A 112,146-nucleotide genomic window follows, 5' to 3' on the forward strand; every position below is an offset into this window, starting at 1 on the left:
TAGTTTTCTAGTTTTCTAGTTTTCTAGTTTTCTAGTTTTCTAGTTTTCTAGTTTTCTAGTTTTCTGACCAAACCACGCCCTGCGTGCATTCGCCCCTTCCCAAAACCCATTGCAGCATAGACGCGCGCCCCGCCCCCCCATATAACCGGGACAACATCCATCGGAGGCTCCTATGACATTTCGCCAGCGCCATCTTTTGGGCATCGAGCATCTTCACCCCGAAGAGATCAAAACCATCCTCGATTTGGCGGATGAATATGTGGAGCTGAATCGCCGCCAGGTGAAACGCTCTGACGCGCTGCAGGGCCTCACCCAGATCAACATGTTCTTTGAAAACTCCACCCGCACGCAGGCCTCGTTTGAAATTGCGGGCAAACGTCTGGGTGCCGACGTGATGAACATGGCGATGCAGGCCAGTTCGATCAAAAAGGGCGAGACGCTAATTGATACGGCGCTGACGCTGAATGCCATGCACCCCGATCTTCTGGTGGTGCGCCATCCGCATTCCGGCGCGGTGGACCTTCTGGCGCAGAAGGTGAATTGCGCGGTGCTGAACGCGGGTGATGGCAAGCATGAACACCCGACCCAAGCGCTTTTGGATGCGCTGACCATTCGCCGCGAAAAGGGTCGGTTGCATCGCCTGACCATCGCGATCTGCGGTGACATCGCCCACTCGCGCGTGGCGCGGTCAAACCTGATCCTGTTGGGCAAGATGGAAAACCGGGTGCGCCTTGTCGGCCCGCCCACGCTGATGCCCAGCCAGATCGACCAGTTCGGGGTCGAGGTCTACGACGACATGAACGAAGGCCTGAAAGACGCCGATGTGGTGATGATGCTGCGCTTGCAAAAGGAACGTATGGATGGTGGGTTTATCCCGTCCGAACGCGAATATTACCACCGTTATGGGCTGGACGCCGAGAAACTTGCCAACGCCAAGGAGGACGCGATTGTCATGCACCCGGGGCCGATGAACCGGGGGGTCGAGATCGACGGCACCATTGCCGACGACATCAACCGCTCGGTCATTCAGGAACAGGTCGAGATGGGCGTCGCCGTGCGCATGGCCGCGATGGATCTGCTGGCCCGCAACCACCGGATCATTGCCCAGGAACAGGCCGAGCAAGACACCTATGCCTAAACGCCCCTCCAAAGACTGGCTCACCCTAGAAAAGGGCGAAACGGTGATCCTGCGCGGCAGTGCCCGGCGCGAAACCGCGTTGCGCATCGCGGTCTTCACCACCTTCGCCGTCACCGCGATTTACGGCGTGCTGGGCAGTTTCGTCGGGCTTTTTAGCTGGGCGATGGTCCCGGTCTTCGCCCTGATCTTCTACCTCGCCTTTGCGGCCTTCATGTTGGGGCTGCGCCACCAGGGCGACTGGGCGCTGACCAGTCACGCGCTTCACCTACGAAAGGGGCTGCGCTTTTCCCGTGACAGCATCGCGGGCGTGAAACCCATGCCCCGCGCGGTCATGGTCACGATCCGGCGCGGCAGCGCGGTGGCCACCCAACGCCTTGATACCGACACGCCCAGCGATCTGGCGGCCGAACTGAAAAAGACCCTTGAAGAGTGAGCATTCCCGATGGCTGAGATGAAACTGGAACCAAGGCTGGAAGATCAGACCACGCCCGATCTGGACCCTGGCGAGCGGGTGATTGCGCGGTTTCAGGGCAATCGCACCACCTATATCAAGGAACATGTGATGCTCGCCGCCCTTGGCTCTGTCCTGATGGTGGTGATCCTGATGGCGATGGGCAATGCACATGCCTGGACCGGCGTTGTTGGCGCAGTGGCGGCGATCTCTATTCGTGGCGTTTATCTGATCAAGGAACAGACCGGCTTCATCTGGACCCTCACCAACCGCCGCCTGATTGGCCCCACCGGGTCAGGGATCCGGCTGGACAATATCACCGCCGTGAATACAATCTTCACCGCTGCCCAGGTGGTGACAATTGCAGGCGACAAGCACATGCTGAAATATCAGGAAGACGCGAAGGAAACCAAAGCCCAGATTGATCGGGCGCGGGGTGATTGACCATCATGAGCGCTTCCGATTGGGCCGCTATTCTGGGTAACGACGAGCGCGTGGTGTGGCAGGGACGCCCTTCCGGAGGCGTCTGGCAAGGCCTCACCACCCAAAGACGACGCATAAAAGGCGGGGGGCTGATTTTTCTAATCGCGTTGGGGGCGTTCAGTTTCACGCTTTTGGGTGACACACAGATTAGCTTGGTGCGGCTCTTATTTGGGGGTGTGTTGCTAGGCTTCGCTTTTCTTTGGCTGTCTGCAGACATTCTGTGGCATATGACGCGCCATGCAACCAGCTTCTACACCCTCACGAACACCCACGCCTATATTGGTGCATATCCTTTCGGTTTCAGGATATTGGAACACTATAAACTCACTCCCGAAATGAACCTGCGTCATGATGAAAATCTGTTTCGAGGGCAATCCACACACTCCCTTATTCTGAAACAGGGTGTTCGCGACGGTGAGTTATACCCGCTTCGGGACAAGGGATTCATGTTTGTGGCGTCAAATAGCGGTCTCCAAGAAGCTTTTGAGGCTCTTTTTCGGTCTGAATGCGATTGATTACTCCCTCCATCTTTGGTCCCCAAATATCCCCGCCGGAGGCATCCACCCCCTCAACGCCCCCCGAGGCTAAACTCCCTGTAGAAACGCCCGCAAAAACCGATTAGGACAATGGCAACCAAACCCCACGCCAAAGGGACCGCCATGACCACCACCTTCACCAATGCCCGCCTGATCAATCCGGACACCGGCGAGGATGCTTTGGGCACATTGACGGTCGAGGGCGGGGTGATCACGGCGGTGAACAAGAAACCAAAAGGCGAGGTGATTGATTGCGGCGGCAAATGCCTGGCTCCCGGTATCATCGACATGGGCGTGAAGATCGGCGAACCGGGTGAGCGCCACAAGGAAAGCTTCCGCACTGCGGGCGCGGCCGCCGCGGCGGGCGGCGTGACCACCATGGTCATCCGGCCCGACACCACCCCCGCCGTGGACACGCCGGAAACGCTCTCGTTCGCCACCCGCCGCGCGGCGGAAGTGGCCCCCGTCAACGTGGCGGCATTGTCAGCCCTGACCAAGGAGCGGGCCGGGCGTGAGATGGTTGAAATGGGTTTCATGCTCGATGCGGGGGCCGTGGCCTTTACCGATTGCGACCATGTGGTGACCGACCCCAAGGTCTATTCCCGCGCCATGACCTATGCGCGGTCGTTGGGCGCGCTGATCATCGGCCACCCGCAGGAGCCAACCTTGTCAAAGGGGGCCGCCGTGACCTCGGGCAAGTTTGCGTCCCTGCGCGGTCTGCCCGCCGTGTCGCCGATGGCGGAACGCATGGGGTTGGAACGCGACCTGGCCTTGGTGGAAATGACCGGGGTGCGGTATCACGCCGACAGCCTGTCGACCGCCAAAGCCCTGCCCGCCCTTGAGCGCGCCAAAGCGGCGGGGCTGAATGTGACTGCCGGGGTCAACATCCACCACCTTTGCCTGAACGAACTGGACGTGGGCGATTATCGCACCTTCTTTAAGCAAAAACCGCCCTTGCGGTCAGAAGAGGATCGGCTGGCGATGATCGAGGCCGTGGCTTCGGGCCTGATCGACGTGGTGTCGAGTTTTCACACGCCGCAGGATGAGGAAAGCAAACGCCTGCCGTTTGAGGAAGCGGCTTCGGGAGCGGTGGGGCTGGAAACTCTGCTGCCCGCCGCGATACGGGTGGTGCATTCGGGGCTGATTGACCTGCCGACGATCTGGCGCGCGCTCTCGCTCAATCCCGCCAATCTGCTGAGCCTGCCCGGCGGACGGTTGGAGGTCGGCGCGCCTGCGGATCTGGTGCTGTTTGACCCGGATGCGCCCTTCGTGCTCGACCGGTTCCAGCTGCGCTCGAAATCGAAAAACACGCCTTTTGACGGGGCGCGGATGGAAGGTCGGGTGATCGGCACCTGGGTGGGTGGGGAAAGTGTGTTTGCCGGGTAAGGGGCGCTGCCCCTCGACCTTCGGTCTCACCCCAAGGTACTTTGAGCAAGAAAAAGGGGCGCGTTTCGCGTTGGTAATAAGGAGCGATCATGCCTGAGTTTGTGTCTGCCCCGTGGGCGTTGGGCCTGGTGGCCGTGCTGGGGTATCTTTTGGGATCGATCCCCTTTGGCATCGTGATGGCGCGGCTCTTTGGGCTGGGGGATTTGCGCCAGATCGGGTCGGGCAATATCGGGGCCACGAATGTTTTGCGCACCGGCAACAAGCTGGCCGCTTTTTTGACGCTGATCGGGGACGCCGGCAAAGGCGGCGCGGCGGTGCTGATTGCCCGCGCGGTCCTGGCAGAGGATGCGGCGCAACTGGCCGGGTTCTTCGCCTTTCTGGGCCATTGTTTCCCGGTGTTTCTGGGCTTTAAGGGCGGCAAAGGGGTGGCGACCTGGTTGGGCACAATGTTGGCCTTGTCGTTTCCGGTTGGTCTGGCGGCCTGTGTCACCTGGCTGGTGACGGCGGTGATGTTCCGGATCTCGTCCCTGTCGGCCCTCGTGGCGGCGGCGTTGTCGCCGGTTGTGGCCCTTTTGTTTTGGAAGGGCGACCTTGCGTTGCTGGCCACCGCGCTTGCCGGCTTGATTTTCTACCGCCACAAGGCGAACATCGCCCGTATCCTGGCAGGCGACGAGCCGAAGATCGGCAAAAAGGAGCAGGGATCATGAATTTTCAGACCGCCGTCAAAACGTGTTTTTCCAAATATGTGACCTTTCAGGGGCGCGCGGCGCGATCTGAGTTCTGGTGGTTTGCGCTTTTTGTTTGGGGCGGGCAGCTGATCCTGTCGGTTGTGGATAGTACGGTGTTTGGCACCGTAACCACGTCTGAGAACGGGTTTTCCGCCCAAACCAATATGCCGGTCCTGTCCGGGCTGTTCAGCCTGGTGGTGTTTTTGCCGAGCATTTCGGTTGTGGTGCGGCGGCTGCATGACAAGGATCGCACCGGGTGGTGGTATTGGATTGCGTTGGTGCCGCTGCTTGGGGCGTTGCTGTTGTTGTTCTGGTTCGTGACCGAGGGCACAAGGGGGCCGAACCGCTATGGTCCTGATCCGCTGGACGGGGCATCTGGTGGCGGGGGCGTGCCGCATGACGATGACAGCTATCACCAATCGTCGATCCCACGCGTGGGGGATTGAGCTTCGCCGGGCTCCATTGAACGCCCAGCCCGGCCGTTACCCTACACGTCGTTTCTTAGGAGTTTGCCACGATGGACTTTCAGACCGCAGTCAAAACTTGTCTTTCAAAATATGTGACCTTTCATGGGCGCGCCATTCGGTCGGAATATTGGTGGTTCAGCCTGTTCCTGATTGTGGTCAGCCTGGTACTGACCGGTGTGGATGCGATGGTTTTCGGGTATGGCGAGATCTTCTCGCCGCTGTCGGACCTGTTTGGTCTGGCGACCCTGTTGCCCGCGATTGCCGTGACCGCCCGCAGGCTGCATGACATTGACCGTTCGGGTTGGTGGATGCTGATTGGGATTATTCCCCTGATTGGCTGGATCATCATGATCTACTGGCTGGTTCAGAAAGGCACCGAGGGGCCGAACCGCTTTGGCCCGGATCCGTTTGGCGACGCCCCCCAGGGTGGAGAGTATACCGACGACGCCTACAGCCCGTCCTCGATCCCCGACACGCGGGGTTAATCCACACGAAACAGCTTGTCGCGCGACGTGGCCCCTTGGCTAAGCGTCAGGCGTGATTTGGAAACGCCAAGGGCGGTTGCGAGCAATTTCTCGACCGCCCTGTTGGCTTTGCCATCCTCGGGCACCACGGTGACATGGATTTTCAATCCGCCCGCGACCTCTTCCACCGCGTTGCGCGACGCTTTGGGCGTGACCCGCACGGCAATGGTGGTGCCGGGGATCGCGAGGTGGGAAAGGCTGCCTTTTTTCATGACCTCTTGGTGTCGGAAAATACTGGACGGGGCAAGGGCGTGCGTTACTCTCGCGCGAAAAGGGAGGCGATCATGGCGACAGGGTTTTACTGGGACGAGCGCAGTTTCTGGCATTCGGGTGGCAATTACGCGGGCACGCTGCCGGTGGGTGGGTTGGTGCAACCGCTGGCCGCGGGTGGCCTGCCGGAAAGCCCGGAAACCAAGCGGCGGCTGAAGAACCTTCTGGATGTGACCGGCCTGTCGAACGAGTTGCACACGGCCTCCGCCCCCGAAGCGACGCGTGAAATGCTGGAGCGCGTCCACCCCGCCGCGTTTCTGGACGAGTTCAAACGCGTGTCGGATGCGGGCGGCGGAGAGCTGGGCCTGCGCACGCCCTTTGGGCAGGGCGGGTATGAACTGGCCGCGTTGTCGGCGGGGCTGTCCGTGGCGGCGATGCGCGATGTGCTGACCGGAAAGCTCACGAATGCCTATGCGCTGTCGCGCCCGCCGGGGCATCACTGTCTGCCCGATTTCCCGAACGGGTTTTGCCTGCTGGCAAACCTTGCGATTGCCATTCGCGCGATGCAGGCCGAGGGGCACGCGCGGCGGATTGCGGTGCTCGACTGGGATGTGCATCACGGCAACGGGACCGAGGCGGTGTTTATCGACGACCCCGACGTGCTGACGATTTCGATCCATCAGGAACGGAACTATCCGATCGACACCGGCGACGCGGAGGTGCGCGGCGAGGAGGCCGGGCAGGGCGCCAACCTCAACATTCCCCTGCCGCCGGGCGGCGGGCACCGCACCTATCTGGAGGCGATGGAGCGGATCTCGCTCCCAGCGATCCGCGCCTTTGAGCCGGAGATCATCGTGATCGCCAATGGCTATGACGCCGCGCTGATCGACCCTTTGTCCTGCATGATGGCCACGGCAGATACCTTCCGGCAGATGACGCGGATGGTGATGGCCTTGGCCGATGACATTTGTGACGGGCGGCTGATGATGGCGCATGAGGGCGGGTATTCCGAGGTCTACGTGCCGTTCTGCGGCCATGCCGTGTTGGAGGAGATGGCAGGGAGTGCGACCCACGCGCCGGATCCGCTGGCCGAAGTGTTTACCGCGCGCCAACCCAATGCGCGGATGGAGGCGGTGTTTTCCGACCTGTTGAAAGAGCTGGCGACGTTTCACGGGATATAGGCGGGGAAGGGGCGCTGGGATTCGAGTGGGATTTTTCGGATGTAAATCTGATTTACATCTTGACGAATGGGGGGCGAGGCCCGACATGAAGTTAAGCCAGCCGCCTGTGCGGCCCAGCCCGCACGAAGCTGACAAAAGAGATGACTAATGCCTGATCGCAATGACGCCGCCCTTGATTTCCTGCTGACCCGCCGATCGCGCCCGGCCAAGACCCTGACCGGGCCGGGGCCGTCACGCGAAGACCTGATGCCGATGCTGACCGCGGCGGGGCGCACGCCCGATCATGGCAAGCTGGAGCCGTGGCGCTTTATCGTGCTGGCCAAGCCCGCATTGGAAAGGCTGGGCGCGCTGGTGGCGGATCGTGGCATCGCACTGGGCCTTGATGAGATGAAAGTCGCCAAAGAGCGCCACGCCTATGACAACTCCCCCCTCGCGGTAGTGGTGGTTGAACGCCCGGTGATTTCCGACAAGGTCCCGGCGATTGAACAGACTTATTCGGCGGGGGCGGCCTGTCTGCAACTGTTGAACGCGGCGCTGGCGAGCGGTTGGGGCGCCAACTGGCTGTCTGGCTGGGCGTCGCAGGATGCGGTTTTTCTGCGCGACGGGCTGGGATTGGCCCCGCATGAACGCGTGGCCGGGATCATCCATATCGGCACCGAAACCATGGCCCCGCCGGAACGCCCGCGCCCGGATATTGATGCCATCACCACCTGGATCGAGAGCTAACCCCTATGTTTGACGATTTCTTTCGTGCCCTCGGGCAATTGAGCGACCCGCGCTTTCGCAATGTGCTGTTGAAAGGTCTGGGCCTGACCCTCGGTCTTTGGGTGGCGATCACCTGGGGCATGGTCACGCTTGTGGGGTTTCTGGTCCCCGATGCGCTGGCCCTGCCCTTTGTGGGCGAGGTGTCCTTTGTCGATGGGGTGGCCATGTGGGTGGCGGCGCTGTTGATGATCGTGCTGTCCGTGGTGCTGATGGTGCCGGTGGCAGGGGCCTTTACCGGGCTTTTTCTGGATGAGGTTGCGGATGCGGTCGAGGCCAAACACTATCCCCACCTTGCCCCCAACGCGGACCAGCCGATCACCGAAGCGATCCGCGAAAGCCTTGGGTTTTTCGGCGTGATCGTCGGCGTGAACCTGATCGCGCTGATCCTGTTTTTCTTTGTCGGCCCGCTGGCACCGATCCTGTTTTACGCGGTGAACGGATACCTGCTGGGGCGTGAATATTTCACCATGGCGGCGATGCGCCGGATGGAGCGGGACGCGGCCCACAGCTTGCGCAAACGCCACAATACGCAGATCTGGATGGCGGGCACGATGATGGCCGTGCCCCTGTCGATCCCGCTGGTGAACCTGTTGATCCCGATCCTGGGCGCCGCGACCTTCACCCATATGTTTCATCGGCTGTCGGGGCGCTGACCCGGCCGCTTTGAAAAACGAGGTCGGCCATGCCCCACCCCCCTGAACCCGCGTTGCGTACGCTCCTCCTCGGGCAAGTGCCTGCCGATTTTTCTGATTGGTTGGATTTCGTCGCCATCGGGGCGTTGCTGGCCTTTGGCTGGCAGGTGGACCCGATCGTCTTTGCGCTTTTGGCTGTGGCGTTGGGGCTGCCCTATCTTGTGGTGGGGCCGATTGCCGGCGGAATTGTCGACCGGGTTGACACAAAACCCGTGCTGATCCTCAGCAATCTGGGGCGGGCCGCGGCAACCCTGTCGTTCTTTTTTGCCCCCAACTGGCAGATCCTGCTGGGACTGATCTTTCTTCGCGGCTGTGTCGATACGTTTTTCACCCCGGCCAAGCAATCGGCCCTTCAGGCCCTGACGACAAAAGACACCCGCACCCGGACCAATGCGATCAGCCACGCGATCAACCAGGCGTCAAAAGTGGTGGCCCCGGCGCTGGGCGGGGCGATGTTGATCTGGATGACGCCGCAGGTGGTGTTCCTGTGCAATGCGTTCGTATCGGTGCTGGCAGCCGCGGTGCTGTGGCAATTGTCCACGATCCCACCCGCGCCCGCGCCGGATGACGGCGCTGCAGAGACCGGCATGTTCGCATCATTGCGGCGCGGCCTGCGCGAGGTAAAGACCAAACGGATCCTGCGCGCGGCATTGGGCATGATGGCGACGGGGTATTTCGCCATGTTTTTTTACGACACGCTGATTGCGCCGATGACGCGCGATCTGGGATTTACCGAGACCCAATTGGGCATCGCCCTGGCCGCCGTTGGTGCCGGGGGCGTGCTGGGGTCTGCGGTGATGGCGTCGATCAAAACCATCGTCAAACCGTTTCGGTTGATCGCGCTGGCCGCCCTTACCTCCTCCACGCTGGTGATGGGGTTGGGATGGGCGGAAATGGCCTCGGTTGCGATCCCCTTTCCGGTTTTTGCGGCGGGGTTTGCGGTGGTGGGGGTGGCCACTGCGCTGTCGGTTGTGCCCTATCGCACCATCATCCAGACCGAAACCTCAGAACACGCGATTGGGCAGGTGACCGCCCTGAGCGAAGCCGCGAATATGGTGGCCCTGCTGACCGCCCCGTTTATCGGCGCGCTGGTGGCATCGGCCTTTTCGATCGGTGCGGCCTTTGTGCTGGGCGGCGGGGTGATGTTGGTGGTGTCGTTGCGTGCCGTAAAGTTGCGGCACGCGGGCTAGGTTGGCGGTGTGATCAGCGCTTAGCCCTCGACCCCCATCCGGTTGAACCAGTCGATATCCTCGACGGTGATCACCCCGGAAATGATGATCCCCGACACAATCGCCCAGGCCAATGTGCCCCAGATGGTGACGATGATCAGGGTGCGCCCGAGCTTGAAATCGGCGGGCGCACCGGCATGGGTTCCGCGCAGCACCCGCCCTTCGTCGCCCTGCGTGCGCAGGCGGATGGGCAAGACCACGAACATGGTCACGAACCAGATCACGACGTAAAGAACAAGCGCTGCGGTGATCGACATCAGACCTGTTCCAGCTCGACCAGGGTGCCGTTGAAGTCCTTGGGATGCAGGAACAAAACCGGCTTGCCATGGGCGCCGATCTTGGGTTCCCCGGTGCCCAGCACGCGTGCGCCCGCCTCTTTCAGCTTATCGCGCGCGGCCAGGATATCATCGACCTCGTAGCAGATGTGATGGATGCCGCCGGCCGGGTTTTTCTCAAGGAAACCCGCAATCGGAGAGTTCTCGCCCAGTGGGTACAAGAGTTCGATCTTGGTGTTGGGCAGTTCGATGAACACGACCGTCACCCCGTGATCCGGCTCGTCCTGCGGCGGGTTCACTTTGGCCCCCAGCGTGTCACGATATTGCGCGGATGCGGCCTCCAGATCCGGCACGGCAATGGCGACGTGGTTCAGGCGTCCAATCATCTCTCTCTCCCTCTCAAAAAGCGTTGGCATCTTATGCCGCGTGCGGGGGGCATCTGGCAAGAAAGGATATGCCGCAGGGCAGCATTGACGCAGCGATGTGGGAGCCGCGGGGGCCGTTAACCGGGTGTTCACCTATTTTCGCTTTCGTGGGGGGTGAAAGGAATCGCTGCCATGAGTGATGATCTCGAACGTTTCTTGATGACCCAACCCGCCACCCCTGACCGGCCCCTGCAGGGCAAGACGGTTTTGGTGGTGGAAGACAGCCGCTTTGCGTCAGAGGCCATTCGCCTTTTATGTCTCAGGTCCGGGGCGCGGATCCGACGGGCCGACAGCCTGGCCTCCGCCCATCGACATCTGCGGGTCTATCGTCCGTCGATCGTGATTATCGATATGGGGCTGCCCGACGGGTCCGGGGCGGATCTGATCCGTGAATTGGTGGCAGAGGCCTGTCGCGTCCCCGTCATTCTGGCGATCAGCGGTGACGCTGGCGAACATGCGGCGGCGCTCAAGGCGGGGGCCGATCATTTTTTAACCAAGCCGTTAGAAAGCCTTGCGATATTTCAACAGACCGTGCTGGATCTTCTGCCCGCAGGTGAAGGCCCGAAAGGACCGCGCGAGGTGCCCAGCGAAGTGGTGCATCCGGATGAAATGGCGCTGCAGGATGATCTTAGCCATATGGCTGACATCATGCGCGACGACCCCGGCACAGCCGAGGCCGGTTATATCGCCCAGTTCCTCGGCGGTGTGGCGCGCTCGGCCCATGATGAAAAACTACAGGTTGCCGCAGATGGACTGGCCCGCGCCGGGCGGGGGCATGGTGATCTGCGCAAACATTATGACCAGGTGGCCGGGTTGGTTCAGGAACGTTTGGCGGCTCGGCGTGCCCTGTGACGGGCGATATGGCGCAAGCCACGCGGCTTGATCTGCGGGGAAAGACGCAAAGCGCAACACAAATCTGTGACGCAGACCCCGCAATGAGACAATCAACGAGCAACGTATTGGACACGAAAGCCCCGAGGTTACCGGGTCTTCCTCCCGCAAACGCCATGTCCGGAAAAGAGGGGGGAGCCAATATGAGCTTTTTCGCCCGCCTCGCCAATCGTCGTGGGATTGCCCAAGCGGTTTCACATTCCCGCCCCATTTACGGGTGAGACATAAGGCAACGCCAGCGACAGCACAGGCAGCTTCCGTGCGGAAAATCCCACGGATCACGTTGAAAGGATCGAGACATGACCTCTCTGTTGAAAAAATTTGCGGATGACGAGTTTGGCAATGCCGTGATCGATTGGACCGTTCTGGGAACCGGGGCCTTGATGATGGCCATTGCGGTGGTTCTGACCGTGGTGGACCCGTCAGAAGATTTCGCGGCCGATCAGGGCAGCCCGGTCGAGGTGCTGGAAAGCGCCAACCCGTCGGTGTGATACCCGCCTGAAAAGACCCCAATCAACCATCGCCCTTCAGCGAGGGCGAGGCGTGAGAAAAGAAAAGCCCGGGTCCTGGCCCGGGCTTTCTTGTGTCTTGTTGTGATCATCCGGTTCCGACCGGATCATTCCTGCGGGATCACCCGCAGATGAAGTTCACGCAGCTGTTCGTTCTCCGGCAGGCTGGGCGCATCCATCATCAGGTCTTCGGCACGCTGGTTCATCGGGAACAGCATCACTTCGCGGATGTTGTCCTGATCGGCCAGCAGCATCACGATCCGGTCGATGCCGGCGGCGCAGCCACCGTGCGGGGGCGCGCCGTAATGGAACGCGTTGAAGAGCGCGCCAAAGCGGTTCTTCACCTCGTCTTCGCCGTACCCTGCCAGTTCAAACGCCTTCAGCATGATCTCGGGCTTGTGGTTCCGGATTGCGCCGGACACCAGCTCATAGCCGTTACAGGCCAGGTCATACTGATAGCCCAGCACCTCAAGCGGATCGCCATTCAGCGCCTCCATGCCCCCTTGCGGCATCGAGAACGGGTTGTGTTCAAAGTCGATCTTGCCGGTTTCTTCATCGGCCTCGTAGATCGGGAAATCGACGATCCAGGCAAAGGCAAACCGATCCTTGTCGGTCAGGCCCAGCTCGTCGCCAATCACGTCGCGCGCACGGCCCGCAACCTTTTCAAAGGCTTTCGGCTTGCCGCCCAGGAAGAAGGCCGCGTCGCCTACGCCCAAACCCAGCTGCTGACGGATCGCCTCGGTGCGCTCCGGGCCGATGTTCTTGGCCAAGGGGCCCGCCGCTTCCATGCCTTCACCCTGATCACGCCAGAAGATATAGCCCATGCCGGGCAGCCCTTCTTGCTGGGCAAACTTGTTCATCCGGTCACAGAATTTGCGCGAGCCACCTTTCGGGGCGGGAATGGCGCGAATTTCGGTGCCTTCGTTTTCCAGAAGCTTGGCAAAGATCGCAAAACCGGAACCGGCAAAATGCTCGGACACAACCTGCATCTTAATCGGGTTTCTGAGGTCCGGCTTGTCGGTGCCATACCACAGCGCCGCGTCTTTATACGAAATCTGCGGCCAGTCGGTATCGACCTTGCGGCCCCCGCCGAACTCTTCGAACACACCCTGCAACACCGGTTGAATGGTGTCGAACACATCCTGCTGGGTGACAAAGCTCATTTCCATATCGAGCTGATAGAAGTCGGTGGGCGAGCGGTCAGCGCGCGGATCTTCGTCGCGGAAACATGGCGCGATCTGGAAATACTTGTCGAAACCGGCCACCATCATCAACTGCTTGAACTGCTGCGGGGCTTGCGGCAGGGCGTAAAACTTGCCGGGATGCAGGCGCGAGGGCACCAGGAAGTCGCGCGCACCTTCCGGTGACGAGGCGGTGATGATCGGGGTCTGGTATTCGCGGAATTCGGCATCCCACATGCGCTTGCGCATCGAGGCCACCACGTCGGACCGCAGTTTCATGCTCTGCTGCATCTGTTCACGGCGCAGGTCGAGGTAGCGATATTTCAGGCGGGTTTCTTCCGGGTATTCCTGGTCGCCAAACACGATCAGGGGCAGTTCACCCGCATCGCCCAGCACCTCAAGGTCACGCACGAACACTTCGATCTCGCCGGTGGGCAGGTTCGGGTTCACCAGGCTATCATCGCGTTGCAGCACAGTGCCGTCGATACGGATGCACCATTCAGACCGAACCTTTTCCAGCTCGGCAAAGACCGGGCTGTCGCCATCGGCAATCACCTGGGTGATGCCGTAATGGTCGCGCAGGTCGATGAAAAGAACCCCGCCGTGATCGCGGATACGATGGACCCAACCGGACAGACGAACGGTGTCGCCAACGTTTGATTTGTTGAGCTCGGCGCAGGTATGGCTGCGATAGACGTGCATGAATTCGCCCTTTCTTCGGGGTGGGTCTGAACTTCTGGCTGATACACTAGTCTCTGGCCTGAAAGTCAAGCAGAACGGGGCTTTTTTTGCGTTCTGCTGGCAAGAAAGCCCTGCAATATGTAGAATGAGGCAATTGAGCATGTTCCGAGCAGAGAAAAACATCATGCAAATCGAAAAGATCGAGCAGGGGCGCGTGCCTGACGCGCGGCCCGGATCAGGCGGCGCCGTGTTGGCCGGGGCCAGGGGTGCAAGATTGGTGACCCTGCTGTACCTGATTGCAACCCTTTATTTTCTCATGACTTTCTGGGGTGAGTGGGCCGAAGATTTCAGCGCCTATTACTTTGCAGGGTATTTTTATGATCTGGGCGAGTGGGATCAGATCTATGCCGGTCCGCCCGATGTGATTGGCCCCGAAATGCCCGCGCGCTGGGCCGAGGTGCTGGTGGAGTTGGGGGAGGGCAGTGAAAACACCTATCCTTTCCTCTATCCGCCTTGGGCGGCTGCGGTGATGGCGCCGGTGACGAAAATCATCACGCCTCAGGCCGCCATGAATGTCTTGCTCGTCTGCAATATCGCCCTGTTGTACGGGTCATCCTATTTGGCGTGGCGCCTGATGGGGCGGGGCCGCGTTGGCCTGTCACACTGGATGCTGATCAGCCTGCCGGTGCTGGCCGTCACGGTGCAGGCAAACTTTGCTCTGGTGCTGGGGCAAATCCAGCTTCTGGTGTTTTTCCTGTGTTTGCTGGCGGTTGAACGCTATCGGTCCGGGACCGAGATATCGGGCGCGCTGTGGCTGGCGCTGGCGGCCTGTCTGAAAATCACCCCGGCGGCGTTTGCGATCCTTTTTGTGTGGAACCGGAATTGGAAGGCCCTGATCGCCTTTACCGTGGCGTCGCTTGGCGGGTTGGGGCTCAGCATTCTCTGGACGGGCTGGCCGCTGCATGAGGTCTTCTTTGATCGGATGAGCACCCTGAACGGGCTTTTGTTCATGTCCAATGTTGGCGTCCCGTGGGATGCGGTGATTTATCAACTGGTTGACCTGATCCGCGGAACCGCCCCGATCTATGACAGTGCCGAACATGTGGTGCCAAGGCCGATCTGGCTGGAACTGGTTGTAAAGTCGATCTTTGTCGCGGGGTTGGTGGTGATCTGGTGGCGCACGCGGAGGATGGCGCAGCCCGACCGCGTGGTTGCTCAATTCTATGCGCTGGCGCTTTTGGTGCCGCTGGCTGCGCCGCTGGCCTGGGTGCATTACTTCATGTTGCCCGCCTATATGCTGCCCGCACTGGTCGTGCGCGGCACACGCGGCGCGGTTGGGCAATATCTGGGGTTTCTCATCCTGTTCAATATGCCGGTCATGCTGTTGATCCTGGAAACCCAGCTTTGGGGGGACATGCGGGTCATGTTGCACATGTTTGTCTATGTGCCGTTCCTGAGTTTCATGCTGGCCTATGCAATCAGGCACCCGGTGGGCAGGGTGCAAGACACAGATGCCGAGGGCAGCATTGCGCGATCCGTGGACCCGGTGCCGGGGCGGGCCTGAACAAAGGCATGGGGGCGGGCGTCAGCCCTGAAAACGGGCGGCGATTTCGCCCCGCAAGGCATTCATCAGCATGATCGCCTCTGCCCGGAGGAGGTCATCGCGATGCAGCACGGCCTCTTCCAGCCGCCCCTGATCCAGCAGATGTTGCCGATAGGTGCCGGGCAGGCAGCCGGATGTGATGGGTGGGGTCCTCCATGTCCCGCCGATCCGCAGCGCGATATTGGTGATGGTGCCTTCGCAGATCTCATCGCGTTCGTTGAGGAAAACCCATTCGTCAACGCCGTTGGGCAGTTTCGTGCGGGACACGTCATAAAGCGCACGCTGGGTGGTTTTGTGGCGCAGGAACATGTCGTCAGATGCCAGCTGCGTGGGGTGGATTGCGAAGCGCCACTGTTCCGCGGCGGGCGGCATCGGCGCGGTGGTCAGATCCAACGCCCCGTCTTTTGACAACGTCAAACGCGCGCGCCGGGGCGCCGGGGCGTCTTGCGCCGCCAGAAGCGCGCGCGCCTGTACCTCTTCAAAGGGAAACCCCAGTGCGCGGGCCGAATGCGCCATCCGCGCCATATGCAGATCCAGCCGGGCCACGCCCTCAGACCCCAGATCCGGACCAAGCGCAAAGGTTTCGATCAGCAGGGTTCCATCTGGAACGCGTTCGCGAAGCGGGCTTTCCATAGGGCTTCCTCATATTCCGACAGGGCGGTGCTGTCCCAGACCACGCCGCCGCCCACATTCAGGGTGGCTTGGCCCGCGTCCAGCATCAGGGTGCGGATCGCCACGTTGAAACTGGACGACCCATCCGGCGCGGCCCAGCCAATACTGCCGCAATAAATGTCGCGCGGCCAGGGTTCCAGATCCCGCAAGATCTCCATCGCGCGGATCTTCGGCGCGCCGGTGATCGACCCGCAGGGGAACAGCGCGCGCAGGATGTCCGACAGGGTCACGTCGTTGCGCAACTGCGCCGCCACGGTCGACACCATCTGATGCACGGTTGCATAGCTTTCCACCGAAAACAGTTCCGGCACATGCACCGACCCCGGCGCGGCCACGCGCGAAATATCGTTGCGCAACAGGTCCACGATCATCAGGTTCTCGGCATTGTTCTTTTCGTCCGAGATCAGGAAATCGCGATTGGCCCGATCCTGCATCGGGTCATCCGACCGGGGCTGGGTGCCCTTCATGGGCCGGGTTTCGATCCGGCCCTCGGCTGTGGTGCGAAAAAAGAGCTCGGGCGAGCGGGACAAAAGCGCCGGGCCATCGTCCTGTTCCACCAGCGCCCCATGCAACACCGGCTGTCGCGCGGCGAGGGCGGCATAAAGCGCGGCCGGGTCGCCCGAGGCGTCACATTCCGCCGGGAAGGTCAGGTTGGCCTGATAGATGTCGCCCGCGCCGATCGCCTCATGCACCGCATTGAAGGCCTGGGTGTATCGGGTCGACACCCAGCGTGGTTTCAACGGGCCAAGCGCGGCAGGGCCTGCTGGCAGGTCCGGGGCCAGCTCGGGCGCCTCATAGGCCCCGAACTTGATCAGCGGCAAACGGCGGTTTTCCGGCATCAACGGGGCCAGTTTCGGCTCCAGCGCATAGCCCAGCTCATAACTTGCATAGCCCGCCAGCCACAGCCCCTCGGCGCGCGCCTGATCAAGGGCGTCCAGCGCGGTGGGCACATCTTCCGCTTGCGACGCCGCAATCAGGCGGGTCGGGCGGGCAAACCGCAGCGCGGCGCCTTCCGGGCCTTGATCAAATCGAATCTGCAACACGGGGGGTCCTTTTGCTGTTGCGCTGGCCTTTATAACGCGTGGGAGGCAGGGTGAAGGGCAGAATGCGCCACTTTGGTGAAGTTTTACGCGAAGACCAAAACAGGCGCAGCGCCAAATGAATTGCCTGCCACGCGTTGCCGTCTATAGTAGGGGCAGACCACCTTGCGCACAAAGGCAGGGGGCAAAATGAAAACGGGGCACACCGTGAGCAGGCAGACCGATTATCTGGTGGGCGCGCTGATCTGGGCAGCGCTGGGCGCATATTTCCTGCGCGCCTATTGGGGCGGCTGGCCGCTTGATCTGACCGCGCTGTATTTTGCCGGGCATTTCTTTCACACCGGCGCATTTTCTGAGATTTATGGCACCCAGGATGTGTTCATCTGGAGCACCCCGCCCGAGGCGTGGCAGGATCTGGCCCGCCAGTTTGATGGCCCGCCCGGGCAGGTCATGCCCTATGTCTATCCGCCGCTTTGGGCCGGGCTGATGGCGCCGGTTACGACAGTTGTTGGATTTCCGGCCTTCGCCAAGCTGGTGTTTGCCCTGAACCTTCTGTGTTTTGCCCTGATCGGGCTGATGGTTTTCGATTGGGCGCGCCGCTTTCCCCATGCCGACCAGCTGCGGTTTTCGCTGTATTCCCTGCTGGCCTGCGGGGGGCTGGCGGTCGGAAATGCCTCGAACATGCTGCTCATTCTTGGCCAGCCACAGGTTTTCGTCACGGCCCTGACGGTGGGTGCCTTCTGGTGCGCCATGCGGGGGCGGGCGATCTCTGCGGGGGCAATATTGGCGCTAGCGGCGGCGCTGAAGCTCACCCCACTTTTGTTTGTGGCCCTGTTCGTCTTTGATCGCAATTGGCGGGCTGTGGCCAGCTTTGCCGTGGTGGGCAGCGTGCTGGCAGGCGCGTCGGTGCTGGTGGCGGGCTGGCCCCTGCATCAGATCTTCCTCGACCGTCTGGCAATAGTGCAAGACAGCCTTCTGGTGTCACAGATCAACCTCTCGCTGGAGCTCGGGTTTTACGAGCTTGCCGCGCTGATCACCGGGCAGGCGGATCTTGATATCGCGCACCCCTATCATCTGCCACGTCCGGGCTGGACCGGCGTGCTGGCCAAGCTGACCTTGCTGGCAGGCGCTGCTTTGATCTGGGTCTTGCCCCGATCCCGCCCCCCGGCCGAGCGCCTGTTCCTGCGCGTTCTGGCCTTTGCGCTGCTGTCCATTCTCTGCGCGCCCCTGGCCTGGAGCCATTATCTGATCCTGCCACTGGTCTTGCTGCCGGGGCTTCTGGGGCTGATGCCCTTGCCCCGCGCCGTTGCGCTGATTGCTCTGCCCTATGCGGCGTTTTCCGCGGCGATGATGGTGGTCTTGTCCGATTGGGGGATCGTGAATTCCCTGTCGCAGATCGGCGGAACGCTGGCATTGCTGGCTGCAATCCTATGGCTGTGCCGCCAACCCACATCCGAAGCTTTCCCCGCGCCGCGTCCAAATCTGGCCTGAAACACGCCCCGAATTGGGTGTTTTCGCCAGTGAGGACAGATTACCACAGACCTAGGGCGGGCAATCGTATAATGAGGGCTTGCGCTATGCCTTTTGATCACTATAACGCAGGACAATTTGCGTGCAGTGCAGACTCGCACGCGTACATTCTGCCTTGATCTGCCGAAGGGGAACGCCATGCCTAAAAGAACCGATATCAATTCCATCATGATCATCGGGGCCGGCCCCATCATCATTGGTCAGGCATGCGAGTTTGACTACTCTGGCGCCCAGGCCTGCAAAGCGCTGCGCGAAGAAGGTTATCGCGTCATTCTGGTCAACTCGAACCCGGCCACGATCATGACCGACCCGGAGATGGCGGACGCGACCTATATCGAACCGATCACCGCCGATGTGGTTGCCAAGATCATCGAAAAGGAACGCCCCGATGCGCTCTTGCCCACGATGGGCGGGCAGACCGGGCTCAATACCGCGCTGGAGCTGGATGACCTCGGTGTGCTGGACAAGTTCAATGTGGAACTGATCGGCGCCAAGCGCGACGCGATTGAAATGGCAGAAGATCGCAAACTGTTCCGCGAAGCGATGGATCGTCTGGGCATTGAAAACCCGCGCGCCACCATCGCCACCAATATGGAAGAATGCATGGCCGCGCTGGAAGACATTGGCCTTCCGGCCATCATCCGCCCCGCCTTCACCATGGGTGGCACCGGCGGCGGTGTGGCTTACAATCGCGAAGAATACGAACATTACTGCGGCACCGGCCTGGATGCCTCGCCCGTGAACCAGATCCTGATCGACGAAAGCCTGTTGGGCTGGAAAGAATACGAGATGGAAGTGGTGCGCGACACCGCTGACAATGCGATCATCGTCTGCTCGATCGAAAACATCGACCCGATGGGCGTGCACACGGGCGACAGCATCACCGTGGCCCCGGCGCTGACGCTGACCGACAAAGAGTTCCAGTTGATGCGCACCCATTCGATCAACGTCTTGCGCGAGATCGGCGTGGAAACCGGCGGGTCCAACGTGCAATGGGCGGTGAACCCGGCGGACGGCCGCATGGTGGTCATCGAAATGAACCCGCGCGTGTCGCGCTCCTCGGCGCTGGCGTCAAAGGCGACCGGGTTCCCGATTGCCAAGATCGCCGCGAAACTGGCCGTGGGGTACACACTCGATGAGCTGGACAATGACATCACGAAAGTCACGCCCGCGTCGTTTGAACCGACCATCGACTATGTGGTCACCAAGATCCCGCGCTTTGCGTTTGAGAAGTTCCCAGGTTCGAAACCTGAACTGACCACGGCCATGAAATCGGTGGGTGAGGTTATGTCCATCGGTCGCACCATCCACGAATCGATGCAAAAGGCGCTGGCCTCGATGGAAACCGGCCTGACCGGGTTTGACGAGATCGAGATCCCCGGCGCGCCGGAACATGCCGCGATCATCAAGGCAATTTCCGAACAGCGCCCCGACCGGATCCTGAAAATCGCCCAGGCGATGCGCTTTGGTCTGTCGAACGAGGAAATCCAGCGCGTGACCGCCTTTGACCCGTGGTTCCTCGACCGGATCCGCGAAATCATCGACGCCGAAAACGCCGTGAAAGAAGGCGGCCTGCCGTCCGACGCGGCCGGTCTGCGCAAGCTGAAGATGCTGGGCTTCTCGGACGCGCGTCTGGCGAAACTGACCGGGTTCAAGGAAAGCGACGTGCGGGGGGCCCGCCGCAAGGCCGGCGTGAACGCGGTCTTCAAACGGATCGACACCTGTGCCGCGGAGTTTGAAGCGCAAACGCCCTACATGTACTCCACCTACGAAGCGCCGATGATGGGCGATGTGGAATGTGAGGCCCGCCCGTCGGATCGCAAAAAGGTGGTCATTCTGGGCGGTGGCCCGAACCGGATCGGCCAGGGGATCGAGTTCGATTACTGCTGCTGTCACGCCTGTTTCGCGCTGACCGATGCGGGTTATGAAACGATCATGGTCAACTGCAACCCGGAAACCGTGTCGACCGATTATGACACCTCGGACCGGCTGTATTTCGAACCGCTGACCTTTGAGCATGTGATGGAAATCCTTGCCAAGGAACAGGAAAACGGCACCTTGCATGGCGTCATTGTCCAGTTCGGCGGCCAGACGCCCCTGAAACTCGCCAATGCGTTGGAGGCCGAGGGCATTCCGATCCTTGGCACAACACCCGACGCGATTGACCTGGCCGAAGACCGCGAACGGTTCCAGGCGCTGGTGAACCAGCTGGGTCTGAAGCAGCCGAAGAACGGCATTGCCTCCACCGATGCCGAAGCCCTTGCAATTGCAGAAGAAATCGGCTTCCCGCTGGTGATCCGCCCGTCCTATGTGCTGGGTGGCCGCGCGATGGAGATCGTGCGCGATATGGCGCAGCTGGAACGCTACATCGCCGAGGCCGTGGTGGTGTCGGGCGACAGCCCGGTGCTTTTGGACAGCTATCTGGCTGGTGCGGTTGAGGTCGACGTGGACGCGCTTTGTGACGGCGAAACCGTCCATGTGGCCGGCATCATGCAACACATCGAAGAGGCCGGCGTACACTCGGGCGACAGCGCCTGCTCGCTGCCGCCGTATTCGCTCTCGGCTGAGATCATCACGGGCCTGCGTCAGCAATCCGAAGCGCTCGCTTTGGCGCTGAACGTGGTGGGCCTGATGAACGTGCAGTTCGCCGTGAAAGACAACGAGATCTACCTGATCGAAGTGAACCCGCGCGCCTCGCGCACCGTGCCCTTCGTGGCCAAAGCGGTGCAAAGCCCGATTGCCTCGATTGCGGCGCGGGTGATGGCGGGCGAAAAGCTCGACGCCTTTGATCTGGTGGACCCGGAGATCGACACCTATGCGGTGAAAGAGGCGGTCATGCCTTTTGCCCGCTTCCCCGGCGTCGACACCCTGCTTGGGCCGGAAATGCGCTCCACCGGCGAGGTGATGGGCGCAGACAAAAGCTTTGCCATGGCCTTCCTAAAGGCGCAGCTTGGCGCGGGCACCCACCTGCCAACGGAAGGCAAAGTCTTCCTATCGATCAAGGAATCTGACAAGACCGAGCAATTGGTCGAAACCGGTAAGATGTTGAAAGACCTTGGTTTTGCGATCATCGCCACCTATGGCACCGCCAAGTTCCTGAAGGAAAATGGCATCGAGACCGAAGAGGTGAACAAGGTGTATGAACCGGGCCGCAACATTGTCGACCACATGAAAGATGGCGATGTGCAGCTGGTGATGAACACCACCGAAGGCGCGCAATCGGTCAATGACTCGCGCCAGATGCGCAACGTGGCCCTGATGGACAAGATCCCGTATTTCACCACGCTGGCCGCGTCCCACGCCGCGGCGCGCGCGATGAAAGCGCGGGTTGAGCGCGAGATTGAAGTGGCCCCGCTGCAGGCGTAACCCCTTTCGGGAAGCTGTCACAGGAAACACCGAAACGCCGCCCCTGATCCGGGCGGCGTTTTGCGTTTATCCTGCCGGGTTCGCCGGGGTGATGTGATCTGCGTCGACCCCCGGATGGGTTGGCTTCGTGGGCGCACGGGACGATCCGCCGACCAACCCCATGCCAAGGCGCAGCCAGCGCCAGCATGTGTCGGCTGAGGCTTCGGAGGCGGGCAGGCGACCAATGCTGGCAATGGCATGCCCGAGACCGACAAAATCCTCCATCCTGACCCGGTGATCCGCATGGTGGGATTGCAATTGACGCGCCGCCAACAACGCCTGGTGGCGCAACCCGTTTGGTATCTGCGCCGTGTCCAGTTCGCTCAGAATATGAGAGATCAACACACCCAGACGTTGATGATGATCTGTCGGCAGAGTCAGGGGCGGGGCGGGGTCGCTGCGCGCCTTTTGCAGACGCAAGGCGACAAGTGCCTGATCAATTTCATCGCGCAGGTAATGCAGGTTGGCGGGGGACTTTACAATGGGGGTTTCAGGATGTGTCAGATGCGCCAACGCCTCGATCCCCAGCGCGTCCGCGGCGGCGAAGACCTTGTTAACATAGGATAATTCTGCGAGGGCAGGCTCTCGTCCCCCGCGCGCAGTTTCACTGTCCAGCGTCCTGCGGAACCCCCGTTCCATCTGCAAAAACGCCGTGTCATCCTCCCGTATTGGGTCGGGATAAGGAGGTTCCATCTCGCCTCGCTCTCACCAACCCTCGCTGCGGTCAGGGTAGGGGGTGGGGCGAAGGGTGGCAAGGGGGATCTGCTTGGGGTTGATTGGTATGAAGGAATGCAATTTCACTTTCCTGCCCGCATAGATAGAGTATGATGCGGATCGGGGAAAGATGAGGGTGCCATGGGTGACGTGCTGAAGGATTTTTTCGAGGCCACAAACAATCGGATCCGCAGCCCGTTTATCGGCTCGATCATCTTTGTGTTTCTTGTGGTGAATTGGCGACCCCTGTTCAACCTTTTGTTTGGCGATACAGAGGTGCTGGTGCGAATTGCACATTTTGACAATGTGACTACGTGGCAGTCATTGTATTTGTGGCCCGTCGTCGGGGGAGTGGTATTTGCTCTGGCGAATCCATGGTTGAAGTACGCCGGGGCATGGGTGGCAAAAAAGCCTGTCGCGCATCTCAAACAGTTGCAGGATGAGGCGGCGCACCAGCACCAGATCGCGGATATTCGCAGGGCTACTGAGCTTGAGGAAAGACGTGCAGCGGAAGAGGAGGCTCGGGAGCGGCGAAAGATTGATGCGGCGAAGCGTGAGAAAGAGGCTGAGGAAGTTGGGGGTGAGGAGTTGTCCCGTGAACTGAAGGACCCAAGTTCAACTATCGGAGGCGCCCCATTGTCAAAGTTGGCGGAGCAGATCCTAAAAGACACGTATATTGGTGATCCTCAAACCATCGAGCTATTCAAAGAGGGGACAAAAGACCGCATTCGGCTTGGTGGTGTGAAGCGCGGTTTCTCAACTCGCATGGCTTTTGTCGAAGCTGAGGATGCTGTGCGTGATTTGGCTAAAAGAGGATATGTGAATGGGGAAAATCCATGGTATCTTTCTCCAAAGGGATCGGAATACGTGACTCACAGTTTATGAGGTTTACCGCAACGCCCCCCACAAATCATACTCCCCGGCCTCGTCCACCTCAACCGACACGATGTCCCCGACACTCAACCCTTCGGTGCCTTCGTCGATAAACAGGTTGCCGTCGATCTCCGGTGCATCCGCCTTGGTGCGGCAGGTGGCGATGCCGTCTTCGTCGATGTCATCCACGATCACATCCATCACCTGACCCACTTTCGCGGCCAGTTTTGCTTCGGAAATCGCCTGCGCCTTTTCCATGAACCGCTCCCACCGGTCCTGTTTGACCTCGGCGGGCACGTGATCGGGCAGGTCGTTTGACCGGGCGCCCTCGACGTTTTCATATTGAAAACAGCCCACCCGATCCAGTTGCGCTTCGTCCATCCAATCCAGAAGCGTCTGGAATTCCGCCTCGGTTTCCCCCGGATACCCCACGATAAAGGTCGACCGCAGCGTAATATCCGGGCAAATCCCGCGCCATTCCGCGATCCGGTCCAGCGTGCGTTCGGCGGCGGCGGGGCGCGCCATGCGCCTCAAGGTATCGGGGTGGGCGTGTTGGAACGGAATATCCAGATAGGGCAGGATCAGACCGTCTGCCATCAGCGGGATCAGCTCGCGCACATGCGGGTAGGGATAGATGTAATGCATCCGCACCCACAGATCGCGGCCCGCGCCAAGCGCCCCCAAGTCACGCGCCAGATCGGTGATATGCGCCCGATGCCCCCGCTCTTCCGCGTGTTTGATGTCCACCCCATAGGCCGATGTGTCCTGCGAAATGACCAGAAGCTCCTTGACGCCCGCCTCGACCAGTTTCTCCGCCTCGCGCACCACCGCATGGGCCGGGCGCGATGCCAATTTGCCCCGCATATCCGGGATGATGCAAAATTTGCACTTGTGATTGCAGCCTTCCGAAATCTTCAGATAGCTGTAATGGCGCGGGGTCAGCTTCACGCCGGACGCCGGCAACAGATCGACAAACGGATCGGGCGAGGGTTCCACCGCGCCATGCACCGCATCCAGCACCTGTTCATATTGGTGCGGGCCAGTCACCGCCAAAACGCTGGGATGCGTGCCGCGAATGTAATCTTCCTCGGCCCCCAGGCAACCGGTCACGATCACCTTGCCGTTTTCATTCAGCGCCTCGCCAATGGCCTCAAGGCTTTCGGCCTTCGCACTGTCCAGAAACCCGCAGGTGTTCACAATCACCGCATCCGCGCCGGAGTAATCCGGGCTGATCGCATAGCCTTCGGCGCGCAGCCGGGTCAGGATCCGCTCGCTGTCCACCAGCGCCTTGGGGCAGCCCAGGCTGACCATACCAATCTTCGGCTGCCCCTCGCGCACGGGATCGGTGATCCGGGCTTTCGGGGCAAGGTCAGGGCGCAGGTTCGGAGGGTTGATCGCATCAGTCATGGCGCGCGGTATACCCCGCCCAATGACGTATTGAAAGTCAGCAGTTTTGCCGCCATGTTCACCCTATTGGAGAGTGGGTATGGTTCAGACATTTAAAAAGAGCATTCAGGACATCAAAGGCGACAAACCCTGGTCCGCGTTGGAGCGGCAATTGCTGGTGAATTGCCGGGCGGGAATTGCGCATGCCGGGAGATTTGAGTTGCCGGATCCAGAAGATAGGTCTCGCCACGTCCGGCCTGAGCTGATCACCTATCTGCTGCTGGGCGGATGTGATGGCCAGAACGGCGCACGCCCGACCGCCGAAGGGGTGCGGCTTGCCGGGGCTTGTCTGACAGGGCCATTGAGATTTGAATGCCAAAGCACAACGCTTGGTCTGGCGTTGGGTGATTGCCATATACCCGAAGGTGCAGATTTCATAGACGCCGCGCTAGGTGGTCTATTGTTGCAGAACTGTCAGATTGAAAGCGGCTTAAACCTGCACCGCATCAAAGTGCAAAACAATGTTTTGCTGCGTGCACAGACCAAGATTCAGGGTGGGGTAAATCTCGGCGGAGCGCAGATCGGAGGGCAGTTGGATTGCAATGGGGGAAGCTTTGAAAATAGGGAGGGGCTTGCCCTCGACTGCAATGGGGCGACGATTGGCACGGATGTGTTTCTGAGCGGCGGCTTCTCAGCCAATGGGGAAGTGGACCTTGCTGGAGCGCAGATCGGTGGGCAGTTGGATTGCTGTAAGGGGAGCTTTGAGAACGAGTACGGGCCTGCCCTCAACTGCAATACGGCGACGATTGGTAGTAGTGTGTTTCTGCGTGATGGCTTCTCGGCCAAAGGGGAAGTGAACCTTGTCGGAGCGCAGATTGGTGGGCAGTTGGATTGTAGTGAGGGGCGTTTTGAAAACACGGACGATCCTGCCCTCGACTGCAATGGGGCGACGATTGGCACGGATGTGTTTCTGAGAGACGGCTTCTCGGCCAAAGGGGAAGTAAACCTTGTCGGAGCGCAGATCGGTAAGCAGTTGTCTTGCAGCGGGAGTAGCTTTGAAAACGAAGATGGGCCTGCCCTTACCTGCAATGGGGCGACGATTGGCACGGATGTGTTTCTGAAAGATGGCTTCTCGGCCAAAGGGGAAGTGAACTTTGGCGGCGCGCAGATCGGTGGGCAGTTGGATTGTAGTACGGGAAGCTTTGAGAACACGAACGGATGCGCCCTAAATTGTGACACTGCGGTGATTGGCGCCGATGTGTTTCTGCGCGATGGCTTCTCAGCCAAGGGGATGGTGGATTTTACCCGAGCGCATATCACCGGAAATTTTCGCATCGCCAATGCCCAACTTGATGGGAGTTTAGATCTTGAAGCCGCCCAAATTGGATCGGGGCTGTTTTTCCATGGGGTCACAGGTGACATCGCCATGTTTGACCTGACCGACACCAAGCTCGAATCTTTGCGTGACGATGCGGCGTCTTGGGATGTTGTGAAAAACGTCAGATTAAACGGGTTGCAATATGGCCGGGTGGAGGAGGGTGTTCCCGTGGAAACACGGATTGACACTTGGGCTCCGCTGCATCGCAACGGAATTCCGCTGCGCTACAATCCCCAACCGCTCACCCAACTCGCGCGCGTCTATGACAAGATGGGTCTGCGCCGAGAGGCCGCAAGGGTGCGGTTCCGGCGTGAAAGTTGGGGATGGGGCATTCGGCGCTGGGCCGCCTCGTCCAAATTGGATGGCACGTGGCGCAAGGCTTGGCCTTCGATCGGGCAGGACCTGCTTGGCGTGTTTGACTATGCCTTCCGTTGGCTGTTCGGTTACGGCCACTACCCGGCACGTGCGCTCTATTGGACCCTTGGCACAATCCTCTTCGCCACCCTCCTCTACGGTGCCGCCTATAGCGCGGGGCAGATGGCGCCCAATTCGGATGTGATCCTGGCCTCCGGTCTGTGGCAGGGTATTTTGGATGGGGCGTTGAACCCGGAACAACTCTTGTCAGAGCACCCGTCTTGGGCGCGCGTCTTTGACGGTACGCAGGTCTGTGCAAATGGGGCGAAGGGCAGTTGCGTGATGCCTCTGTCGCTGTGGCAGGAAACCCGGATGCAGGTGGATTATGAAACCTTCCACCCGGTGCTCTATGCGATTGATCTGTTTGTTCCCTTGGATGCCTTGGGGCAGGAAACCACTTGGGCACCTTCCAAGGACCGGGGTTTTCTGGGTAAGGTGGCGTATTACGCACGCATGCCCATTCAGGTGATGGGCTGGGTGATTGCCGCCGTGGGGGCCGCGGTTGTGACGGGTGTGATCGGGCGCAAGGATCGCTGAACGCTCACCCCCCTTTCGGCACGTGCTGATCCAGCATGATCGTGTTGCCATCGGGGTCGGTGATCAGCAGGTGGTCAGGGCCATCTGTGTCGGGATCCACCGGACGGGTGGGCGTGATCCCCGCGTCTTGCAGCAGGGTCTGGATGGTGCGGATGTCGTCGAACTCTTCTGCGCTGACCCCCGGCGCGGACCAGCCGGGGTTGAACGTCATCATGTTTTTCTCAAACATCCCCTGAAACAGGCCAATCACCGTGTCGCCATTTTGCACAATGACCCAGTTCTGATCGACCTCGCCGCCGATCTGCTGAAACCCCAGCGCCTGATAAAACGCCAGGGACGCGGCGATATCCTTCACCGCAAGCGACAGGGAAAATGTGCCAAGCTGCATGGGATGCTCCTTCTGCCATCCGTCCTCGCATCATAGCATATTTTCGGCGGGTTCGCTTTTTTCTTGCCAGAAATACCTCGGGGGGCCGAAGGCAGGGGCAGCGCCCCCTCGTCGCGCGCACCACATGCCGCACATGAAAAAGGCGCGGGACCTGCCCACGCCTTTGTCAAAATCCGTCTTGAAGTCGCTTACCGCTTGCGGTCGCGGCGCGACGACATCGGCTGGAACGCCACACCCACATGGGCTTCGCAATAGGGTTTGCCCTGTTGCACCGGCAGGCCGCAGAACCAGAACTCTTCGGTGGCCGGATCGCCGATTGGCCATTTGCAGGTGCGCTCCGTCAGCTCCATCAGGGTCAGTTTCTTGGCGCCCTTTTCCACTTCGCTCACCTTGGCCAGCGCTTCCGGGCTGACCTCATTGGCGGAGGGTTGCGGCGGCAGGGGCTGACCTGCGGGGATGATCTGTTTGCGCGCGGGCACGGCCGGTTTCTCGGCCGCGGGGGCCGGGGCTTCTGCGGCTGGCGCGGCCTCTTTTTTGGGCGCAGGCTTGGGTTTTGGGGCTGCCTTGGGCTTGGGGGCGGCGGCCGCTTTCGGCGCTGCCTTTTCCTTGGTCGCGGCCTTGCCACCACCACCGGTGCGGTTCGACAGGCCCAGGCGATGCACCTTGCCGATCACAGCGTTGCGGGTCACGCCGCCCAACTCCTTGGCGATCACCGAGGCCGATTGCCCCTCGCCCCACATCTTTTTCAGAATCTCAACGCGTTCGTCGGTCCAGGACATGTATCTTCCCGTCTTTCGGTCTGGTCGAGCCGGAGGCTCGCATTGCTCTGAGCCGAAGGCTCATAATCAATCCGGGCGGCAGGCCCGGTGAATTCACGAAGGCTTATATTAGTCACCACGGCGCGGGATACAAGCCATTAGCTTGCGCGCGCGGCAGGCCGTGTCGTGTGGGCCTCACGCCAGGCCAGGATGACACCGCCGGCGATGATGATCCCGGCCCCCAAAATACTGGTGGCAGCAGGGACCGCCGAGAAGCCGACAAAGTCGTAAAGTCCTGCAAAAATCAGCGTGGCATATTGGAACGGTGCCACGAAACTCGCATCCGCGCGTTTCATGCCCTGAATGAAACAGGCCTGCGCCGTGGCCATCATTGTGCCAAGGGTGGCCAGCGCCATCCATTGCCCGGTGCTGGGGGATTGCCAGACAAACAGCACCGCGATTGTGGCAATGGTGCAGCCGATGGCGTTGTTGAACCACAGGATCTGCAACGGGATCTCGCGCCCGGTCAGTCGTTTGATCAGGGTGATTTCAAACCCCATGACAAAGGCGGCGGCCAAGGCCAGCAGCGCGGCCGGATGAAAGCTCCCGGTGCCGGGTTGGATCAATACCACCGCCCCGATCAGGGCAACCGCCGCCGCCGCCCAGCGCCACGGACCAACCCGTTCGCCCAAGAGCGGGATCGCCAGAACCATCGCAATGATCGGGTTCAGAAAGCTGATCGCCGTCGCGTCCGCCAGCGGAATAAAGGTCACCGCCGCAAACATCAGCGAAATCCCCAGCCAGCCCGAGGCCGAGCGCGCCACGTGCAACCCGATGGCCGGGCGGGTGAAACGGGGCCGCAACATGCCGACCGCGAGGCTGATCCCGATGAAGGCAAACAGAAACCGCCCATGGCTGATTTGCAGCGGGTGCAGCGGTTCCCCCAGATGATCCTGCCCCGCCAGCTTCGCCAGCAGGGTGGTGCCCGCAATCAGGCTCGAGGCCAACAGGATAAATCCCGCGGCGGCGATGGGGTTTTGGCGCGTTTCCATCCCTATCCCCTAGCGCGACGGTGGGGCGGGCGAAAGGGGAAGGTGAAAACGCTGGACAGTTTGCGCCGCGCAAGTTACATCGCCCCCATGATCAAACGGACCCATACCCTTTCTGGCCTTCGCGCCGCCGACCGACGCCGACGCGGCTGACCCCGTTTCGGGCCTGTCGTCCCGGTCCCTATGATCCCGCGCCAAATTGGCGCATCCCCCCAAACCCACTGAAATTGTTGACTTGAGCCCCGCCTTTCGGCACCAAAGGGCTTTCTTGCATCCAAGAAGGATAGACCCATGATCCCGTCGCTTTTGCCGACCTACAACCGTGTCCCCCTTGCCTTTGAAAGCGGCCAGGGCAGCTGGCTTGTCACGGATGGGGGCGAACGATACCTGGATCTGGGCGCGGGCATTGCGGTGAACGCACTAGGCCATGCCCACCCCGCACTGGTTGAGGTGATCACAAATCAGGCCGCAAAGCTGTGGCATGTGTCAAACCTGTACCAGATCCCCGGCCAGCAGGCGCTGGCCGATGCGCTGGTCGAGAAGACCTTTGCCGACACCGCGTTTTTCACCAACTCCGGCACCGAGGCCTGCGAATTGGCGGTGAAGATGGCGCGCAAATACTGGCATGACAAAGGACAGCATGATCGGGTTGAGATCATTGGCTTTGAAGGGTCCTTCCATGGTCGGTCCTCCGCCGGGATCGCCGCCGCCGGGGGTGAAAAACTTACCGCCGGGTTCGGGCCTTTGCTGCCCGGCTTTACCCATCTTGCGTTTGGCGATCTGGACGCGCTCAAGGCTGCGATCTCTGATACCACCGCCGCCGTGATCATCGAACCGGTGCAGGGCGAGGGCGGCATTCGCCCCGTCGCGGACGCTGACCTCAAGGCGATCCGCGCGCTTTGTGATGAGGCGGGCATCCTGCTGATTTTCGACGAGGTGCAATGCGGTGTCGGCCGGACCGGCAAGCTTTTCGCCCATGAATGGGCGGGCGTGACACCTGACATCATGATGGTCGCCAAGGGCATCGGCGGGGGCTTTCCGCTGGGTGCGGTTCTGGCCACCGAAGAGGCTGCATCGGGTATGGTTGCAGGCACCCACGGGTCGACCTATGGCGGCAACCCGCTGGCCTCAGCGGTCGGGAACAAAGTGCTGGAGATCGTCTCGGAGCCGGGGTTTCTGGCGGAGGTGAACCGCAAGGCGGGGCTCTTGCGCCAGAAGCTCGAAGGGCTGGTGGCGGCACATCCAGACGTGTTTGAAAAGGTGCGCGGATCCGGCCTGATGCTGGGCCTCAAATGCAAGGCGCCCAACACCGATGTGCTGTCGGCCTGTTATGACGCCGCGCTTTTGGTGGTGCCCGCAGGCGACAACGTGCTGCGCCTTTTGCCCGCGCTCAACATCGAAGACGAAGACATCACCGCCGCCATCACGCGGCTGACCCAGGCGGCCGAGGCCGTGGACGTTGCACAGAAAACTGCCCAGAAGGAGCAGGCGAAATGACCCATTTTCTTGACATCAACAAAACCGATATTGCCGATCTGAAAGATATGCTGACCACGGCCCATGGCATGAAACAGGCGCGCAAGGGCCTGCCCAAGGCCACGCCGGATGCGGATCTGCCGCTGAAGGACCACATGGTGGCGCTGATTTTTGAAAAGCCTTCAACCCGGACACGTGTGAGTTTCGATGTGGGCGTGCGCCAGCTGGGCGGGCAGACCATGGTTTTGTCCGGGTCCGAAATGCAGCTGGGCCATGGCGAAACCGTTGCCGACACCGCCAAGGTTCTGTCGCGTTACGTGGATCTGATCATGATCCGCACCTTCGAAGAGGCGACGCTGTTGGAGATGGCGGAATATGCCGACGTGCCGGTGATCAACGGGCTGACCAACCGGTCACACCCCTGCCAGATCATGGCCGACATCATGACCTATGAGGAACATCGCGGGTCGATCGAAGGCAAGAAAGTGGTCTGGGCGGGCGACGGCAACAATGTCTTTGCCTCTTTCCTGCATGCCGCCAGCAAGTTCGGCTTTGACATCAGCTTTACCGGGCCGGAGCCTTTGGACCCCGAGCAGGTGTTTGTGGACGAAGCGCGCCGGGCGGGCGTGAAGGTCGAGATTGAACGCGACCCGGCCAAGGCGGTGCAGGGCGCGGATCTGGTGGTCACCGACACCTGGGTCAGCATGCATGACGCGCCGTCTGCCCGCGAACGGCGCCACAACCTCTTGCGCCCCTATCAGGTGAATGACGCGCTGATGAGGCAGGCCAATGAGGACGCGCTGTTCATGCACTGCCTGCCGGCCCACCGCGAAGAAGAGGTAACCAATTCGGTCATGGATGGGCCGCAATCGGTGATCTTTGACGAGGCGGAAAACCGGCTGCACGCGCAAAAGGCGGTGATGCGCTGGTGTCTGGGTAAGTGACTTTAGGTCAATTAAATGCACTGGGCGGGGTCTTATTGCGATCCCGCCCATATTTTTGCCTCATTTTTTAGCCAAACTGCCCGCACGTTGAGTGTGAGTGTCTGCCAAGTTTCCAAAGATCAGAATTTTCCCGGAGAACCATGGATTTCCCCCATTTCACTCCTGTTTTACACGCGATGACCAGCCCGATTGTGCTGGTGCTTGCGGTCCTGGCCATGTGGTCGATTTGCATTGGCGATGTGTATTCGCGCTTTTGGGTGATGCGCCGGTTGCGCCTTTCGGGGCTCGTCGTGCTGATCATGCTGACCTTTTATGTGATCGGTTTGCTGCTGATGGCGGTGTGGTTTCAGGTGACGGGCACGCGGGTCTAAAGCGGGTCAGGTGCCAATGAAAAAGCCGCGCCGGGAGGGCGCGGCTTTGGTTTTTTGCTGCTGGCCGATTTTAAAGCAGAAATCGTTAAACCTGAACCAAAATTCGCGGCCTCTCAATCAGCAAGATGCTGATTTCGAACGCGATTTTTGATGCTCTCTGGTGCGGATTAAACCGATTTCGCTCTAGCCGACCAGCGCGTTCAGGATCAGGAAGATCACACCCGACATCAGGGCGGCTGCGGGCACGGTGATCACCCAGGCCGCGACGATGGTCATGAAATGCGACCGGCGCACCAGCTTGCGGCGGCGGCGTTCCTCGGCCGGAAGGCGCTTGGCCTCGGGCCGTTTGGCGCGGTTGCCACGCAGACGGCGCTCCATATGCCATTCGCGGTAAAAGCCCACGCCAAACACACCCCCCACGGCGATATGGGTCGAGGAGACCGGCAGGCCCAGCCAGCTGGCGACAATCACGGTGATCGCGGCCGACAGCGCCACGCAATAGGCGCGCATCGGATTGAGCTTGGTGATCTGGCTGCCCACCATACGGATAAGCTTCGGGCCAAAGAGCACCAGGCCAAAGGAAATCCCGAAGGCGCCGATCACCATCACCCAGACCGGGATCGGCACTTTGGCGGCGAAATCGCCCACGCTTTCGGCGTGCACAATCGCGGCCAGCGGACCAACGGCGTTGGCCACGTCATTGGCCCCATGGGCGAAAGACAGCATCGCAGCCGAGAAAATCAGCGGCAGACCAAAAAGCGTCTTCAGCGATTTGGTCCGGTTCTCCAGCCCCTCGGCCTGTTTGGCAATCAGCGGCGCGGTGATCACATAGGCGGTGCCACCCACAAAGGCGCCGATCATCAGCGCGGTGATCAGGTCGATCTTGATGATGCGTTTGAAGCCCTTGATCGCGAGATAGGCCCCGAAGGCTGCGGCCATGATGCCGATCAGCACCGGCACCCAGCGTTTCGCGGCGGCAATCTTGTCATCCTGATAGATGATCCTGGCCTTGATAAAGGCCAGAAACAGCGCGGCAATCGCGCCCCCCAGCACCGGGGAAATCACCCAGCTGGCGGCGATTTTGCCCATGGTCGGCCAGCTGACGGACGCAAAGCCCGCAGCCGCGATGCCCGCGCCCATCACGCCCCCCACAACCGAGTGGGTCGTGGACACCGGCGCACCGACCCAGGTCGCCAGGTTCACCCACATTGCAGATGAAATCAGCGCAGCCATCATCGCCCAGACAAAGATCCGCACATCAGAGAAACCGGACGGATCAATGATGCCTTTGGAAATGGTCGACACCACGTCGCCGCCCGCCAACATTGCGCCCGCGCTTTCAAATAGCGCCGCAATCACAATGGCTCCGCCCATGGTCAGCGCATTTGCGCCCACCGCCGGCCCCATATTGTTGGCCACATCATTGGCACCGATGTTGATTGCCATATAGGCGCCAAAAGCCGCCGCCATGACAACGATGAAGGATGTCGGCGTCTGGCCAAAGAAAAGCGCAGCCCCGAGGGCGGCGATCACGATGAAGGCCAGCGCAACCCCCATGCCCACCAACGGGCGCGAGATATATTGCGCGGCATACTCAAACTGGCTGATCTTGTTCAGATCCTTGTCCAGCGTGTGCCACTGGCTGCCCTTCGGTGTTTCGGGCGGTGTTTCGGGCGGTGTATCTGGCATGGCCCCGTTTCCTCTCGTCTCTGGCCATTTCATTTTTGGCCTGTGCGTCCGGAGGGCGGGTTTTGTGACATCGTTACAAAACCGTAACCCAGCCGTTACATTCACCGGCTGCGCTAGCGGGTTGGGGCCTCAATTGCAAGGGATTCGGACATTGCCATGCAGGGCAAATTGCCAGTGCCGCATCTCAGCGACAGAAGCGAAAATGATAGCGCCGGAAAAGGTATCAGAAATTGCGCAAGAGCCGTTTCAGCCCCGGCTCTTTCACCATCTCGGCGGCATCTTCCGGGCGCACCCAGCGCCGGTTGCGCTCGTCCGCTTCGGGGAACTCATCCGTCAGTTCCTTGACCTTCAGTGGAAACACCGTGGCTTCGCAGGCGGCAACCGCCCCGTCATCCAGTTCCTTGTCATAGGAAAAGGCACCAATTGGGGTTTTGTCGAGCTTAGCTTTCTTCACGCCTGCCTCTTCCCAGGCTTCCTGGGCTGCGGCCTGAGGCGCGGGCAGATCGGCCATCGGCCAGCCCTTGGGCAGGATCCAGCGCCCGGTCCCGCGCGAGGTGATCAACAGCACCTCTTTGTCATCTCCCTTGCCACGATAGCACAACGCAGCCACCTGCGTGCGGCGCGGGCGGCGGATCAGGGGAGAGACATATTCCTCCCAAGCGTATTTCAGCATCGGTGGCATGGTTCGAGACGATAAGGGTTTGGGCCTGTGGGCGTTTTTACTTATTTTTTTGCGTATCAAGGGGACATAAGGGGTCTGTGGATAGAATTCAACCCTATCGCAGACTGTGGCAGAGAGGGTCAGGGGGGCTTCGGCTTACGCCTCAGCCCGCTGTCGGTGGCCCCGCCCGGGCGGGGAAGGGGCGCTGCCCCTCGAGCTGCGCTCTCACCCCGAGGTATTTTGGGCAAGAGGAAAAGAGGGGGTGGAAGGCGGGGAATGGTTCTATCGGTTGCGCGGTTTGGCGCGCAGGGTTGGGTCGGCCTGGGTCGGGTCCTCGGGCCAGGGGTGTTTCGGGTAGCGCCCGCGCATGTCCTTGCGCACATCGGCATAAGAGCTGGCCCAAAAGCCGGGGATGTCCATCGTGGTCTGCACCGGTTTTTGCCCGGGTGACAGAAGCGTGACACGCAGCGGCGTGCGTCCCACCATCGGGTGGCGGGTCACGCCAAAGAGTTCTTGCAGGCGGATGGTGATTTCCGGATGATCGCCGGAATAATCAATCGGCACCTTGCGGCCCAGCGGCGTTTCGAAATGGGCGGGAGCCGCGCGGTCGAGCATCTGCATCTGGGGCCAGTCAAGCCGCGCGCGCAGGGCATCCAACGCGTCAAATTTCTTCCAGTCGGCGGCGGTTTTCACACCGGTCAGGTGCGGCAGCAGCCAGTCCTCAAGCGTGTCCATCAGCGCCGGTTCCGTCATGTCCGGCAGTGTGTCGCCCCCGTCGCGGACCAGCTCCACCCGGGCCACGAATCGTTTGGCCGCATCGGAGAGGCGCAGCCCCATGTCGCGCACCCCGTCCAACATCGCACGCGCTACCACGTCTTTGGGCGCGTCTTTCCAGACCCGGTCATCCAGCACCACCGCCCCCAGTTGTTCGCGCCGCCGGGCCACCACCCGGCCCTCGCGTTTCGACCAGGCGCAGTGATCATGCCAGGTGATCTGGTCGCCAAATACATCGCGCAGTTCACTTTCGCTGATCTGGATCGCCTGGCGAATCTTCGCTTCGCGCGGGTTGCCATCGGTGTCGGTCACAACAATCAGGCGGGTGCCGGCCAGCGAGGCCGCCTCGTCCATCACGCAGCCCTTGCCCCCCGACAGAACAAACCGAGGCGTATCGCCGGGGCGGCGCAGGCCGATGCGGTCAGGATAGGCGAGTGCGGCCATCTGAGCGTCACTCAGGTCCGGGCCGTTCCCCACCATGCGCGCCACGCGTTTCGCTTCGGCCCGAATGCGTTCAATGGCCCCGCGATTGGGCGCGAGCCCCCGGCGCTGGGCAAAGGATTTCGGGTCGCGGATCGCCTCCAGCCGAAGCGAGAGATCCAGATCGACCCCGCGCGGCAGCGGGTCCCGGTCGCCCCAAAGTGCGGCCAGAGGTGCTGCGGCACGACCCGCCGTGACCATCATATGCCCAAGGCGTGGATGCATCGGCAGGCGGGCCAGTTGCCGCCCGTGATCGGTGATGCGGCCTGCGCCCTCCAGCGCGCCAAGATCAGCAAGCAGCGCCTGCGCCTCGCGCAGAACACCCGGGTTGGGCGGCGTCAGAAACGCCAAATCCGACCCGTCCGCGCTGCCCCACATCGCCAGTTCCAAGGCCAGCGGTGCCAGATCGGCGGTTTCAATTTCGGCAGGCGGGAAGGGGGGCAGACCGCCTTCTTCGCCGCGGGTCCACAATCGGTAACAGGTGCCGGGGGCCACGCGCCCCGCACGGCCCTGCCGCTGGGTGGCTTCGGCCTTCGACACACGTTCCGTGACCAGCCGCGACATGCCCGACCCCGGGTCAAACCGAGCGCGGCGCGCCAGCCCCGCATCGACCACCACGCGAATGTCCTGAATGGTCAGTGAAGTCTCGGCAATCGCCGTCGCCAGCACAATCTTGCGGCCTGTCTTGGCGGGTTGAATGGCGGCGCGCTGGGCGGAAAACTCCATTGCGCCGAACAGCGGATGCAGGTGGCAATCTGCGGGCAGACGCCCCTTTAAGACCCCTTCACACCGGCGGATTTCCCCTTCGCCCGGCAGAAAGACGAGAACCCCGCCTTCGGTTTCCGAAAGCGCGGCCAGCACCAGATCGGCCGTGGCCTCCGGCACCATGGCGCCTTTCGAAAGCGGGCGCTCCAGATGCCGGGTTTCCACCGGAAAGGCGCGGCCTTCGGATCGCACAATCGGCGCATCGTCCAACAGTCTCGCCACCGGATCGGCGTCCAGCGTGGCCGACATCACCACCAGTTTCAGATCGTCGCGCAAGGCGCCCATCGCTTCCCAGGTCAGTGCCAGCCCCAGATCCGCCACAAGGGAGCGTTCATGAAATTCGTCAAAAATCACCGCGCCGACACCCTCCAGCGACGGGTCGGATTGCAGCATCCGGGTCAGGATCCCCTCGGTCACCACCTCGATCCGGGTGGCCTTGCCCACCTTCGCCTCGCCGCGGATGCGGTAACCCACCGTGTCGCCCGTTTGCTCGCCCAAAGTCTGCGCCATGCGCTCGGCCGCAGTGCGCGCCGCCAATCTGCGCGGCTCCAGCATGATCAAGCGCCCCTCATAGGCGCCCGCCGCCAACATCTCCAGCGGCACAACCGTGGTCTTGCCCGCGCCGGGCGGGGCCATCAACACCGCGCGCCCTGCGGTCGACAAGGCGGCCAGCAGATCGGGAATGGCGTCATGAATGGGCAAATGATCCGTCATGCCCCCCTTATCCTCAAGCTTTTCGCGCGCGTCCACCCTTGCTTTTTCTTGCGCCAAATACCTCGGGGTTCGAGGGCTTCCCGGAAACGATCTGGGGGATCGTTTCGCCCGATGAACGGGCGGAGCCCTGTACAGCGAAGAGGCGAGGGGCAGCGCCCCCACGGCCCGACCGCTCATCACGCGAACGCTCTGGACGTGGCCCCGTCCCCCCGCTATTCAATCGCGAATATTCGGGAGAGCAGGCATGGACATTCAGGATCTGGCAAACCGCGTGGCAGCAGGCGAACGACGGGCCTTGGCACGGGCGATCACCTTGGTGGAAAGCGCGCGCGATGATCACCGGGCGCAGGCCGCCCAGCTTCTGGAAACCCTGGCCCCTTTGAGGCGCGAAGCGCTGCGGGTGGGGCTGTCGGGCACGCCCGGCGTGGGCAAATCCACCTTTATCGAGGCCTTCGGCATGTACCTGATCGACCAGGGCCTGAAGGTCGCGGTGCTGGCCGTGGACCCAAGCTCCGCCCGCTCTGGCGGGTCGATCCTGGGCGACAAAACCCGGATGGAGCAGCTTTCGCGCCAGAAAAACGCCTTCATCCGCCCGTCCCCCTCGCAGGCACAAATGGGCGGGGTGGCCCGGCGCTCACGTGAGGCCGTGGCCCTGTGCGAAGCGGCGGGCTTTGACGTGGTGCTGATCGAAACCGTGGGCGTCGGCCAGTCGGAAACCATGGTCGCCGATATGTCCGACCTGTTCCTCTTGCTGATTGCGCCCGCCGGTGGGGACGAGCTGCAAGGGGTGAAGCGCGGCATCATGGAAATCGCCGACATCATCCTGGTCAACAAGGCCGACGGACCGCTGAAACAAACCGCCATGCGCACCTGCGCCGATTACGCAGGCGCGCTGCGTCTTTTGCGCAAACGCCCCTATGATCCCGAAGGGTTCCCCAAGGCGCAGATGGTGTCGGCAGTGACCCAGGATGGCCTGCCCGAAGCCTGGACCGAAATGCAAACCTTGGCGGATTGGCGCCGCGCCAACGGCCATTGGTCAGCCCGCCGTGCCGAACAGGCGCGGTATTGGTTTGAAGAAGACGTGCGCCAGGGATTGCTCGCGGCGCTGCAAAAGGGCGACATCCGTGACCGGCTTGCAACGCTCGGTGGTCAGGTGGCCCGCGGTGAAGTGGGGGCCAGCCGCGCCGCGGAAGAGATGATTGCCCATATCCGCACCGAAATGGGCTGAAGAACCAGACAGGGGTTTGCTCCCGCGCCTTTTCTCCCTTCGGTCGACAGGCTTGGGCGTGGCTCACGTTGTGAGACCTGTTTTGATGTGCGCCGCTCCGCGGCGCGGGGAAGGGGCGCTGCCCCTCGAGCTGCGCTGCACAGGGCTCCGCCCGTTCATCGGGCGAAACGATCCCCCAGATCGTTTCCGGGAAGCCCTCGAACCCCGAGGTATTTCGGGCAAGAAAAGCGGTCCCCGCGTGCCCGCCCTATTTTCTGGTCAGAAATATCCCCGCCGGAGGCAAGAAAGCTGCCGAGCGTAGCGAGGCCACGCCCAAGCGGGGGCCTCGCATCTTTGATGCGCGGCGCGCGCGCGGGAGCCTTTGGCAACGCTTCGGATGAGAAGGTTGGTGGCGCGCGCGGCCACGGTCGGATCATGGGGCTTGATATGCGCTAACATCTGGGCTAGGCATGTTCTGCACGCATGAGGAGAGATGCCGATGAAACCAGTCAGGACCCCAACCCGAGATTAACTCGCCGGTTCTGACATGGGCTGTCGAGATCTGATCGCCCCCCGTTTCATCCCTTCCTCTGCGCCCTTTTCAAACATCGCGCGTCTTTCTTTCCGATCTTCGGAGTTCCATTGCTGGAGTCCCCCATGTTTCGTTATTTCGAAAACCTCGTAAACCCGTTTGCGCCTGATGACAGCGCCACCCCGCCCTCGGCCCTTTGGCCCTTTATGAAAAGCCATTTTGGCCCGTTCCGGAAGTGGATGGTCTGGATGGCGCTGACCGGTGTTCTGGTGGCGTTGATTGAAACCGGGCTGATCTTTTACACAGGCCGCGTTGTCGATCTGATGAATGCCTCTGCGCCGGAGCGCTTCTGGTCCGCCCATGGGTGGGAGCTGTTGGCGGCCGCGCTCTTCATCCTGATCCTGCGGCCCATTGCCATTGTGATGAACCGGTTTTTCCTGGAACAGACGCTCGCGGGGAATATGCAGGAACAGGTGCGTTGGCGGGCGCATAAGCACATGCTGGGCCAGTCGCTGTCGTTTTTCCAAAACGATTTCGCGGGCCGCCTGTCGAACCGGGTGATGCAGCTTGGCCCCGCCGTGGAAGACAGCACCTATATGTTTTTTGAGGGCATTTTCTATGCCACCACCTATGTGCTTTCGGCGATGCTGATCCTTGGATCGGTCGACTGGCGCTTGTCGGTGCCTTTGGGCATTTGGCTGCTGCTGTACATCGCCTACACCCGCCACATCGCGAAACGGGTGTCTGTCGCGTCCGAGAAATGGTCGGATGCGCGCTCGCTGGTGAACGGGCGGGTGGTGGATGCCTATGCCAATATCGAAAGCGTGAAACTGTTTGCTCAGGGCGCGGGTGAGGAACGTTATGTTCTGTCGGCCATGCGCCGGTTGCGCCTGCGCTTCATGCGGTTTCTGCGCCTCATGACCGAGCTTTCCTTTGGCCTCAATATCCTCAACGGCATGTTGATCACCGGTGTTCTTGGCCCGGCGCTGTGGCTGTGGACCTCCGGCCTGATTTCGGTGGGCGAAGTGGCGGCGGCGTCCGCGCTGACCGTGCGTTTGAATGGCATGTCCGGCTGGATCATGTGGGTGACCATTCGGCTTTTTGAACATGCCGGTGTGATCCGCGAGGGGCTGCGGTCCATCGCGGTGAAGCATGAGCTGACCGATGCGCGGAATGCCGGGCAGTTGCACATCACGGCGGGCGAGATTCGTTTTGACGGGCTGACCCACCATTATGGCAAGGGCAAGGGCGGTTTGGACGGCGTGTCGATCACCGTGAAACCCGGCGAAAAGGTCGGGCTGGTGGGGCGGTCCGGCGCGGGGAAATCCTCGCTGGTCAACCTGCTGATGCGGTTTCGCGACCCGGAAGGCGGGCGCATCCTGATTGACGGTCAGGATGTGGCGACGGTCACGCAAGACAGCCTGCGTGCGCAGATCGGCATGGTCACGCAGGACAGCTCGTTGCTGCACCGCTCGGTGCGGGCCAATATCCTGTACGGTCGCCCGGACGCGAGCGAGGCGATGATGGTGGCCGCGGCCAAGCGCGCCGAAGCGCATGACTTTATCCAGACGCTAGAGGATCCGCAGGGGCGCACCGGCTATGACGCGCAGGTGGGTGAACGCGGCGTGAAACTGTCAGGTGGCCAGCGTCAGCGGGTTGCCATCGCCCGGGTGATGCTGAAAGACGCGCCCATTCTGGTGCTCGATGAGGCCACATCGGCCTTGGACAGCGAGGTGGAAGCCGCGATCCAGAAGACGCTTTACGGCATGATGCAGGGCAAGACGGTGATCGCCATTGCCCACCGCCTGTCAACGATTGCCCAGATGGACCGGGTGATTGTGCTGGACGAAGGCCGGGTGATCGAACAGGGCAGCCACGACGAACTCCTGGCGCTGGGCGGCACCTATGCCGGCCTATGGGAACGGCAATCAGGTGGGTTTCTGGCCGAGGCGTAAGGGGGCCGTGTTCCCCGGACGCCCCTTCCGTAAAACAAGAAAAGCCCCGATGAGGGGCTTTGTCATTTGGGACCAAGAGCTGGGCCGTCTTACTTTTTCGCCGTGAAGCCACCGGCGTAAAGCGAGGTGTCGCTGGCCCCGCTGAACGCGCCGATGACTTCCTTGCCGTCGATCACGCCTTCGGTCCGTCCGGATCCCACCTTGAATGAGGAATTGCCGGAAAACGAACCGCCCTTGTGGATATCGCCATCAATCTGCAACCGGCCATCTTTGCTGGTGCCGTTCAGGGTGGCGCTGGCAAAATCAACCGTCACGGTCACGTCGCCGCCATAGGTTTTGTTGAGCCCACTCAACTGGTTGCCATTGAGCTTGATATTGCGAATTTCTGCCGCCTCATAGCGGCCGGTCATCGTCGCAGAGCCACGGGTCGGAAGCTCACCCAGCTCGGTGCCGGGCAGCAACCCTGCGAAGGCCGCAAACCCCTCGCCATGCGCGTAATCCCCGGCTTCATAGGCATAGCCAAACCCGCGTGCGTCTTTCACAACGCCGCCGCGTTTGTTGCCATTGTTCTCGACGCGGGACACATCGCCCGAGGCGGTTGCCGGCGCGATGCCGGACGCAAGGTAGTGTTTGGAATTGCAGCCAGATATCAAAACTGTCGACACAAGGCAGACCAAGGCAAAGGGTTTCATGACAAACTCACTTGTTAAAATTCGACTTTTCAACCCATTAGGGCGGGGCTGCGCGAGTCGCAATTGAAAATTGAAATCCCACTGCGTCATGGTCTCGCGTCTGAGCTCTACCGAAACGCCTCGATCAGCGGGGCCGGGTCAGGGAAGCTGCGGCCCGCGCGCCAGCGCAGCACCGTCCAGACCGGGTTGCCGTCCAGATCGCGGTTTTGATGCTGCAACGTGCCGTGAAACCGCATGTAAACCTCGGCCGGGATCACCATCTTGTCCCGCATCATCAGTCGCCCGTCATGGCTGCACAGGATTTCGCCCTCGCCACTGCCAGTTTCGGATTTCATGACCGCGCCCTGACAAAACAGGTTCAGAGGGGTGTTCCAGATGTAAAAGCTCGACCGGCCATTGGGGCTGCCGGTGATATAGCCAAACATGACCGCAATCTGACCGTCCGGCAGGCGGGTGACGCTGGTGGTGGGCAGGGTCAGTATGCCATTGCCGCGCCCCTGGTGGTTGCGTTCGGGGATGTCGTCGCGCGTGGGTTTGGGCGGGATGATCACCTCTTGCGGGGGGGCATCCCGCCCGGACGCCATCCCGCGATCGGGCGGGACGGTCAGGGTCAGACAGACCAGCAGGGCAGACATGAGGGTGCGTGCCTGGGCACACACAGGGAATCGGTAAATCATCTTGATGCTCCGGAAAGGGGTACTGAAATGCCCTATCTTAACACATCGCGCCCGCTTTGCGGGAATCAAACGCGCCCTGTCTGCAAGGGGCGAAGACGGCAAAGACGTTGCAGGGGATCTTTGACATGGGGCAGGGGGCGAAACCGCTTGTGATCCATGAGAAAACCCCTTATCAGGCAGGCAAATCGGCCCGAACACGGTGCCCCTCAACTTCTGCCCCCGACTCACTTGACGTGTCCCCAAATCACGTCTATTCAGCGCGGACGGAATTCGGGGTGTCGCCTTGGCGGCGCCTATGACTATTGACCGGCCACATGTGGGTATCCATGACGGACGGTGCGCGGCGAGGGGAAGGCCCCAAGCACACGCATCGGAAAATCCCACCAATCTGGCCTGAGAAGCAAGGAAGAGACCATGTCGCGCGTTTGCGAACTGACCGGAAAAGGCCCGATGACTGGCAACAATGTCAGCCACGCGAAAAACAGAACCCGTCGTCGGTTTCTGCCGAACCTCAACGATGTGACCCTGCAGTCGGAAACGCTGGGTCGTGGCTTCAAGCTGCGCATCTCGGCCGCTGCCCTGCGCACCGTGGATCACCGCGGTGGCCTGGACGCGTTCCTGGCCAAAGCCAAAGACGCTGATCTGTCGGCCGGCGCGCTGAAGATCAAAAAAGACATCGCCAAAGCCCAGGCCGCAGCCTAAGCTTTTCGCGTCCCGGCCGCCGTAACAGGCCATGCCGGTTAGAGACACCGCCCAAGGGAAACCTTCGGGCGGTTTTTCCTGTTGGGGGGATCCTGCTTAGCTCAAACCGAAAGATCATCCCCAACAATCGAAGGTGCAAACGCGTCCTTTGGCAGCAAGTTGAATGTTGTGTCGGTTTTTTGGGCCTCAAGTATGCGATCGACCCGAAAGGTACGAGGACACGCTTTCAAGTGGTCGATCGCTACGACATACCAAACAGGATATTTCAGAAGCAGGTAGTGGGGTGCGATACGCCGGTCCGATATCACTCCGTCTTCTCGTTTATATCTCATTTCCAGCTCGCTTTGCGAGATGAATGCCTGATGCAGGGCCTGAATTATGCGCTTTGGAAAGGGGCTGACGCTATTTTGAACAAATGTTGATGCTGTGACGCCAATCATGATGCGGGATTTCAGCTGGTCAACTTGCCTGCGTTTCTCCGGCGAAAATGATGCGACGAGTTGCCGACGGACAGATGCCAGGTTTGCCAGAAAGATGGGCGACTGCATCTGCTCTGCAACCGCGATGCTGATGAGAAGATCAACCGCGTCCGCATAGGACAAGTTCAATCTGCCCACGCCCCAATTGCGATCCAGTCGCACGCCCCCCCCGCGACCGCGATCCGCGTCAATCTGCATTCCCTGGTCACGCATCAATGACAGATCTCTTGAGATCGTTCGCACGCTTACCCCGTGTTGCCGGGCAAGTTCTTTTACCGTGCAATGCGTGTCTTGTTTAAGCTGAACAGCCAGCAGCTCCATCCGCCGCAGCCTGCCCTGTACGTTTGTTCGGGCCATCCATCAAATGTGCCGTAAAATGGCATATTTGTCTATAAAACGGTCATCAGAACGCGCATGGGGCCCATGTCCTGCTGCGACGTCTGGAAACCAACTCTCTGAGCAAACGGGATGAACACCATGAAAATGAATTATGTTGTTGTTGGAACAAACGACATGTCAGCGTCCAAAACCTTCTATGATACACTATTTGAAGGTGCGAAGCTGAACGCAATTTCACCATCTGATCGCATGACCTACTGGATAGGCGAAGATTTTGCCTTTGCGACGGCGCAGCCCTTCGACGGACAACCGGCCACAAACGGGAACGGGGCGATGGTTGGCTTCTGCGTCGGAGACAAAGATGACGTGGAGAGAGTGCACGCGTTGGCGCTTCAACTGGGCGGGAAGTGCGAGGGTGCGCCAGGTCAGAGAGGCCCAAAATTCTCGGCCTATGTGAGGGACCTTGATGGCAACAAATTGTGCTTCTCTGACTGACCGAGATTACCGAGCAGAGCGCCCGCTTCACTGCGCCAGATCTGGAAGTGGGTGCCTGCATCCTTGCAGCGCCTGACATGACCGGCGGTGATGCGCCTAAAAGCTACCTCCTTAAGATATCATTCTTTCCCCACCTAATCCCCCCGCTTCCTTTTGTCACTTGCCAAGCCCGTGCGAGGGGCGTAGCCATTGGGCATGATCCGCGGTTTTGTCGCATATCTTCTTGCGCTGGTCCTCACTGTGACCGGCTTCTCGCTCGCCCAGGCGCGCGGCGGGGATCCCTTGACCACGACCTATGTGGATGGGGTCGAGATGGTGATCTGTACCGGCATTGGCATGACCACGATTACAATTGGCCCCGATGGCGAGCCGGTTGAGACCCAGCATGTCTGCCCGGATGGGGCGCAAAACTTCGTGGCTGCTTTTGATGTGCCCGCGATTGACCGGCCCGAAGGTGCGCTGGTTGCCTTGTCCCCGGTGGTGGTGGCCTTGTCGGTGACAGAGCGCCCGGAAACCACGCCCGCGGCACGCGGCCCTCCCACCCTGATCTGATCCCTTCGTCCGGGCGTTTTGCCGTCCGTTTGCGGTGGAGGTCCGTCTTCTGACAGGCCCCCATGCACAAAGCGGAGCGCAAAACCCCTGTGATTGCAGGGTGTTCCAACAGGCGTGACCCCACGCTTCCCCATTCAGATCAGGATATCAGGAGCAACCATGTCCACTTTCAAAACCCTTTTTGCGGCCACTGCCGTTTCGCTCATCACCCTGCCGGCATTGGCCGAGGGCCACATCATGGTGAAAGACGCCTATGCCCGCGCCGCTGGCATGTCGGCCCAGGCGGGCGCCGCCTTCATGCAGATCATGAACCACGGCACTGAAGATGATCAGCTGATCGACGCGCGGTCGGATATTTCCAAACGGGTCGAGCTGCACACCCACAAGATCGACGATCAGGGCGTCGCCAAGATGCTGCATGTGCCCGAAGGCTTCACCATCCCGGCAGGCGGGGTGCACGAATTGAAACGCGGCGCGGATCACGTGATGTTCATGGGCCTGAACCAGAAGCTGGAAGAGGGCGACACGGTGACCGTGACCCTGGTCTTTGAAAAGGCCGGTGAGGTTGTTGTCGACATTCCGGTTGATCTGTCACGCGGCCAGATGAACGGCCAGATGGGCGGCACCATGAAGATGGATCACGGAAACATGACCGCCCCTCAGGGCAACGGTTCTGGCGCCAGCAATTAAGGAAGCTTAAGTTTCGGAGTGTCCGGCCACGTGGTTTTTGCGTCCCCTGCGGGCCAGGACACTCCGATCCGGGGATTAGTCACCCCCAAAAGCCGCACCCCTATGGGTGCGGCTTTACTGTGTCAGGGTCTGAAAGCCGCTGCAATCGAAAGCGTCCCTGCGGACAGGAAAACCCTCAGAGCATGTCGCGCAAAAGTGGGCACCGGTTTTGCGCTCCACGGACATGCGAAATCAAAATGTCAGAGTGGGTTGTGTGAATGCGAAGGAACGCGACTCGCTCTAGCCGCCAAGCACGTCCTTCACCCAATCCGGAACCGTTTCGGTCGCGGGCCCGTGCAGGGTGCGGTCAAACAAGGCGCTGCCTTCGCTCGGCTCCAGATTGATTTCCAGCGTGGCAATGCCCATCGCGCGCGCCTCGCCCACAAACCCCGCCGCGGGGTAAACCGTGCCCGAGGTGCCGATGGCGACAAACAGATCGGCCTCGGCAAGCAGGCCATAAATCCGTTCCATCTGATAGGGGATCTCGCCAAACCAGACGATGTCGGGCCGGGTGGTGGTGCGCCCGCAATTGGGGCAGGGGGCGGCGGGGTCCATGTCGCGCGGGGCGTCCCAACGGTGATCACAGGCGGCACAAAGCGCGCGCGCGATCTCGCCATGCATGTGGATCACCTCCCGCGCGCCGCCGCGTTCATGCAGGTCGTCGATGTTTTGGGTGATCAGGCTGACCCGCCCGGGATGCTCTGCCTGCAACCGCCCCAGCGCCGAATGCGCCGCGTTGTGGCTGGCATTCAAACAGTTCGCGCGTCGGGCGTTGTAAAAGTCATGCACCAGGGCGGGGTTCCTGGCGAAGCCTTCCGGTGTGGCGACCTCTTGCAGATCATATTTGGTCCAGATCCCGCCCGCGTCGCGAAAGGTGCCCAGCCCGCTTTCGGCCGAGACCCCCGCGCCGGTGAGAATGACGATATCCTGATGGTCTGTCATGCGCTCGCCCCTGCTGTCTCGCCCCTGCTGTCTCGCCCCCGTTGTCATGGGCAAGCGCACGTCACATGGCCGGTTTGGCGTCAGCTTTTCTCAAAACGCGTCAGCGATGCCCGCCCAGACTGTCGATGGCTTTTTGCAGAAGGTCAAGCAGGGCGGCCACTTCAGCCGGGTCCTGCGCCTCGATCCCCTGGGTCTGGGCAAACTCGGCGAAACGCCCCATGTCATCGGCCACCTTGTCCACCGCGTCCCAGCTGAACCGGATCCGCACGGGCGGCAGGGGCAGGGGGCCAAGCTCCAGCGACACGGCCCCTTCGGACACCACCAGGCTGAACGGTTCATCGTCAATCACCAGCTCGGCCCGCAAGGATGTCTGCGGCGAAACCACCCGTTCAATCGCCCCCGCCAAAGGCACCGCCCGGTGGCGGCTGTTTTCCGGGTCGGCAGGATGATCGGGCATCGGCAAACGCCGCCCGTAACGCGCCAGTTCATAAAGGATGCCCCGTGTCCCGATCCCCTCTGGCGTCAGGCGATACGACCGCCCCGCTTTGTGAACCAGCCCCGCCTCGACCAATTCGGACAGGCGGGAGGACAGCATATTGGTGGCAATGCCCGGCAGGCCGGCCTTGATTTCGCCAAAGGATGTGGGGCCAGCGTGCAGTTCTCGCAGGACATGAAGCCCCCAACGGTTCCCGAGCACGTCAAGCGATCGGGAAATGGGGCAGGTTTGGGCATATGGTTTCGCGCGTTTCATGGATCGTGTCTATATCGTTGTTTTTTTGGGGTGCAAGATGCGACCAGTCTGATGGGCGCTTTGTTGCGGATTGCATGATGGCGGTGCGAAAAAAGGGTCTCTGGTGACAGGGCCAGGGGGATCCGCTATCACATCCCCATGACCAAACATGTTCTTTTCGTCTGCCTCGGCAATATCTGCCGCTCGCCCAGCGCCGAAGGCGTGTTTCGGACCATCGCCGCCGATCTGGCGCCCGATCTTGACCTGATGATCGACAGCGCCGGCACGTCAGACTGGCACGTGGGGGATGCCCCCTATGCGCCGATGCAACAGGCCGCAAGGACACGCGGTCATGACCTGTCTTCCCTGCGGGCCCGCCAATTCCAGGCCGAGGATTTCGACCGGTTTGACCTGATCATCGGCATGGATCGCGACAACCTTGCCAATATGGAGCGGCTGCGCCCGGCGGGGGATCAGACCCCCCTGCGCGTGTTCACAGACTTCGCCCCGGAGACGGGCATGGATCATGTCCCAGACCCATATTACACGCGCGATTTCGACCAGACGCTTGATCTTGTCGAGGCGGCTTCTCGCGGTTTGGTTCGCTATCTTCAGGCAGGGTCACGCAATCCGTGACGCTTGTGATCCCGTTATCAGTCCGGTGCGTTCGGCGCGCCAGATCAGCTTTGACAATAGGTGCTGACGGCCTGGCCGAACTGCTTGTATTTCTTCCAGAATTTCTCGTCCGACCGGCGATCCGACTGACGCAGAACCTGGCTTTCATGCGGGTCTTTAAAGAATTTGACCACGCGCGATTGCTCGCTGTTGCTCAACATCGCGCCTGCCACATCCTGAATGCAGCCACACAGGTTGCGCGACGCTGATGATCGGTCCGCACTCAGGCAGGCGCGTTCAATCTTGCCAGCCGGGGCGGGGGTGGATGCGATTACACTGATGCCCAGAACACAGGCCATTACCAAGTGTTTCATGTCACTGCCTCATTTGACGGGCCGCAGATGTGCGGCCGATATGCCGGGGAAACCCGGCCAGAGTCGGACCCGGATTGCGTGTCGAGTCTCATTCCCCATATCATAGCACAGCTGTCAAAAAGGTGCAATTTCTGTTGCATTTTCCACGCAGATAACGGCGCAAAACCACCGAATTTCCCGTACACTCTCGCAAATACCCGTTGAGGAACGCGGATGTGGCTACAGCCGGGACAGGATCACCCGGGGTAAAATACCGGCAACATCTTCGCGCGCGCATAGCGCCGTTGCGGCGGACATCACCGCCGCCGAAGCCGCGGCAACCCCGTGACACAGCGCCTGTTCGGGCGGTTCGTTACGGGCAAGCGACAGGGTGAAGGCGCCCAGAAAGCTGTCGCCCGCGCCGACCTTGGATTTCACCGGCACCTTTTGCCCCCGTGCGAAAAACGCCCCGGTTGGTCCCACCAACACCGATCCTTCCGCGCCGCGCCCCATCACCACGATTTCCGCAGCGCGGCGTTCGAGAAGTGCAAGCCCGAACGCCACGCTGTCCTCGGGCGTTGGTAAGGAATGCCCCGCCAGATCCTCGCTTTCCGCCTGATCCAGTCGCAAGACCGAAAGCCCGGCAGAGCGACCACGCGCTGCGTTGGCCAGCGTCGGGCCGGACGTGTCGAGGACAAGCCGCGCCCCCGCCGCAAGTGCTGTGTCTGAAAGCGCTGCGATGAACCCCGGCTCCACCCCCGGCGGCATCGACCCGGACAACACCAGAAACGCGTCAGCTGGCAGAGTGTCCTTGATCTGCGACAGGCACCTGTTCACATCCTCCTCCCGCCATGTTGGACCGGGCATGACAAAGCGGTACTGGTCGCCATCCGCCCGGTTGCCCACCGCCAGCGACAACCGGGTTTCCCCGGGCAGATCGAAGCTGTGATAGGGCAGCGCCTCGCGATCCAGAAGCGCGGCCACCTGCTGGCCCCGAAACCCGGCCAGCGCCACAAATGCGGTGGCCTGCCCGCCCAGGATCTTCACCGCCCGCGCCACATTGGTGCCGCCCCCGCCGGGGTCGAGCGTGGGCGCGTCGCAGCGGATCTTTGCCTCGGGCTGCACACGGTCCGCATCGGTGGACATGTCCAGCGTCGGGTTCAGGGTCACGGTCAGGATGGGCATCTGGTCGGGTATCATGTCGGACATGGGGCACTCCGGGGGCTGCTCATACGGGGGCCGGATGCAAAAAGGCCCCGGCCAGTGTTGGCCAGAGCCTAGACCTGTCATTTGCCAAGGTCCATGCGTGATTTTAGCGCTATCAGTTTTGCGGATTACGCCGCGGGCGCCTGCGCGTCCTTGGCCGGAATGGCCCGCGCCACCACCTCCAGCGCCACATCCGCCGGGCTCACATCGCGACGTTCGGCCTCCACCAGGATCGCCTCCATCGTGTCATCCAGCGCGGTCAGTTTTTCATCCACCCAATCGACCCGGTTTTCGATCCCGAGGATCTCGGTGGCCACATTGATGATGCCCCCGCCATTGGCGACAAAATCCGGGGAGTACAGGATGCCCTGATGGTGCAGCGCCGCCGCGTCTTCGGGCGTGGCCAGCTGGTTGTTCGCGCCGCCTGCCACGGCGGCCACCTGCAGATGTGGGATCGTGTCGATGTTCAACACGCCGCCAATGGCGCAGGGGGCAAAGATATCTGCCTCGACGCCATAGATCTCGTCCAGCCCCACCGCCGTGGCCCCGAAAGTTTCGACCGCCAGTGCGACGCGGTCGGGGTTGATGTCGGTGACAATCAACTCGGCCCCCGCCGCCTTCAGACGGTGACACAGGTTCCAGCCCACATTGCCCAGCCCCTGCACCGAAATCCGCTTGCCCTTCAGGGTCCAGTCGTCAAACCGATGTGTGGCCACCCGGCGGATCGCGTTGAAAATCCCGCGTGCGGTGATGGGTGACGGGTCGCCCGAAGCAAACGCCCCTTCCGCCAGTCCGGCCACATATTTGGTCTCTTTCGCCAGCTCCGCCATGTCCGCCGTGGTCATCCCCATATCCTCGGCGGTCCAATAGCGCCCGGCGCAGGCCTCCACCGCGCGGCCAAAACACTGCAACAGCTCGGGCGTTTTTTGCGTCGCCGGATCGCCCATGATCACCGCCTTGCCCCCGCCCAGCGGCAGGCCCGCCGCCGCGTTCTTATAGGTCATCCCCTCAGACAGGCGTTTCACATCGGTCAGCGCCTCATCCTCGTTGGCGTAAGGCCGCATCCGCAGCCCGCCCGCCGCCGGGCCAAGCGCGGTGGAATGAATGGCGATGAAACCGACCAGCCCGCAGGCCGGATCCGCCACGCGCAGGATCTGTTCATGGGTGGTCGAGGTGATGGTGGTGATGCTCATATGTGGTCTCCCTTTGGTCCAGATTAACGTGGGGGCAGCACGGATTTTCACCAATTTCACGCGTGAAGTTTTTGCGGATTGGTGATAATCTGCCGTGAAATCGAAAAAGACGCGAGAAATACGATGGACGCCACCGATCGACGCATAATTTCTGCTCTGCAGCAAAATGGGCGGCAAAAGCTGGGCGACCTGGCCGAACAGGTCGGATTGTCCCCCACCCCCTGCGCCCGCCGGGTCGCGGCGCTGGAAGATCGCGGCGTGATCACCGGCTATGGCGCACGGGTCGATCAGGCCAAGCTGGGCCTGCCGGTGACGGTCTTTATCGAGGTGGAGCTAGAAAGCCAGCAACGCGAAGCGATCAGCGCTTTTGAGCGAGCCGTCTCGCGCATGGAAGAGGTGATGGAATGCCATTTGATGAGCGGATCGCGCGACATCCTGCTGCGGGTTGTCGTCGCCGATCTGACCGCCTTTGACGCCTTCATGGAAAACCACCTGATGCGGGTGGAAGGCGTCAGCCGAATGCGGTCGAGCTTTACCCTGCGGACCATGGTGCGGCGCAATCGGTTACCGATGGGGTGAGGGCTTGACAGGAGGGCCACGCCCGACCCTGGGTGGGCGTTTGCCCCTGTTTCGTCCGGGCGAAGGCCGGACAGCGCCCGACCCTCCCCGTCAAACCGTAGGTTTGCCTTCGGCAAAACGGAGGGCGCTTTTGCGACGTATCCATTTGTACAAACGTTCCGGGTGTTGTGGGCGATTGCCCCACGCAATGTCCCGATGCCCCCCCCTAGGGTCGGGCGCTGTCCTCTGCGTCTAAATCAAACCAAATACGCGCAACCCCATGCTGACCAACGCAGTCAACACCCCACCAAGTGTAAGGCCAAGCCGCACGGTTTTCATGGTTTTGCTGTCAAACGCACTCGCCCCTTTGCTTACAATTGCGTCATAGCTTAGTTTCATCTTGGCGGTGCGACTGAATATGCGGGTGGCTTCTTCTGCACCGGGCAGGGGTGGGGCGCCAGATGGCAATGGGGTTACCGCGTCATTGATCAGTTGCGGAATGTCATGCGCCCAATCTTCGGCCAAGTCTTCTGCAGACCAAGCCTCTAACAACGGTTTTGCATCTTCCAGAAGGTCAAGATCTTCTTGCGACATCTCCCGCAGCGCTTGGTCTTGCAGGATCTTGCGGTTCTCTGCGACCTCTGGATGGGTGGCGCGAATGCCGCGTGCGCCCTCCTCAATGGCATCGCGCAGGGCGAGGTTTTCTTCGCTCTGAGGCATCTCGTCAGACAGAAACTGACGGGTGATCGCCGTGTGCGCCGTGACCAGACCCATCTCGATCTGTTGTGGGTTATTGCCATATTTCGTCAGCGTTCGGCGGAGCACCCGCACCGCTTTGGACCCGTCATGCAACCCGTTGGAGGGGCAGGCAAGCACGTCTTCCAGTGCATCCTCAATCTGTGAGAGGGTTGCGCCCAGAAGATCAGGTTTGGCAATCTCCAGTGGGACCACGTGGAACTTTTGGGTGTCCTCGTCAAACTCGATCTTCTCGGCAGAGGGGACTTGCTCCGAAAGCCACCCTGCTTTGATCTCTTCAATCTTCCGCGCGATATGCTCTGGCCCTTTTTCCCAGTCCGGATCTGGGATCAGCGCTACACGTCGTAATATCTCAATTTCTAGTTCGTCGTGGTTGAGTTCTCCCAACAACCAGTCTTTCCAGAACGACCAATGTGCGGGCTCTGGGTGCACATCATCAGCCCAAGTAAATTGCTCATACAAGCGAAAGTATATTAGTTCTGAATCGTCTGACTGGAAATCAATATCAGCAATTGATTTTCCAGTTCCGCCTTTTAGAAGGGCTTGCCTCATAAACCTCTTACGAAATCCTGAAGATGAAAGATGTATTCGACGAATACCTTCAACATAATTGCCCTGCTCTCCATCCACTAGCGCATCGTGTATGACAGAGAACATTTTCGCCTTGCTAATTCTTAGCGCTGATCTAGCGACATGGAGAACCTTCTTCTCGTAGCCATCGCAACTCTCAAGCGCTCGAATTGTAATTGCAATCCGAAATGCGACGAGAACGGCAGACTTAGATCGGTCTTTGTGAGACACGCGAAGGTTGGAGATCTCACCGCATTTAACCAAGCAAGCCCGATAAAGAGCCGTACGAGCCTCCTCATCGTCCATGCTGTGAATTTCACCCAGCCAATCGAGTGAATTTTCTGTGTCGAACCTGTTCCTACTAGGACTTTCATTCATTACCATTGACCAATCCCCAAATCCCTATAATACGCTTCCCTTATGACTGACCTGAAACACATCCGCAATTTCTCGATCGTGGCCCATATCGACCACGGGAAATCCACGCTGGCCGACCGCCTGATCCAGGAGACGAACACCGTCGCCGATCGGGATATGAAAGAGCAGATGCTCGACAGTATGGATATCGAGCGCGAGCGCGGCATCACCATCAAGGCCAACACGGTGCGGATCGAATACACCGCCGAGGATGGCGAGGATTACGTGCTAAACCTGATCGACACGCCGGGTCACGTGGATTTCGCCTATGAGGTCAGCCGCTCGATGCGCGCGGTCGAAGGCTCCCTGCTGGTCGTCGACAGCACGCAGGGCGTCGAGGCGCAGACGCTGGCCAATGTCTATCAGGCGATTGAGGCCGATCACGAGATTGTGCCGGTTCTGAATAAGATCGACCTGCCCGCGTCGGAATGTGACCGGGTGGCCGAACAGATCGAGGATGTGATTGGCATCGACGCCACCGGTGCCATTCAGGTCAGCGCCAAAACCGGCGTCGGCATCCGCGAAACGCTGGAGGCCGTGGTGACCCAACTGCCTGCGCCCAAGGGCGACCCGGACGCGCCGCTCAAGGCGATGCTGGTGGACAGCTGGTATGATGCCTATCTGGGCGTGATCGTTCTGGTGCGGATCATCGACGGCAAGCTGAAAAAGGGCGAGCGCATCCGCATGATGTCGACCAACGCCGTCTACCCGGTGGATCGCGTCGGCGTCTTCACCCCCGAAATGAAACCGATTGACGTGCTGGGGCCGGGCGAAATCGGCTTTCTCACCGCCTCGATCAAACAGGTGCGCGACACCCGCGTGGGCGACACGATCACCCACGAAAAGAAAGGCGCAACCGAGGCGCTGCCGGGCTTCAAGCCGTCGCAGCCCGTGGTGTTCTGTGGCCTCTTCCCGGTCGATAGCGCCGAGTTTGAAGACCTGCGCGACAGCATCGAAAAGCTGGCCCTGAACGACGCGTCCTTCTCCTACGAAATGGAAACCTCGGCAGCACTCGGTTTTGGCTTCCGCTGCGGCTTCCTGGGCCTTCTGCACCTCGAAGTGATCCGCGACCGGATCGAACGCGAATACAACATCGAACTGATCACCACCGCGCCCAGCGTGATCTATCACGTCTATATGAAAGACGGCTCGATGATGGAGCTGCACAACCCCGCGGACATGCCCGACCTCAGCACGGTCGATCACATGGAAGAACCGCGCATCAAGGCGACGATCATGGTGCCGGACGAATATCTGGGCGACGTGCTGAAACTCTGTCAGGACCGCCGCGGCATTCAGATGGACCTCACCTATGCGGGGTCACGCGCGATGACGGTCTATGACCTGCCGCTCAACGAGGTGGTGTTTGATTTCTATGATCGCCTGAAATCGGTAACAAAAGGTTACGCCTCGTTTGACTATCAGATGGAAGGCTATCGGCAGGACAACCTTGTGAAAATGTCGATCCTCGTAAACGACGAGCCGGTCGACGCGCTCTCGACCATGGTGCACCGCGACCGGGCTGAGATGCGGGGCCGGGCGATGGTGGAGAAACTGAAGGACCTCATCCCCCGCCACATGTTCAAAATCCCGATCCAGGCGGCGATTGGCGGCAAGGTGATCGCCCGCGAAACGCTCTCGGCCATGCGCAAAGACGTGACGGCGAAATGCTACGGCGGCGACGCGACCCGGAAAAAGAAACTGCTGGAGAAGCAGAAGGCGGGTAAAAAGAAGATGCGCCAGTTCGGGAAAGTGGATATTCCGCAAGAGGCGTTTATTTCTGCATTGAAAATGGATAACTAAATGATTGAAACGATTTCATTCGAGGACGAGTGTTTAGAGATAAGAGGTTTTCTTTCAATTTCCTCGGCAAAGATCGAGCTTTCAGATGTAACGGCGTTGATTGGAGCTCAAGCTTCGGGGAAGTCCGTTGTCGCAAAGCTATTTTATTTTTCTCGTCGTTTTCTATCCTCGTATGCTCGAGTAGTGGTTGGAGAAAACTTTGAACTTCGAAAGTTCAAGTCTGAACAACTCAGCGAGTTCCTGAGTTTGTTTGGAGGACTCGACGGGTTTGCGGGTGGTTTTCAGATTAAATACTCTGTTGGAGAGTACGAGCTAGAAGTCGAACGCGTTTCAAATAAGACTAAACCGAAGCTCACAATGTCAAAGGCCTATTCGTCTCTAGGGCAACGTTTGAAGAGGGCTTATTCTCGGTACCAAAAAAATATAGATGAAAAGGGTGATCGAAAAAGACGTGCATCTTTTTATAGCTTTTCAACTGGCTTTGAAGAGGTGAAAAGTTTTTATAGTTCGGTGCCCGATGTGTTGTTTGTTCCGGCATCTAGAGCGTTTTATTCAACTGTTAGCGAAGAGTTATTTACCTTCCTCGCGTCGGACCAGCGAATTGACCCTGTGCTCGCGCAATTTGGGTCGTTTTATGAATTTGCGAAAAGGCGCATCCTAGGTGAGTTGTACGGCCCTAGGACAGCTGAAGAGATGGATGCGATCAAGAAAACAATTCGCCCCGTCATTCGAGGCGAGTATACTCGTGAAAAGTCGAGGGAGTTCATCAAAACAGAGTGGGGCAAAGTTGCTTTAAGCTCTGCATCATCTGGGCAACAAGAGGCGTTTCCACTTTTACTGTCACTCATCGAGTTTCCAGAAAGAACCTATGGTAACCAACTTTTGATCATCGAAGAGCCCGAAGCCCATCTTTTTCCTGAAGCGCAACGCTACATCTTACAGCAAATTGTTAGCGTAGCTTTGAATGAAACCTGCAGTGTTTTGTTCACCACACACTCTCCTTATGTTCTCGCCTGTTTGAACAATGAAATCTTGAGGCTAACAAAAGAGGGTGATGAGGAAACAAAATTTGATGCCTATCGTCTGGGTGCTGGGTCAGCAAGCTGCCTGCTGGATGATGAGGGCTTGATTGATACGAATTATCTGGATGCTGTATCTCAAAAGATTGCAGAGGATTATTTGGAGTACTCAGATTGAATGATTGTATTCAAACCGTAAATCATAAAAAGATTTTGTTTAAGGAGAAAAATAGACAGGCCATTTTTGATAATCCAACTCAAAGAGAGTTTTCGAAAGCTCAGGTAGATGGGTGTCTAATCAATCAAGGTGAGCGTTGCGACGGGTTCTTAAGTGATGAGAACAAAATTTGGTTTATAGAATTAAAGGGTAAGGACGTGCCAAAGGCGGCAAGCCAAATCTGTTCAGCGGCCGAAGTTCTAAAGGAGTATTGTGACGACAAAGAAGTACATGCAGTAATTGTCGCCACAAAGTGTCCAGCGACTTCTGGCCAACTCAAAGATTTAAGAGCCTTGAAACAAATTAAAGGTTTTGAGCCTAGCCGACTAAAGCTCAGTTCTCGTAAAGCTATAATTAAAGTTGACTGACGTTACCTCACCACCCCCACCACCGTTTCCACCACCCACGCCCCGCGTCTTCGGCACTCCTCGCTGATGCCTCCGATGCCCCTTCGTCCTCCTCCTCCCAGGATTTCATCATGGCCTCGACGCGGGCGTATGTCTCTTCGATCTCGGCTTTCTCCGCCGCCTCTTTGGCAATTGCCTCCGCCTCGAACAGCGGGCGTTTCCAGCCGGTGCGGGCGACCCAGTCCCAGCCATAGCGTTTGCCGGTGTCGGGGTTGATCGGGCCGTAAAGCTCGTATTCTTCATCGGCCCAGATCCGGTGCAATTCGTTCACCGTGACCAGCGCCACCACCGGTTTGCCGTGGCGGGTGAGGATCATGCGTTCCTCGCCATTCACAGTGCGTTTGATCATTTCGGTCAGGTTGAGGCGCGCGTCGGTCAGGCGGACGTAGCGGGGGGGGAGGATTGTGGACATCTGGGGCCTTGGAAAGTTTAAAGTTTTGGATTTCAGAGGGATAAAAGTTACAAGTTTCCTGCAATGCTCGTTAAAGAGTTTAAAGTTTTGCTGAGCCGGGCGTGCGCGCCTTGTGGGGGCCGAATGTGGCTGTGCTGAGGGGGGCAGGGATGAAATCATCGCTTTGGAAACTGGTCATGACCTTTTACGGGATCATCGGGTCGACCGTGGCATCCGTGTTGGTGGTGGTGGCCTTGGTGAATGGCGTGACCGGGCTGTGGCCGCTGTTGGGCGCGGCGGCGGTTGGATTTATCCTAGGGTTTCCCGTGAGTTACTATGTCGCACGCCAGATGATGGGCGACTGATCCAGATCAAAGCAGGCGGTGGTCTGGCGGCGCAAGAATTCCCGAAATTGCATATTTAGCCATGAGGGATCGCCATGCTTCGCCTTACCGCCGTCATTTACGTTTTGCTTGGGGCCACAGTCGCCGGGATTTTGATTGTTGCGGCTCTGACCATGGGGCTCGATACCGGTAAACCCATTGTTTATGCTGCGATAATTGGGTTTATAGTCGCGCTGCCGATTTCCTGGGTTGTGGCCGGGAAGCTGAAAGATCTGTGAGAATTTCGCGGTTGAACGGGGGGCCGTGCGAGGGTATGCGTTCTCTCAGCGGTCCCTTAGCTCAACTGGATAGAGCAGCTGACTTCTAATCAGCAGGTTGAGGGTTCGAGTCCTTCAGGGATCGCCATATTTTCTTTTACAAATAAGCTCTTGTCGCAAAGTCAGCTTGGGGTGCGAGAAACCTGTGCGTCTGAAGGGGTGCCCGAGAGGGTGGTTTTTGGGCACAGAGCCCGTAAACGCGCAAAGTCTGTGATGGCAGTTCTGCTGGCCAGCGCCGCCCCTTTGTAAGAATGGGTTGCAGGTGGCCCGTATGACGGGCATCGTCGCCGGTAACGAATTATGTTGGTGCCTATGCAGACGATTTCAGAATTTATCGAGCGGTGGAAACAATCGGGCGGGGTGGAGCGCGCCAATTACGGCCTGTTTCTGAATGACCTGACCAAAGCCGTTGGGTTGGAAAACCGACGCTCGTCACCGAGAGCGACCAGAATGATCCCTGCCGGCTGGAACGGTCTGTTGCGCTTTCAGGTGTATCGGTTCTTTGACTGGCCCCAGGGCAGTGCCCACCTGTTCTCTCAAGCTGAATCGGTTTTGGGTATATTCAAAAGATCTTCTTCGCAAACTATCTGATCTAGATAGGAATGCTCACTGGTCTCACCCGCAGGAGTGGTCTGAACAGTGCAGTGTTTTTCGAACAATCGCATAACATGATCAACACCTTCACTGCGAACTTCGCGGAGGTCAGTCTCGAAGTAGCTTGAGCCTGTATAGTTTCCGGTAATAATCTCGTAGGAGGGGAAGTAATGCACGCTATTTTGCGTTCTATTCACATGCTCGGCTACTGCACGCAAAATTGATTTGCTGGCTGTTGTCGAAACCAATACGTGGCGATCTTCATAGGTAGCCGCTAGTGGGACGGGCGATACGGTTAAAATCACTTGAGCCCTGGGATTGATCTCGCTCAGCTTTGCCAAAAAATCCTGAAGGTCGCTCAGAATCTCTTCATATCCGAAGTTTCTGAACTCGTATTGTTCGAGGTCATACTCACCCCCAGCAACACCAGGCGCCACAGGCAGAGCTGCACCAGATTTTTTATGCACCCAGCATTCTGTTAAGCCCATCGTGAAGACAAAATAGTCAAGCTCCTCAAACATCCTTTTTACCGAAGCCAGGTGCGTTTTTCGATCTTGAGTCGCTTCGGCAACACTTGAAAAACCTCCGGGTTGAATTTGAGGGCGATAGGGATCAAGTATGCGACCGTTGGAATCTTCCCAGAAACCTATCTGATCATTGAATTTGCCTTGGCATCTGTCAAACAGCTGATGGAGTTGGCGTACGGTATAGATATTTGCGTATCGGCAGGAAAACACCCCATAATTATTTTGGGATGCCTCGTGCTGGCTCAGCCCCTGAGGGGCGTTCTCAGGGATAAAGTAATTGAAACCTGATCGAGCAAGACGTTTGGCCAGATGCTGGGCAAAGCAGCTACCGGCAGTTGCAATCCTATCACTCGTTCCAATGCGAAATTTCGAAGTGACAACGGGGTCAACCTCAGACGCAGGTATCTGGAACGAGCGCTTCCAGAATTGATAATCCGGCAAACCAAGATAGGGGTGTTTCTTTTTTGGTTTGACTGGCTTGGGTTTTACAGACTTGATCAATGCGTTTTTGATGCGATTTAGCGGCAAGTGAATTTGACGCTTTGGGGTGTCTTTCAGAACCTGAGAAATAATCCCCTTGAAGTGTTCCAATTGGGGGTTCTCGAGTTCTTTCGCATCGGCTTCTGAGTAAAGCTTAAATGACTTGGAAACAAACTCATGCAACCCCAATGGTGCCAAGGCGATAGACTTGGGAGAAGCGGGTTTGAAGGCAAAGGCACCTGGAAGGCCGGGAAGCAAATCGGGATAAACTGGATATATCGTGCTGTCGGGAAATGTGTCAGAAAGATACTCATCACCGGAAATGTCAGTATAATCAATGTTGCTACGCTCGAGCAGGCCCTTCGCCACTGTATCAAGAAACTTGTAGGTTGGGTGATTTATCGTATGCATCATTTTCTGCCGCTCAAACGATTTTGACAAGTTGTCTTCGAACGGTAGTTGAAACTTCTGGAATGTGCCTTTCAGGCGGGTCATCTCCGAGGAAAACAAATCCCGGAAACCCAATCGATCGTATACTTCCGAGTTATACATACTCTGGGTTTTCTGAACCGAGGCTCCCACTAGAAATGCAGAAGCGGCGATGAGGGAATGATAGTCACCTATAGGAGACTTCAGCTTTCCACTATTCAGGTTGCCACAATCCGGATGATAGCCAGCAAAGCTGATCGTAGGGTATCTATATATGCTCGAGCCGTCCCGGAGATCGCTGTCGCTGAACCCATCATACAACGGGGCGTTGAACGGAACTGTAAAGATTAGATCACATTCCGAGATCTTTGAAACCAGTTCGCTGCGCTTCTCTGCGTCCCTGAGTGCAACAACGGAGAAAAAACGGTTTCCACAGTCGGTGCCAAAATGGTGAATAGGCGCGAAAGCGCATAACCTTGACAGTTTCCAATCATCGCAACTCGCAATGTGGTGTCCTCCCCTAGAAACATCTAAAATCAAGAAAATTGAATGAAGCATTGCAAGTACGGTGTCAACAAGCGGATGACGATGTGAAATCTTCAAATGCCGATCTCTGAATAAACCTGTTAAGTAGGTTTCTCAGGTGGATTTAGACCGCCGACGAACAAAACTCTATCGACAACTTGATTATCACAATGAAGATGTATGACAGTATGTCAAATAGTGTTGCCGTGCTTCATGGGCTGCGCTGCATGGCCGTTCGAACTGGAACGATAAGCTGTCCGGATTGGTCAGCGCATGGAAATTGACTCTTCACGCCTCTTGTGACCACGCCATGCAATGGTGTGAGCCGTTTTCCAAAGGGTCACCAAGGAATGAAAACCTGCGTCGTCCCCGTGCGGAGCGCGCGCTTATGCGCAGATTTTTCCCAGGCTACAGCGCTACGGTATAAACTTGAGGCACATGTTTATACCGTAGCGCTTTAACGTGAAAAGCGCCCCGCAGGGCAGGGCGCTTTTGTGGGCCGGATCAGATGAATTCGGCTTTTGGCGTGGCTTCGGGTTTGGCCACCTCCAACGCCTCGGCCAGATCGACGCTGCGGTCAAACAGGGCGCGGCCGATGATGGTGCCTGACACGTGCGGCACATATTTCAGCCGAGAAACGTCGTCGATTTCACTGATCGTGCCGCGCGCAATCACCGGCGCGTTGGCTTCGCCCGCCAGTTGGGTGATCAGGGCCAGCGTGTCTTCTGCATCGCCAATATCGGCGTCGATATCGGTGATCAGGATGGCCGCCAGCGGGTCGCCCTGGAATTTCGACAGGAAGGTCGAGGCATCAAAGGCGGATTTGTTTTTCCAGCCGTCGCTGACCACCTGGCCTTCGAACACATCCACCGCCAGAACAATCTGATCGGGGTAAAGCGATGCGGCCTCTTTCACCAGCTCGGGCTGATACACCGCGAGCGACCCGACAACCACACGGGCCGCGCCGTGGTCGACCCATTCCGCGATCCGTTCGAGCGTTTTCACACCGCCGCCGACCTGTACCGGGATGCCCACGGTGCGGATGATTTCGCGGATCACCTCGTCATTGCGGGTGTCGCCGGACATGGCGTCGAAATCGGTGATCTGGATCGCGTCTGCCCCGGCTTCGGCATAGTCCATGGCCCGTTTCACCGGGTCCACATGCCAGATCTGCGGCTCTTCCGTGCGGCCCCGAAACAGGCTGACGCAGCGCCCTTCGAGCAGTTCGATCAACGGGTAAATCTGCATTGGCATCTCCCTTTCCAACGACATCACCTAAGACCCCCTCAACAGGCGTGATAATTGGCAAAACGTCGGGCATGGAACCGACAGGAAATGGGGTGAAACAGACAGTGACGCCAATTTATGACGCCGATGAGGGCGGGGGATTTCCATCATAACATGGAAATGCCGGATTGGGGAATTAGCGGCGGAGCGTGTGATTCCCGCGCCTACAACAAGATCACATTGCGCCGGGCGGCCCCGGTTCTGGTGTCGGCAATGGCCGCGTTGATCTGGTCAAAGCGCCAGGTGCCGGACACCAGTTCGTCCAGCTTCAACCGGCCCTGTTTGTACAGGTCAACCATCCAGGGGATGTCGCGTTGCGCCACCACATCGCCCATGAAACTGGCCTGAATGCCCTGGCCCAAAACCGCCATCACCACCGGTTCATAGCTGGACGTTTCGCCGGAATGGGGCATCCCCACCGCGATCACCCGCCCGCCCGGCGCCAGAAACCGGTGCGCGCTGTCATAGGCGGGAATGGCCCCCACGGTGACAAAAACCGCATCCGCCCCGCGCCCGGCGGCCTTGTAGGCGGCTTTCCACGGGGCAGGGTCGGTGCCAAGCACCCCTGCCGTTGCGCCAAATTCCATCGCCATGCCGAGCTTGTCTTCGCTCATGTCAACGGCGGTGATGTGGGCGGCCCCCGCAAGGCGCGCGCCCTGAATGGCGTTTAACCCCACACCGCCGGCCCCAATGATCACCACGTTCTGGCCGGGGCGCACCTGCGCCGTGTTGACCACCGCGCCGACGCCTGTGATCACACCGCAGCCCAAAAGGCAGGCGACCTGCATCGGGATTTCCTCGGGCAGCTTCACCACCTGCGATGCCTCAACCACCAGCTTTTCGGCAAAGGCCCCGGTGTCCAGCCCCTGGTTGAGCGCGCTGCCATCGGGGCAGGTGATCGGCCCCTTGGTGGCGTCATATCGCGTGGTGCAGCGCGTTGGGCGGCCCGACGCACAGGACGCGCAGCTTTGGCAGGACCGGATCAGCGTGACCACCACCGGATCGCCGATGGCCAGCCCGGTGACCCCCGGCCCCAGGGCCGATATCCGTCCTGCGGCCTCGTGGCCAAAGACGGCGGGCAAGGCCCCGCCCCAGGCCCCATCGGCATAGGAAATATCGGAATGACAGATCGCCACGGCCTCGACCGTCACCTCGACCTCGCGCCCCTCTGGGGGGCGGATCTGGATGTTTTCGATGGTCAGATCGGCACCGAATTCGTGGCACACGGCGGCTTTGATGGTCTGCATGTCCCGCTCCGCATATGAGTTTTTCACACTGTGCAAAGGGGGCGGGGGTGCGGGCAAGAGAAATGCAAGTGACGCTGGGTCACGCGGTCCGGGCCAATCTGGGACGGGGGTCAGATGTGCTTGCTGACCTCAAGAAACCGGGTCAGCGCGGCTGCATAGGCAACGGGCTGTTCCACCGGGGACATATGGCCGGATTTGCGGATCAGGGTGAACTCGGATCCCGGGATCAGGTCGGCCAGCTCGCGCACCAGATCGGCGGGGGTGGATCCATCCTCGCTGCCCGCCGTGACCAACGTGGGCAGGGTCAGGCGTGCGGTGCTTTCGTAAAGATCGGTGTCGGCAATCGCCGCCATACACCCGAGATAGCCGGCTTGCGGGGTGGCGCGCATCACTTGGGCGGCGTGCAGCACCAGGTCGGGGCGGTCGCGATGGGTGGCGCGGGCAAACCAGCGTTGCATGTTCGGGCCGACCAGCGCCTCGATCCCCTCGTTGCGCACCACCTCCATCCGGGCGCCCCAGATCGCGGGGGTGGCGATTTTCACCGCGGTGTTGGACAGGACCAGCGCACGCACCAGATCGGGGCGTTCGGCAGCCAGGCCCTGCGCGATGATGCCACCGATGGAGAGGCCCACGAAACAGCACTCTTTCACCCCCAACCGGTCCAGCGCGGCCACGGCATCTTTCACCAGATCCCCCATCGGGTAAGGGCCTTCGGGGCAGGGGCTTTGCCCGTGGCCACGCATGTCCATCCGGATCACGCGCAGGTTGGCGGGCAGATAGGGCAACACCGCGTCCCACATGGTCAGATCCGCCCCAAGCGCATGGGCAAAGACCACGGCGGGCGCGTCTTTCGGCCCCTCGTCGATCACATGCAGCGCCACGGGGGCGTCATCGGGCAAAATCATGTGTCCTCTCCGCCGCGCAGGGTCAGGTGCGCCATGATCTGCCCGTGATCGGAGGCGAGCTTGTTATAGGGCGCTTCTGGGTGTGACCCATCGGTGATATGGTCATTCAGCACGCTGAAATAGGTCATGTCGGCGATCCGATCCCGGTTTTCCGGGTGGAAATCGCGGCTGAGGAAAATCTGATCGATGCTTTCGAAAACGCCACCGAAGCTTGCCGTATAGACCATGTCGCGCAGCGATTTGCGCACGAACAGTTTTTCCGCCGAATGCAGGCGCACCTTGTCGATCGCGGCGGTGATCTGGGCGTTTTCTTCGATGGTATAGCGGTCGCGCGGGGTTTGGGCGTCGTGGCGCAACATCCAGGAATAGTTCTTGAACGGCGCCTCGCCCGAGATGATTTCCGAACTGACCGCATGTTCGCCATCGTTGAAATCCCCCAGCACCACAACCGGGTTCCCGGCGTTGATCTCGGCCACCACCAGGCGGCGCAGCACCCAGGCCTCCGCCATCCGGCGCATTGCGGCGCGCGCCGACCCCAATGCGCGGGCCACGGGATCATAGGCGGTCAGGTCTTCTTCGGGGGCGAACTCTGCCCCGTCGGGCCGCAAAAACTCGCCCAGTTTCGATTTCAGGTGGCAGTTGAACAGGGTGATGACCTGCCGGTTGTCGCCCTCGCCCACGGGAAGGCGCACCTTCAGGATCGGGCGGGACAGGCGGGTCAGGCGGTATGCGCCCCCGTCGCCCGCGAAGGGGATGACCAGCGGGGTGTCGAGCTGTTGAACCACCTCGGGCGCGCCGACAAAGCCAAAGCGCGACAGCACCGCCAGACCCGGGCGCCGTTCCCCCGGCGCGCCGTCATTCAGGTTGGGGGCAAAGGCGATGTGGTCGGTGTTCCAGGGCTCGACCTCCAGCTTTCGGAAGATGGCCTTGCGGTGGTATCGCTTTGACCGGTCGGGGATGGTGGCGGCGTTCAGTTCCGCCGCGCGCCGGTTGGCCTCTTTGATCACATCCAGCAGCGCATCTTCCTCAAACACCTCCTGAAAGCCGATCACATCCGCGTCCAGCGACAGCATCTGATCCGCCATCCAATCGCGTTTCCAGGCGTATTCTTCGGGCGTGTAGGACATGAACTGATAGTATTCCTGATCTGGCCCGATCAGGTTTTTCACGTTGAAGGAAGAGATGGTGAAGTCACGCATGACAAAATCCTTTACAGATTGTCTTTTAGGGCCCGCTGGAAGACGGGCATGTCCACATTGCCACCGGAAACCACCGCGATCACCGCATCGCCCCGGATATCGTGGCTATGGAACAGGGCGGATGCAAGGGCGGCCGCCCCGCCGGGTTCCACGACGATCTTCAAACGCTGCCAGGCCAGCGCCATTGCGCGCAGACAATCCCCTTCGCTGACCGCAAGACCCGGGCCACACAGGCGTTTCATGATCGGGAAAGTAAGCTGGCCGGGCGCGGGCGTGATGATCGCGTCACAAAGGGATCCGGATGTCCTGTCATTGCGCTGAATGTGCCCCGTGCTCAGGGATCGTGCCACATCGTCAAACCCGTCCGGTTCAACCGGGCGCACCTGCATTTCGGGCGCATCGACCTCCAGCGCCAGGGCCACGCCAGAGGTCAGACCACCGCCGCCACAAGGCACCAGGACCTCGGCCTGGCGCACGCCAAGCGCAGCCGCCTGTTTGGCGATTTCCAGCCCGACGGTGCCTTGGCCCGCGATCACCTGCGGGTCGTCAAACGGTTTGACCAGCGTCAGGCCACGCGCCTGGGCCAGCTCTGCCCCAATGGCATCGCGGTCTTCATTTGCGCGATCATACAGCACCACCTCGGCCCCCAGGGCACGGGTGTTTGCGATTTTCAGATCCGGTGCGTCGGACGGCATGATTATCACCGCGCTGCTGCCAAACTCCCGCGCCGCCAGCGCCACCCCCTGGCCATGGTTGCCCGAAGAATAGGCGATCACCCCGCGTGCGCGGGTCGCGGCGTCCAGCGCGGACAAGGCGGACCGCGCACCGCGGTATTTGAAGCTGCCCGTGTGCTGCAGACACTCTGCCTTCACCAAGACCCGCCGCCCTGCAATCTCATCCAGAAAGGGCGAGGACAAAAGTGGGGTGCGTCGCGCATGTCCGCTCAGCCGACCTTGCGCGGTGCGGATCATCTCAATGTTCACGGCAGTCTTCCACCCATTTCAAAATCACCTCTAGCGCCTCGGGTTCGTCCAGAAACGGCACATGGCCACGATCGGCCACCTTCGCATAGCGCAGATCGGGAATGCGGGCGCGCATCTTCGCCACGGTCTCATCCGTCAGCAGGTCTGAATTTGCCCCATGGATCAGGGCCAATGGCAGCCCATTCAAGGCTTCGTAAAGCGGCCACAGATCCGGCATCGGCTGGGCACCGGCCTCTTCCACGGCGGTCCGCAGCGCGGGATCGTACCGGTTCTCCCACGTGCCATCCCGTTCTTCGTAAAGATACGACACCTCTTCTTCCCAACGCGCATCCGGCACATTGCGAAACCCGGCCTCTGCCATCGCCGCCTTGCGCATGGCGACAATCGACCCAAAGGCGCGCCAGGCCGGGCGGCGGCCAAGATAAGACATGATGTAGCTGAGCCCCTGCGGGTCAAGGTCAGGGCCAATGTCGTTCAGGCAGACGCCGATCAGCCGCTCGCGCATCGTCGCCGCCAGACCCATCGCAATCAACCCGCCACGCGAGGTGCCCAGGATCGCGGCCCGGGCAATGCCCAGATGATCCAGCAGCGCCAAAGCATCCTGTGCTTCATGGGGGATTGTATAGGTTGTATGCGGGGCCCAATCCGATTGCCCGCGCCCGCGATAATCCATGCGGATCAGGCGCACGCCGTCCAGATGGGGGGCCACAAAGTTGAAATCATTGGAGTTCCGCGTGAGCCCAGACAGCGCCAGCACCGGCACCCCCTCGCCCTCATCGCGATAGGCAATCTTCACCCCATCCGCGGCCACAAATGTCTGCATCAACACCTCCACATTCTATCCCGGCAAGAAAGCACGGAACATGCCGAGCGTCCACACTCCTCATTTTCTGGTCATAAATATCCTGGGGTGAATTGACCCGCAGGGGCAAGAGGGGCAAAGCCCCCACCGAGCGCAGCGAGGCCCTCCCCAACCTGAGGCGACCCGTAGGGTCAACACAGGGCGGGAGCATCCAGCAAAAGAAAAGGCCACCCGAAGGCGGCCTTTTATGATCATGAATTTCGCGAGGTCAGAGATTGTCCGGCTGCGGCATCCCCAGCACATGAAACCCGCTGTCCACGGTGATGATCTCACCCGTGGTGCAGTTGCCGTAATCGGAGGCCAGATACACAGCGGTGCCGCCCACGGCCTCCAGCGTAGCATTCTGACGCAGCGGCGCGTTGGCCTCGGTGTGGCGGAACGTCTTGCGTGCGCCACCAATTGCGGCTCCGGCCAGCGTTTTCATCGGGCCAGGAGAGATCGCGTTCACCCGGATCCCATCGGGGCCAAGGTCATTGGCCAGATAACGCACAGATGCTTCCAGCGCCGCTTTGGCCACACCCATCACGTTGTAAAACGGCGTCACGCGGTTCGACCCGCCATAGGTCAGGGTCAGGATTGTCCCACCATCCGTCATCTTCGGGGCCACGCGGCGGGCCACTTCGATCAGGGAATAACAGCTGATATCCATCGAGTTCTTGAAGTTTGCGCGCGACGTGTCGACAAACCGCCCGGCCAGCTCGTTCTTGTCGGAATAGGCGATGGCGTGGACCAGGAAATCGATGCTGTCCCATTTGGAAAACAGGTCGTCAAAGCCTTTGTCCAGCGCTGCATCGTTCGTCACGTCCATATCGACCAGCAGGTCCGAGCCCACGCTGGCCGCCAGCGGCGCAACCCGCTGCCCAAAGGCGTCGCCCTGATAGCTGAACGCCAGCTCTGCCCCTTCATTGGCCATCGCCTGCGCGATGCCCCACGCAATCGAGCGCTGGTTGGCGACCCCCATGATGAGGCCCCGTTTTCCTTGCATCAATCCTGCCATATCACGTCCTCAAATTTGGGTCTCAAATCAGTCTTTATATTTGCTTAGGATCATTGATCCATTGGTGCCGCCAAAGCCGAAGCTGTTGGTCATCACGCTGTCGAGACCCGCGTTTTCCACCAGCGTCGTGGCGATTTCGCCCTCATTGATGCCCGGGTCCAGGTTGTCCACGTTGATCGAGGGCGCGATAAAATCATGTTCCAGCATCAACAGGCAGTAAACGGCCTCCTGCGCGCCGGTGGCCCCTTGGCTGTGCCCGGTCATGGATTTGGTGGAACTGATCGGTGGGGTTGCCCCCTCACCAAAGACACGGCGCACCGCCTCCACTTCCCCCACATCGCCAACCGGGGTCGAGGTGCCATGGGCGTTGATATAGCCGACTTTGCGCCCCTCGGGCAGCATGTCCATGGCCAAACGCATCGCGCGTTCGCCGCCTTCGCCGGAGGGGGCGACCATGTCGTGCCCATCCGAGGTGGCACCATAGCCCGTGACTTCGGCGTAAATTTTCGCGCCGCGCGCTTTCGCGTGCTCCAGATCTTCCAGAACCAAAATGGCCCCGCCGCCGCCGATCACAAACCCGTCGCGGTCCGCGTCAAACGCGCGCGAGGCTTTTTCCGGCGTGTCATTGTATTTCGACGACATCGCGCCCATCGCGTCGAAAAGGCACGACAGCGTCCAGTCGAGCTCTTCGCCGCCGCCGGCAAACATCACGTCCTGCTTTCCCATCATGATCTGTTCTGCCGCGTTGCCGATGCAATGCAGGCTGGTCGAACAGGCCGAGGTGATCGAATAGTTGATGCCCTTGATCTTGAACGCGGTCGCAAGGTTGGCCGAGATGGTCGATCCCATGCATTTCGGCACCGCAAAGGGCCCGATCCGCTTGGTTGCACCGGATTTCAGCGCGGTCTGATGCGCGGCGAACATCGCGCTGGTCGACGGGCCGCCCGATCCGGCCACAAGACCGGTGCGCGGGTTCACCACGTCATCTTCCCCGAGGCCCGCATCCGCAATCGCCTGGCTCATCGCAATATGCGCATAGGCCGCGCCCGGCCCCATGAACCGCAGGGTGCGCTTGTCCACATGTTGGGTGATGTCGATGTCAGGCTTGCCGGCAATCTGGCTGCGGAACCCATGCTCCACCATATCTTCATTGGCGGTGATGCCGGATTTGCCAGCCTTGAGCGAGGCCAGTACCTCGTCCGCATTGTTCCCGATGGCCGAGACGATGCCCAGACCGGTGACCACTACACGACGCATAGGCGCACTCCTTTGATCGCCCCGGACAGGCGCCGGGGCAGGGTATTCGATCAGCTCTCGGAAAGAGCCACTTTCATGTCCTTGACCTGATAGATCACTTCGCCGTCGGCCTCGACAATCCCGTCCGCCACACCCATGGTCAGGCGGCGGGTCTGGATCGCCTTGGTGAAATCGATCTTGTAGGTCAGCATCTTGCGATCCGGGCGCACCATGCCGGTCAGCTTTACTTCGCCAACCCCCAGCGCATAACCGCGCCCCTGCCAGCCGCGCCAGCCCAGGTTGAAACCGGTCAGTTGCCACAGACCGTCCAGGCCCAGACAACCGGGCATGATCGGGTTGCCGGGGAAGTGGCAATCAAAGAACCACAGGTCCGGGGTGATGTCGAATTCCGCCAGCACATGCCCCTTGCCATGGGCGCCGCCATCACCGGAAATCTCGGTGATCCGGTCCATCATCAGCATCGGGGGGGCAGGAAGCTGCGCATTGCCCGGGCCAAACAGCTCACCCGCCGCGCATTTCAAAAGATCTTCCTTGTCAAAGCTTGTCGGATAGTCCGCCATCAGCCGCCCCATATCTTGTGCAATTTCATCCCTTCCCCTCTATCATCCGCGCAAACAGGGACGCAAGGGCAGCGCGCCTGCGGGGCCAAGAAATCAGACCCAGTGATGCGCATTTTCCTTCACAGGTAAAAAAGCATGGTCACCGGGGCCAAGCACCGCTATATTATGGGCCACTCGAAGGGGTGTGCGTAAGATTCACACAAGGAACCGCATGGTGGCGCATATGGCGAATTCACATGAAGAAAACTGGTTGGCAAGCGCAGGACTGCGCCCGACCCGGCAGCGTCTGGCGCTGGCGTCTCTTCTGGTCGGCGACGGCCAGCATCGCCATGTGACTGCCGAAAGCCTGTATGACGCCTCGCGCGGCGGCGGCGAAAAGGTCTCGCTCGCCACGGTTTACAACACGCTTCGGGTCTTCTCGGATGCGGGTCTTCTGCGTGAAATCACCGTGAATGGCGCGCGCAGCTATTTCGACACCAATGTCACAAACCATCCGCATTTCTTCTGGGAAGACAGCGAAGAACTGATGGACGCCCCGGCCGAAGAGCTCAAGATCGCCGGTCTGCCCAAAGCCCCCGACGGGGCCGAGATCAGCAAAGTTGACGTGGTGATCCGCCTGCGCCGCACTTGATCACCAGCGGGCGCGCGACCCTGGCCCCCCGCAACGCGATGGCCCACACGCTTTCTGCGCGCATGTTTGCGGGCATGTTTGCGGGCACACCCTCCGTGCTCCATCACCAGGCCACGTCCCAAGGACTTCTTTTTCTTGCTGAAAATACCTCGGGGTGAGCGCGCAGCGCGAGGGTCAGCGCCCCTTTAAAGCGTTTCGAGATGAACTTGAGTCACAAGTTGTTTTCGAAACGCCAGCAACATCAGTGGGTTTCGAGCGTTTCGCCTCAGTGTTATGTCTCAGCAATAAGTCGAAACGCTTTAGGCTCATCTGTGATGAGCCGCCGAACGCCAATATCGTAAAACCAAAACTGCGAGGCCAATAACTTCCCTGACGCTCCTGATCAAAGGAAGGGGCCGCGGCCCGGAGGGGCCACGGCGCGTGTAAATCGTGACCGCAGAACGGGATGATCAGCCGATCGACACAACTTCGAAGTCAAAGATCAGGGTCTTGCCGGCCAGCGCATGGTTGGCGTCCAGCGTGACGCTTTCATCGGTCAGGGCGGTCACGGTGACCGGCACCGGCTGGCCCTGCGGGCCTGACATCTGCAGTTGCAACCCAACTTCCAGCGGGATCTCGGCGGGGATATCAGCGCGCGGCACATCCATCACCGCCTCATCGTGGCGCGGACCATAGGCCTCTTCCGGGGCGATGGTCACCTTTTTTCTCTCGCCTGCTTTCATGCCGGGCAGCGCTTTGTCCAGACCGGGAATGATCATGCCGGACCCCACGGTGAATTCCAGCGGGTCACGCCCTTCGGAGCTGTCGAATACAGATCCGTCTTCCAGAGAGCCGGTATAGTGAATGGCGACCTTTGCGCCGCTTGTGACTTCGCTCATGCGAGAACCTCGTTTTGTCGGGGAATGAATGGACGAGGCCGCATGCGCTTGGCGGGGCGGGTGCTCGTGGAGAGGGGACAGTTTATACAGGCCGGCCCGGATGTAAACCGGGGGACGTCCGGGTCAAAACCACTGCCCCGGTTCCATCAGTCCCAGATCCAGAAGTTGCTGAGACGACCAGTCAAATTCGGTTGAATTGTGCCATTTGAACGTGTGGATGTCGAAGGTCGATCCGGCGTTTGATTTCAGGGCCTTGGCGGTGCGGAAGCTGGCGATGGCGACGGTGATGTTGTTGTGCCACGGGCAGGCATAGGTGTTGTATTCTTCGTCATTGAACGTGTGGTTTGGCAACAGGCGCAGGCCGGGCTTGGCGCGAAACAGAGAGATCCGGTCGATTTTTCGGCGCGGTGCAGGGATATGTTCCTCAAACCGCCAGCGCAGCCCGCCAAAGAAATCGTACTGTCGATCCTTCGTATGGCCCTCATGGTTGGGATCCGGGCGCCCCAGGGCGTAATACCCCGATTTGTCCATCCAGGCATTTTCCAGCGACACAGCGTTGGGAAAGGCGTCCAGATCATCGGCATAAAGATCCACCACGTAAGACAGCATCGCATTGCGCCGTTCTTCGGTGTGAAAGGCCAAAAGCTCGCCAATGGTTCGGGTTTCGCAAAACGGGTGGAACAGGTATTCCGCGTTGTAGCAGTAGTAGAGCCACAGGCCTGGTGCGGCCTCGATCATCTTGTTCACGCTTTCGACAACCGCCCCGTCGGCGGAGGCGTCGAAATCTATCCGATGCACCATGTCTTCCAGCGTTTTCGGCAGATCAAGCATGTCGGGGGCAAAAACCAGAAGCGATTTGAAACCGGCCCGCTGGTGATGGCGGATCGTGCTTTCGACCTCGACCAGATCTTCGACAAAAATCATGCCCACCGGCCCCTTGGCCAATGCCGTGGTGCCGGATTTCAAAAACTCGTCAAGATTGCCATATCGCATGAAGCGCTCCCGTCCCGCGCCATTTTGCGGGGTCGTGGTTAAAAAATCACGAAGTTGCGGGGTATTGCAAGCGATCAAGCAGATGGTTTTGTGCCGGATCCACCGGGGCAGGGCAGAGATGCCTTGATTTCCGGGCCCCCCATGTCCCGAGAGGCGTTGCAGGGCAGGGTGCTTTTGTGTAGGAGAGCGCCTTGACCCCCGGCCAAGACCCAAGGCCGGACAGACCACCGGGAAGACGCAATATGTCCGACACGAAAACCGATCCGAAGAAACTTTTCATCCGCACCTATGGCTGCCAGATGAATGTGTATGACAGCGAACGCATGGCCGAGGCGCTGGGCGCGGATGGGTATGTGGCGACGGACAGCCCGGAGGATGCGGATATGATCCTCCTGAACACCTGTCACATCCGCGAAAAAGCGGCCGAGAAGGTCTATTCCGAACTGGGCCGGTTCAAGGGGCTCAAGGCGGAAAATCCGGATCTGAAAATCGGTGTGGCGGGCTGTGTGGCCCAGGCCGAAGGCGAAGAGATCATGCGCCGTCAGCCGCTGGTCGATCTGGTGGTCGGCCCGCAGACCTATCACCGCCTGCCCGATATGATGGAGAAGGTGCGCGGCGGGGAAAAGGCGCTGGATACCGAGTTTCCCGAAGAGGACAAGTTTGAACATCTGCCCAAGCTGCGCGGTGCCCAAAAGGCCCGCCGCAACCCGGCCGCGTTTCTGACCGTGCAGGAAGGCTGTGACAAGTTTTGCGCCTTTTGCGTGGTGCCCTATACCCGTGGGGCCGAGGTCAGCCGCCCGGTGGACCGCATCCTGCGTGAAGCCAATGAACTGGTCGAACGCGGCGTGCGTGAAATCACCCTTTTGGGGCAGAATGTGAACGCCTATCACGGGCAGGGGCCGGCCAATCAGGGGGGAGGCGACTGGTCCCTGGCCAAGCTGATCTGGGCCTTGAACGACTTGGATGGGCTGGAGCGGATCCGCTTCACCACCTCGCACCCCAATGACATGGAAGACGATCTGATCGCGGCCCATGGGGAATGTGAAAAACTGATGCCCTATCTGCATCTGCCGGTGCAATCGGGGTCTGACAAGATCCTGAAACGGATGAACCGCAGCCATACCGCCGAAAGCTATTTGCGGCTGATCGAGCGGATCCGGGCCGCGCGCCCCGACATCCTGATCTCGGGTGATTTCATTGTCGGCTTCCCGGAAGAGGATGATCAGGATTTCGAAGACACGATGGCCCTGATCCGCGAGGTCAAATACGGCCAGGCCTTCAGCTTCAAATATTCCACCCGCCCGGGCACCCCCGCCGCCGAACGCGCGCTGGTCGATGATACGGTGGCGTCAGAGCGTCTTTATCGGCTGCAGGCGCTGATTGCCGAGCAGCAGCGCGAGGTGCAGGACAGCATGGTGGGCCGCGAGGTTGGCGTTCTGTTTGAAAAGAAGGGCCGGTTTGACGGACAGATGGTTGGCAAGTCCGATTATCTTCACGCGGTGCATGTGACGGGCGACGTTGCGGTGGGGGATTTGCGCCGAGTGAGAATCACCGAAAGCGGTCCGAATTCCCTTGGCGGGGAGCTGGTTGACTGATCAGGACAACCGATCACGACTCGGTTTTGCTCTTAAAAATCAACAATGCGGTTACCCCTGGGGCATTGTGGCGGATTGAGCCACAATATATTGGGAATTTGTCTTCCCATACCCACGAAATTTGCTAAAGTTACGGCTAATATGTTTCAATTTGACTGGCGGTCGGAATGAGACCCGACCTATTTTGGACGGTCCCGGCATCGCCATGTCATCCTGTTGAATCAGAAGAGGGATAGTGGTGACGTTAATTCGCAAAATTTTGTCAGGTGCTGCCATGATCTCAGCTTTGTCGCTGGGCTTGGCCACTGCTCCTGTACAGGCTCAAAGCTCGCCGCCGGTCAACGGCAATATCAACTGGGGCGTTTGGATCGACCATGACGGATGCATGCATTGGTGGGCAGACGGTGGTCTTGAAGGGTATATGATTGATCGGGTGAACCCGAAAACCGGCAAACCGGTCTGCCTGGCCAAGAACACCTGCCTGGTGGAAAACACCGATACGCTGTTTGCAACCGACAGTGCCCGCCTGACAGCCGCTGGCCGTCAGAAGCTGCAACGCTTCTTCAGCTCGACCAACGCGTTTGGCTATGCCATCTACGGCCACACTGACAGCCGCGCATCTGATGAATACAACATTCGCCTGTCCAAACGGCGCGCGGCCTCTGTGGCCAAGGTGGCCCGTTCGGTGGGTGCGGTTGTGGAACGCGAAATCGGGTTTGGCGAACGCCAGCCCTTGGTGCCGAATACGTCAGCAGCCAACATGCAGAAGAACCGCCGCGTCGAAGTGGTGTGCTACACGTGGGACGACAGATAAATGATGATGAAATCTTCTTTTCCGCTGATGATGGGGGCAAGTGCCCTTTTGTTGTCGGCCTGTGTGGGTGGTGATGGCCTGCAGCGTTACAACGGCAACCCGAATTCCGTGATTGCAACCAATCAGGACCGTGGCGATGACACCCAGAACATCACCGATGGTCATGCCGCGATTGTATACGACCCGGATGGGTGCCAGGGCTGGATCATCGACGATGGTGTCGAAGGCTATGCCGGCCGCCGGTTCGACCCGAAAACCGGTCTTCCGATCTGTAACCGGCAACACCCGCCGGGCACGGTGATTGGGCAATATCAATCCGACAGTCCCGGTCTTCGCGACTATGTTCCGGACAACGGAAACTGATCTTTTGATCGCCGCAAATTGCAATAAGAAAGGCCGCCGGAACTTCGGCGGCCTTTTTATGTCGGTTTTTGTGACAGCTGGATGAAGTTTGCGCGAAGGGGCTTGCACTCGCCTCTGGCTCTTGGCACCATTTTGGTAGGATACACGCTAACGCGTTTCGCATCTGATCTGAGGTTCCGATTGGATGGGAAACGCCCGCAACATCGAAAACGCATGCCGCGTTTTGCCTATTCCCCGGACCGGGTAAAATGCCAAACGCTTTAACGGAGATTGTCTTGGGATTTGAAAACATGACCGCACCACCGCCCGCCGTGGAACACGAGCACGAGGTGTTGTTGGAATTCCCTGACAACCGGCTTCTGATCGACCTGTGTGGCGAGTTTGATCGAAACCTCACCCATATCGAAAGCCATTTGGGCGTGCAGATCATCCGCCGTGGCAATCAGCTCGCTGTGATGGGCGAGGCGCGCGACAAGGCCGCTGAAGTGCTGACAGCGCTGTACCAGCGATTGGAAGCGGGCCGGATGATTGAACCGGGCGACATTGACGCCGAAATTCGCATGGGCGGTTCGGGCGAGGGCACCGGGACCCGCGAAGGCGACCAGATCGAGATGTTCAAGCGCGGAACGGTCGAAATCAAGACGCGCAAGAAAACGGTCGAGCCGCGGACCGAGGCGCAGAAAGCCTATGTGCAGAACCTGTTTGAAAATGAACTGGCCTTTGGTATCGGCCCGGCGGGCACCGGCAAGACCTATCTTGCTGTGGCCGTGGGGGTGAACATGTTCCTGGGTGGCCATGTGGACAAGATCATCCTGTCGCGCCCTGCGGTGGAAGCGGGCGAGCGACTGGGCTTTCTGCCCGGCGACATGAAGGACAAGGTCGACCCCTACATGCAGCCGCTTTACGACGCGCTGGGCGATTTCCTGCCCGGCAAACAGGTCGCCAAGCTGATCGAGGAAAAGCGGATCGAAATTGCGCCTCTGGCCTTCATGCGCGGGCGTACGCTGTCCAATGCCTTTGTGGTGCTCGATGAGGCGCAGAACGCCACAACCATGCAGATGAAGATGTTCCTGACCCGTCTGGGCGAAGGATCGCGGATGGTGATCACCGGGGACCGCTCGCAGGTCGACCTGCCGCGCGGGGTGCAATCTGGTCTGCGCGATGCAGAACGCCTGCTGGGCGGCATCGACAGGATCGCGTTTAACTATTTCACCTCAAAAGACGTGGTACGCCATCCGCTTGTGGCCAAGATCATTGAGGCGTATGACGCGGCGAGTGAACGCGAGCAAGCGCGCAAGGCTGAAGGCGCAGGGGGCTCTGCCCGGCCAGATGCGTAATGGCCCCCGAGGTATTTTCAGCAAGAAAAAAGACATGAGTGTAGATACCGTTTTTGAAGATCCCCGCTGGGTTGAGGTGGGGTTGCAGGCATTGGCAGATCACGCCTGCGCCGCGACTTTGGCACATCTTGATGTCGGTGAGGCAGAGATTGCGCTGCTGGCTTGTGATGACGCGCGTATTGCCGAGTTGAACGGTGAATTTCGCGCCAAGGGTCAGCCGACCAATGTGCTGTCCTGGCCATCTGAGGAACGTGCGGCCGAGGCGCCGGGCGCACGGCCTGCACCGCCCGAAGCGGATTTTCCGGGTGCGCCGATCGAACTGGGCGACATTGCCATATCTTACGACACCTGCGCGCGCGAAGCGGTGGAACAGGGCAAGGAATTTGAAACCCATGTGACGCATCTTATGGTCCATGCTACCCTTCATTTGTTGGGTTTTGATCACATTGATGACAAAGATGCTGCCCTGATGGAGGGGTTGGAGGTTGAAATTCTTGGAAAGATGGGCATTTCAGATCCATATTTGGAAGATTAATGCATCTCCGGCGTTGCGGATAATTAAGGCGCGCCAAGGCGCGACAGATGAGATAATGCGCGTTGAGGCGCGACAGATGAGGTAATGCGCGCTGAGGCGCGACAATGGAAAAGGACAAATGGGCGAAAGTCAAAGTGGTGAACGTCCCATCGGCGACAGTCGGGACGGACAGGGCGGATCTTCTAGCGCAGCGCAAAGCGCGCAGGAACCGGATGAACCGGGCCAAAATGGGGGCACGCCCCCTGAACAAAGCAAAGGCGGTTTTTTCAGCCGTGTGATTGGCGCGCTTAGCCCATCTGATGCGGGCGAGGCCCCGCCAGAGCGTGATCCGCAGCCGGTGAACGGCACGCCACAGATCGCCATGCCCGGGATGATCAATCTGCGCCGTTTGCGGGTCGAGGATGTGATGATCCCGAAATCCGAGATTGTGTCTGTCCCGGCTGAGGTGAAGAAAACCGAATTGGTAGAGCTGTTTCGCGAAAGCGGTCTGACCCGCCTTCCGGTCTTTGAAGGCACGCTGGATACGCCGGTGGGTCTGGTGCACCTCAAGGATTTTGCGCTTAATCACGGGTTCAACGGGGCCAAACCCGGCAAAGGCGAACGCTATGCCCTGAAGAACCTGCTGCGACCACTTCTGTACGCGCCGCCTTCGATGCCTTTGGGGGTGCTGTTGCAGAAGATGCAGACCGAACGCATCCACATGGCGCTGGTGATCGACGAATATGGCGGCGTGGACGGGCTGGTGACCATCGAAGACCTGATCGAACAGGTGGTGGGCGAGATCGAAGACGAACATGATACCGAGGAAAGCGCGTTTTGGGTGCAGGAAAAACCGGGCTGCTACCTGGTCGAGGCCAAGACCCCGCTAGAGGAGTTCGAAGCCGAGATTGGTCAGCTTCTGCACAGCAACGAAGATGATGAAGAAATCGACACGCTGGGCGGCTTGGTTTTCGTGTTGTCGGGCCATGTGCCCACGCGGGGCGAGGTGATCCAGCATCCGGATGGACCGGAATTTGAGGTGGTTGATGCGGACCCGCGCCGGATCAAGCGGTTGCGAGTGCGCTTCCCGACAGGCTCGGCGGGCTGATCCAGCTTGCAGCGGTCTGGTGTTTCTCTTTTTAAAAGGCTGGCCAAAGGGATGGTGCCTGTGGGGCTGGGCGCCGTTGCGGCGCTTGGTCAGGCCCCATTTGGCTGGTGGTGGGCGACACTTCTGGGGCTGACGGCCGGGCTGTTTATGATCCTGCGCTCCAGCACCCCCAAAACCGCTGCCTGGTGTGGATGGGCGCTGGCGCTGGGGTATTTCGCCGCCTCTCTGAACTGGTTGGTGGAACCCTTTTATGTGGATGCGGCGCGCCATGCCTGGATGGCGCCGTTTGCGCTTTTCTTTATGTCGGGGGGACTTGCGCTGTTTTGGGCGGCGGCTGCGGGGGGCGCACACCGTTTCGCCCCTTTGCGCTGGCGCTGGCTGTCATTGGTGGCCGCGTTGATCGCGGCTGAACTGCTTCGCGCCCGCATCTTCACCGGTTTTCCCTGGGCCAGCCCCGGCCATGTCTGGATCGACACGCCCTTGGCTCAGCTGGCCGCCGTGATTGGCGCAAGTGGCTTGGGCGCGCTGACGTTTCTTTGGGCGGGGCTTTTGGCCCAATCAGTGCAAAGCAGGAAAATGCGGCGGCTGTCTTTCGGCGCGGCCCTGATCGGCACGGGTGTGATCGCCGTCATTTCCGCCATGATCCTGGTGCCATCGGACCTGCCGCCAGATCGTGATCAGACCGTGCGCCTGATCCAGCCCAACGCCCCGCAACACCTGAAATGGCATCCCGACCACGCTGCGGATTACGTGGCGCGACAGTTGGACTATACCGAAGCCCCGGCAGCGGTGCCCCCTGACCTCATTCTCTGGCCGGAAACCGCAGTGCCGACGCTGTTGCGCTGGGCCGAGGATCTGCTGCCGCGCATGGCGGATGCCGGGCAGGGGGCGCCCATCCTCTTCGGGATCCAGCGCGACGAAGGTCTGCGCTATTTCAACAGCCTCGTTTTGCTGGGGCCTGAAGGTGATATCCAAGCCAGTTATGACAAGCATCACCTAGTGCCGTTTGGTGAATATGTACCCTATGGCGACCTGATGGCAAACCTTGGGATCAATGCCTTTTCTGCGGAACTTGGCCATGGCTATTCTGCCGGGCCATCGGCGCAGGTCATGGATCTGGGGGAGCTGGGCAAAGTGCTGCCCCTGATCTGTTACGAGGCGGTGTTTCCACAGGATATGCATGCCGCGCCGGAACGCCCTGACTGGGTTCTGCACGCCACCAATGATGCCTGGTTCGGAGAGTTTTCGATGCCTTATCAGCATCTGGATATCGCCCGGTTTCGGGCAATCGAATTTGGCCTGCCGGTGATCCGTGTGGCCAATACCGGGGTGTCTGCCGTGATCGGGCCGACCGGTGAAATACGGCAAGCTTTGGCGCTGGGCACAGACGGCTATCTGGATGCCAGAATTCCCGGTTCGCGTTCTGTAACCCCTTTCGCGCGGTTTGGTGACCTGCCGTTAACCCTGCTTGTGATAGCCACGCTGGGTGCGGTTTGGCGGCCCCGGCAGCGGAATTGCAATTGACCATGCCCCGGACGGCATGTAATCGGACAGGCAACTCTTGTCACAACGGCTTCCTGGCGTGACAAGGCTTGTATCAATGGAGCACTTCTCATGACCCGTACATCCCACGTCTTCACTTCGGAAAGCGTTTCCGAAGGGCATCCGGACAAGGTCTGCGACCGTATTTCCGATGCGGTTCTGGACGCCTTTCTGACCGAAGATCCGCATTCGCGTGTGGCCTGTGAAACCTTTGCCACCACCGACCGCGTCGTGATCGGCGGCGAAGTGCGCGGCCCGGCCAGCGTGATTGAGCGCGTTGATGATATTGCGCGCGATTGCGTGAAGGATATCGGCTACGAACAGAAGGGCTTTCACTGGGCCAATATGAAGGTCTCAAACTATCTGCATGCCCAATCGGCCGACATTGCCCAGGGCGTGGATGCAGGCGAAGACAAGGATGAAGGCGCGGGCGATCAGGGGATCATGTTCGGCTATGCCTCGAATGAGACCGACGCGCTGATGCCGGCCCCGCTGCAATACAGCCACGCAATCCTGCGTCGTTTGGCCGAAGTGCGTAAAAATGGCACCGAAGGCTGGATGGGCCCGGACAGCAAATCGCAGCTGTCGGTGCGCTATGAAGGGGATGAGCCGGTTGAGGTGACCTCGCTGGTGCTGTCGACCCAGCATCTGGATGAAAACATGTCCCCTGCTGATGTGCGTGACGCGGTTGCGCCCTATATTCATGAGGTGCTGCCGGATGGCTGGCTGACCGACAACACGGTCTGGCACGTGAACCCGACCGGCAAGTTTGTCATCGGTGGCCCCGATGGCGATGCGGGTCTGACCGGGCGCAAGATCATCGTTGACACCTATGGCGGGGCCGCCCCGCATGGTGGCGGTGCGTTCTCGGGCAAAGACCCGACAAAAGTGGACCGCTCGGCTGCTTATGTGTCACGCTACCTGGCCAAGAACATCGTGGCAGCGGGTCTGGCCAAACGCTGTACCCTGCAATTGTCTTATGCCATCGGCGTGGCGCGCCCGCTGTCGATCCTGGTGGACACCCACCGGACGGGAGAGGTGAGCGAAGAGCAGATTGAAAAGGCGGTTCTGGACATCATGGATCTGACCCCGCGCGGCATTCGCAAACATCTGGGTCTGAACAAACCGATCTATCAGCGCACCGCGGCCTATGGCCATTTTGGCCGCAACCCGACCGAGGATGGTGGGTTCAGCTGGGAACGCACCGACCTGGTGGATGCGCTGAAACGCGCAGTGTAAGCCGACAATTAATCCTCCGAAAGGCCCGCCCATCGCGCGGGCCTTTTCTTTGCGACCTTGACGCAACGCACGTCACATGCGACAGGCGCGGCCATGACACAGGACAAGCATCACTCGGGCGCCCCGTGGCGCAACTTCTATGGCCGCCTCAAGGGCAAGCATCTGCGCGAGAGCCAGCAGGGCTATCTGGACGAAGACCTCGCCGCGCTCAGCCCGGGTGCGGTGAGTTGGGAGGAAAACCCCGAACGCACCCCGCTTGACCTGAAGACTCTGTTTGGTGACCGGCCCGTGTGGCTGGAAACCGGTTTCGGTGGCGGCGAGCATATGGTGCATCAAGCTGCATCGAACCCGGATGTGGGCATTATCGGCTGTGAACCCTATATCAACGGGGTCGCGATGTTGCTGGGCAAGATCCGCGATGCGAAATGCGACAATGTCGCGGTGCATCCGGGTGATGTGCGCGACCTGTTTGACGTGTTGCCGGAAACGTCCATTGACAAGGCGTTTCTGCTGTACCCAGACCCCTGGCCGAAGAAACGCCACCACCGTCGCCGTTTTGTGACGCCGGAGTATCTGGAACCTTTCCATCGCGTGCTGAAACCGGGGGCCGAGTTCCGCGTGGCGACCGATATTCCCGACTATGTGCGCCAGACGCTGGAAGAGGTGCCGAAAGCCGGGTTTGAATGGCTGGGGGAAGGCCCGTCGGATTGGCGCGAACCCTGGGGCGACTGGATCTCGACCCGCTACGAGCAAAAAGCGCTTCGCGAAGGCCGCACCCCGCATTACCTGACCTTCCGCCGGATCTGACTCCTCGTACCGTGCCGCTTCTTTTTCTTGCTCGAAATACCTCGGGGTGAGCCTCGGAGAGGCGAGGGGCAGCGCCCCTTTCCCGCGTGCTAACCCGCAAAGCAGGTGCCCTCGGCCACGGCCTCGGGCCGCGCGGCGGCGATAGCTCATCTGCGATGAGCCTTACAGGGGCGCTGCCCCTCGGCTTACAGCCTCACCCCGGGATATTTATGACCAGAAAATGAGGAACTGGGCGGAGGGGATAACTCCTATCTGGAAACTCCTTCATGTGTGCGCTATCAGATCGTGAGCAGTTGAGGAGAACGCCCATGTCCGGCCACGGCCCCGCCATTCCCATGACGTCACGCAAATGCGGCCCGCTGAAAGGTGAGGCCCATGTGCCCGGTGATAAATCGATCAGTCACCGATCCCTGATCCTGGGTGCGATGGCGGTGGGCGAAACCCATATCACCGGCCTGTTGGAAGGTGAGGATGTGCTGGGCACTGCGGGTGCGATGAAGGCCTTTGGGGCCGATGTGGAACGTCTGGGCGAAGGCGAATGGCGCGTGAGCGGGGTGGGTGTTGGCGGGTTTGCCGAGCCCGAGGACGTGATCGATTGCGGCAATGCGGGCACCGGTGTGCGGCTGATCATGGGGGCGATGGCCACCACGGGCATCACCGCGACTTTCACCGGAGACGCGTCTTTGCGCTCGCGCCCAATGGGCCGCGTGACCGACCCGATTGCGCTTTTCGGCGCGCAATCTTATGGCCGCGATGGTGGGCGTTTGCCGATGGTGGTGATCGGTGCTGCAGACCCGGTGCCGGTGACTTACACAACCCCGATGGCGTCGGCGCAGGTGAAATCCGCCGTGCTGCTGGCCGGGTTGAACGCACCTGGCGAAACCGTGGTGATTGAGAAAGAGGCCACCCGCGATCATACCGAGCGGATGCTGGCAGGGTTCGGCGCCGAGATCACCGTGGAGGACACGGATGAGGGCCACAAGATCACCCTGAAGGGCCAGCCGGAATTGAAGCCCCAGACCATTGTCGTGCCGCGTGACCCGTCGTCCGCCGCTTTTCCGGTCTGTGCCGCGCTGATCGTGCCGGGGTCGGATGTGTTGGTGCCGAACATTGGCCTGAACCCAACCCGCGCGGGGCTGTTTTATACGCTGCAAGATATGGGTGCCGATCTGACATTTGAAAATCCGCGCGAAGAGGGCGGCGAACCTGTGGCCGACCTGCGGGCAAAGTTCTCGCCCAACATGAAAGGCATCGTGGTGCCGCCGGAGCGCGCCGCCAGCATGATCGACGAATACCCGATCCTTTCAGTGGTGGCGTCCTTCGCCACTGGCAAAACCGACATGCCCGGCGTGCATGAGCTGCGCGTGAAGGAAAGCGACCGGATTGATGCGATGGCCAAAGGGCTGCGCGCCAACGGGGTCACCGTTGACGAAGGCGAAGACTGGTGGTCGGTTGAGGGCCTTGGCCCGGAGGGCGTGCCCGGTGGCGCGACTGTTGCAACCGTGCTCGACCACCGGATCGCGATGAGCTTTGCTTGTCTCGGCATGGCGGCCAAGAAACCAGTGCATCTGGATGATGGCGGCCCGATTGCCACCAGTTTCCCGGTGTTTGAACCCTTGATGGCGGGGCTGGGGGCGCAACTGACACGGGACAATAAATGATCAAAGTCGGGCACTGCGTCGCGAATGCATCGGGATACCCCCCCCCCTGATCTGTCGGATCAGATAAAGCGCGCGCCGAGCTGTTCCAGGTGTTTGCGTGCCTTGGCGCTGGCTTTTGGAAGCGCGCCCAACACCCCGTCCGCGATCACCGTGACCTGATAACCGCGCGCAAGCGCCGCCTGTGCGGTTTTGTTGACGCAGAACGCCGCGTCCAGCCCGGCGATATGCAGGTGTCCCACATCAAGCCTTGCCAGCAGCTGATCCAACGCGCCGGTTTCAAAGGCGTCCTGCACCCGTTTGACCACCTCGTGATCGCCGATTCCGGTGAACGGATCGGCCAACTGCGTGCCGGGTCGCCCGGCGATCCCTTGGCCTTTCATAAAGAGGCGCGCAAAGAGCCGGGTTGACGGTGTGCTCCATTCCTGACGGATCACCACGACGGGGCGGTTGAGGGTCTTGACCTCGGAAATGGCGGTGTGGATGGCCCCTGTGGCGCGGGCCTTCTCAGCCTCGTCATATTGTCCGCTGTCCCAGAAATCCTGTTGCAAATCAATGAGCAACAGCGCGCTGCCCGGGCGATCCCCGATCCGCTTCCCCGTGCTGACCGACCCGATGTGGCGATAGGTGAGGCTGGCCCACAGCAAAAACGCAGCCAGCAGGAAAAGGCCTGTCCAAAGCAGGGTCATGTCATGTCTCGCAGGATTTGGTGGCAATGTCTGGCCACACGCAGGGCGGTGGCAATATCGGCGTCGTCCAGCCCCTCGGCCAGTGCCGCGACGGTTTGGGCTTCTTTGGCAAGCACCTCGTCGATCAGGGTCTGACCCGTTTCGGTCAGCGCAATCAGCGGGGATCGGGCGTGGCGCGGGTTGGGGCGTTTCTCGGTCAGCCCCGCGGACAAGGTGTCATTCACCATCACCTGCACATATTGGCGCTGAACTTCCAGCGCGTGGGCAATGTCCGGGACGGGCAGGGGGCCGCGTTCTGCGAGGATTTCCAGAACCGCGCGCATCCGCACGGTCAGCCCCGTGCCAGTCAGATCAGTTTCGATCTTTGCCTCAATACGCTGCATCAGCGGGCGCGACAGCCAGAGAAGGGTTTTCAAGTCCTGTGTCATGTCAACCTACATGTCATAATGACAATATGCATGTCAATATGATGTCTTCCCTTTCCCGGTCCGATTTGCGATGCAGGGGGATATTTTGAAGGAGCCGCCATGACATTCACCGTTGCCATTGATGGACCCGCCGCCGCCGGGAAAGGGACAATTTCCAAGGCCGTGGCCGAACATTTCGGTTTTGCGCATCTGGATACGGGGCTTTTGTACCGCGCGGTTGGGGCCAAGGTTCTGGCAGGGGGCGACCCCGTCGTGGCCGCCAAGACGCTGACGCCTGACGATCTGGGCGGGGACTTGCGGACGTCAGAGGTGGCCCAGGCCGCCAGCCGGGTGGCGGTGCTGCCGGATGTGCGCGCGGCATTGGTGGCGTTCCAGCGCAGTTTCGCCACCAGGGACGGTGGGGCGGTTCTGGACGGACGTGACATCGGCACGGTGATCTGCCCTGACGCGCAGGTGAAATTGTTCGTTACCGCCAGCGCCGAAGTGCGCGCCGAACGCCGGTATCTGGAGCTGTCGGGCAAAGGTCATTCGGACACACGCGAACAGGTTCTTGCAGACGTGATTGCCCGTGACAAACGCGACAGCGAACGGGCCGAGGCCCCTTTGAAACCTGCCGGGGATGCGGTGATCATCGACACGTCCGATTTGTCGATCGACCAGGCCATCGCACGGGCCGTGGCCGCAATCGAGGCGTGTCGTTAGGTCAAGGAGACAACCCCCTTGATCCCCGCTCGGCCCAGCCTACCTGTCTTGCCTTGCAACCCGCAACGACAGGATACTGACCCGCATGCTCGACAAATTGAACTGGCGCTATGCCACCAAGAAAATGGACCCGACAAAATCGGTTTCGGAAGAAAAGGTAAGCAAGATCCTTGAGGCGATCCAGCTTGCCCCGACCTCCTCCGGCACCCAGCCGTTTGAAGTGTTTGTGGTCACCAACCCCGAGATCCGTGCGCAGATCCAAGCCCACGCCCGGGATCAGGCCCAGATCACCGAAGGGTCGCATTTGTTGGTATTTGCCGCGTGGGACAATTACTCGGCGGATCGCATCGACGCGGTTGTAACGCAGATGGAAGACATGCGCGGCGGCGGCAACCCGTTGCTGACGCAGTATTACGAGAACCTGAAAGGGGCCTATCTGCCACGTGATGCGAGGGTAAATCACGACCACGCCGCGCGTCAGGCCTATGTCGCAATGGGCTTTGCGCTGGCGGCTGCGGCCGAGCTGGAGGTGGATTGCACCCCGATGGAGGGGTTCTCGCCTGAGAACGTTGACGAAATTCTTGGTTTGAAAGACTGCGGGCTTCGTTCGGTCCTGCTGTTGCCGCTGGGATATCGCGATGAAACGGGGGATTGGCTTGCGCCGCTGAAAAAAGTGCGCAAACCGCAAGAACGTTTGTTCACCCGGATTGATTAAACCGGGACGGGCCGCGCTGACCTCACCAAGCTGTGCATCGCATGTGAGGCCGTGCGGCCCTAAGCTTCTGCGCAAAGGAGTTCTCGATGCGTGTCCTCATCCCCCTATGTCTGACCCTGGCTCTGGCAATGCCCGTTGCGCTGTGCAGTGGGGCGCAAGCGCAAGCTCAGCCGGAAACGCAGGCCCCGTCACCGCCTGATGTGATGACGGTTGGGGGGATGGCAGCAATCCTGCGGGCCATTGACCCGAATGTGCAAGCAGTGGGCGCGCGGTTTTCTCTCACAATCAACGGAACTGCGGTGCTGGTCATCGCGGATCCGCGGGCGGATCGGATGCGGGCAATGACCCGGGTCGGGCCGGTTGATGCGTTGGATCAGGACATGATGCAGCGGCTTTTGCAGGCCAATTTCGACGCGGTGCTGGATGCGCGATATGCCATTGCCAATGATCAGGTCTGGGCCGCCTTCATCCATCCGCTGTCTCCGCTTGAGCCACGCCAACTTGTGTCGGGTCTTGCGCAGATGGTGAACGCAGCGCAGAGCTTTGGCACCACGTTTTCTGGTGGCGGTGTGCAGTTTGGCGGCGGCGACAGCAACGCGCTGCAACAAGATCTGGCGGATCGTTTGCGCGGCAAGGGGCTGCCGCTCTAGCCGCGCCCGTTTTTGCGGATGCCGAATATCCCGGCCAGAGCCGTGAGACCTCGCGCCCTCATGGTCCCATCATACCTCTTGCCCCTTGCTTTATTGGCAGAATCCACGTACATCCCGCCCTGTCGACAAGGTGAAAACGCCGCGATACAGGGAAAGACGAGCAGGGTCGGATGCACCGGCCCTCTTTGTTTTGCGGTTAACCCGTTGACCAAATTGGAAAAACCAAGACCCGCGGAGACAACCGTGCGGCCCGAAAACGTTTGAAAAGGAATCTGAGACCACATGGCTCAAAACGTATCTATGGAGGATTTCGAAGCCCTCCTGAATGAAAGCTTCGAAATGGACACGCCCGAAGAGGGTTCTGTTGTCAAAGGCAAAGTCATCGCTGTTGAAGCTGGCCAAGCCATCATCGACGTCGGCTACAAAATGGAAGGCCGCGTTGATCTGAAAGAATTCGCAAATCCTGGTGAAGCTCCGGAAATCGCCGTTGGCGACGAAGTGGAAGTCTACCTGCGCGCGGCTGAAAATGCCCGCGGCGAAGCTGTCATCTCGCGCGAGATGGCCCGCCGTGAAGAAGCCTGGGATCGCCTGGAAAAAGCATACGCTGACGATGCACGTGTTGAAGGTGCCATCTTCGGCCGCGTCAAAGGTGGCTTCACCGTTGATCTTGGCGGTGCCGTGGCCTTCTTGCCCGGTTCGCAGGTTGACGTGCGCCCCGTGCGTGACGCAGGCCCGCTGATGGGTCTGAAGCAGCCGTTCCAGATCCTGAAAATGGACCGTCGCCGTGGCAACATCGTTGTGTCGCGCCGCGCCATCCTGGAAGAAAGCCGCGCCGAACAGCGCGCAGAAGTCATCGGCAACCTGTCCGAAGGCCAAGCCGTGGAAGGTGTTGTCAAGAACATCACCGAATACGGTGCCTTTGTGGACCTGGGTGGCGTCGACGGCCTCTTGCACGTCACCGACATGGCATGGCGCCGTGTGAACCACCCGTCCGAGATCCTGACGATCGGCGAAACCATCAAGGTTCAGGTCATCAAGATCAACAAAGAAACCCACCGCATCTCGCTGGGCATGAAGCAACTGCAGGACGATCCGTGGGATCTGGTGGCTGCCAAATACCCGCTGGAATCGGTGCACACTGGCCGCGTGACCAACATCACCGACTACGGCGCATTTGTTGAGCTGGAGCCGGGCGTTGAAGGTCTGGTTCACGTTTCCGAAATGTCCTGGACCAAGAAAAACGTCCACCCGGGCAAAATCGTGTCCACCTCGCAAGAGGTTGAAGTCATGGTTCTGGAAATCGACAGCGCCAAGCGCCGCGTGTCGCTGGGTCTCAAGCAGACCATGCGCAACCCGTGGGAAGTGTTTGCCGAAACCCATCCGGCCGGCACCGAAGTGGAAGGCGAAGTCAAGAACATCACCGAATTCGGTCTGTTCATCGGCCTCGACGGCGAAATCGACGGCATGGTTCACCTGTCGGACATCTCGTGGGACGAGCGCGGCGAAGACGCCATCCAGAACTTCAAGAAGGGCGACATCGTCAAGGCTGTTGTCTCGGAAGTGGACACCGACAAAGAGCGTATCTCGCTGTCGATCAAGGCCCTGGAAGGCGACCCCTTCGCAGAAGCCATTGGTGGCGTGAAGCGTGGTTCGATCATCACCGTTGAAGTGACTGCTATCGAAGATGGTGGCATCGAAGTGGAATACGAAGGCATGAAATCCTTCATCCGCCGCTCCGATCTGTCGCGTGACCGTGCCGAACAGCGCCCCGAGCGTTTCGGCGTGGGCGACAAGCTCGACGTACGTGTGACCAACGTGGACAGCAAGTCGCGTCGTCTGGGTCTGTCGATCAAAGCCCGCGAAATCGCCGAAGAGAAAGAAGCCGTGGAACAGTACGGTTCGTCGGACTCGGGTGCCTCGCTGGGTGACATCCTGGGTGCAGCTCTCAAGAAAGACTGATCTTCCGTCGCTTGAACAAATTGAAACGGCCCTGCAATGCGGGGCCGTTTTTCTTTTTGAAGGCGTGATCCGATCCACAACGATGCGTTGGGAAGTTTCGTTCCGAATCATGGGATTGCGCGAAATCTGCCAGCCGGGGATTGTCGTCGCCGCGCGTTTGGCGGCTTTTTTCAACGAGAAGCGGGCGAATTTACCCGACAAATCACTTTTTTTATCGGAAAATCGCCGACTTGACCCCTCGGGGCTTGTTTATCGAAACCCCCTTTGCTCCTATAGTTGGAACAACAAATGGCGCGGTCAATTTCGCGCCTGATATTTTTAGGGGGGATATTCATGATCCGATCAGAACTGATCCAGAAAATCGCGGATGAAAACCCGCATCTTTATCAACGGGATGTCGAACGCATTGTGAACACGATCTTTGACGAGATCGTCGAAGCGATGTCGCGGGGGGACCGGGTAGAGCTGCGCGGCTTTGGCGCATTTTCTGTGAAGAAAAGAGATGCTCGTATCGGGCGCAATCCGCGCACCGGGGAATCGGTTCAGGTCGAAGAAAAACATGTGCCCTTCTTCAAGACCGGCAAGCTGTTGCGCGACCGGTTGAACGGCAAGTAAGAGGATTTTCATGCGGTATATCCGTTACGCATTCCTGGCGGCCCTTGCGGTCTGCCTGGTCACCATTGCCATGGCGAACCGTGCCATGGTCACCCTGCACCTTCTGCCCGAAGAGCTGTCCGGCTTCCTTGGCTTCAGCTGGTCCGTCTCCCTGCCGCTCTTTGTGGTGATCTTCATGGGCATCATCGGGGGCGTGGTGATCGGGTTCATCTGGGAATGGCTGCGCGAACACAAGCTGCGCGCCGCGGGCAAACGCACCCGCAAGGAACGCGATGCCCTGATCCGCGAAGTGAAAAAGCTCAAGGAACCCAAGGCCAAGCCGGGGGATGACATCATCGCATTGCTGGAAGAGGCCAAGTGAGCTCTTTTGTGTTGCCCACAAGTGGGGCGAGTGGCAAGCGCGATGCGGCGGTCAAGATTTGCGGGTTGAAGACACCAGAGACCCTGCAGGCCGCTTGCGCGGCGGGTGCGCGCTACATCGGCTTCAATTTCTTTGCGAAAAGCCCGCGCTCTGTGACCGTTGATCAGGCCGCCGCCCTGATGCTCGACATGCCCATCGGTGTCGCGAAGGTCGCGCTTGTGGTCAATATGTCCGATGATGAAATCGCCCATATTGTCGACAACTCCACCACCGAAATCCTGCAATTGCATGGCGCGGAAAGCCCCGAACGGGTGGCCGAGGTCAAAGCCCGTTTTGGCCTGCCGGTGATGAAAGCCATCGGCATTGCCGGGCCACAGGACGTGGCCGAGATCGATCGGTATGCCCCCGTCGTGGACCAACTGCTGATCGACGCCAAGGCCCCCAAGGGCGCAGATCTGCCGGGTGGCAACGGGATTAGCTTTGACTGGCGCCTGGTGCAGCGAAAATACTGGCCCTGCCCATGGATGCTGGCCGGTGGGCTGACGCCCGACAACGTGGCCGAAGCCATGCGCCTGACCGGGGCCAAACAGGTCGATGTGGCCTCTGGCGTGGAAACAGCGCCCGGTGTGAAAGACCCCGACCTGATGCGCGCTTTTGTGCAAAATGCCACCGGGCAGTTCGCCTGACCTCATTTTCTGGTCAAAAATATCCCGGGGTTCGAGGGCTTCCCGGAATGGATCCGGGGGATCCATTTGCCCGAAGAACGGGCGGAGACCAGCGCGTAGCGCGAAGGGCAGCGCCCCTTTTGCCGCATCAACCCTTAAAAACCACTGGAACTGACGCGCCGCGCCGCCTATCAAAGCCCGGCAACGTGAACAGGGGGGCACCATGTCCAACGATCTTTTCAACAGCTTCATGAACGGCCCGGACGAACGGGGCCGGTTTGGTGATTTCGGCGGCCGCTTCGTGTCGGAAACGTTGATGCCGCTGATCCTCGACCTCGAGGCCGAATATGAAAAGGCCAAGACGGATGACAGTTTCTGGGCAGAGATGGACCACCTGTGGAAACATTATGTGGGCCGCCCGTCGCCGCTCTACTTTGCTGAAGGCCTGACCAAACACCTGGGCGGCGCCAAGGTCTATATGAAACGCGACGAGCTGAACCACACCGGCGCGCATAAGATCAACAACGTGCTGGGGCAGATCCTGCTCGCGCGCCGTATGGGAAAAACGCGGATCATTGCGGAAACCGGTGCCGGGCAACACGGCGTGGCCACCGCCACGGTCTGCGCCAAGTTTGGCCTGAAATGTATCGTATATATGGGCGCGCATGATGTGCAGCGTCAGGCCCCGAACGTGTTCCGGATGCGCCTCTTGGGCGCCGAGGTTGTGGCCGTGGAAAGCGGCCGCGGCACGCTGAAGGACGCGATGAATGACGCGCTGCGCGACTGGGTGACCAATGTGCACGACACGTTCTATTGCATTGGCACCGCCGCTGGCCCGCATCCCTATCCGGCCATGGTGCGTGATTTCCAGTCCATCATCGGCAAGGAAACCAAAGCGCAGATGCAAGAGGCAGAGGGCCGTTTGCCTGACACGGTGATCGCCGCGATCGGGGGCGGGTCCAACGCAATCGGCCTGTTCCACCCGTTCCTTGATGATGAAAGCGTGAAGATCATTGGCGTCGAGGCGGGCGGCAAAGGCGTGGACGACCGGGTCGAGCATTGCGCATCGCTGACCGGCGGTCGCCCGGGTGTGCTGCATGGCAACCGCACCTATCTGTTGCAGGATGATGATGGGCAGATCCTCGATGGCTACTCGATTTCAGCAGGCCTTGATTACCCGGGCATCGGGCCGGAACACAGCTGGCTGCATGAAATCGGCCGGGCCGAATATGTGTCGATCACCGACAAGGAAGCGCTTGAGGCGTTTCAGTTGTCCTGTTCGACCGAGGGGATCATTCCCGCGCTTGAACCCTGCCACGCGCTGGCCCATGTGATGAAAATCGCGCCGACCTTGCCGGCCGATCACATCATCTGCATGAACATGTGTGGGCGCGGTGACAAGGACATTTTCACCGTCGCGAAATATCTGGGATTTGACATGTCGGATACTGAAGGTCGTGACGTTGACTGACACACGAACCCATCGATATTCAGAGAGCCGTGCACATCGCTGCGCGGCTTTTCTGTTGAGATAACCCGGAGCTGTGCGGATTTCCGGTGAAGTAAAGGCTTGACTGTGGTCGTGAGCCGGATTCTAGTTTTCTAGTTTTCTAGTTTTCTAGTTTTCTAGTTTTCTAGTTTTCTAGTTTTCTAGTTTTCTAGTTTTCTAGTTTTCTAGTTTTCTAGTTTTCTAGTTTTCTAGTTTTCTAGTTTTCTCAGAGAGGCGTGCCTTCTCAGGGCGCTTGCCAATTGACCCAACGCCCATGGAAATCGACGCGCCCCAGGTGCAGTTTTTGCCCCTCGGGCCATAGCGAAAGGGAGATGGCAGCCCCTTCACCGCGCCGCTCATCCGCTTCCATTGCCAGATGCGCCACAGGCCCGCGCTGCCCCGCGGCTTCGATGGCCGCGTGGCAGCGGTTTTGGGTATCCGGCGGGAAATACTGCCAGGCGATGGTGTGATAGATCAAAGTCAGATGATCGGGGCCTGTTTCGGCCAATCGACCCTCAAGCCACTGCGCAGCATCCCCTCGGTCCACGTCGGCGTCAAGCACCTCGATTGCGGCGCGGGTGCGCGTCAACCGCTCGGGCTGGTCGGCCCAAAGATACGAGATCAGGCGCAACGCGTCGTCCGGATCGCGCGCATCCAGCGGGATCAGATCCACACCGCGCCGGTCAAGGATGTCTGGGCAGGGGCCGGTTGGCAGATCACCCTGCCAATCAGGTGTCAGCACCACGGCGGCGTTCTGCGGCCCAAGCCTCGTACCAGGCACCTCCAGCGCAAAGTGATCCCACATCAGGTTCAGCCCGCCAGATGCCCCCAGTTCAGACATATGGATCGGCAGGCCATAGTGCCCCGCCAACCAATGCCCCGCTGCAATCAACACCGCCGCGCGCCGGACCTCGTTGGTTTGTGGCGGATTGTCGAGCCAATGGTTCAGATGATCCGCATGATCACGCAGGGCCGTTTCTAAGGCGGTCCATAAAGTGGCATCATCCGGTGCCGGGTTCGGAGGGTAGGCCTTGATCAACTCGGCGCATTTTCCGCTCAGCACCAGTGCGTGCAACCCGGCCAGAAGGCGCAGGGGAACGGACTGGCCGAAGGCTCCCATATTGCCTTCCCAGGCAAACATCCGGTCCGTGAGCGCTGTGCCGGGGGCCAGGTTTTGGGCCAAAAGCCGCAGCACCCGCGCCGTGAAAGGCGAGCCAAGCCGCTCATTGTTTCCGGCTTGAACGTGGAACGCGTCGCGCAGGGTCAAGAAAACTTGTCCATCAGTTTTTGCAATGGCGACCGCGTGTCGTCTGCCTCAACCGGTTTCTCGGGCTTTTTCTCAGCAGGTTTCTTTGGCCCGCCCGAGGATCGCGGCGGGTTCACGCGCAATCCGATGGCATTCATGAACTTGCCCGTATCGCCCGCCGCCAGATCCGCCGCGCCATCGGCACAGCCGCGCAGCACATCATCCAGCCAAGCCTGATCGGCCTTGGCGAAATCGTTCAGCACGTAACGCGAGACCGCATCCTTGTGACCCGGATGGCCGATGCCCATGCGCACGCGGTGATATTCTGCCCCGATATGCTGATGGATCGAGCGCAGCCCGTTATGACCTGCGTGGCCGCCCCCCGTCTTCACCCGGCATTTGCCGGGGGCCAGGTCCAGCTCGTCATGAAAAACGGTCACATCTGCGGGCGTCAGTTTGTAAAACCGCATTGCTTCACCCACCGACTGACCTGACAGGTTCATGAAGGTTTCGGGTTTCAGCAAGATCACTTTCTCGCCGCCCAGCTTGCCTTCGCTCAGCTGTCCTTGGAATTTCGCCCGCCACGGGGCAAAGCCATGATCGGATGCGATCTGGTCCAAGGCCATGAAGCCGATATTGTGCCGGTTTCCCGCATATTTCGGGCCGGGATTTCCGAGGCCGACAAAAAGTCTCATCATGGTCTCCGCGCTGGACATGGATGGGGTTCGGTGTTTGAGTATCGCAAATGCGGCGCTGGCTCAACAATCCCAATTGGATGGCCGCCGACGATATTCGAGGGCAGAGATTTGGCAACGTTTTTTATGTCTGGACTGACGCTTGAGGTGCCAGAGCCGCTTTTGACGTCGCAGATCAGTACTGGCCTGAAGGAAGGCAAGTATGAATGGGGGGAACTGCGTGCCCTGAAAAACGTCCTGCGCCCAGAGGATCGGCTGCTGGATATCGGCAGCGCCATCGGCTTCATCGCCTGCCAGGCCTGCCTGATTATCGAACCTGAACAGCTCACCTGTGTTGAAGCCAATCCGGAGTTGATCCCTGTTCTGGAGGGCAATCTGGCGCGCAACGGGTTCATCGATGCGCGGGTCTGCCATGGGGCTGTGGTTGAAGATACATTTGCGCAAGACGAGCTGAGCTTTCAGTTGAACAAATCCTATCTTGGGTCTCGTATTGATGGGGTCGGGAAGCCCGTCGCAAACCGCCGGACAGTCACGGTTCCGGCGTTGCGCCTTGCGGACCTTTTGGTGGCGTTCGAACCGACAGTGGTGATGATGGATGTCGAGGGGGTGGAAGTGGCGCTGACACAACATCTCTGGCCCGGGCGCACACGGGTGGTGATCATGGAGATCCACCCGCAGTATTACGGGTTGAACCAGGTGGACGAGCTGTTTGCAGGCATGGCGCGCAACGGTTTTGCCTATCAGCCCTATGGGTCACGTGGCGCTGTTGTGGTGTTTCAGCGGATCGGGACCGAATAACAGTCGGCTATTGCATCAGGCCGCCGCGTAATGGGCAAAGACCTCGGTCTGTCCGTCCTTGCGCATCAACAGCACGTCATAGGCCTCCCGTTCGCTCTCGGGCCCCATGCCGGGCGATCCGTAGGGCATGCCGGGAACGGTCAGGCCAATGGCGTCGGGGCGCTCGGCCAGCAGGCGTTTCACGTCAGCGGGCGGTACGTGCCCTTCAATCAAATACCCCCCGATATCCGCGGTGTGGCAGGACATCAGATCCTCCGTGATCCCGTTTGCCAGTTTAAAGCGATAAAGTGCGTCATAGCCCATGTTTTCGACACTGGCATCAAACCCATGCGCCTGCATGATTTCGATCCAGGCACCGCAACAGCCACAGCCCGGATCCTTGCGCACATGCAAAACGGGGGGGCTGGCAAAGGTGGGCAGGGTGGTGATTGCGGGACCGGCCAGGGCGGTGGCCAGAAAGCGGCGGCGGGTAAGACTGGTCATGAGAACTCCGTTTGCGCGTTGCCCGGACACCATAGTTCAACAGATGCGCAGGCGGTTTGATCTTCGTCAGTCTCACGGTTTCGTGTCCACGGGTGGATCGCACAAAAAAAACGGGGCCCGCGTGGGACCCCGTTTCACAATCGGCAAGGCCGGTTGAAGATCAGTCAGCCGATACTTCGGTGGCTTCAACTTCATCTGCGGCCACCTCGTCACCTTCGTCATCATCCGACGAACGCAGCGAGGACGGTGCGGCGATGTTGGCAATCACGAAGTCGCGGTCGATGGTCGGCTTGGCGCCGTCCGGCAGGGTCACGTCCGAAATGTGGATCACGTCGCCCACGTCACGGCCGGTCAGGTCAACAACGATCTGCTCGGGGATTTCACCTGCAACAACGTTCAGTTCGACTTCCGGACGTACAACGGTCAGAACGCCGCCTTTTTTCAGACCCGGTGCTTCCTCGTGGTTTTCAAATTCCACGTGGATGAACAGGCTGATCCGCGAGGTGCGGCGCAGGCGCATCAGGTCGATATGGGTCGGCAGGTCTTTTACAACGTGGCGCTGAACACCGCGGCAGATCACGCGCACATCTTCTTCGCCCTCAACCTTCAGGTTCCAAAGGGTCGACATGAAGCGGCCGGCCTTCAGTTTCTTGAACAGGTCGTTGAACGGAATGTTGATCGACAGGGGATCGGCGTCGCCACCGTAAACCACACCCGGAACCAGCCCGTCACGACGTGCCTGGCGAGCGGCGCCCTTGCCCGTCCCCGCGCGTTTCTGAGCAACAAGATCAGGGATCTCTTTTGCCATTTTAATTCTCCAATATAGATAGGGCGGGGCTCCTCCAAGGCTGTAGCCCCGCGATGAAGCCCTGCCCATACAGGGGAATCACCCAAAAGGGAAGGGAATTATTGCCGCTTCGGAGGTTGATGGTCAGGGGCGCGGCTCTCGCCCCCAATCCGTTACTATTTTACCCGACGCGGCAGGGCATTTTCGCCCCGCGGCTGGTTCTTGCGTGCCTTGGGTGGTTTGGCGGGTTTGCCTTTTGGCTTGCCACCCGGTTTCCCGGCGGGCTTGCCGGGTTTCCCGTCAGATTTCGCGCCCTTCTTGCCGGGCTTGTCCTTTTTCCAACGCTGCTTTTTCCCGTCTTCATCCCGTTTCTTGCTGGGTTTCGGGCTGTCCGCCTTCTTCTCATCGCGCGATTTCGGCGGCTGATATTCTGATTTTGTGTCCGGGTTTACCTCGGGGGCGAGTTCCGGCGTCCAGCGTCCACCTTTGTTGGCCGACGGGGCCGCATCACGATCATCGCGCTGGTTTTGGTTGCGCAGCGGTTTTGCGGGTTTGTCGAATTTCGCGGGCCGCTCGGAGCTGTCATCCCGCCCCCCCCCTTTGCGGTGAGGCTTGGGGGCGCGCTCGTCGCGGTCAAACTTGCCTTTGCCTTTAAGGCCCGGCCCTTTTCCACCGGGTTTATCGCCAAACTTGCCACCCTGATTTCGGGGGGCAGGGGTCAGATCGGGTTTGCCATTCAACTGGGTTGCGCGAATGCCATCCTCCAGCTCGCCGCCCGAAGAGGCGCCCAAGAACTTGTCCACGCTGTCATTTGACAACTCGACAAAGGTCTCGCGCCCCTGCACGCGGATTGCGCCAATGTCGTTTTTATCGAGGTTGCCCGACCGGCACAGCATCGGCAAAAGCCAGCGCGGTTCGGCGTTTTGCTTGCGCCCCACCGACAGTGAGAACCAGGTCGACGGGCCAAAATCGCGATCTTCGCGGCGGGCGGGTTTTGCGGTGATTTCGGCCAGCTCCTCGGGGGCTGAAACCTGCGCGCGGTGCAGGCGGATACAGGCGGCGGCAATCTGTTCGGGGGTGAACCGGGCCATCAGGTCACCGGCCAATTGCCCTTCGTCGCCGTTCAGGCCCTCGTCCCACATCGGGTGCTCCATCAGCCGTTCCACGTCCCGCGCGCGGATCTGATCTGCCGAGGGCGGCAGGTCCCATGTCGCGGTGATCTTGGCCCACCGCAGCAGGCGTTCGGTGCGTTTCACCATGCGCGGCGGCACGATCAGGGCGGACACCCCCTTGCGGCCCGCGCGCCCGGTGCGGCCCGAGCGGTGCAGCAGGCCTTCGGTATTGGTGGGCAGCTCGGCATGAATGACCAGATCCAGCATCGGCAGGTCAATGCCGCGTGCCGCCACATCGGTGGCGACACAAATGCGTGCCCGCCCGTCGCGCATGGATTGCAGCGCGTTGGAGCGTTCCGCCTGGCTGAGCTCCCCCGACAGGCAGACAACGGGCAGGCCCCGGTTGGACAGGCGCGTGGTCAGGCGGTTTACCGTCGCACGGGTGTTGGCAAACACAATCGCGTTCTGCGCGTCGTGATAGCGCAGGATGTTGATGATCGCGTGCTCTTCATCTTTGTCGGCCACCCGCAGCGCCTGATACTCGATATCGGCGTGTTGCTTTTCTTTCGATACGGTCGATACGCGCACCGCGTCACGTTGGTATTGCTTGGCCAGCTTGGAAATCAGCGGCGAGACGGTGGCGGAAAAGAGCAGCGAACGGCGGTCTTCCGGGGCGGCGTCCAGCATGAACTCAAGGTCTTCCTTGAACCCCATATCGAGCATCTCGTCCGCCTCGTCCAGCACCACCGCCTTCAGCGTGTCCAGCACCAGCGCGCCCCGGGTGATGTGATCGCGCAGACGCCCCGGCGTGCCGACGACGATATGCGCACCGCGTTCCAGCGCGCGCCGTTCGGTGCGTTGGTCCATCCCCCCCACGCAAGAGGCAACACGCGCCCCGGTGTGGGCATAAAGCCAGTTCAGTTCAAACTTCACCTGCATTGCCAATTCGCGCGTGGGCGCAATCACCAGCGCCAGCGGCGTGGCGGCAGGGCCAAACCGCTCTCCGTCCAGAATGGTCGGTGCAATCGCCAGACCAAAGCCCACCGTCTTGCCGGACCCGGTCTGGGCGGACACCAATAGGTCCTGGTCTGCAAGGTCCGGGTTGGTCACCGCCTCCTGCACATCGGTCAGCGTATCATACCCCTTGTCGGCAAGGGCTTGGGCGAGGGTCGGGATCATCATGAAGGCGGGCTTTCAGGGGTGGCTTCGGAAGGTGGCGGCTTGCAAACCGGCACGGAAAAGACGCGCATATACGGTTTTGCGGGGAATTGACAGGGTTTCTTTGAATCTGACGGTTTCGGGGCGCAACAGATGGGGAGCGGTCGCAAGACGGGCGGATCCTCGCCCATCGCCCAAGGCCCGAAAGCCATGCTTGGGAACCCAATGGCGGGTTAGGGGTTAAGGTAGGGACAGATACACGACAGACTGGAGGTCGCCCCGATGCGCAAAGTTCTGAGATCGACAACAACAATCCTTACCTCGCTGTCCCTGATCATGCCATCCGCCATGCCCGGTTTCGCGGCTGGCGACGTGGCGAAGGGCGAGAAAACATTCAAGAAATGCAAGGCCTGTCACGTGATCGCCAATGGGGATGACGTGATTTACAAAGGCGGCAAGACCGGCCCGAACCTTTACGATGTGATCGGCCGCGCGGCAGGCACCGCCGAGGGGTTCAAATACAAGAAAAGCATTGTCGCCGCGGGCGAGGCGGGGCTGGTCTGGGATGAACAGAACCTGGCCGAATACGTGCAAGACCCAGCGGGGTTCCTGAAGGCCTATTTTGACGATCTGAAAGCCAAAAGCGGTATGACGTTCAAACTGAAGAAAGGTGCCGAAGATGTGGCTGCCTTCCTTGCGTCTGTATCGCCCTCTGCCCCGGCGGCCGCCGCTCCGGCCGCAGCGATAGAGGCGGGCGCCGAGGCTGAGGTCGCCACGCCAGAGGCTGCGCCTGACGCGGCCCCGGAGGCTGGGGCCGAGGTTGAAGCCGAGGTGGAGGCAGAGGTGACTGCCCCAGAAGCCGCTCCCGAAGCTGCTCCTGAAGCCGCAGCCCCTGAAGCGCCTGTTGAGGTGCCCGAGGCAACCCCGGAGCCCGCCCCCGCCGAGGAAGGTGCTGACGCTGCTGCTGCGGATACCGAAGAGGCCGCAGACGTCCCCGCGCCCGACACTGAAGCTGCCGGTGAAGCAAATGCTGCGGCGGACGCCCCCGCTGCCGAGACTCCGGCAGATCCGGCGACCGACGTGCCCGCCGATGCACCGGCTGAGGCACAAGCTGATACGCAGGCTGACACTGAAACCGCTGCAGAGGCCGCGACGCCTGAGGCCGAGGTAAGCCCGGAGGCCGCCGAAACCGACGCCACCCCGCAAGCGGATGCTGAAACGACCGCAGACGCCGGGGCCGAAACGCCCGCTGCTGATGTGACTGCGGAAGATGAAGCCGCACTGGCCGCGGCTTTGGAAGCGGCAACCTCCGAGGGCGATGCAGCGGCTGAGGCGGAGACCGCCGAGACCGACGCCGAGACAGACACCCAGGCCGACGCTGAGACGGATGCCCAAACTGACGCTCCGGTCGATGCTCCGGCCACCGGTGCAGACGGTGACGGCGCAGCTGCCGCAGCTGCTGAGGGGGGCGCCACTGAGCCTGAGACCCCGGAAATGGCCGTGCCGACCGAAGCCATGACGGGTGAGGCACAGGTTGTTGCCGCTGCCGAAGCGGGGGATGACGCGTCCGCCGACGCCGAGGTTGTGGAAGAGGTTGTGACCGAGGACACCACCCGCTCGTCATCGGAAGATTTCGAAAATGCCGTAAATGAAACCGCCGCGCCGCAACCGTCGACCGAGGCGACGGAAGATACCGCATCGCAAGACACCGCCGCACAGGATGACGGTGGCCTGTCGAAAGGCGAAAAGGCCCTGTTGCTGGGTCTGGGCGCCGCTGCTGTGGGGGCGATCTTGTCGGGGGACCGCGAGGTCAAGCTCAACTCGGGAGACCGGGTTGTGGTGGCCGGGCGCGATGGCACCTATCAGATCCTGAAAGACGACAACGCGTTGCTGCGTCAGCCGGGGTCGACCGTGCGCACCCAATCGTTCAGCGACGGGTCCACGCGCACCGTGGTGGAACGCCCGGATGGAACGCAGATCGTCACCATTCGTGACAAGGAATACCGCGTGCTGCGCCGCGTGCACATTGCGGCGGACGGGTCGGAAACGGTGCTGATCGACGACACTGTGTCGGTTGAACCGGTGGATGTCACCCAATTGCCGGAACCGGCGAAAGTGGTTCAGGTTGAAGCTGACGAAACCGAAGACGCCCTGCGCGCAGCGCTTGCAGCCGAGGCCGGGTTCGATCGCAGCTTCAGCCTGACCCAGATCCGCAACATCGCCCAGGTTCGTGCGCTTGTGCCGGTGATTGATCTGGACAACATCACTTTCGAAACCGGCTCTGCCGCGATCAAGCCCGACCAGGCCCGGTCGCTGGCCCAACTGGGCAAGGTGATCAAAAGCTACGTCTCGGAAAACCCGAGTGAAGTGTTCCTGATCGAAGGCCACACCGACGCCGTGGGCTCGGCGGCCTATAACCTGGCCCTATCGGACCGCCGTGCGGAAAGCGTGGCGCTGGCCCTGACCGAGTATTTCGAGGTGCCGCCGGAAAACCTTGTGGTGCAAGGCTATGGTGAAGCGTATCTGAAGGTGAAAACCTTGGACGAAGAACGCGCCAACCGCCGCGCCAGCGTGCGCCGGATCACCGAACTGCTGCGCCAAGTTGCTGCGAATTGATCTGACGCAGACGATGCATGAAGCGAATATGACCCCGCCTGGTTTCCGGGCGGGGTCGTGTTTACGTCAGGGGTGTTCAGGCGCGGGGGCTCACTCCCAATCGCCGGAAAACCCTTTCGGGACATACAGGATATCGCGGGTCACGGTGTTGATGTCGGTGTGACCGCAAAAGGCCATCGAGACCTCCAGTTCCTTGTGCATCATCTCCAACACTTTGGTCACGCCAGCCTCGCCCTGTGCGCCCAGCCCATAGACGAAGGCGCGCCCGATATAGGTGCCTTTGGCCCCCATCGCGACGGCCTTTAGCACGTCCTGACCCGACCGGATGCCGCTGTCGAGATGCACCTCGATCTTGTCGCCCACCGCGTCCATGATTGCGGGTAGGGCACGGATCGATGAAAGCGCGCCATCAAGCTGCCGCCCGCCGTGGTTCGACACGATGATCGCATCGGCCCCCACATTGCAGGCCTCCAGCGCGTCGGCCGGTTCCATGATGCCCTTGATGATCAACTTGCCGTCCCACATCTTGCGGAACTGGCGAATACGGTCCCAATCGAGCGATGGGTCAAACGCCTCGGCCGTCCAGGTGGCCAGCGATGATGGATCCTCGACCCCTTTGGCATGACCCACGATATTGCCGAAAAACCGGCGCTTGGTGCCCAGCATCCCGAGGCCCCATTGCACCTTGGTCATCATGTCGGCCACCGATTTCACGGTCAGCTTGGGCGGCGCCGAGAGCCCGTTTTTCAGGTCTTTGTGGCGTTGGCCCAGCATTTGCAGATCCACCGTGATCACCACCGTGTCACAGCCCGCGGCCTTGGCGCGGTCAAACAGACGCTGCATGAAATCGTCGTCCTTCAGGGTGTAAACCTGAAACCAGAACGGGGCGTTGGTGTGGTCTGCCACATCCTCGATCGAACAGATCGACATGGTAGAGAGGGTAAAGGGGACGCCAAACTTCTCGGCCGCTTTCGCTGCCTTGATTTCACCATCGGCGCATTGCATCCCCGTCAACCCCACCGGGGCCAGCGCGACCGGCATCGCCACGTCACGCCCGATCATCTGCGTTTTGGTGGACCGCCCATCCATATCCACGGCCACGCGTTGCTTGAAATAGATTTTGTCGAAATCCGAGCTGTTTTCGCGGAAGGTTTGTTCGGTCCAGGACCCGCTTTCCGCGTAATCATAAAACATCTTCGGCACGCGCCGTTTGTAGATTTTCTTCAGGTCTTCAACTTCGGTGATGACGGGCATCGCGGGACTCTCCGTAAATTGGTTAGTTTTCTTTACCAGTCTGTGCGGCGGAGAGCAATGCTTCAGTTGAGCCAAGGTAAGGCGCTTCAGGATAGTCTTGAGACACATGTTAATTCTGACACACCTTAGGGGCCTGTTTACCATCGGCTGCTACGCTTGGATCCAACGGTCTGTGCATGAAGGAATTTTACATGAAAGGCATGGTGTTTACCGAGCTGTTGACCATGGCAGAATCGGTCATGGGGGAAGAGGCGGTGGACCAGATCCTTGATGATCTCGATCTGGACAGCGGGGCGGCGTATAACGCCGTGGGAAATTACCCCTGTTCTGAACTCTTCACCCTTGTCGGCGCGTTTGGGGCATATCTCGATATGCCTCTTGACCAATTGCAGCGTAAGTTCGGGATCTGGATGTTTGACTATTTCGCAAAGAACTATCCGGTATTTTTCGACGGCAAGGCAGATGCGCTGGCCATGCTGGATGCGATCGAAAATGAGGTGCATGTGGAGGTGCGCAAGCTTTACCCCAATGTGGAACTGCCAAGTTTCGAAACCACGCGTCTGGGTGAAAATGGATTGCGCATGACCTATCATTCTGAACGCCCCTTGATCGACTTTTGTCATGGGTTGATCGAAGCCTGCGTTGAACATTTTGGTGAACCCGCTGATATCGATCGACAGGACCGGTCCGAACAGGGCCGATACGTGGCCGAGTTCTGCGTGCGCAAGGTAGCCTGACCCATGAGCTTTGCAGTCCCCCCGACGGTTCCGGATGGCCCCGTTTCGCGGCGGCGCTATGAACGTGAACGTCGGGCGCGGCGCGATGCCGAGCGGCTGTTGGAAGAGAAGTCCCGTGCCCTGTTCGAGGCAAATCAACAATTGCAGGAACAAGCAGAAGATCTTGAACAGACCGTTGCGATGCGGACGGCGGATCTCGAACAAGCGCGCCTGCAGGCAGAGGCGGCGAATGATGCAAAATCAATATTCCTCGCGTCGATGAGTCATGAAATCCGCACGCCGATGAACGGCGTCCTGGGGATGGCATCGGTTTTATCGGAAAGTGACCTGACCGATGAACAACGGGAGATGCTGGATGTGATCCGGGACAGCGGAAAGCTCCTCATGGGCATCATTAATGATATTCTTGATCTGTCGAAAATCGAGGCTGGCAAGCTGGAGCTGGAATATATTCCCTGTGATCTGGACCGGATGTTTCGAAGTATTGAAAGTCATTATGCACTACATGCTCAGGAAAAGGGGCTGCGCTTTGAGATCCGTCTGGCAGAAAAAGTTCAGATCTGGGCCACCACCGACCCGACCCGCCTACGCCAGGTTGTGGGCAATCTGGTGTCAAACGCCATCAAGTTTACCGACCAAGGGCATGTCTCCGTCAAAGTTGCCCCCAAACCGGGGCGGGATGGCAAAGCGGACCGGTTGGAAATTGAGGTGCAGGACAGCGGTATTGGTCTGACCGAGCAAGAAATTGGTCGGTTGTTTCAACCCTTCTCACAAGCCAATGCAGGTATTTCCCGCAAGTTTGGCGGAACCGGTCTTGGCCTGTCAGTGTCGCGGCAGATCTGTCAGGCGATGGGAGGAGATATCTCGGTTCGTTCACATGACGGGGCGGGGAGCACATTTACGGCGTCGGTCCGCCTTTCGCCCTGTCCCGCGCCGCGCCAAGGGGATCATGGTGGCGAAGATGACTGGTTGCTAAATCATCCCCCTCTGAATGTGCTGGTTGCGGAAGACAATGCGACCAACCGGATTGTTCTGACCTCGTTGTTGAAAAAGTACCCGTTGCGGATAACCATGGCTGAGGATGGAAAGCAGGCCCTGCAGGTGTGGCGAAATGAAAGATTTGATGTCGTGTTTATGGACGTCAATATGCCAGAAATGGATGGGGTGGCCGCGACCAATGCCATAAGGCAGGAAGAGAGGCAGCTGGGGCGCGGTCGCACGCCGATCCTGGGCATGTCTGCCAACGCCATGGCGCATCAGGTCGAAGGGTATCTTGAATGTGGTATGGATTTGCACGTGGCCAAACCAATGCGCCGCACCGAAATCGTCGCCGCGTTGCGTCAGGTTCTTCTACCTGATTAAAGCGCCGGTGTGGGTCAGGCGCGATGTGCCCCGTCCGCCAGAGACTTTACAAATTTCAAAACGTCCTCAACCGGTTTGCCTGCCCCGATCTGGCTGACAATGGCGCTGCCCACCACTGTCCCATCGGCGGCACTTGCAATGGCTTCGGCCTTTTCGGGCGTGTTCACACCAAAGCCGACGATCACGGGCAGGTTGGTCTTGGCCTTGATGCGCGCCACCTCGGGCGCAACGTCGCCGGCCTGCGCTTCGGCGGCCCCCGTCACGCCGGTGACCGACACGTAATACACAAAGCCAGAGGTATTTTGCAGCACCGTCGGCAGGCGTTTGTCATCGGTGGTCGGCGTGGCAAGACGAATAAAGTTCAGCCCAGCCTTTTGTGCGGGGATGCAAAGTTCATCATCTTCTTCGGGGGGCAGGTCCACCACGATCAATCCGTCAATCCCGGCGGCTTTTGCGTCTTTCAGGAACGTGTCGACCCCGCGATTATAGATCGGGTTGTAATACCCCATCAGCACGATCGGGGTTGTGTCATCGGTCTTGCGAAACTCGGCCGCCATATCCAGCGTTTTTTGCAGGGTCATGCCGCCATCCAGGGCGCGCCCACCGGCCAATTGAATGGTCGGCCCGTCGGCCATTGGATCGGTGAAGGGCAGGCCCAGTTCAATCACGTCCACACCCGCCGCAGGAAGGCCCTTCATGACCGCAAGCGAGGTGTCGTAATCGGGGTCACCCGCCATGATATACGACACGAAGGCTTTCTTGCCCGCCTGTTTCAACTCGGCAAATTTGGCGTCGATACGTGTCATGCTGTGTCCCCTGATTGGATGTCTCGCGCGCGGCACATGGCCGTGTCCCGATCTGCCCAAGCAGGGCGGGGAAAGTCAATGGGGATCTGTGGGGTTCGCGCGCCGAGTGGGCAAATCCAGGCGGAAACTGCCCGAATGCAGTCCCATCAGCCCCCATCACCGTTCACATTCACCATCCACATAATGTCGAACCGATCACGCAACAGGCCAAAACCGGGGGACCAGAAGGTTTCTTCGAACGGCATCAGGATTTCACCGCCCTCAGACAAGGCTGCGAAAGCGTCGCGCGCCAGGTCCGGGTCTTCCCACTCGGTTTGCAACTGAAACCCTTGCGGGCGCAGATAGTCAGCGGGGTTCAACGTGTCTGACCCCATGACAACCTGACCCTGCAGCGACACCTGCCCATGCATAACCCGTTTCAGTCTGCTTTTCGGCAGGTCTTCATGCCCCGGCATTTCGTCATAATGCTGAAAGAACAAAACTTCGCCGTCGAAGATCCCTGCGTAGGTTTCAAATGCTTCGCGGCAAGTGCCGTTAAAGGTCAGGTAGGGGTGCAGTTTCATCGCGCTTTCCTTTCAAGGACAGTGCAGCACGCTTGCGCCCTGCCTGTCAAAGCCCTAGAACGCGCGGGAACCGAGAGATTACTTAAAATACCGGAGGCCGTGATGGGTTTCAAAATGGGCATTGTGGGCCTGCCGAATGTGGGCAAATCGACGCTGTTCAACGCGCTGACCAAAACGGCGGCGGCGCAGGCAGCGAACTTTCCCTTCTGCACGATCGAACCCAATGTGGGGGAAGTGGCCGTGCCGGATGGGCGGCTGGACAAACTGGCGGCGATTGCCGGATCCAAAGAGATCATCCCCACCCGCATGACCTTTGTCGACATTGCCGGGCTGGTGAAAGGCGCGTCCAAGGGCGAGGGGCTGGGCAACCAGTTTCTGGCCAATATCCGTGAAGTCGATGCCATTGCCCACGTACTGCGCTGTTTTGACGATGGTGACGTGACCCATGTGGAAGGCCGCGTGAACCCGGTGGAAGATGCCGAAGTGATCGAGACCGAGCTGATGCTGGCCGACATGGAATCGATCGAAAAGCGCCTGCAAAACATCGTGCGCAAGGTGCGCGGTGGCGACAAGGAAGCGGTGCAGCAGGAACGCCTGATGCGTGCGGCGATGGAAGCGCTTGAAAACGGCCAGCCCGCCCGCACGGTTGAGGTGGACGACGAAGATCGCAAAGCGTGGAACATGCTGCAGCTTCTGACCACCAAGAAGATCCTTTATGTCTGCAATGTGGATGAAGGCGACGCGGCAACCGGCAACACATACTCGGACGCCGTTGCAAAAATGGCGGAGGAGCAGGGCGCGGCCTCGGTGGTGATTTCCGCCAAGATCGAAGAAGAAATCAGTCAGCTCGATGCCGATGACATGGAGATGTTCCTGGAAGAGCTTGGGCTGGAAGAGGCGGGGCTGGATCGGCTGATCCGCGCGGGATACGAACTGCTTCATCTGGAAACCTATTTCACCGTCGGCCCGAAAGAGGCCCGCGCCTGGACGATCCGCGAAGGCACGCTGGCCCCGCAGGCGGCGGGCGTGATCCACGGCGATTTTGAACGTGGCTTCATTCGTGCCGAAACCATTGCCTATGACGATTACATCGCGCTGGGCGGCGAGGGGCCTGCGAAAGAGGCGGGCAAGATGCGCGCGGAAGGCAAGAGTTACATGGTCAAGGACGGGGATGTGCTGCACTTCCTGTTCAACGCCTGATCCGACCAGATCCACGAAAAACGGCCAGAGCACGCTCTGGCCGTTTTCTATTGGGATGGCTTGTTTGGGGGACGAACCATTTGCCGGATGGTGGGCCAGGCGCGGATCAGTCGCGCACCCGCCCGTAGGTCATCCGTTTCAGCACGTCATCCTTGTGATAGAAATGATGGTAAAGGGCCGCGCCGATATGGCTCGCCAGCACGATGATCAACGCCCATGACGCGTAGAAATGCACGCTGGCAAACAGCTCTGACAAGGCCTTGTCACCCGGCACAAACGGGTCGTACATCTCGAACAGATCAAAGACCTTGTTCCTCACGCCGAACGTGTCCTGCAGCGGCGAGGCCGAGGCCATCAGCCAGCCGGAAATCGGCATGATCAGCATCAGCGCGTAAAGCGCGAAATGCCCCAGATGCGCCGCCAGCCGTTCAATCATCGGCATATGATCTGGCATCTCCGGCGCCCGGTTCATCAGCCGCCAAACGATACGGATCGCCGCAAGCACAAAGGCCACGAACCCCCAGCTTTTATGTTGCTGGATGAACGGAAACTGCGCCAGCGCATCGGTGATCCACTGGGTCATGTACACGCCCAGCCCAAGGTTATACAGGATCACCCCCGCCGTGGCCCAGTGCAGGAGGCGCGCCAGCGCCCCCCACGATCTTGCCGTATTGCGGAGCATTATTCCGGCCATCCGCCCTTGCGCATCTCAGCCGAGATCGACAAGCGCACTTCGTCCGACGTAACCGGGGCGAACATGCCCACACCGTAATCCGAGCGCAGCAGCTCGCCTGTGCCGGACACGCCGATCCACTCGCCTTGGTAATAGTCAACGAATTCCCCCAGAGGGTGGGCGCCATTGTGGTTCAGGGTGAAGGCCATGGTGATCGGCTTTGTGTTGTCCTTGATGGTCAGATCGCCGGTCAGGTTGATCGTGTTGTCGCCGGTCTGCTCAACCTCGGTCGAGGTGAAGGTGATGGTGGGATAGTTTTCCACATCAAAGAAATCGGCGCTTTTCAGGTGGTCATCCAGGGCAGACACGCCGGTGTCGATCGACGCGGGGTCGATGGTCACACTCACCTTGGTGGCGGCAATGTTTTCCGGGTCGAAATCGACCTCGCCGTCAATCACCTTCCACTGACCGTGTTGTTCGGACAGGCCGGCGTGGTTGTAGTAGAAGTTGATCTCGGTATGGCCCGGGTCGAACTTATAGATCTCGGCGCTGGCGGCGCTGGCAAGGGTGGCAAGGGCGGTGCCCAGCAGGAAGGCTTTCATGTCATCACTCCGATGTGTCTTGCGTTAATTAGATGTATGTGCATGTATCTAGATGCGGCGCCCCTTGCAAGCAAAACCCGCGTGACATAACAGGAATGTGAGATGGACAAACCCAACCCAAATGATGAAACCACCGCGATCTGGGTGTTGCTGAACCTGGCGCATCGCCACGTGACCGGCCGGTTTGAAAGCGAATTGAAACGCGCGGGCCTGCCAAACGCGCGCTGGTATGATGTGCTGTGGGCGCTGGAAAAGCGCGGCGGTGATGAGGGGCTGCGTCAGTTTGAACTGGAAAGTTTCAGCCTGTTTGACCAGCCCAACCTGTCGCGCACTTTGAAACGCATGGTCGACATGGGGCTGGTCACCCAATGTCCGGCACAGAATGATGGGCGGGGCAGGGTGCTGCGCATCACCGACCAAGGGCGCGATCTGCGGGCGCGGATGTGGCAGGTTTACGGGGGGTTGATGATCGAAGAGATCGAAGAAAAACTGCCTGCAGAGCTGACAAAAGCCTTGGGGCAGGGGCTGCAATACCTGCTGAGCAATGAAATCGCCGAGAAATTCGCCCATAAATTCCCGCCGCGAGACGTGCCAAAAGATCCAAGTTGACCCTCCGGTTATCGGTCCTGCTGCGAATGAAGCGCCCGCAGAGATTTTCTGGTATTTCCCTCTTGCCCCCCCTGTCGCATCCCATTAAACGGGTCGACGGAGACGTGGCCGAGTGGTCGAAGGCGCTCCCCTGCTAAGGGAGTAGGCCCGGAAGGGTCTCGAGGGTTCGAATCCCTTCGTCTCCGCCACCACACCTAAGTTATTGATTTGTAAGGGCAGAAATGCCTGTGGTACAGGTCACGGTGAGGTACATGATGGACCACATAAAACCCCGAGTCGGCCCCAGTGGCGGCGGGGAGTCTGACATGCAGCATCTGATGAAGCCGCGTGGGAAAGGCTACTCGCTCAGGTTGGTGACGCCAGAGGTGCTGATAGGCACTGAGAATCCGTGGACGGGGAGACCGTTCGGGCGGGAAATCAAGCTCGGTCTGAACACCCGCAGTCACGCGGAAGCTATTCGCTTGAGGGATATTCGGCTGGGCCAAATCCGACAGCTCGAAGCCGATGCGCTTGCCAGCGCTGGGCAGGGAAGCGTGGGGCGCATTCTGGATTTGTCGCCAGAGAGCGCTGAGGAATGGCGGCAAGCCGTCTACGGGGAAGGTCAACTCCGCTTCGCAGTGGTTCACTAGATACCGCAGGAAGACCTTGGGTGAAGACACCGACGGGAGGCTTGCGATGCACTCCTTCAGGCACACATGGCGGACTGTTGCGAGGCGGGCAGGGGTCCCTGAGGATCGCATCCGAGAGCTTGGCGGCTGGGAAGGCAATCGTGATACTGCAGATAGCTACGACCACGGATTGCGAGATGAAGACCTGAAGCAAGTGCAGCTTGGGATTTGGAATGGGCTGCTTGAGCAAGGGTATCTGGAGCAGTTTTAGAGAAGTTTAGATGGAAGGGGCAACGGTCGAAACCACTGCCCTTACCGCAGAAGCATTGCGGCAAGCATGTCTGGCTGAAGAGTCGCGGATCGCCGATGACGCGCCAAATCTTCCCACAGTGGTAATCACTTCAATCAGTGTACAGAATAGCGCATTTCTCGGTCCGGTAGAGTTGTCTTTTAATCCCCAGTACAACGCCCTGATCGGGGGTCGTGGTACAGGCAAGTCGACAATACTTGAATACCTAAGGTGGGCGCTTTGCGACCAACCCCCGGCATCTGACCGAGAAGACACACCTGACTACCAAGCTCGCAGGACGCGTCTCATCGATGGAACTCTAAAACAAATGGGAGCAACGGTGGATGTGTCGTTCACTGTAAACGGGGTTCCTCATCAAGTTCGACGCTCTAGCAAGGACGGCTCGACTCAGATCAAGGTTGGCGAAGATGAGCTTCGCCCCTGTTCAGAAAGTGAGGTACGAACCCTTCTGCCGATCCAAGCATACAGTCAAAAGCAACTTAGCAATGTCAGCGTCCGACTAGATGAACTGGGGCGGTTCATCCGAACACCAATTCAGACCGAACTCGGTTCCCTTCAGAGGAAAATAGAAGAGCAGGAAGCGAAATTAAGGAAGAGTTTTTCAACACGCCAACGCCAAAAAACCATACAAAGAGATATTGGGCGTATCCAGCTTGAAATACGTTCATATCAAGAGCAGGCCAACCAAATTCGAACGTCGCTGGCTGGTTTATCGGATGAAGATCGGCAGTTGCTTGAACTTGGCCCGTACTTTGATCGTGCTGAACAGGCTGTCGAAATGCGTGAAGTGCGTCTTGAGGCAATCAAGGATCGCATCGCGGATTTTCGGGTCGAGGATGAAGAAGATGCGGACGAACAAGTCTTGGTGTTGCCGGAAGGGTTCCCCAATCGAGAGCGGGTAGATGCGCTAATATCTGAATATGATGCACTTATCGAAAGTGTTGAAGCCTCTCTTGGAAGCGTGGTCAGGCGAATTGATGAAGCCCTTTCCGTTGGAGAAGGTAGCACGAAGTCCGTTTGGGATGCCCAACTTGAAGCCTATCGACTAGCCTATGATGAGGCGGTGGAGCGTTCTTCGACCCATAGAGACCAGATGGGTCAATTAAAATCCTTAGAAGCTAGGGTTGGCGATCTTCAAAGAGAACTTTCGAGGCTTAATGATGAGGTTAAATCTTATCAAAAAGCCGTTGAAACTTATCAACTCGATCAGGAAAAACTGCATGAGTATCGTCAGCAGCGTGATGCATTAATCCAGACACAATGTGATGCTCTGACCGAAAGTTCTGGTGCAGCAATACGAGCACAGGTGCAACGATACGCCGATGCTGAGCGGTTCTCTTCGATGCTCAAGTCAAAACTGTCTGGGTCAAACATCAGAACAGCAAAACTTGATCAAGTAATAGGGTATATCCTTGATGCCGAAGATCCTCATCGCGCTTGGGAAGGCGTTTTGGAGGATCTTGAAGGCCTTGCTAGTTTGAATCTGGACGCTGAGGTAGCCGATCAGATGCCCGATAGCCCGTTTTTGTCGGATGCAGGTGCGACAGCGGGCGACTGTGAGAAACTCTCGCGGAAGCTTGATCCTGAGGATTGGTTGTCTCTGTCCCTGACTGAAATTGAAAGCAAGCCAAAATTTGAATATCGCTCGCGTGAAGGAGAATACATCGAATTTTCAAATGCTTCGTCAGGTCAACAGGCTACTGCGCTACTTCGTACCCTGCTGAACCAGTCTGGACCGCCGCTGTTAATCGATCAGCCCGAAGAAGATCTTGATAACCCTGTAATGCAAGAAATAGTCGAGCAGATTTGGGCGGCGAAGAAACGGCGTCAGATCATTTTCGTCAGTCACAATGCTAACTTGGTAGTAAATGGCGATGCGGAATTGGTAGCTTGGTGTGAGTATCGTAAAGCAGGCGATCAGTCAGGTGGAAAAATCGCCGGTGAGGGCGCAATAGATATTCCTGCCGCTCGCGATGCGATTAAACGGATCATGGAAGGCGGAGAAACTGCATTTAATCTGCGGCGAGAAAAATATGGATTTTAGCAAAGACCTCAGCTTGGCGTGGTATTAAGTGTGGTATGATTCATTATCCATTAATAAAAGCTATTTATTTACAATTAATTAAATAACAAGTATGTAAGGCTTCGTCTCCGCCATTTTCCTTCCTGACCATCAAACCCAGCTAACGCCTTGAGCGTTATGGTGGCTTCCGTCCGATCTCAAACGTTACAAAGATCAGGGGGGATGGTCCGGTCGATGCTGCATATTTTGCTTTTTGGTCAGCGCGGGCCCCTGCTGCATCAAGCTGGCGGGCACACCTTTCCGGATGGACCGCGGACCCGATGAGCGGGGGCAAGCAAATTTAGATTGCCCCCTTCGAGGTGTCCAGGGATGTGTTTCGAAAGCCCGGCACGCAGAGAAACCTACCGGTTTTCGCGGTCTCGCAGCGGTCAACGGTGCGGGTTCAGCCCTTTATACCCCGGGGCTGGTGATCCCTGGTTTACCCGATGCGTGCGCCGTCGCGATCGAAGTAATACGCCCTTTGCGGATCATAGCCGAGGCGCAGTTCCTGATCCTGTTGTACGGCATGCTGACCAAACAGGCGCGCGGTGATCTGCAGGTCGTTGACCATGGCGATGACGTTGGTATCGCCGCCGAGCTTCTCGACGTGACTGACCCGGGCTGCGATCTGGCCGTCAGTGTCCAGAAACAGATCCTCAGGCCGCACGCCCATTGTGCGGTCGTCACCTTCAGATAGCAGTCCGGCGGGCAGGAAATTCATTGCAGGCGATCCCAGGAAGCCGGCTACAAACTGATTGACCGGATTGTTATAAAGCTCCATCGGGCTGCCGACCTGTTCCACCCGTCCGTCGCGCAGTACAACGATCTTATCCGCCAGCGTCATCGCCTCGGTCTGGTCATGGGTCACATAGATCATCGATGCATCGAGCTGTCGATGCAGCTGTGCAATTTCCAGTCGCGTGTTCATGCGCAGGGCCGCGTCGAGGTTCGACAGCGGTTCGTCGAACAAGAACAGTTTCGGCTGGCGCACAATCGCGCGGCCAATCGCCACCCGCTGCCGTTGCCCGCCCGACAATTCCGAAGGGAAACGGTCGAGATACGGGGCGAGATCCAGCATCCGGCTGGCCTCTTCCACCCGCTGGTCAATCACATCTTTCGGCTGTTTTTCCTGCTTCAGCGCCAGGGTCATATTGCCGCGAACATTCAGGTGCGGGTAAAGCGCATAGGATTGGAACACCATGGCGATGCCGCGTTTTGACGGCGGGGTCAGGTTGACCAGGTCATTGCCGATGCGGATCTCGCCGGAACTGGCATCTTCCAGCCCGGCAAT

The 112,146-nt window shown here is 59.7% G+C and carries 112 protein-coding genes, 2 tRNA genes and 1 riboswitch (1 of these 115 only partly in view); of the genes, 65 read left to right on the forward strand and 49 right to left on the reverse strand.

What is annotated here, in order from left to right; genetic code table 11:
* The first annotated feature begins 172 nt into the window (after positions 1-172).
* The 8 genes from ACP15V_RS16025 to ACP15V_RS16060 all read left to right on the forward strand — a co-directional run bounded on the left by ACP15V_RS16025 (position 173) and on the right by ACP15V_RS16060 (position 5,674).
* Complete coding sequence (locus ACP15V_RS16025) at positions 173-1,138, forward strand: aspartate carbamoyltransferase catalytic subunit (protein WP_424944716.1); 966 nt, start codon at positions 173-175, stop codon at positions 1,136-1,138.
* Entirely contained in the window at positions 1,131-1,571 is a 441-nt protein-coding gene (locus tag ACP15V_RS16030; protein WP_424944717.1) for a hypothetical protein, read from the forward strand. The genes ACP15V_RS16025 and ACP15V_RS16030 overlap by 8 nt, the downstream gene beginning before the upstream one ends.
* Before the next feature lie 9 nt (positions 1,572-1,580).
* Positions 1,581-2,033 (forward strand): hypothetical protein, encoded by a 453-nt coding sequence (locus ACP15V_RS16035; protein ID WP_424944718.1) that lies wholly within the window; start codon positions 1,581-1,583, stop codon positions 2,031-2,033.
* 5 nt (positions 2,034-2,038) lie between these two features.
* A complete protein-coding gene (locus ACP15V_RS16040; RefSeq protein WP_424944719.1) occupies positions 2,039-2,587 on the forward strand; it encodes a hypothetical protein in 549 nt (182 codons plus the stop codon).
* Positions 2,588-2,731: 144 nt separating this feature from the next.
* Entirely contained in the window at positions 2,732-3,994 is a 1,263-nt protein-coding gene (pyrC, locus tag ACP15V_RS16045; RefSeq protein ID WP_424944835.1) for a dihydroorotase, read from the forward strand.
* An 89-nt stretch (positions 3,995-4,083) separates the two neighbouring features.
* A complete protein-coding gene (gene plsY, locus ACP15V_RS16050; protein WP_424944720.1) occupies positions 4,084-4,701 on the forward strand; it encodes a glycerol-3-phosphate 1-O-acyltransferase PlsY in 618 nt (205 codons plus the stop codon).
* Entirely contained in the window at positions 4,698-5,168 is a 471-nt protein-coding gene (locus ACP15V_RS16055) for a DUF805 domain-containing protein (protein ID WP_424944721.1), read from the forward strand. Before plsY ends, ACP15V_RS16055 begins: the two co-directional genes overlap by 4 nt.
* Positions 5,169-5,281: 113 nt before the next feature.
* Positions 5,282-5,674 (forward strand): DUF805 domain-containing protein, encoded by a 393-nt coding sequence (locus ACP15V_RS16060; RefSeq protein ID WP_424944722.1) that lies wholly within the window; start codon positions 5,282-5,284, stop codon positions 5,672-5,674.
* Here ACP15V_RS16060 and ACP15V_RS16065 read toward each other — a convergent pair.
* Entirely contained in the window at positions 5,671-5,925 is a 255-nt protein-coding gene (locus ACP15V_RS16065; RefSeq protein WP_424944723.1) for a DUF167 domain-containing protein, read from the reverse strand. The two genes, ACP15V_RS16060 and ACP15V_RS16065, sit on opposite strands and share 4 nt — an antisense overlap.
* A 72-nt stretch (positions 5,926-5,997) precedes the next feature.
* On the opposite strand from ACP15V_RS16065, the gene ACP15V_RS16070 reads away from it, so the two are divergent.
* The 4 genes from ACP15V_RS16070 to ACP15V_RS16085 all read left to right on the forward strand — a co-directional run bounded on the left by ACP15V_RS16070 (position 5,998) and on the right by ACP15V_RS16085 (position 9,751).
* Positions 5,998-7,104, forward strand: coding sequence for a class II histone deacetylase (locus ACP15V_RS16070; RefSeq protein ID WP_424944724.1), 1,107 nt, complete (start codon positions 5,998-6,000; stop codon positions 7,102-7,104).
* Between the two features lie 147 nt (positions 7,105-7,251).
* Positions 7,252-7,830, forward strand: a complete 579-nt coding sequence (locus tag ACP15V_RS16075) for a nitroreductase family protein (RefSeq protein WP_424944725.1) — start codon at positions 7,252-7,254, stop codon at positions 7,828-7,830.
* A 5-nt stretch (positions 7,831-7,835) separates the two neighbouring features.
* Positions 7,836-8,522 (forward strand): EI24 domain-containing protein, encoded by a 687-nt coding sequence (locus tag ACP15V_RS16080; RefSeq protein ID WP_424944726.1) that lies wholly within the window; start codon positions 7,836-7,838, stop codon positions 8,520-8,522.
* Positions 8,523-8,551: 29 nt separating this feature from the next.
* Entirely contained in the window at positions 8,552-9,751 is a 1,200-nt protein-coding gene (locus tag ACP15V_RS16085; protein ID WP_424944727.1) for an MFS transporter, read from the forward strand.
* A gap of 20 nt (positions 9,752-9,771) precedes the next feature.
* Here ACP15V_RS16085 and ACP15V_RS16090 read toward each other — a convergent pair whose 3' ends face one another.
* Both ACP15V_RS16090 and mce read right to left on the reverse strand, forming a co-directional pair.
* On the reverse strand, positions 9,772-10,047 hold the full coding sequence (locus tag ACP15V_RS16090) for a DUF1467 family protein (RefSeq protein ID WP_424944728.1): 276 nt from the start codon (positions 10,045-10,047) through the stop codon (positions 9,772-9,774).
* The gene (gene mce, locus ACP15V_RS16095; RefSeq protein WP_173484935.1) at positions 10,047-10,451 is read right to left on the reverse strand and encodes a methylmalonyl-CoA epimerase; all 405 of its coding nucleotides are present in this window, start codon (positions 10,449-10,451) and stop codon (positions 10,047-10,049) included. The genes ACP15V_RS16090 and mce overlap by 1 nt, the downstream gene beginning before the upstream one ends.
* A gap of 171 nt (positions 10,452-10,622) precedes the next feature.
* Here mce and ACP15V_RS16100 point away from each other — a divergent pair, with 171 nt between their 5' ends.
* Together ACP15V_RS16100 and ACP15V_RS16105 are read left to right on the forward strand one after the other, a co-directional pair.
* Positions 10,623-11,342, forward strand: a complete 720-nt coding sequence (locus tag ACP15V_RS16100) for a response regulator (protein WP_424944729.1) — start codon at positions 10,623-10,625, stop codon at positions 11,340-11,342.
* Positions 11,343-11,680: 338 nt separating this feature from the next.
* Positions 11,681-11,872 carry a hypothetical protein gene (locus ACP15V_RS16105; RefSeq protein ID WP_424944730.1) on the forward strand — a complete coding sequence of 64 codons (192 nt, stop codon included), beginning with the start codon at positions 11,681-11,683 and terminating at the stop codon, positions 11,870-11,872.
* A 125-nt stretch (positions 11,873-11,997) separates the two neighbouring features.
* Here ACP15V_RS16105 and aspS read toward each other — a convergent pair whose 3' ends face one another.
* Positions 11,998-13,773, reverse strand: a complete 1,776-nt coding sequence (aspS, locus tag ACP15V_RS16110) for an aspartate--tRNA ligase (RefSeq protein ID WP_424944731.1) — start codon at positions 13,771-13,773, stop codon at positions 11,998-12,000.
* A gap of 139 nt (positions 13,774-13,912) precedes the next feature.
* Here aspS and ACP15V_RS16115 point away from each other — a divergent pair, with 139 nt between their 5' ends.
* On the forward strand, positions 13,913-15,316 hold the full coding sequence (locus tag ACP15V_RS16115) for a glycosyltransferase family 87 protein (RefSeq protein WP_424944732.1): 1,404 nt from the start codon (positions 13,913-13,915) through the stop codon (positions 15,314-15,316).
* 21 nt (positions 15,317-15,337) lie between these two features.
* On the opposite strand, the gene ACP15V_RS16120 is transcribed toward ACP15V_RS16115, so the two are convergent.
* Entirely contained in the window at positions 15,338-15,988 is a 651-nt protein-coding gene (locus ACP15V_RS16120) for an aminotransferase class IV family protein (RefSeq protein WP_424944733.1), read from the reverse strand.
* Positions 15,943-17,067 carry an aminodeoxychorismate synthase component I gene (locus ACP15V_RS16125; RefSeq protein ID WP_424944836.1) on the reverse strand — a complete coding sequence of 375 codons (1,125 nt, stop codon included), beginning with the start codon at positions 17,065-17,067 and terminating at the stop codon, positions 15,943-15,945. Before ACP15V_RS16125 ends, ACP15V_RS16120 begins: the two co-directional genes overlap by 46 nt.
* A gap of 207 nt (positions 17,068-17,274) precedes the next feature.
* Here ACP15V_RS16125 and ACP15V_RS16130 point away from each other — a divergent pair, with 207 nt between their 5' ends.
* Positions 17,275-18,558: a glycosyltransferase family 87 protein gene (locus ACP15V_RS16130; protein WP_424944734.1), complete on the forward strand. Its 1,284-nt coding sequence runs from the start codon at positions 17,275-17,277 to the stop codon at positions 18,556-18,558.
* A 177-nt stretch (positions 18,559-18,735) separates the two neighbouring features.
* Positions 18,736-21,963 (forward strand): carbamoyl-phosphate synthase large subunit, encoded by a 3,228-nt coding sequence (gene carB / locus ACP15V_RS16135; RefSeq protein ID WP_424944735.1) that lies wholly within the window; start codon positions 18,736-18,738, stop codon positions 21,961-21,963.
* A 66-nt stretch (positions 21,964-22,029) separates the two neighbouring features.
* Here carB and ACP15V_RS16140 read toward each other — a convergent pair whose 3' ends face one another.
* Positions 22,030-22,695 (reverse strand): hypothetical protein, encoded by a 666-nt coding sequence (locus ACP15V_RS16140; protein ID WP_424944736.1) that lies wholly within the window; start codon positions 22,693-22,695, stop codon positions 22,030-22,032.
* A 162-nt stretch (positions 22,696-22,857) separates the two neighbouring features.
* On the opposite strand from ACP15V_RS16140, the gene ACP15V_RS16145 reads away from it, so the two are divergent.
* Positions 22,858-23,601 (forward strand): hypothetical protein, encoded by a 744-nt coding sequence (locus ACP15V_RS16145; protein WP_424944737.1) that lies wholly within the window; start codon positions 22,858-22,860, stop codon positions 23,599-23,601.
* 3 nt (positions 23,602-23,604) lie between these two features.
* Here ACP15V_RS16145 and rimO read toward each other — a convergent pair whose 3' ends face one another.
* Entirely contained in the window at positions 23,605-24,996 is a 1,392-nt protein-coding gene (rimO, locus tag ACP15V_RS16150; protein ID WP_424944738.1) for a 30S ribosomal protein S12 methylthiotransferase RimO, read from the reverse strand.
* Between the two features lie 79 nt (positions 24,997-25,075).
* Between rimO and ACP15V_RS16155 the strand changes: the two genes are divergently transcribed.
* The gene (locus tag ACP15V_RS16155) at positions 25,076-27,304 is read left to right on the forward strand and encodes a hypothetical protein (protein WP_424944739.1); all 2,229 of its coding nucleotides are present in this window, start codon (positions 25,076-25,078) and stop codon (positions 27,302-27,304) included.
* Between the two features lie 4 nt (positions 27,305-27,308).
* Here the strand turns inward: ACP15V_RS16155 and ACP15V_RS16160 are convergent, their stop codons facing one another.
* The 3 genes from ACP15V_RS16160 to ACP15V_RS16170 all read right to left on the reverse strand — a co-directional run bounded on the left by ACP15V_RS16160 (position 27,309) and on the right by ACP15V_RS16170 (position 29,502).
* Positions 27,309-27,692: a VOC family protein gene (locus tag ACP15V_RS16160; protein WP_424944740.1), complete on the reverse strand. Its 384-nt coding sequence runs from the start codon at positions 27,690-27,692 to the stop codon at positions 27,309-27,311.
* 188 nt (positions 27,693-27,880) lie between these two features.
* A complete protein-coding gene (locus ACP15V_RS16165) occupies positions 27,881-28,471 on the reverse strand; it encodes a GcrA family cell cycle regulator (protein ID WP_424944741.1) in 591 nt (196 codons plus the stop codon).
* Between the two features lie 137 nt (positions 28,472-28,608).
* Entirely contained in the window at positions 28,609-29,502 is an 894-nt protein-coding gene (locus ACP15V_RS16170) for a DMT family transporter (protein ID WP_424944742.1), read from the reverse strand.
* Positions 29,503-29,790: 288 nt separating this feature from the next.
* Between ACP15V_RS16170 and ACP15V_RS16175 the strand changes: the two genes are divergently transcribed.
* The 3 genes from ACP15V_RS16175 (at position 29,791) to ACP15V_RS16185 (ending at position 32,290) form a co-directional block, all read left to right on the forward strand.
* The gene (locus ACP15V_RS16175) at positions 29,791-30,996 is read left to right on the forward strand and encodes an aspartate aminotransferase family protein (protein WP_424944743.1); all 1,206 of its coding nucleotides are present in this window, start codon (positions 29,791-29,793) and stop codon (positions 30,994-30,996) included.
* Positions 30,993-31,919, forward strand: a complete 927-nt coding sequence (gene argF, locus ACP15V_RS16180; RefSeq protein WP_424944744.1) for an ornithine carbamoyltransferase — start codon at positions 30,993-30,995, stop codon at positions 31,917-31,919. The genes ACP15V_RS16175 and argF overlap by 4 nt, the downstream gene beginning before the upstream one ends.
* A gap of 140 nt (positions 31,920-32,059) precedes the next feature.
* Complete coding sequence (locus ACP15V_RS16185; protein WP_424944745.1) at positions 32,060-32,290, forward strand: hypothetical protein; 231 nt, start codon at positions 32,060-32,062, stop codon at positions 32,288-32,290.
* A gap of 183 nt (positions 32,291-32,473) precedes the next feature.
* On the opposite strand, the gene ACP15V_RS16190 is transcribed toward ACP15V_RS16185, so the two are convergent.
* The 3 genes from ACP15V_RS16190 to hrpB all read right to left on the reverse strand — a co-directional run bounded on the left by ACP15V_RS16190 (position 32,474) and on the right by hrpB (position 37,373).
* Entirely contained in the window at positions 32,474-33,979 is a 1,506-nt protein-coding gene (locus tag ACP15V_RS16190) for an inorganic phosphate transporter (protein ID WP_424944746.1), read from the reverse strand.
* A gap of 223 nt (positions 33,980-34,202) precedes the next feature.
* Entirely contained in the window at positions 34,203-34,661 is a 459-nt protein-coding gene (locus ACP15V_RS16195) for an NUDIX hydrolase (protein ID WP_424944747.1), read from the reverse strand.
* 261 nt (positions 34,662-34,922) lie between these two features.
* The gene (hrpB, locus tag ACP15V_RS16200) at positions 34,923-37,373 is read right to left on the reverse strand and encodes an ATP-dependent helicase HrpB (protein ID WP_424944748.1); all 2,451 of its coding nucleotides are present in this window, start codon (positions 37,371-37,373) and stop codon (positions 34,923-34,925) included.
* Positions 37,374-37,617: 244 nt separating this feature from the next.
* Here hrpB and meaB point away from each other — a divergent pair, with 244 nt between their 5' ends.
* Together meaB and ACP15V_RS16210 are read left to right on the forward strand one after the other, a co-directional pair.
* Positions 37,618-38,601, forward strand: a complete 984-nt coding sequence (meaB, locus tag ACP15V_RS16205; protein ID WP_424944749.1) for a methylmalonyl Co-A mutase-associated GTPase MeaB — start codon at positions 37,618-37,620, stop codon at positions 38,599-38,601.
* Between the two features lie 636 nt (positions 38,602-39,237).
* Positions 39,238-41,067, forward strand: coding sequence for an ABC transporter ATP-binding protein (locus ACP15V_RS16210; protein ID WP_424944750.1), 1,830 nt, complete (start codon positions 39,238-39,240; stop codon positions 41,065-41,067).
* Between the two features lie 89 nt (positions 41,068-41,156).
* Here the strand turns inward: ACP15V_RS16210 and ACP15V_RS16215 are convergent, their stop codons facing one another.
* Together ACP15V_RS16215 and ACP15V_RS16220 are read right to left on the reverse strand one after the other, a co-directional pair.
* Positions 41,157-41,759 carry a hypothetical protein gene (locus ACP15V_RS16215; protein WP_424944751.1) on the reverse strand — a complete coding sequence of 201 codons (603 nt, stop codon included), beginning with the start codon at positions 41,757-41,759 and terminating at the stop codon, positions 41,157-41,159.
* 107 nt (positions 41,760-41,866) lie between these two features.
* On the reverse strand, positions 41,867-42,394 hold the full coding sequence (locus tag ACP15V_RS16220) for a hypothetical protein (protein ID WP_424944752.1): 528 nt from the start codon (positions 42,392-42,394) through the stop codon (positions 41,867-41,869).
* A gap of 456 nt (positions 42,395-42,850) precedes the next feature.
* Here ACP15V_RS16220 and rpmB point away from each other — a divergent pair, with 456 nt between their 5' ends.
* Positions 42,851-43,138, forward strand: coding sequence for a 50S ribosomal protein L28 (rpmB, locus tag ACP15V_RS16225; protein WP_424944753.1), 288 nt, complete (start codon positions 42,851-42,853; stop codon positions 43,136-43,138).
* A 101-nt stretch (positions 43,139-43,239) separates the two neighbouring features.
* Here rpmB and ACP15V_RS16230 read toward each other — a convergent pair whose 3' ends face one another.
* Positions 43,240-43,938, reverse strand: coding sequence for a helix-turn-helix transcriptional regulator (locus tag ACP15V_RS16230; protein WP_424944754.1), 699 nt, complete (start codon positions 43,936-43,938; stop codon positions 43,240-43,242).
* A gap of 147 nt (positions 43,939-44,085) precedes the next feature.
* On the opposite strand from ACP15V_RS16230, the gene ACP15V_RS16235 reads away from it, so the two are divergent.
* The 3 genes from ACP15V_RS16235 (at position 44,086) to ACP15V_RS16245 (ending at position 45,693) form a co-directional block, all read left to right on the forward strand.
* Positions 44,086-44,451: a VOC family protein gene (locus tag ACP15V_RS16235; RefSeq protein ID WP_424944755.1), complete on the forward strand. Its 366-nt coding sequence runs from the start codon at positions 44,086-44,088 to the stop codon at positions 44,449-44,451.
* Between the two features lie 195 nt (positions 44,452-44,646).
* Entirely contained in the window at positions 44,647-45,003 is a 357-nt protein-coding gene (locus ACP15V_RS16240) for a hypothetical protein (RefSeq protein WP_424944756.1), read from the forward strand.
* A gap of 159 nt (positions 45,004-45,162) precedes the next feature.
* Complete coding sequence (locus ACP15V_RS16245) at positions 45,163-45,693, forward strand: copper chaperone PCu(A)C (protein WP_424944757.1); 531 nt, start codon at positions 45,163-45,165, stop codon at positions 45,691-45,693.
* A gap of 279 nt (positions 45,694-45,972) precedes the next feature.
* On the opposite strand, the gene ACP15V_RS16250 is transcribed toward ACP15V_RS16245, so the two are convergent.
* Together ACP15V_RS16250 and ACP15V_RS16255 are read right to left on the reverse strand one after the other, a co-directional pair.
* Complete coding sequence (locus ACP15V_RS16250; RefSeq protein ID WP_424944758.1) at positions 45,973-46,674, reverse strand: NAD-dependent deacylase; 702 nt, start codon at positions 46,672-46,674, stop codon at positions 45,973-45,975.
* 100 nt (positions 46,675-46,774) lie between these two features.
* Positions 46,775-47,371: a winged helix-turn-helix transcriptional regulator gene (locus tag ACP15V_RS16255; RefSeq protein ID WP_424944759.1), complete on the reverse strand. Its 597-nt coding sequence runs from the start codon at positions 47,369-47,371 to the stop codon at positions 46,775-46,777.
* Positions 47,372-47,563: 192 nt separating this feature from the next.
* Between ACP15V_RS16255 and ACP15V_RS16260 the strand changes: the two genes are divergently transcribed.
* Positions 47,564-48,040 (forward strand): low molecular weight protein-tyrosine-phosphatase, encoded by a 477-nt coding sequence (locus ACP15V_RS16260; protein WP_424944760.1) that lies wholly within the window; start codon positions 47,564-47,566, stop codon positions 48,038-48,040.
* A gap of 44 nt (positions 48,041-48,084) precedes the next feature.
* Here the strand turns inward: ACP15V_RS16260 and ACP15V_RS16265 are convergent, their stop codons facing one another.
* The 3 genes from ACP15V_RS16265 to ACP15V_RS16275 all read right to left on the reverse strand — a co-directional run bounded on the left by ACP15V_RS16265 (position 48,085) and on the right by ACP15V_RS16275 (position 50,771).
* Positions 48,085-48,393 carry a hypothetical protein gene (locus ACP15V_RS16265; RefSeq protein WP_424944761.1) on the reverse strand — a complete coding sequence of 103 codons (309 nt, stop codon included), beginning with the start codon at positions 48,391-48,393 and terminating at the stop codon, positions 48,085-48,087.
* Between the two features lie 219 nt (positions 48,394-48,612).
* Complete coding sequence (locus ACP15V_RS16270; RefSeq protein ID WP_424944762.1) at positions 48,613-49,581, reverse strand: 1-phosphofructokinase family hexose kinase; 969 nt, start codon at positions 49,579-49,581, stop codon at positions 48,613-48,615.
* Positions 49,582-49,706: 125 nt separating this feature from the next.
* Entirely contained in the window at positions 49,707-50,771 is a 1,065-nt protein-coding gene (locus ACP15V_RS16275; RefSeq protein WP_424944763.1) for a Glu/Leu/Phe/Val family dehydrogenase, read from the reverse strand.
* A 123-nt stretch (positions 50,772-50,894) separates the two neighbouring features.
* Here ACP15V_RS16275 and ACP15V_RS16280 point away from each other — a divergent pair, with 123 nt between their 5' ends.
* Complete coding sequence (locus tag ACP15V_RS16280) at positions 50,895-51,350, forward strand: Lrp/AsnC family transcriptional regulator (protein ID WP_424944764.1); 456 nt, start codon at positions 50,895-50,897, stop codon at positions 51,348-51,350.
* Positions 51,351-51,581: 231 nt separating this feature from the next.
* On the opposite strand, the gene ACP15V_RS16285 is transcribed toward ACP15V_RS16280, so the two are convergent.
* Positions 51,582-53,039, reverse strand: a complete 1,458-nt coding sequence (locus ACP15V_RS16285; RefSeq protein WP_424944765.1) for a hypothetical protein — start codon at positions 53,037-53,039, stop codon at positions 51,582-51,584.
* 36 nt (positions 53,040-53,075) lie between these two features.
* Here ACP15V_RS16285 and lepA point away from each other — a divergent pair, with 36 nt between their 5' ends.
* From lepA to ACP15V_RS16300, 3 genes are read left to right on the forward strand one after another with little or no spacing between them, the layout of a single operon-like run.
* A complete protein-coding gene (gene lepA, locus ACP15V_RS16290) occupies positions 53,076-54,875 on the forward strand; it encodes a translation elongation factor 4 (protein WP_424944766.1) in 1,800 nt (599 codons plus the stop codon).
* Positions 54,876-56,072: an ATP-binding protein gene (locus tag ACP15V_RS16295; RefSeq protein ID WP_424944767.1), complete on the forward strand. Its 1,197-nt coding sequence runs from the start codon at positions 54,876-54,878 to the stop codon at positions 56,070-56,072.
* Positions 56,069-56,479, forward strand: a complete 411-nt coding sequence (locus ACP15V_RS16300) for a hypothetical protein (RefSeq protein WP_424944768.1) — start codon at positions 56,069-56,071, stop codon at positions 56,477-56,479. The genes ACP15V_RS16295 and ACP15V_RS16300 overlap by 4 nt, the downstream gene beginning before the upstream one ends.
* 7 nt (positions 56,480-56,486) lie before the next feature.
* Here ACP15V_RS16300 and ACP15V_RS16305 read toward each other — a convergent pair whose 3' ends face one another.
* Positions 56,487-56,930 (reverse strand): type II toxin-antitoxin system Phd/YefM family antitoxin, encoded by a 444-nt coding sequence (locus ACP15V_RS16305; protein WP_424944769.1) that lies wholly within the window; start codon positions 56,928-56,930, stop codon positions 56,487-56,489.
* 149 nt (positions 56,931-57,079) lie between these two features.
* On the opposite strand from ACP15V_RS16305, the gene ACP15V_RS16310 reads away from it, so the two are divergent.
* From ACP15V_RS16310 to ACP15V_RS16320, 3 genes are all read left to right on the forward strand, one after another.
* Positions 57,080-57,274 carry a CTP synthetase gene (locus tag ACP15V_RS16310; protein WP_424944770.1) on the forward strand — a complete coding sequence of 65 codons (195 nt, stop codon included), beginning with the start codon at positions 57,080-57,082 and terminating at the stop codon, positions 57,272-57,274.
* Positions 57,275-57,348: 74 nt separating this feature from the next.
* Positions 57,349-57,531, forward strand: a complete 183-nt coding sequence (locus ACP15V_RS16315) for a CTP synthetase (protein ID WP_424944771.1) — start codon at positions 57,349-57,351, stop codon at positions 57,529-57,531.
* Positions 57,532-57,581: 50 nt separating this feature from the next.
* Positions 57,582-57,658, forward strand: a tRNA-Arg gene (locus ACP15V_RS16320).
* 448 nt (positions 57,659-58,106) lie between these two features.
* Here ACP15V_RS16320 and ACP15V_RS16325 read toward each other — a convergent pair.
* The 10 genes from ACP15V_RS16325 to fabA form a co-directional block, all read right to left on the reverse strand.
* Positions 58,107-60,140 carry a GSCFA domain-containing protein gene (locus tag ACP15V_RS16325; RefSeq protein ID WP_424944772.1) on the reverse strand — a complete coding sequence of 678 codons (2,034 nt, stop codon included), beginning with the start codon at positions 60,138-60,140 and terminating at the stop codon, positions 58,107-58,109.
* Between the two features lie 489 nt (positions 60,141-60,629).
* A complete protein-coding gene (locus ACP15V_RS16330; RefSeq protein ID WP_424944773.1) occupies positions 60,630-61,373 on the reverse strand; it encodes a HisA/HisF-related TIM barrel protein in 744 nt (247 codons plus the stop codon).
* Positions 61,374-61,576: 203 nt separating this feature from the next.
* Positions 61,577-62,659 carry a Zn-dependent alcohol dehydrogenase gene (locus tag ACP15V_RS16335; protein ID WP_424944774.1) on the reverse strand — a complete coding sequence of 361 codons (1,083 nt, stop codon included), beginning with the start codon at positions 62,657-62,659 and terminating at the stop codon, positions 61,577-61,579.
* Between the two features lie 110 nt (positions 62,660-62,769).
* A complete protein-coding gene (pcaD, locus tag ACP15V_RS16340) occupies positions 62,770-63,564 on the reverse strand; it encodes a 3-oxoadipate enol-lactonase (RefSeq protein ID WP_424944775.1) in 795 nt (264 codons plus the stop codon).
* A complete protein-coding gene (locus tag ACP15V_RS16345) occupies positions 63,561-64,763 on the reverse strand; it encodes an endonuclease/exonuclease/phosphatase family protein (protein ID WP_424944776.1) in 1,203 nt (400 codons plus the stop codon). The genes pcaD and ACP15V_RS16345 overlap by 4 nt, the downstream gene beginning before the upstream one ends.
* Positions 64,764-64,774: 11 nt before the next feature.
* Positions 64,775-65,734, reverse strand: coding sequence for a threonine ammonia-lyase (locus tag ACP15V_RS16350; protein ID WP_424944837.1), 960 nt, complete (start codon positions 65,732-65,734; stop codon positions 64,775-64,777).
* A 1-nt stretch (position 65,735) separates the two neighbouring features.
* Entirely contained in the window at positions 65,736-66,569 is an 834-nt protein-coding gene (locus ACP15V_RS16355) for an alpha/beta fold hydrolase (protein WP_424944777.1), read from the reverse strand.
* A 247-nt stretch (positions 66,570-66,816) separates the two neighbouring features.
* Entirely contained in the window at positions 66,817-67,605 is a 789-nt protein-coding gene (locus tag ACP15V_RS16360; protein WP_424944778.1) for an enoyl-ACP reductase FabI, read from the reverse strand.
* Positions 67,606-67,632: 27 nt separating this feature from the next.
* Positions 67,633-68,862: a beta-ketoacyl-ACP synthase I gene (gene fabB / locus ACP15V_RS16365; RefSeq protein ID WP_424944779.1), complete on the reverse strand. Its 1,230-nt coding sequence runs from the start codon at positions 68,860-68,862 to the stop codon at positions 67,633-67,635.
* 50 nt (positions 68,863-68,912) lie between these two features.
* Positions 68,913-69,422, reverse strand: a complete 510-nt coding sequence (fabA, locus tag ACP15V_RS16370; protein WP_424944780.1) for a bifunctional 3-hydroxydecanoyl-ACP dehydratase/trans-2-decenoyl-ACP isomerase — start codon at positions 69,420-69,422, stop codon at positions 68,913-68,915.
* Between the two features lie 223 nt (positions 69,423-69,645).
* Here fabA and irrA point away from each other — a divergent pair, with 223 nt between their 5' ends.
* On the forward strand, positions 69,646-70,053 hold the full coding sequence (gene irrA / locus ACP15V_RS16375; RefSeq protein WP_424944781.1) for an iron response transcriptional regulator IrrA: 408 nt from the start codon (positions 69,646-69,648) through the stop codon (positions 70,051-70,053).
* 449 nt (positions 70,054-70,502) lie between these two features.
* Here the strand turns inward: irrA and ACP15V_RS16380 are convergent, their stop codons facing one another.
* Both ACP15V_RS16380 and ACP15V_RS16385 read right to left on the reverse strand, forming a co-directional pair.
* Positions 70,503-70,931: an FKBP-type peptidyl-prolyl cis-trans isomerase gene (locus ACP15V_RS16380; RefSeq protein WP_424944782.1), complete on the reverse strand. Its 429-nt coding sequence runs from the start codon at positions 70,929-70,931 to the stop codon at positions 70,503-70,505.
* Positions 70,932-71,054: 123 nt separating this feature from the next.
* Positions 71,055-71,924: a hypothetical protein gene (locus ACP15V_RS16385; protein WP_424944783.1), complete on the reverse strand. Its 870-nt coding sequence runs from the start codon at positions 71,922-71,924 to the stop codon at positions 71,055-71,057.
* 242 nt (positions 71,925-72,166) lie between these two features.
* On the opposite strand from ACP15V_RS16385, the gene miaB reads away from it, so the two are divergent.
* The 10 genes from miaB (at position 72,167) to aroA (ending at position 82,904) form a co-directional block, all read left to right on the forward strand.
* Positions 72,167-73,519, forward strand: a complete 1,353-nt coding sequence (gene miaB, locus ACP15V_RS16390; RefSeq protein ID WP_424944784.1) for a tRNA (N6-isopentenyl adenosine(37)-C2)-methylthiotransferase MiaB — start codon at positions 72,167-72,169, stop codon at positions 73,517-73,519.
* A gap of 274 nt (positions 73,520-73,793) precedes the next feature.
* A complete protein-coding gene (locus tag ACP15V_RS16395) occupies positions 73,794-74,333 on the forward strand; it encodes an OmpA family protein (protein ID WP_424944785.1) in 540 nt (179 codons plus the stop codon).
* A gap of 6 nt (positions 74,334-74,339) precedes the next feature.
* Positions 74,340-74,696, forward strand: coding sequence for a hypothetical protein (locus tag ACP15V_RS16400; RefSeq protein WP_424944786.1), 357 nt, complete (start codon positions 74,340-74,342; stop codon positions 74,694-74,696).
* A 290-nt stretch (positions 74,697-74,986) separates the two neighbouring features.
* Positions 74,987-76,033 (forward strand): PhoH family protein, encoded by a 1,047-nt coding sequence (locus ACP15V_RS16405; RefSeq protein ID WP_424944787.1) that lies wholly within the window; start codon positions 74,987-74,989, stop codon positions 76,031-76,033.
* 34 nt (positions 76,034-76,067) lie between these two features.
* Positions 76,068-76,568 carry an rRNA maturation RNase YbeY gene (ybeY, locus tag ACP15V_RS16410; RefSeq protein ID WP_424944788.1) on the forward strand — a complete coding sequence of 167 codons (501 nt, stop codon included), beginning with the start codon at positions 76,068-76,070 and terminating at the stop codon, positions 76,566-76,568.
* Between the two features lie 118 nt (positions 76,569-76,686).
* Positions 76,687-77,655, forward strand: a complete 969-nt coding sequence (locus ACP15V_RS16415) for a hemolysin family protein (protein ID WP_424944789.1) — start codon at positions 76,687-76,689, stop codon at positions 77,653-77,655.
* Between the two features lie 51 nt (positions 77,656-77,706).
* Positions 77,707-79,179, forward strand: a complete 1,473-nt coding sequence (gene lnt / locus ACP15V_RS16420; protein ID WP_424944790.1) for an apolipoprotein N-acyltransferase — start codon at positions 77,707-77,709, stop codon at positions 79,177-79,179.
* A gap of 34 nt (positions 79,180-79,213) precedes the next feature.
* A riboswitch (SAM-SAH riboswitch) is annotated at positions 79,214-79,263 on the forward strand.
* A gap of 6 nt (positions 79,264-79,269) precedes the next feature.
* Positions 79,270-80,436 (forward strand): methionine adenosyltransferase, encoded by a 1,167-nt coding sequence (gene metK / locus ACP15V_RS16425; RefSeq protein ID WP_424944791.1) that lies wholly within the window; start codon positions 79,270-79,272, stop codon positions 80,434-80,436.
* A 93-nt stretch (positions 80,437-80,529) separates the two neighbouring features.
* Positions 80,530-81,243, forward strand: a complete 714-nt coding sequence (trmB, locus tag ACP15V_RS16430; RefSeq protein ID WP_424944792.1) for a tRNA (guanine(46)-N(7))-methyltransferase TrmB — start codon at positions 80,530-80,532, stop codon at positions 81,241-81,243.
* A gap of 308 nt (positions 81,244-81,551) precedes the next feature.
* Complete coding sequence (gene aroA, locus ACP15V_RS16435; protein ID WP_424944793.1) at positions 81,552-82,904, forward strand: 3-phosphoshikimate 1-carboxyvinyltransferase; 1,353 nt, start codon at positions 81,552-81,554, stop codon at positions 82,902-82,904.
* Between the two features lie 59 nt (positions 82,905-82,963).
* Here aroA and ACP15V_RS16440 read toward each other — a convergent pair whose 3' ends face one another.
* Together ACP15V_RS16440 and ACP15V_RS16445 are read right to left on the reverse strand one after the other, a co-directional pair.
* Positions 82,964-83,590: a cysteine hydrolase family protein gene (locus ACP15V_RS16440; protein WP_424944794.1), complete on the reverse strand. Its 627-nt coding sequence runs from the start codon at positions 83,588-83,590 to the stop codon at positions 82,964-82,966.
* On the reverse strand, positions 83,587-84,018 hold the full coding sequence (locus ACP15V_RS16445; protein ID WP_424944795.1) for a MarR family winged helix-turn-helix transcriptional regulator: 432 nt from the start codon (positions 84,016-84,018) through the stop codon (positions 83,587-83,589). Before ACP15V_RS16445 ends, ACP15V_RS16440 begins: the two co-directional genes overlap by 4 nt.
* 99 nt (positions 84,019-84,117) lie before the next feature.
* Here ACP15V_RS16445 and cmk point away from each other — a divergent pair, with 99 nt between their 5' ends.
* The 9 genes from cmk to trpB all read left to right on the forward strand — a co-directional run bounded on the left by cmk (position 84,118) and on the right by trpB (position 91,156).
* The gene (cmk, locus tag ACP15V_RS16450) at positions 84,118-84,720 is read left to right on the forward strand and encodes a (d)CMP kinase (protein ID WP_424944796.1); all 603 of its coding nucleotides are present in this window, start codon (positions 84,118-84,120) and stop codon (positions 84,718-84,720) included.
* 85 nt (positions 84,721-84,805) lie between these two features.
* Entirely contained in the window at positions 84,806-85,435 is a 630-nt protein-coding gene (locus ACP15V_RS16455) for a nitroreductase family protein (RefSeq protein ID WP_424944797.1), read from the forward strand.
* An 86-nt stretch (positions 85,436-85,521) separates the two neighbouring features.
* Positions 85,522-86,085 carry a type III secretion system chaperone gene (locus ACP15V_RS16460; RefSeq protein WP_424944798.1) on the forward strand — a complete coding sequence of 188 codons (564 nt, stop codon included), beginning with the start codon at positions 85,522-85,524 and terminating at the stop codon, positions 86,083-86,085.
* 282 nt (positions 86,086-86,367) lie between these two features.
* Positions 86,368-88,044 (forward strand): 30S ribosomal protein S1, encoded by a 1,677-nt coding sequence (rpsA, locus tag ACP15V_RS16465; RefSeq protein WP_424944799.1) that lies wholly within the window; start codon positions 86,368-86,370, stop codon positions 88,042-88,044.
* Positions 88,022-88,357, forward strand: a complete 336-nt coding sequence (locus ACP15V_RS16470) for a hypothetical protein (RefSeq protein ID WP_424944800.1) — start codon at positions 88,022-88,024, stop codon at positions 88,355-88,357. The genes rpsA and ACP15V_RS16470 overlap by 23 nt, the downstream gene beginning before the upstream one ends.
* A 20-nt stretch (positions 88,358-88,377) precedes the next feature.
* On the forward strand, positions 88,378-88,659 hold the full coding sequence (gene ihfB, locus ACP15V_RS16475; protein WP_424944801.1) for an integration host factor subunit beta: 282 nt from the start codon (positions 88,378-88,380) through the stop codon (positions 88,657-88,659).
* 10 nt (positions 88,660-88,669) lie between these two features.
* The gene (locus ACP15V_RS16480) at positions 88,670-89,020 is read left to right on the forward strand and encodes a LapA family protein (RefSeq protein ID WP_424944802.1); all 351 of its coding nucleotides are present in this window, start codon (positions 88,670-88,672) and stop codon (positions 89,018-89,020) included.
* A complete protein-coding gene (locus ACP15V_RS16485) occupies positions 89,017-89,706 on the forward strand; it encodes a phosphoribosylanthranilate isomerase (protein ID WP_424944803.1) in 690 nt (229 codons plus the stop codon). The genes ACP15V_RS16480 and ACP15V_RS16485 overlap by 4 nt, the downstream gene beginning before the upstream one ends.
* A 202-nt stretch (positions 89,707-89,908) precedes the next feature.
* Positions 89,909-91,156, forward strand: a complete 1,248-nt coding sequence (gene trpB / locus ACP15V_RS16490) for a tryptophan synthase subunit beta (RefSeq protein WP_424944804.1) — start codon at positions 89,909-89,911, stop codon at positions 91,154-91,156.
* Positions 91,157-91,418: 262 nt separating this feature from the next.
* Here the strand turns inward: trpB and ACP15V_RS16495 are convergent, their stop codons facing one another.
* Positions 91,419-92,441 (reverse strand): DUF2332 domain-containing protein, encoded by a 1,023-nt coding sequence (locus tag ACP15V_RS16495; RefSeq protein ID WP_424944805.1) that lies wholly within the window; start codon positions 92,439-92,441, stop codon positions 91,419-91,421.
* Positions 92,438-93,115, reverse strand: coding sequence for an aminoacyl-tRNA hydrolase (gene pth / locus ACP15V_RS16500; RefSeq protein ID WP_424944806.1), 678 nt, complete (start codon positions 93,113-93,115; stop codon positions 92,438-92,440). The genes ACP15V_RS16495 and pth overlap by 4 nt, the downstream gene beginning before the upstream one ends.
* A gap of 126 nt (positions 93,116-93,241) precedes the next feature.
* Between pth and ACP15V_RS16505 the strand changes: the two genes are divergently transcribed.
* The gene (locus tag ACP15V_RS16505) at positions 93,242-93,913 is read left to right on the forward strand and encodes an FkbM family methyltransferase (protein ID WP_424944807.1); all 672 of its coding nucleotides are present in this window, start codon (positions 93,242-93,244) and stop codon (positions 93,911-93,913) included.
* A 15-nt stretch (positions 93,914-93,928) separates the two neighbouring features.
* On the opposite strand, the gene ACP15V_RS16510 is transcribed toward ACP15V_RS16505, so the two are convergent.
* From ACP15V_RS16510 to ACP15V_RS16520, 3 genes are all read right to left on the reverse strand, one after another.
* The gene (locus tag ACP15V_RS16510; RefSeq protein WP_424944808.1) at positions 93,929-94,396 is read right to left on the reverse strand and encodes a DUF411 domain-containing protein; all 468 of its coding nucleotides are present in this window, start codon (positions 94,394-94,396) and stop codon (positions 93,929-93,931) included.
* Positions 94,397-94,556: 160 nt separating this feature from the next.
* On the reverse strand, positions 94,557-95,204 hold the full coding sequence (locus ACP15V_RS16515) for a 50S ribosomal protein L25/general stress protein Ctc (protein ID WP_424944809.1): 648 nt from the start codon (positions 95,202-95,204) through the stop codon (positions 94,557-94,559).
* A gap of 155 nt (positions 95,205-95,359) precedes the next feature.
* Positions 95,360-97,474 (reverse strand): DEAD/DEAH box helicase, encoded by a 2,115-nt coding sequence (locus ACP15V_RS16520; protein ID WP_424944838.1) that lies wholly within the window; start codon positions 97,472-97,474, stop codon positions 95,360-95,362.
* 261 nt (positions 97,475-97,735) lie between these two features.
* On the opposite strand from ACP15V_RS16520, the gene ACP15V_RS16525 reads away from it, so the two are divergent.
* Positions 97,736-100,069: an OmpA family protein gene (locus ACP15V_RS16525; protein WP_424944810.1), complete on the forward strand. Its 2,334-nt coding sequence runs from the start codon at positions 97,736-97,738 to the stop codon at positions 100,067-100,069.
* A 90-nt stretch (positions 100,070-100,159) separates the two neighbouring features.
* Here the strand turns inward: ACP15V_RS16525 and ACP15V_RS16530 are convergent, their stop codons facing one another.
* A complete protein-coding gene (locus tag ACP15V_RS16530) occupies positions 100,160-101,323 on the reverse strand; it encodes an alpha-hydroxy acid oxidase (RefSeq protein WP_424944811.1) in 1,164 nt (387 codons plus the stop codon).
* A gap of 176 nt (positions 101,324-101,499) precedes the next feature.
* Between ACP15V_RS16530 and ACP15V_RS16535 the strand changes: the two genes are divergently transcribed.
* Both ACP15V_RS16535 and ACP15V_RS16540 read left to right on the forward strand, forming a co-directional pair.
* The gene (locus ACP15V_RS16535; protein WP_424944812.1) at positions 101,500-102,060 is read left to right on the forward strand and encodes a heme NO-binding domain-containing protein; all 561 of its coding nucleotides are present in this window, start codon (positions 101,500-101,502) and stop codon (positions 102,058-102,060) included.
* A gap of 3 nt (positions 102,061-102,063) precedes the next feature.
* Entirely contained in the window at positions 102,064-103,422 is a 1,359-nt protein-coding gene (locus ACP15V_RS16540) for an ATP-binding protein (RefSeq protein WP_424944813.1), read from the forward strand.
* Between the two features lie 14 nt (positions 103,423-103,436).
* On the opposite strand, the gene trpA is transcribed toward ACP15V_RS16540, so the two are convergent.
* Complete coding sequence (trpA, locus tag ACP15V_RS16545; RefSeq protein ID WP_424944814.1) at positions 103,437-104,228, reverse strand: tryptophan synthase subunit alpha; 792 nt, start codon at positions 104,226-104,228, stop codon at positions 103,437-103,439.
* A 146-nt stretch (positions 104,229-104,374) separates the two neighbouring features.
* A complete protein-coding gene (locus tag ACP15V_RS16550) occupies positions 104,375-104,791 on the reverse strand; it encodes a VOC family protein (RefSeq protein WP_424944815.1) in 417 nt (138 codons plus the stop codon).
* 102 nt (positions 104,792-104,893) lie between these two features.
* On the opposite strand from ACP15V_RS16550, the gene ychF reads away from it, so the two are divergent.
* Positions 104,894-105,991: a redox-regulated ATPase YchF gene (gene ychF / locus ACP15V_RS16555; protein WP_424944816.1), complete on the forward strand. Its 1,098-nt coding sequence runs from the start codon at positions 104,894-104,896 to the stop codon at positions 105,989-105,991.
* A gap of 106 nt (positions 105,992-106,097) precedes the next feature.
* On the opposite strand, the gene ACP15V_RS16560 is transcribed toward ychF, so the two are convergent.
* Together ACP15V_RS16560 and ACP15V_RS16565 are read right to left on the reverse strand one after the other, a co-directional pair.
* The gene (locus tag ACP15V_RS16560) at positions 106,098-106,673 is read right to left on the reverse strand and encodes a cytochrome b (protein WP_424944817.1); all 576 of its coding nucleotides are present in this window, start codon (positions 106,671-106,673) and stop codon (positions 106,098-106,100) included.
* Positions 106,673-107,266: a YceI family protein gene (locus ACP15V_RS16565; protein WP_424944818.1), complete on the reverse strand. Its 594-nt coding sequence runs from the start codon at positions 107,264-107,266 to the stop codon at positions 106,673-106,675. Before ACP15V_RS16565 ends, ACP15V_RS16560 begins: the two co-directional genes overlap by 1 nt.
* Positions 107,267-107,368: 102 nt before the next feature.
* Here ACP15V_RS16565 and ACP15V_RS16570 point away from each other — a divergent pair, with 102 nt between their 5' ends.
* From ACP15V_RS16570 to ACP15V_RS16585, 4 genes are all read left to right on the forward strand, one after another.
* Positions 107,369-107,875: a MarR family winged helix-turn-helix transcriptional regulator gene (locus tag ACP15V_RS16570; RefSeq protein ID WP_424944819.1), complete on the forward strand. Its 507-nt coding sequence runs from the start codon at positions 107,369-107,371 to the stop codon at positions 107,873-107,875.
* A gap of 98 nt (positions 107,876-107,973) precedes the next feature.
* Positions 107,974-108,063: transfer RNA gene (locus tag ACP15V_RS16575), tRNA-Ser, on the forward strand.
* A gap of 117 nt (positions 108,064-108,180) precedes the next feature.
* Complete coding sequence (locus tag ACP15V_RS16580) at positions 108,181-108,504, forward strand: hypothetical protein (protein WP_424944820.1); 324 nt, start codon at positions 108,181-108,183, stop codon at positions 108,502-108,504.
* 260 nt (positions 108,505-108,764) lie between these two features.
* The gene (locus tag ACP15V_RS16585; protein WP_424944821.1) at positions 108,765-110,837 is read left to right on the forward strand and encodes a TrlF family AAA-like ATPase; all 2,073 of its coding nucleotides are present in this window, start codon (positions 108,765-108,767) and stop codon (positions 110,835-110,837) included.
* Between the two features lie 457 nt (positions 110,838-111,294).
* Here ACP15V_RS16585 and ACP15V_RS16590 read toward each other — a convergent pair whose 3' ends face one another.
* On the reverse strand, positions 111,295-112,146 hold the 3' portion of the coding sequence (locus ACP15V_RS16590; protein WP_424944822.1) for an ABC transporter ATP-binding protein. It continues 144 nt past the right edge of the window; the window shows 852 of its 996 coding nt (coding positions 145-996); the start codon falls outside the window, past its right edge; its stop codon occupies positions 111,295-111,297.

The sequence above is a fragment of the Aliiroseovarius crassostreae genome (genome assembly GCF_049803815.1).
Classification (GTDB): Bacteria; Pseudomonadota; Alphaproteobacteria; order Rhodobacterales; family Rhodobacteraceae; genus Aliiroseovarius; species Aliiroseovarius crassostreae_A.

Coding starts and splice junctions, on each gene's coding strand:
- ACP15V_RS16025 (WP_424944716.1), top strand. CDS start 173: ATGACATTTCGCCAGCGCCATCTTTTGGGCATCGAGCATCTTCACCCC.
- ACP15V_RS16030 (WP_424944717.1), top strand. CDS start 1,131: ATGCCTAAACGCCCCTCCAAAGACTGGCTCACCCTAGAAAAGGGCGAA.
- ACP15V_RS16035 (WP_424944718.1), top strand. CDS start 1,581: ATGGCTGAGATGAAACTGGAACCAAGGCTGGAAGATCAGACCACGCCC.
- ACP15V_RS16040 (WP_424944719.1), top strand. CDS start 2,039: ATGAGCGCTTCCGATTGGGCCGCTATTCTGGGTAACGACGAGCGCGTG.
- pyrC (WP_424944835.1), top strand. CDS start 2,732: ATGACCACCACCTTCACCAATGCCCGCCTGATCAATCCGGACACCGGC.
- plsY (WP_424944720.1), top strand. CDS start 4,084: ATGCCTGAGTTTGTGTCTGCCCCGTGGGCGTTGGGCCTGGTGGCCGTG.
- ACP15V_RS16055 (WP_424944721.1), top strand. CDS start 4,698: ATGAATTTTCAGACCGCCGTCAAAACGTGTTTTTCCAAATATGTGACC.
- ACP15V_RS16065 (WP_424944723.1), bottom strand. CDS start 5,925: ATGAAAAAAGGCAGCCTTTCCCACCTCGCGATCCCCGGCACCACCATT.
- ACP15V_RS16070 (WP_424944724.1), top strand. CDS start 5,998: ATGGCGACAGGGTTTTACTGGGACGAGCGCAGTTTCTGGCATTCGGGT.
- ACP15V_RS16075 (WP_424944725.1), top strand. CDS start 7,252: ATGCCTGATCGCAATGACGCCGCCCTTGATTTCCTGCTGACCCGCCGA.
- ACP15V_RS16080 (WP_424944726.1), top strand. CDS start 7,836: ATGTTTGACGATTTCTTTCGTGCCCTCGGGCAATTGAGCGACCCGCGC.
- ACP15V_RS16085 (WP_424944727.1), top strand. CDS start 8,552: ATGCCCCACCCCCCTGAACCCGCGTTGCGTACGCTCCTCCTCGGGCAA.
- ACP15V_RS16090 (WP_424944728.1), bottom strand. CDS start 10,047: ATGTCGATCACCGCAGCGCTTGTTCTTTACGTCGTGATCTGGTTCGTG.
- mce (WP_173484935.1), bottom strand. CDS start 10,451: ATGATTGGACGCCTGAACCACGTCGCCATTGCCGTGCCGGATCTGGAG.
- ACP15V_RS16100 (WP_424944729.1), top strand. CDS start 10,623: ATGAGTGATGATCTCGAACGTTTCTTGATGACCCAACCCGCCACCCCT.
- ACP15V_RS16105 (WP_424944730.1), top strand. CDS start 11,681: ATGACCTCTCTGTTGAAAAAATTTGCGGATGACGAGTTTGGCAATGCC.
- aspS (WP_424944731.1), bottom strand. CDS start 13,773: ATGCACGTCTATCGCAGCCATACCTGCGCCGAGCTCAACAAATCAAAC.
- ACP15V_RS16115 (WP_424944732.1), top strand. CDS start 13,913: ATGTTCCGAGCAGAGAAAAACATCATGCAAATCGAAAAGATCGAGCAG.
- ACP15V_RS16120 (WP_424944733.1), bottom strand. CDS start 15,988: ATGGAAAGCCCGCTTCGCGAACGCGTTCCAGATGGAACCCTGCTGATC.
- carB (WP_424944735.1), top strand. CDS start 18,736: ATGCCTAAAAGAACCGATATCAATTCCATCATGATCATCGGGGCCGGC.
- ACP15V_RS16140 (WP_424944736.1), bottom strand. CDS start 22,695: ATGGAACCTCCTTATCCCGACCCAATACGGGAGGATGACACGGCGTTT.
- ACP15V_RS16145 (WP_424944737.1), top strand. CDS start 22,858: ATGGGTGACGTGCTGAAGGATTTTTTCGAGGCCACAAACAATCGGATC.
- rimO (WP_424944738.1), bottom strand. CDS start 24,996: ATGACTGATGCGATCAACCCTCCGAACCTGCGCCCTGACCTTGCCCCG.
- ACP15V_RS16155 (WP_424944739.1), top strand. CDS start 25,076: ATGGTTCAGACATTTAAAAAGAGCATTCAGGACATCAAAGGCGACAAA.
- ACP15V_RS16160 (WP_424944740.1), bottom strand. CDS start 27,692: ATGCAGCTTGGCACATTTTCCCTGTCGCTTGCGGTGAAGGATATCGCC.
- ACP15V_RS16165 (WP_424944741.1), bottom strand. CDS start 28,471: ATGTCCTGGACCGACGAACGCGTTGAGATTCTGAAAAAGATGTGGGGC.
- ACP15V_RS16170 (WP_424944742.1), bottom strand. CDS start 29,502: ATGGAAACGCGCCAAAACCCCATCGCCGCCGCGGGATTTATCCTGTTG.
- ACP15V_RS16175 (WP_424944743.1), top strand. CDS start 29,791: ATGATCCCGTCGCTTTTGCCGACCTACAACCGTGTCCCCCTTGCCTTT.
- argF (WP_424944744.1), top strand. CDS start 30,993: ATGACCCATTTTCTTGACATCAACAAAACCGATATTGCCGATCTGAAA.
- ACP15V_RS16185 (WP_424944745.1), top strand. CDS start 32,060: ATGGATTTCCCCCATTTCACTCCTGTTTTACACGCGATGACCAGCCCG.
- ACP15V_RS16190 (WP_424944746.1), bottom strand. CDS start 33,979: ATGCCAGATACACCGCCCGAAACACCGCCCGAAACACCGAAGGGCAGC.
- ACP15V_RS16195 (WP_424944747.1), bottom strand. CDS start 34,661: ATGCCACCGATGCTGAAATACGCTTGGGAGGAATATGTCTCTCCCCTG.
- hrpB (WP_424944748.1), bottom strand. CDS start 37,373: ATGACGGATCATTTGCCCATTCATGACGCCATTCCCGATCTGCTGGCC.
- meaB (WP_424944749.1), top strand. CDS start 37,618: ATGGACATTCAGGATCTGGCAAACCGCGTGGCAGCAGGCGAACGACGG.
- ACP15V_RS16210 (WP_424944750.1), top strand. CDS start 39,238: ATGTTTCGTTATTTCGAAAACCTCGTAAACCCGTTTGCGCCTGATGAC.
- ACP15V_RS16215 (WP_424944751.1), bottom strand. CDS start 41,759: ATGAAACCCTTTGCCTTGGTCTGCCTTGTGTCGACAGTTTTGATATCT.
- ACP15V_RS16220 (WP_424944752.1), bottom strand. CDS start 42,394: ATGTCTGCCCTGCTGGTCTGTCTGACCCTGACCGTCCCGCCCGATCGC.
- rpmB (WP_424944753.1), top strand. CDS start 42,851: ATGTCGCGCGTTTGCGAACTGACCGGAAAAGGCCCGATGACTGGCAAC.
- ACP15V_RS16230 (WP_424944754.1), bottom strand. CDS start 43,938: ATGGAGCTGCTGGCTGTTCAGCTTAAACAAGACACGCATTGCACGGTA.
- ACP15V_RS16235 (WP_424944755.1), top strand. CDS start 44,086: ATGAACACCATGAAAATGAATTATGTTGTTGTTGGAACAAACGACATG.
- ACP15V_RS16240 (WP_424944756.1), top strand. CDS start 44,647: ATGATCCGCGGTTTTGTCGCATATCTTCTTGCGCTGGTCCTCACTGTG.
- ACP15V_RS16245 (WP_424944757.1), top strand. CDS start 45,163: ATGTCCACTTTCAAAACCCTTTTTGCGGCCACTGCCGTTTCGCTCATC.
- ACP15V_RS16250 (WP_424944758.1), bottom strand. CDS start 46,674: ATGACAGACCATCAGGATATCGTCATTCTCACCGGCGCGGGGGTCTCG.
- ACP15V_RS16260 (WP_424944760.1), top strand. CDS start 47,564: ATGACCAAACATGTTCTTTTCGTCTGCCTCGGCAATATCTGCCGCTCG.
- ACP15V_RS16265 (WP_424944761.1), bottom strand. CDS start 48,393: ATGAAACACTTGGTAATGGCCTGTGTTCTGGGCATCAGTGTAATCGCA.
- ACP15V_RS16270 (WP_424944762.1), bottom strand. CDS start 49,581: ATGTCCGACATGATACCCGACCAGATGCCCATCCTGACCGTGACCCTG.
- ACP15V_RS16275 (WP_424944763.1), bottom strand. CDS start 50,771: ATGAGCATCACCACCATCACCTCGACCACCCATGAACAGATCCTGCGC.
- ACP15V_RS16280 (WP_424944764.1), top strand. CDS start 50,895: ATGGACGCCACCGATCGACGCATAATTTCTGCTCTGCAGCAAAATGGG.
- ACP15V_RS16285 (WP_424944765.1), bottom strand. CDS start 53,039: ATGGTAATGAATGAAAGTCCTAGTAGGAACAGGTTCGACACAGAAAAT.
- lepA (WP_424944766.1), top strand. CDS start 53,076: ATGACTGACCTGAAACACATCCGCAATTTCTCGATCGTGGCCCATATC.
- ACP15V_RS16295 (WP_424944767.1), top strand. CDS start 54,876: ATGATTGAAACGATTTCATTCGAGGACGAGTGTTTAGAGATAAGAGGT.
- ACP15V_RS16305 (WP_424944769.1), bottom strand. CDS start 56,930: ATGTCCACAATCCTCCCCCCCCGCTACGTCCGCCTGACCGACGCGCGC.
- ACP15V_RS16310 (WP_424944770.1), top strand. CDS start 57,080: ATGAAATCATCGCTTTGGAAACTGGTCATGACCTTTTACGGGATCATC.
- ACP15V_RS16315 (WP_424944771.1), top strand. CDS start 57,349: ATGCTTCGCCTTACCGCCGTCATTTACGTTTTGCTTGGGGCCACAGTC.
- ACP15V_RS16330 (WP_424944773.1), bottom strand. CDS start 61,373: ATGCAGATTTACCCGTTGATCGAACTGCTCGAAGGGCGCTGCGTCAGC.
- ACP15V_RS16335 (WP_424944774.1), bottom strand. CDS start 62,659: ATGCAGACCATCAAAGCCGCCGTGTGCCACGAATTCGGTGCCGATCTG.
- pcaD (WP_424944775.1), bottom strand. CDS start 63,564: ATGATTTTGCCCGATGACGCCCCCGTGGCGCTGCATGTGATCGACGAG.
- ACP15V_RS16345 (WP_424944776.1), bottom strand. CDS start 64,763: ATGCGTGACTTCACCATCTCTTCCTTCAACGTGAAAAACCTGATCGGG.
- ACP15V_RS16350 (WP_424944837.1), bottom strand. CDS start 65,734: ATGATCCGCACCGCGCAAGGTCGGCTGAGCGGACATGCGCGACGCACC.
- ACP15V_RS16355 (WP_424944777.1), bottom strand. CDS start 66,569: ATGCAGACATTTGTGGCCGCGGATGGGGTGAAGATTGCCTATCGCGAT.
- ACP15V_RS16360 (WP_424944778.1), bottom strand. CDS start 67,605: ATGGCAGGATTGATGCAAGGAAAACGGGGCCTCATCATGGGGGTCGCC.
- fabB (WP_424944779.1), bottom strand. CDS start 68,862: ATGCGTCGTGTAGTGGTCACCGGTCTGGGCATCGTCTCGGCCATCGGG.
- fabA (WP_424944780.1), bottom strand. CDS start 69,422: ATGGCGGACTATCCGACAAGCTTTGACAAGGAAGATCTTTTGAAATGC.
- irrA (WP_424944781.1), top strand. CDS start 69,646: ATGGCGAATTCACATGAAGAAAACTGGTTGGCAAGCGCAGGACTGCGC.
- ACP15V_RS16380 (WP_424944782.1), bottom strand. CDS start 70,931: ATGAGCGAAGTCACAAGCGGCGCAAAGGTCGCCATTCACTATACCGGC.
- ACP15V_RS16385 (WP_424944783.1), bottom strand. CDS start 71,924: ATGCGATATGGCAATCTTGACGAGTTTTTGAAATCCGGCACCACGGCA.
- miaB (WP_424944784.1), top strand. CDS start 72,167: ATGTCCGACACGAAAACCGATCCGAAGAAACTTTTCATCCGCACCTAT.
- ACP15V_RS16395 (WP_424944785.1), top strand. CDS start 73,794: ATGATCTCAGCTTTGTCGCTGGGCTTGGCCACTGCTCCTGTACAGGCT.
- ACP15V_RS16400 (WP_424944786.1), top strand. CDS start 74,340: ATGAAATCTTCTTTTCCGCTGATGATGGGGGCAAGTGCCCTTTTGTTG.
- ACP15V_RS16405 (WP_424944787.1), top strand. CDS start 74,987: ATGACCGCACCACCGCCCGCCGTGGAACACGAGCACGAGGTGTTGTTG.
- ybeY (WP_424944788.1), top strand. CDS start 76,068: ATGAGTGTAGATACCGTTTTTGAAGATCCCCGCTGGGTTGAGGTGGGG.
- ACP15V_RS16415 (WP_424944789.1), top strand. CDS start 76,687: ATGGGCGAAAGTCAAAGTGGTGAACGTCCCATCGGCGACAGTCGGGAC.
- lnt (WP_424944790.1), top strand. CDS start 77,707: ATGGTGCCTGTGGGGCTGGGCGCCGTTGCGGCGCTTGGTCAGGCCCCA.
- metK (WP_424944791.1), top strand. CDS start 79,270: ATGACCCGTACATCCCACGTCTTCACTTCGGAAAGCGTTTCCGAAGGG.
- trmB (WP_424944792.1), top strand. CDS start 80,530: ATGACACAGGACAAGCATCACTCGGGCGCCCCGTGGCGCAACTTCTAT.
- aroA (WP_424944793.1), top strand. CDS start 81,552: ATGTCCGGCCACGGCCCCGCCATTCCCATGACGTCACGCAAATGCGGC.
- ACP15V_RS16440 (WP_424944794.1), bottom strand. CDS start 83,590: ATGACCCTGCTTTGGACAGGCCTTTTCCTGCTGGCTGCGTTTTTGCTG.
- ACP15V_RS16445 (WP_424944795.1), bottom strand. CDS start 84,018: ATGACACAGGACTTGAAAACCCTTCTCTGGCTGTCGCGCCCGCTGATG.
- cmk (WP_424944796.1), top strand. CDS start 84,118: ATGACATTCACCGTTGCCATTGATGGACCCGCCGCCGCCGGGAAAGGG.
- ACP15V_RS16455 (WP_424944797.1), top strand. CDS start 84,806: ATGCTCGACAAATTGAACTGGCGCTATGCCACCAAGAAAATGGACCCG.
- ACP15V_RS16460 (WP_424944798.1), top strand. CDS start 85,522: ATGCGTGTCCTCATCCCCCTATGTCTGACCCTGGCTCTGGCAATGCCC.
- rpsA (WP_424944799.1), top strand. CDS start 86,368: ATGGCTCAAAACGTATCTATGGAGGATTTCGAAGCCCTCCTGAATGAA.
- ihfB (WP_424944801.1), top strand. CDS start 88,378: ATGATCCGATCAGAACTGATCCAGAAAATCGCGGATGAAAACCCGCAT.
- ACP15V_RS16480 (WP_424944802.1), top strand. CDS start 88,670: ATGCGGTATATCCGTTACGCATTCCTGGCGGCCCTTGCGGTCTGCCTG.
- trpB (WP_424944804.1), top strand. CDS start 89,909: ATGTCCAACGATCTTTTCAACAGCTTCATGAACGGCCCGGACGAACGG.
- pth (WP_424944806.1), bottom strand. CDS start 93,115: ATGAGACTTTTTGTCGGCCTCGGAAATCCCGGCCCGAAATATGCGGGA.
- ACP15V_RS16505 (WP_424944807.1), top strand. CDS start 93,242: ATGTCTGGACTGACGCTTGAGGTGCCAGAGCCGCTTTTGACGTCGCAG.
- ACP15V_RS16510 (WP_424944808.1), bottom strand. CDS start 94,396: ATGACCAGTCTTACCCGCCGCCGCTTTCTGGCCACCGCCCTGGCCGGT.
- ACP15V_RS16515 (WP_424944809.1), bottom strand. CDS start 95,204: ATGGCAAAAGAGATCCCTGATCTTGTTGCTCAGAAACGCGCGGGGACG.
- ACP15V_RS16520 (WP_424944838.1), bottom strand. CDS start 97,474: ATGATCCCGACCCTCGCCCAAGCCCTTGCCGACAAGGGGTATGATACG.
- ACP15V_RS16525 (WP_424944810.1), top strand. CDS start 97,736: ATGCGCAAAGTTCTGAGATCGACAACAACAATCCTTACCTCGCTGTCC.
- ACP15V_RS16530 (WP_424944811.1), bottom strand. CDS start 101,323: ATGCCCGTCATCACCGAAGTTGAAGACCTGAAGAAAATCTACAAACGG.
- ACP15V_RS16535 (WP_424944812.1), top strand. CDS start 101,500: ATGAAGGAATTTTACATGAAAGGCATGGTGTTTACCGAGCTGTTGACC.
- ACP15V_RS16540 (WP_424944813.1), top strand. CDS start 102,064: ATGAGCTTTGCAGTCCCCCCGACGGTTCCGGATGGCCCCGTTTCGCGG.
- trpA (WP_424944814.1), bottom strand. CDS start 104,228: ATGACACGTATCGACGCCAAATTTGCCGAGTTGAAACAGGCGGGCAAG.
- ACP15V_RS16550 (WP_424944815.1), bottom strand. CDS start 104,791: ATGAAACTGCACCCCTACCTGACCTTTAACGGCACTTGCCGCGAAGCA.
- ychF (WP_424944816.1), top strand. CDS start 104,894: ATGGGTTTCAAAATGGGCATTGTGGGCCTGCCGAATGTGGGCAAATCG.
- ACP15V_RS16560 (WP_424944817.1), bottom strand. CDS start 106,673: ATGCTCCGCAATACGGCAAGATCGTGGGGGGCGCTGGCGCGCCTCCTG.
- ACP15V_RS16565 (WP_424944818.1), bottom strand. CDS start 107,266: ATGAAAGCCTTCCTGCTGGGCACCGCCCTTGCCACCCTTGCCAGCGCC.
- ACP15V_RS16570 (WP_424944819.1), top strand. CDS start 107,369: ATGGACAAACCCAACCCAAATGATGAAACCACCGCGATCTGGGTGTTG.
- ACP15V_RS16580 (WP_424944820.1), top strand. CDS start 108,181: ATGCAGCATCTGATGAAGCCGCGTGGGAAAGGCTACTCGCTCAGGTTG.
- ACP15V_RS16585 (WP_424944821.1), top strand. CDS start 108,765: ATGGAAGGGGCAACGGTCGAAACCACTGCCCTTACCGCAGAAGCATTG.